Genomic DNA, 113,398 nt, shown 5'->3' with positions numbered 1-113,398 from the left:
CCTGTTTTTCTTCCTCCGGCGCACGAAATGCGCCGGAAGCGTCAAAAAGCCGTCCAGGTGTGCTGAACCCTGGACGGCTTTTGCTATCCTACGGTTTTCAAAAAGACTGAACCCAACCTTATGAATTACCCTCATCCGATCATCGCGCGCGAAGGCTGGCCGTTCATTGCCATCGCGGCCGTCGTTGCGTTGTTGATCCACTTCATCGCAGGGTTCGGCATTGCCTGGATTTTCTGGCTGTTGCTCATCTTCGTCGTGCAGTTCTTCCGCGACCCTGCGCGGCCCATTCCGACGCAGGCCAACGCGGTGCTGTGCCCGGCCGACGGCCGCATCGTCGCTGTCGAAACCACGCATGATCCGTACGCAAACCGTGAAGCGCTGAAGATCAGCGTGTTCATGAACGTGTTCAACGTGCACTCGCAGCGCTCGCCGGTCGATGGTGCGATCTCGAAGGTCGAATATTTTCCGGGTGCGTATCTGAACGCTGCGGTCGACAAGGCGTCGACGGAAAACGAACGCAACGCGGTCGTGATCGAAACGGCGAGCGGCGCGACGGTGACGTCGGTGCAGATCGCGGGCCTGATCGCACGGCGCATTCTCTGCTACGTCAGGGCGGGCGAGCCGCTCACGCGCGGCCAGCGCTACGGCTTCATCCGGTTCGGTTCACGCGTGGACGTATATCTGCCCGTGGGCAGCCGCCCGCGTGTGTCGATCGGCGAGAAGGTCTCGGCTTCGTCCACGGTTCTGGCTGAACTATAAAGCGGCACAGGGAGGGTTCGATGGCCGCATTCAAACCGCGTCGTCCTCGTAGCAGCGGTGCGCCGCAGCCGCGACCGTTCAGGCGCAACAAGCCGTCCGTGGTAACGGAATCCGTGATCGACAGCCGGCGCGCCGCGCGGCAGCAGTTTCTGCGCAAGCGCGGGATTTACCTGCTGCCCAATGCGTTCACGACGGCGGCGCTTTTCTGCGGGTTCTTCGCCGTCGTACAGGCGATGAACGTGCGCTTCGAAGTCGCCGCGATTGCGATTTTTGTCGCGATGGTGCTCGATGGCATGGACGGGCGCGTTGCGCGCATGACGCATACGCAGAGCGCATTTGGGGAGCAGTTCGACAGTCTGTCGGATATGGTGTCGTTCGGCGTTGCGCCGGCGCTTGTGATGTATGAGTGGATTCTGAAGGATCTCGGGCGCTGGGGCTGGCTCGCGGCGTTCGTTTATTGCTCGGGGGCGGCGCTTCGGCTGGCGCGGTTCAATACGAATATTGGTGTTGTCGATAAGCGGTTCTTCCAGGGTATGCCGAGCCCGGCTGCGGCTGCGTTGATCGCTGGTTTTGTCTGGCTTGCTACGGATAATCGCGTGCCTTTGAAACTGGTCTGGTTGCCTTGGGTTGCCTTTGCTTTGACCATCTACGCGGGCGTGACCATGGTGTCGAATGCGCCGTTCTACAGCGGCAAGGCGCTGGATGTGCGACATCGCGTGCCGTTTGCGGCGATTCTGCTCGTGGTGGTCGCGTTTGTGCTGGTTTCTTCTGATCCGCCTTTGATGCTGTTTGGGCTGTTTGTGCTTTATGGCCTGTCGGGGTATGTGTTTTGGGCGTATCGCGTCGTGAGAGGGATGGGGAATCCGGCTCGTTCCTCGCAGCGGCCTGGTTAGTGGTGGGTTTTGGTTTTTTTTCTGTCTGCGACGCTGGGGTGGTTTGCTTGCGCTTGCGCTTGCGTTTGCGTTGATGCTTTGCGCGCGGTGCTGGTCGGGGTGTTTTGCTTTTGCACTGGCATCCGCGCATTGTTAGCGTGCTTCACGCGTCGCCCCTGTGCGGGGCGGCACCTACTTTTCTTTGCCGCCGCAAAGAAAAGTAGGCAAAAGAAAGCGGCTCACACCGCCAATTCTTGACCTTTGCCCACGGGCCCCCAACGTCCCCACACTTCACACGCGAGTGCCCGGTTACTGCTCGTTGCCAACGCTTCGAATGAACGCCTCACCCACTTCAAACACCCGTACATGAGCCAGCGGCAGCGAATGGTATGCGCCGCCCAGGTGGCAAACTGTGTGTAGGTTGTCGCGTCGTATAGGGTGGCGCTCTTACAGGGTGGGGCGCGTGCGCAATCGGTCTGGCGTGAAGCGTGTGGAGCACCGAGGGCCGACACACAGTTTGCCACCTGGGCGGCCGTGGACTGGCTGGCGCGGCGTGCCGTGACGCGGGTGCGTGAAGCGGGTGAGGCGCATCGCAAGAGCGTTGGCAACGAGCGCGAACAGGAAAGTTGCCGTGTGAAGTGTAAGAACCTGTGGGGGCCCTCAGGCAAGAAGGGCCTATCCGTCATTTTGTGGGCGAGGCATATCATGAGAGGTAAAAGTCATGGATATGCCAATGAAGAAGAAACGCACGGTGGCGTCTCAGGCAGCGGCCCGAGGGCCGCTGCCTGAACTGCCCAAAGCACTGCTGGACGAGCTGGTCAAGGGGCCGATGACGCCGACCGAGGTGCAGGATCTGATGCTGGCGTTTAACAAGGCGATTATCGAACGCGCGATGGGTGCGGAGATGAATCTGCATCTGGGGTATCCACCGGGCGAATCCAAACCCGCTGGCCAGGCCAACGAGCGCAACGGCGCCAGCCGCAAGACGGTCATCACCGATCGTGGCGTCGTCCGGGTCGAGTTGCCGCGCGACCGCGACGGCAGCTTCGAGCCGATCCTGATCCCCAAACACGAACGCCGCTTCACCGGCTTTGACGAGCGCATCATCGCGATGTACGCGCGTGGCATGAGCGTGCGCGAGATCCAGGCCTTTCTGGCCGAGAGCTACGGCACCGAGGTGTCGCCCGATTTCATCAGCTCGGTCACCGACGAGGTGATGGCCGAAACGCTGGCCTGGCAGAACCGTCCGCTCGAGACGATGTATCCGGTGGTCTTCTTCGACGCGTTGCGGGTCAAGATCCGCGATGACGGTGTGGTCAGCAACAAGGCGGTGTATCTGGCTCTGGGCATTCAGGCGGACGGCCAGCGCGATGTGCTGGGCCTGTGGATTGAGCAGACCGAGGGCGCGAAGTTCTGGCTCAAGGTGTTCAACGAACTCAAGACCCGCGGCTGCCAGGACATCCTGATTGCGGTCGTTGACGGCCTGAAGGGGCTGACCGACGCGATCGGCGCAGCTTACCCGAAGACGGCGGTGCAGACCTGCATCGTGCATCTGATCCGCAACAGCCTGGAATACGCTGGCTGGAAGGACCGCAAGGCTGTCGCCCAGGCGCTGCGTCCGATCTACGCAGCTGCCAGCGAAGAGGCAGCGAAGCAGGCTCTGCAGGCCTTTGCTGATGGGCCATGGGGCGCGAAATACCCGACTATCGTGCAGTCCTGGCAGCGCGCCTGGGAGCACGTCACGCCGTTCTTCGTGTTTCCACCCGAGATCCGGCGGGTCGTGTACACCACGAACGCCATTGAGAGTCTGAACATGCAGTTGCGCAAGATCATCAAGACCCGCGGTCACTTCCCCAATGACGAGGCTGCAATCAAGCTACTCTGGCTGGCATTGCGCAACGTCCTGGCCAAAAACGTGCGCTCAGCCTTCGACTGGAAGTCAGCCATGAACCAGTTTGCTATTCTGTTTGGCGATCGATTTACGCAGGCGCGCGGCTAACGATTCCTTTAACCGCCTCGCCCACAAAAATGCGGACAGGCTCGGCAAGAAGAAATGTTGGCGGTGTGAGCCGCTTTCTTTTGCCTACTTTTCTTTGCGGCGGCAAAGAAAAGTAGGTGCCGCCCCGCACAGGGGCGACGCGTGAAGCGCGCTAACAATTCGCGGATGCCAGCGCAAAGCCCGAAACCGTCGATGCCAGCGCAAAACCCGAAACCGCGGATGCCAGCGCAAAGCCCAAAAACGCAAACGGCGCATCCCGCGCCATCCCGCTCACGCAGCAAAAACCCCAAAAACCAAACCCCCCAGACCCAAACCCCAAAAAGCCCGTCCCGCAGGGCCCCCAATTGCACGTTTCCGGCATTGCCGCTATAGTCTCTGGCATGGCACTTTCCAAGTTCCCCTTCCTGTCTCTTCAAGCCGGCAAGCTACTACGCTCGCTAGCTCTAGCGCGCCTGCCGCGCTGATCGTTTTCGCCCTCCGTCTGCCTCGTTCGTTGTTTAGCGTCGCCTGCGGTGGTGGCGCAAACACTCGAATTCCGTTTTCCAATTCAAACTGACCGAATCCCCCTGGAGACCCGAGATGGCAGACAAGCTCATCATTTTCGATACGACGTTGCGTGACGGCGAACAATCGCCCGGTGCGTCGATGACAAAGGAAGAAAAGATCCGTATCGCGAAGCAACTCGAACGGATGAAAGTCGACGTGATCGAAGCAGGCTTCGCCGCCAGCTCGAACGGCGACTTCGACGCGATCCACACGATCGCCGGCATGATCAAGGACAGCACCATCTGCTCGCTCGCTCGCGCGAACGACAAGGACATCCAGCGCGCCGCCGACGCCCTGAAGCCCGCCGACCACTTCCGCATCCACACGTTCATCGCGACGTCGCCGCTGCACATGGAAAAGAAGCTGCGCATGACGCCCGACCAGGTGTTCGAGCAGGCGAAGCTGGCCGTGCGTTTCGCGCGCAAGTTCACGAATGACGTCGAATTCTCGCCGGAAGACGGCAGCCGCTCGGACATGGACTTCCTGTGCCGTGTGCTCGAAGCCGTGATCGCGGAAGGCGCGACGACCATCAATATCGCCGACACCGTCGGCTACGGCGTGCCGGAACTGTACGGCAACCTCGTGAAGACGCTGCGCGAACGCATTCCGAACTCCGACAAGGCCGTGTTCTCGGTGCATTGCCATAACGACCTCGGCATGGCCGTCGCGAACTCGCTGGCAGGCGTGCAGATCGGTGGCGCGCGTCAGGTGGAGTGCACGGTCAACGGTCTCGGCGAACGCGCGGGCAACACGTCGCTCGAAGAAATCGTGATGGCGGTGCGCACGCGCAAGGACTACTTCGGCCTCGACCTCGGCATCGACACGACACAGATCGTGCCGGCATCGAAGCTCGTCTCGCAGATCACGGGTTTCGTCGTGCAGCCGAACAAGGCAGTAGTCGGCGCGAACGCGTTTGCGCACGCATCGGGCATCCACCAGGACGGCGTGCTGAAGGCGCGCGACACCTACGAAATCATGCGCGCGGAAGACGTGGGCTGGACCGCGAACAAGATCGTGCTCGGCAAGCTCTCGGGCCGCAACGCGTTCAAGCAGCGTCTGCAGGAACTGGGCATCTCCCTCGACAGCGAAAGCGAACTGAACCTCGCGTTCCAGCGCTTCAAGGAACTCGCCGACCGCAAGTCCGAGATCTTCGACGAAGACATCATCGCAATCGTCACGGAAGAATCGGCCGAAGCCCAGGAAAAGGAGCATTACAAGTTCGTGTCGCTGTCGCAGCACTCGGAAACGGGCGAGCGGCCGCATGCGCGCATCGTGTTCTCGGTCGCGGGCAAGGAAGTGGTCGGCGAAGCGAACGGCAACGGCCCCGTCGACGCGACGCTGAACGCGATCGAAACGGAAGTGGGCAGCGGTTCGGAACTGCTGCTGTACTCGGTCAACGCCATTACGACGGGCACGCAGGCGCAAGGCGAAGTGACCGTGCGTCTGTCGAAGGCGGGGCGCATCGTGAACGGCGTGGGCACTGACCCGGATATCGTCGCCGCATCGGCGAAAGCGTATATCTCGGCGCTGAACCGTCTGTATGCCGGACACGATAAGCTGAATCCGCAACGCTCGGAAATCTGATCGGCGTTTGTGCGGTTGATCGTAGTAAGAAAAACCCCGCTGCGGCGGGGTTTTTCTTTGCGACTGCGACAGGAAAAGTCATGAAAAAGCCGCCTCGCAAGGCGGCTTTCCGATTTGCGCCGAAGCAACTCAGAACAAGCTGCGGCGATCCGGATCGTGCAGCGGATCGGGCGTCTTTTGAGTCAGACGCAGGATGCCCTGATCGTCGAAATAGAAGCTGTACATCATGTACCAGACGTTGTCTTCCAGATAGCGGTACGTCCACACCTCGCGCTTCATCAGCGGGAAGTAATTCGTTTCGACCGGGCGTCCGAAGTTGACGAGCACGTCGTCGCGCGTCCATTTGCCGATTTCCGCGCGATAGAACTCGTTCGGCTGCAGCACCTGGCGCACGTTCACGATCTTGCCCGAGGCGTCGACGTCGGCGGCCGTGGTGGTTTCGCCCATCGGCTGCGTTGGCCACATCAGGCGCTTGCCGCCGTTGGGCAGGTCGTACACTTCGCGCGGCGGACCGAGGCGGGCGACGATCGTCGACTGATCCGCGCCCGCCTGATAGTTCTGCCAGGGCTGCGCGCAGCCAGCGAGCAACACGGCGCAGGCAAGAACGGCCAGCGCGCCGCGCGCCGGGCGCCCGAACGAAAGGCGGTTGAACATGACACCTCCGGTGGTGTTCGATGAGTGGTTGTTGTTCCAGGCTGATATTTTGACACGCGCCACGTCAAAAGATTTTCGGGCATTCGCCCTGCGGAACGGGCCTTCGCGCGCGATTCGCTTGCTTGAGCCCCGCGCGCCGTCCTATGATCCGCGCTTCGATCGACAGATGAGACGCTGATGAAAGCAAAGTGGGCAAAGGCGATAGCGACCGCGATGATGCTGGCGGCGACGGTTCCAGCCGCCAATCTGCATGCGCAAAGCGCGCCGGCTGGCGCGCCGATCCGTATCGCGATGATCGAAGGCATGTCCGGCCCGTTCGCGAACGCGGGCGCGGCTGTCGAGCGAAACCTGCGATTCGGCGTCGAAACGGTCAATGCGCGCGGCGGCGTGAAGCTCGCGGACGGCGCGCATCCGCTCGAACTCGTCGTGCTCGACAGCAAGGGCAGCGCGGAAGAGGCGCTCGTGCAACTGCGCGCAGCCGCCGACAAACACATCGGCTTCATCGCGCAAGGCAACAGCTCGGCCGTGGCGGCCGCCTTGCTGACGGCGATCGACAGGCAGAACACGCGCGAGCCGGACAACCGCGAGCTGTTTCTGAACTATTCCGCCGACGACCCGGCGCTCACCAACGCGAATTGCAGCTTCTGGCATTTCCGCTTCGACGCGCATGCCGGCATGCGGATGGACGCGCTCGCCGATGTCATCCAGCGCGACAAGTCGGTGAAGAAAGTCTATCTGCTGAATCAGGACTACAGCTTCGGACATGACGTGAGCACGCTGGCGCGGGCGGCGCTCGTCGCGAAGCGGCCGGACGTCGCAGTGGTCGGCGACGAGTTTCATCCGATCGGCCGCGTGAAGGATTTCGCGCCGTACATCGCGAAAATCCGCGCGAGCGGCGCCGATGCCGTGATTACGGGCAACTGGGGCAACGATCTGACGCTGCTCGTGAAGGCGGCGCGCGAGCAAGGCCTCGACACGAAGTTCTACACGTTCTACGGCAACAGTCTGGGCGCGCCGGCCGCACTCGGCGACGCGGGCGTCAAGCGCGTGATCGCCGTGGCCGACTGGCATCCGAACGCGGGCGGCGCGGCGTCGGACGCGTGGTACGCGTCGTTCCGGCAGCGTTTCCCGGCTGCGCCGGACGATTACCCGGTGCTGCGCATGCCGCTGATGATCGAGATGCTGGCGGCGGCGATGGGCCGTGCGGGCAGCGCGCAGCCGGAGAAGGTCGCGAAGGCGCTCGAAGGGATGAAATACGACAATGGTTTTCATGCGTCGTGGATGCGCGCCGACGACCACCAGCTGATCCAGCCCCTTTACGTGATGGAGATGGACAAGGCAGGGACGCCGGGCGTCCATTTCGACAACGAAGGCTCGGGTTACGGCTTCAGAACGGTGCTGGCGCTGCCGCCCGAGCGCACGGTGCCGCCTGCGACGTGCCGGATGAGGCGGCCCTGAGCCGGTGTGAAAGTCCGGCCGTGGCCGGGTTCAGGCCGGCCGGGCGCGCGGCCCGAAACGGCGGGGTTCGCCCGATGAACACGCTGTGCTACAATACGCGACTCGTTTTGTTGTAACCCACGGCACGGCCTTTCTTCCGTGACCGCCTGTCGATTCAAAGGAAATCAACATGTCCGTAGCTGAAACCACCAAGAAATCCGACGTCGTCGCGCAATTCGCACGCGCTGCTAACGACACCGGCTCGCCCGAAGTTCAGGTCGCTCTGCTGACCACGCGCATCAACGAACTGACGGTCCACTTCAAGGCCCACACGAAGGACCACCACAGCCGCCGCGGTCTGCTGCGCATGGTGAGCCGTCGTCGCAAGCTGCTCGACTACCTGAAGGGCAAGGACGCTGATCGTTACCGCGCTCTGATCGAGAAGCTGGGTCTGCGTAAGTAATCCGGCGCATCGGACTTTCTGTCAGCAAGATGCCTGTGTCAGTTCCGCTGATACAGGCATTTTGTTTTTCAACGGTGCGCTTCGTGTGAGGTTTGCCGTTGATACCGCCCGTGAGGCGTGCCGGTTGCGCCGCGGGTAAAACGAAATAAAGCCGGGCTTCAGGGTAGGGCGCTGTGTCATTCCAGCGGTTCGCGTGCAAACAGTTGCAGCCACGTGATTCTCTGGAATGGCATAACACTCCTCTACCCGAAAGGTTCGGTCCTGACGGTGCCGCGCGCGGTTTTGCGCGGCATGACCAAAAGATCAAGGAGGACAAATGTCTCTGTTTAACAAGGTCGTCAAAGAGTTCAAGTGGGGCCAGCATACGGTCCGCATGGAAACGGGTGAAATCGCCCGCCAGGCGAGCGGCGCGGTGCTGGTCGACGTCGAAGACACCGTCGTGCTGGCTACTGTGGTCGGCGCGAAGACGGCAAAGCCGGGCCAGGACTTTTTCCCGCTGACCGTCGATTACATCGAAAAAACCTATTCCGCAGGCAAGATTCCCGGCGGCTTCTTCCGCCGCGAAGGCCGCCCGTCGGAAGGCGAAACGCTGATTTCGCGTCTGATCGACCGTCCGCTGCGTCCGCTGTTCCCGGAAGGCTTCTACAACGAAGTGCAGGTCGTCATCCACGTGATGTCGATCAACCCGGAAGTCCCCGCCGACATCCCGGCGCTGATCGGCGCATCGGCGGCGCTCGCGGTCTCGGGCCTGCCGTTCAACGGGCCCGTCGGTGCTGCGCGCGTCGCGTACATCAACAACGAGTACGTGCTGAATCCGACCCGCTCGCAAGTCAAGGAATCGCGTCTGGACCTCGTCGTCGCCGGTACGGAGCGCGCGGTGCTGATGGTCGAATCCGAAGCGGATCAACTGCCGGAAGACGTGATGCTGGGCGCTGTCGTGTTCGGTCACGAGCAGATGCAAACGGCTATCGACGCGATCCACGAACTGGTCCGTGAAGGCGGCAAGCCCGAGTGGGACTGGCAAGCGGCGCCGAAGAACGAAGCGCTGATCGCGCGCGTCAACGAAATCGCGGGCAACGAACTGCTGTCGGCATATCAGACGCGCGACAAGCAGGCTCGCTCGGCCAAGCTGAAGGCAATCTACGCAGCCACGCAAGCCAAGCTCGAGGAAGAAGCAGCGGCGGCGGGCACGGTGGCAGCCGACAAGGCATCCGTCGGCAACGTGCTGTTCGACATCGAAGCCAAGATCGTCCGTTCGCAGATCCTGAACGGCGAGCCGCGTATCGACGGCCGCGACACGCGCACGGTTCGCCCGATCGAAATCCGCACGGGCGTCCTGCCGCGCACCCACGGTTCGGCGCTGTTCACGCGTGGCGAAACGCAGGCGCTGGTCGTCGCGACGCTCGGCACGAAGGGCGATGAGCAGATCATCGACGCGCTCGAAGGCGAGTACCGCGAGCGCTTCATGCTCCACTACAACATGCCCCCGTTCGCAACGGGCGAAACGGGCCGCGTCGGCTCGCCGAAGCGCCGTGAAATCGGCCACGGCCGTCTCGCGAAGCGCGCGCTGGTCGCGTGCCTGCCGAGCGCCGAAGAGTTCGGCTACTCGATCCGTGTCGTGTCGGAAATCACGGAATCGAACGGTTCGTCGTCGATGGCTTCGGTGTGCGGCGGCTGCCTCGCACTGATGGACGCCGGCGTGCCGATGAAGGCGCACGTCGCCGGCATCGCAATGGGCCTGATCCTCGAAGGCAACAAGTTCGCGGTGCTGACCGACATCCTCGGCGACGAAGACCACCTCGGCGACATGGACTTCAAGGTGGCGGGCACGGAAGCTGGCGTGACGGCACTGCAGATGGACATCAAGATCCAGGGCATCACGAAGGAAATCATGCAGGTCGCCCTCGCGCAGGCGAAGGAAGGCCGCTTGCATATCCTCGGCAAGATGACCTCGGCGGTGTCGGGCGTGAACACGGAACTGTCGGCGTACGCACCGCGCATGATCACCATCAAGATCAATCCGGAAAAGATCCGCGACGTGATCGGCAAGGGCGGTTCGGTGATCCGCGCGCTGACGGAAGAAACGGGCACGACGATCGACATCTCCGACGACGGCGTTGTCACGATCGCGAGCACGAGCAGCGAAGGCATGGCCGAAGCGAAGAAGCGCATCGAGAACATCACGGCGGAAGTCGAAGTCGGCCAGGTCTACGAAGGCACGATTCTCAAGCTGCTGGACTTCGGCGCGATCGTCAATTTGCTGCCGGGCAAGGATGGTCTGCTGCACATCTCCGAAATCGCTAACGAGCGTATCAAGGACATCAACGACTATCTGAAGGAAGGCCAGCAAGTGAAGGTCAAGGTCATCCAGACGGACGAGAAGGGTCGTGTGCGTCTGTCGGCGAAGGCGCTCCTGAACGAAGCAGCACAAACGGAGCCGACGCCGCAGCAATAATGCGGTGAAGGTGGAGCGGCCGGTAGCGCAACTGCGCGCCGGCCGTTTTTCATGTAGGGTGGATTGCAGTGCGAACGGGTTTGCACGGCCGGTTTGCAGCGCAATCCAGACCTGGGAGAGACGACGATGAACGCAATCGAAATCACCGAATTCGGTGCGCCGGAAGTCTTGAAGCTCGCCGAGCGGCCGATGCCTGAACCAAAAGCGGGTGAAGTGCTGATCAAGGTGTCGGCGTCGGGCGTGAACCGCCCGGACGTGTTCCAGCGCAAGGGCGGCTATGCACCGCCGCCGGGCGCATCGGACCTGCCGGGGCTGGAAGTGGCGGGCGAAATCGTCGGCGGAAACATCGACGAGAAGCGCAATCCGTTCGGTCTGAAGATCGGCGACCGTGTGTGCGCGCTGATGGCGGGCGGCGGCTATGCGGAATACGCCACGGTGCCGCTGCTGCAATGTCTGCCCGTGCCGAAGGGCTTTTCGGATATCGAAGCGGCGGCGTTGCCCGAGACATTTTTCACCGTCTGGAGCAATGTTTTTGACCGTGCGATGCTCGGCAGAGGCGAGGGCGGCGAGAACGAGACGTTTCTGGTGCAGGGCGGATCGAGCGGCATCGGCGTGACGGCGATCCAGATTGCTCATGCGCTCGGCTTTCGCGTGTTCGCGACGGCCGGCACCGACGAGAAGTGCCGCGCGTGCGAGGAAATCGGCGCTGAGCGGGCGATCAACTACAAGACGGAAGATTTCGTCGAGGTGATCAAGTCGCTCACGAACGACCGCGGGGTTGACGTGATCCTCGACATGGTCGCGGGCAGCTACGTGCCGCGGGAACTGAAGGCGCTCGCCGACGGCGGCCGTCTCGCCATCATCGCGCTGCTGGGCGGCGCGAAGGCGGAAGTGAATCTGAACGACATTCTGCGTCGCCGGCTTACCGTCACGGGGTCGACGCTGCGTCCGCGGCCCGTCGAATTCAAGGCGAAGATCGCGGCGCAACTGAAAGAGCGTGTATGGCCGCACCTGGAAGACGGCACGATCAAGCCAGTGATCTTCAAGGTGTTCCCCGCCAGCGAAGCCGCGCAGGCGCATGAGCTGATGGAGAGCAGCACGCACGTCGGCAAGATCGTGTTGAATTGGGGTGCGGGTGCTTGACAGCGGTCGTTTAATTGAGTTTGACCCAGTCTGTCAGCACACAGTAAAATCGCGTGTTTTGCGCGTTCTGCATGGTTTTTGCATGCGGAGCGGGTACCGAGCGCCGACGAAGCGGACGCGTTCATCACCCGTACCACGATAAAACGAGCGAGACGATGGCGAATCAACGAGCAAAACTGGTAGTCGGTAACTGGAAGATGCACGGCCGGCTGGCCGATAACCGTGTGCTGCTGCAGGCGGTATCGCGCGGCGCCGCAGATCTTCCGGACGATGTGCGAGTCGGCGTGTGCGTGCCGTGTCCCTATCTGGCGCAGGCGCAAACGCTGCTCGAAAGCGGTCGCGTCGCGTGGGGCGTGCAGGATATCTCCGCGCACACGCAAGGCGCATTTACCGGCGAGGTCGCGGCCGAAATGGCCGCAGAGTTTGGCGCGTCGTACGCGATCGTCGGGCATTCGGAGCGTCGTGCGTATCATCGCGAAAGCCCTGAGGTCGTCGGCGTGAAGACGCAGCGTGCGCTCGAGGCAGGCTTGACGCCGATCGTGTGCGTCGGCGAAACGCTTGAAGAGCGCGAGGGTGGCAGGACCGAGCAGATCGTCGGTGAGCAACTGGATGCGGTGCTCGTGAATCTGTCGGTGGAAGAGGCGGCTCGCCTCGTGGTCGCGTATGAGCCTGTGTGGGCAATCGGCACTGGCAAGAGCGCGACGGCGCAGCAGGCACAGGACGTTCACGCGTTCCTGCGCGCGCGTCTCGTTGCCAAGGGCGGCGAGGCCGCCGACGTGCCGCTGCTGTATGGCGGCAGCGTGAAGCCGGAGAACGCGGAAGATCTGTTCAGCCAGCCGGATATCGATGGCGGCCTGATTGGTGGTGCGTCGTTGAAGGACAAGGATTTCCTGGCAATCTGCACGGCAGCTGTCGCGGCAACGGCCGCGCGCTGAGCATCAAGGCAGAGTGCCTGGGCGAGGATGACCCATTGCGTGCAGCATGTCGTGCTGTGCGGTTAAATAAAGACTCAGGTGAGTGTGATGCTGTATTTGAAAACGTTGATCATTGTCGTGCAGTTGCTGTCGGCGCTTGGCGTCATCGGCCTCGTGCTCCTGCAACACGGCAAGGGTGCCGACATGGGCGCGGCTTTTGGTAGTGGCGCGTCGGGCAGTCTCTTCGGCGCGACAGGTTCTGCTAATTTTCTGTCACGTACCACTGCGATACTGGCAGCTGTATTCTTCGTCACCACGTTGACATTGACCTACCTCGGCGCTTATCACTCGAAGCCTTCCGCGGGCGTACTGGGCAGCATGCCGGCAGCGGCGCCTGTGGCTGCCTCGGTTGCGCCTGGTGCTTCGGCACCGGCTAATGCATCGGCTGCAATTGCTGCGTCTGCAGCTTCTGCGCCAGGCCAGGACGTGCCGAAATAAATTTTCGGGAAAAACACGTTTGTGCGTTGAACAAACTGTTAGGCCGGGTTACAATTCAAGTCTTGAAGCGATTCGCGGGTTTTACAAGTTTGTTTTCCCGGATTGCAGACAGTGCCGACGTGGTGAAATTGGTAGACACGCTATCTTGAGGGGGTAGTGGCGAAAGCTGTGCGAGTTCGAGTCTCGCCGTCGGCACCAATGTTATCTAATGCCAGCCGCTTGCTTCAGCTTCGGCTGGCATTTTCACTTCTGAGGTGGTGTTTGCTGTGGGCTTTCAACATCAAGCATCCCGAAGTGTTTCGCGTCAGGGGTTGTTCCGCGTAGTCAACGTCTCCTGACGTCACTCAGAACCAACCGATTGAGGATACTTTGAACCTCGCAGCCTATTTCCCCGTCTTGTTGTTTCTCCTCGTGGGCACCGGTTTAGGCGTAGCACTGGTCAGTATTGGCAAGATCCTCGGTCCGAATCGACCGGACACCGAAAAGAACGCACCGTACGAGTGCGGCTTCGAAGCATTCGAAGATGCGCGCATGAAGTTCGATGTGCGCTACTACCTGGTCGCCATTCTCTTCATCATCTTCGACCTTGAAACGGCATTCCTGTTTCCGTGGGGCGTGGCCCTGCGCGATATCGGCTGGCCGGGCTTCATCTCGATGATGATTTTTCTGCTCGAATTCCTGCTGGGCTTCGCCTATATCTGGAAGAAAGGCGGCCTCGACTGGGAATGACGGGTTAATCGCCGGTGTGTGTAGGTGGCGATGGCTCGCCGCCTGTCTGGAGTGGAAAACAAATGAGTATCGAAGGGGTCTTGAAGGAAGGGTTTGTCACCACCACGGCTGACAAGCTGATCAACTGGACGCGTACCGGCTCGCTCTGGCCGATGACGTTCGGTCTCGCGTGTTGTGCGGTCGAGATGATGCATGCGGGCGCTGCCCGTTATGACCTTGACCGTTTCGGCGTGGTGTTTCGTCCGAGTCCGCGTCAGTCGGACGTGATGATCGTCGCCGGCACGCTGTGCAACAAGATGGCGCCTGCGCTGCGCAAGGTCTATGACCAGATGGCCGAGCCGCGTTGGGTGATCTCGATGGGTTCGTGCGCGAACGGCGGCGGCTATTATCACTACTCGTATTCGGTGGTGCGTGGCTGTGACCGTATCGTGCCCGTCGATGTGTATGTGCCGGGCTGTCCGCCCACAGCTGAAGCGCTGGTGTACGGCGTGATCCAGTTGCAGGCGAAGATCCGCCGGACCAGCACCATCGCCCGTCAATAAAAGCCCAAGCCTCCCCACAATATGGCAAGCAAACTCGAGACCCTCAAAGCGAACCTCGAGGCGGCCTTTGGCGGCCGCCTGACGAGCATCACCGAATCGACCGGTGAGTTGACCATCGTCGTGAAGGCGGACGATTACCTCGAAGTGGCAAAGCGTCTGCGCGACGACGCGACGCTGCGTTTCGAGCAGTTGATCGACCTCTGCGGTATCGACTATCAAACCTACGGTGAAGGCGCTTACGAAGGTCCGCGTTTTGCCGCCGTCCTGCATCTGCTGTCCGTCTCGAACAACTGGCGCGTGCGCGTGCGCGTGTTCGCGCCGGACGACGAAGTGCCGCTCGTCGCGTCGGTCGTCGACATCTGGAGTTCGGCCAACTGGTACGAGCGCGAAGCGTTCGACCTGTACGGCATCGTCTTCGAAGGTCACCCGGACCTGCGCCGCATCCTGACCGATTACGGGTTCATCGGTCACCCGTTCCGCAAGGATTTCCCTGTTTCCGGTTATGTCGAGATGCGTTACGACCCGGAAGAGAAGCGCGTCGTCTATCAGCCGGTGACGATCGAGCCTCGGGAAATCACGCCGCGCGTGATCCGCGAGGATCGCTATGGCGGCCTGAAACACTAAGAGAACGCCATGGCAGAGATCAAGAACTACACGCTCAACTTCGGTCCGCAGCACCCGGCAGCGCACGGCGTGCTGCGCCTCGTGCTCGAACTCGACGGCGAAGTGATCCAGCGCGCCGATCCGCACATCGGCCTCCTGCATCGCGCGACGGAAAAGCTCGCGGAAAACAAGACTTTCATTCAGTCCGTGCCGTACATGGATCGTCTCGACTACGTGTCGATGATGGTCAACGAGCACGGCTACGTGTTGGCCATCGAAAAGCTGCTCGGCATCGATGTGCCCATCCGTGCGAAATACATCCGCGTGCTGTTCGACGAAGTCACGCGCGTGCTGAACCACCTGATGTGGATCGGCGCGCACGCGCTCGACGTCGGCGCGATGGCTGTGTTCCTGTACGCCTTCCGCGAGCGCGAAGACCTGATGGACGTGTATGAAGCGGTGTCCGGCGCACGGATGCACGCGGCTTACTATCGTCCGGGCGGCGTGTACCGCGATCTGCCGGACGCGATGCCGCAATACAAGGCATCGAAGATCCGCAATGCGAAGGCCTTGTCGAAGATGAACGAGACCCGTCAGGGCTCGCTGCTCGACTTCATCGAGGACTTCTTCAACCGCTTCCCGAAGTGTGTCGACGAGTACGAAACGCTGCTCACCGACAACCGTATCTGGAAGCAGCGTCTGGTCGGCATCGGCGTCGTGAGCCCGGAGCGCGCGCTGCAACTGGGCATGACGGGCGCGATGCTGCGCGGCTCGGGCATTGAGTGGGATCTGCGCAAGAAACAGCCGTACGAAGTGTACGACCAGATGGATTTCGACATTCCCGTCGGCGTGAATGGCGACTGCTATGACCGCTATCTGGTGCGCGTCGAAGAAATGCGTCAATCCACGCGCATTGCGAAACAGTGCATTGAATGGCTGCGCAAGAATCCCGGTCCTGTGATGACCGACAATCACAAGATCGCACCGCCGTCGCGCGTGGGCATGAAGTCGAACATGGAAGAGCTGATTCACCATTTCAAGCTCTTCACGGAAGGCTTCCACGTGCCGGAAGGCGAAGCATATGCGGCCGTCGAGCATCCGAAGGGTGAGTTCGGCATCTATCTCGTGTCGGACGGCGCGAACAAGCCGTACCGCCTCAAGATTCGTGCGCCGGGTTATGCCCATTTGTCCGCGCTCGACGAAATGGCGCGCGGCCACATGATCGCGGACGCCGTGACGATCATCGGCACACAGGACATCGTGTTCGGTGAAGTGGATCGCTAAGCGGATGTCGTAAGCGATTTTCATCAAGGCACGCGCTCACGTGGCCGATAAGCATGAGAAGCGGAGCGCGCGTCAAGCAAAGGAACGCCGGGTCTGTCGCAACACGCAGTGCGCGACAGGTTTTCGTTCGGTAGGAATTGAAAGAGTCGTGTCTGAAAATGATCTCAGCTGAAGGCCTGAAAGAAATCGATCGCGCGATCGCAAAGTATCCCGCCGATCAGAAACAGTCTGCCGTGATGTCGGCGTTGGCGGTCGGTCAGGAAGAGCTTGGCTGGCTGTCGCCCGAACTCATGCAGTTCGTCGCGGACTATCTCGGCATGCCGGCCGTCGCCGTGCAGGAGGTTGCGACCTTCTACACGATGTATGAGACGTCGCCCGTCGGCAAATACAAGATCACGCTCTGCACGAACCTGCCGTGCCAGCTCGGCCCCGACGGCGGTTCGGACAGCGCCGCCGAATATCTGAAGCAGAAGCTCGGCATCGACTTCGGCGAAACCACCGCGGACGGCAAATTCACCCTCAAAGAGGGCGAATGCATGGGTTCGTGCGGTGATGCGCCCGTGCTGCTCGTGAACAACCATCGTATGTGCAGCTTCATGAGCCGCGAGAAGATCGACCAGCTCCTCGAGGAACTTTCGAAATGACGTCTTTACACGATCGTCACATCAAGCCGCTGATTCTCGCCGGTCTGAACGGCGACAACTGGCATCTTCAGGACTACGTCGAGCGCGGCGGCTACAAGCAGCTGCGCCGTATCCTCGAAGAGAAGATTCCGCCCGAGCAGGTGATCGCCGACGTCAAGGCTTCGGGTCTGCGTGGCCGCGGCGGTGCGGGCTTCCCGACCGGCCTGAAGTGGAGCTTCATGCCGCGCCAGTTCCCGGGGCAAAAGTACCTCGTCTGCAATTCGGACGAAGGCGAGCCGGGCACGTTCAAGGATCGCGACATCCTGCGCTGGAACCCGCACTCGCTGATCGAAGGCATGATCATCGGCGCGTACGCGATGAACATCTCGGTCGGCTACAACTACATTCACGGTGAAATCTTCGAAGTCTATCGACGCTTCGAAGCAGCCCTCGAAGAAGCGCGCGCAGCGGGCTTCCTCGGCGACAACATCATGGGCTCGGGCTTCTCGTTCGAGCTGCACGCGCATCACGGTTACGGCGCGTACATCTGTGGCGAAGAAACCGCGCTGCTCGAATCGCTGGAAGGCAAGAAGGGCCAGCCGCGCTTCAAGCCGCCTTTCCCGGCGAGCTTCGGCGTGTACGGCAAGCCGACCACGATCAACAACACGGAAACCTTCGCGGCCGTGCCGTTCCTGCTGGCCGTCGGCCCGCAGAACTACCTCGAGATGGGCAAGCCGAACAACGGCGGCACGAAGATCTTCTCGGTGTCGGGCGACGTCGAGCGTCCGGGCAACTACGAAGTCCCGCTTGGCACGCCGTTCGCGACGCTGCTGGATCTCGCGGGCGGCATGCGCGGCGGCAAGAAGATCAAGGCCGTGATTCCCGGCGGTTCGTCGGCACCCGTGATTCCGGGCGAGCTGATGATGCAAACCGACATGGACTACGACTCGATCGCCAAGCAAGGGTCGATGCTGGGTTCGGGCGCCGTCATCGTGATGGACGAGACGCGCTGCATGGTGCGCTCGCTGCTGCGCCTGTCGTACTTCTATTACGAGGAGTCGTGCGGTCAGTGCACGCCGTGCCGCGAAGGCACGGGCTGGCTGTATCGCGTCGTGCATCGCATCGAGCACGGTCTGGGCCGCAAGGAAGATCTGGATCTGTTGAACTCGGTCGCCGAGAACATCATGGGTCGCACGATCTGCGCGCTCGGCGATGCGGCTGCGATGCCGGTGCGGGGCATGCTCAAGCACTACTGGGACGAATTCGAGTATCACGTCGCCAACAAGCGTTGCGTGGTCGGCGGTCATGCCGGCGCGGCGGCGGCCTCGGAAACGGTCGCCGCGTAAAGCGGGAATCAAACGCGGGAGCCGCCGCTAGCGCAAAACGCAGCGGCGAGCGGGCGAACGATTGAGCGGTAACAGGTTAAGGAAGATTGACCATCATGGTTGAACTTGAAATAGACGGCAAGAAAGTAGAGGTGGCCGAAGGCAGCATGATCATTCAGGCTGCGCATAAGGTCGACACCTACATTCCTCACTTCTGCTATCACAAGAAACTGTCGATTGCGGCCAACTGCCGGATGTGTCTCGTCGATGTCGAGAAGATGCCGAAGGCCGTGCCTGCATGCGCAACGCCGGTGTCGGCGGGCATGATCGTGCGCACGAAGTCGGAAAAGGCGGTGAAGGGTCAGCAATCCGTGATGGAATTCCTGCTGATCAATCACCCGCTCGATTGCCCGATCTGCGACCAGGGCGGCGAATGCCAGCTGCAGGATCTGGCCGTCGGTTACGGCAAGTCGTCGTCGCGTTATAGCGAAGAGAAGCGCGTCGTGTTCCACAAGAACGTCGGCCCGCTGATCTCGATGGAAGAAATGTCGCGCTGCATTCACTGCACGCGCTGCGTGCGCTTCGGTGAAGAAGTCGCCGGGGTGATGGAGCTCGGCATGCTGGGCCGCGGCGAGCACTCGGAAATCACGTCGTTCGTCGGCAAGACGGTCGACTCCGAACTGTCGGGCAACATGATCGATCTGTGCCCGGTCGGCGCGCTGACCAGCAAGCCTTTCCGCTACAGCGCCCGCACGTGGGAACTGTCGCGCCGCAAGTCGGTGAGCCCGCACGATTCCGTCGGCGCGAACCTCGTGGTGCAGGTCAAGAACAACCGCGTGATGCGCGTTCTGCCGTTCGAAAACGAAGCCATCAACGAATGCTGGATTTCGGACAAGGACCGTTTCTCGTACGAAGGCCTGAACAGCCCGGAACGTCTGACGCGCCCGATGCTCAAGCAAAACGGCCAGTGGATCGAGACGGACTGGCAGACGGCGCTTGAATACGTCGTCAAGGGTCTGAAGGGCATCTCGGCCGACCACGGCGCGAACGCGATTGCCGCACTCGGCAGCGCGCACAGCACGGTCGAAGAGCTGTTCCTGCTCAAACAGCTTGCGCAAGCCGTCGGTACGCCGAACGTCGATTTCCGTCTGCGTCAGACGGATTTCACGGCCGCTGCGAACGGCACGCCGTGGCTCGGCACGTCGATCGCCAACCTGTCGCTGCTCGACAGCGCGATCGTGATCGGCTCGTCGCTGCGCCGCGACCATCCGCTGTTTGCCGCGCGTCTGCGCCAGGCCGCGAAGGGCGGCGCAAAGATCACGCTGCTGCAGGCGACGCGCGACGACGCGCTGATCCCGCAGGCCGCGCGTATCGCTGCTGCGCCGTCGGCGTGGCTCAATGAACTCGCAGGCATCGCTGCTGCCGTGTCGGAAGCGAAGGGCGTTGCACTGCCGGAAGCATTCGCCGGCGTGACGGCATCGGATGCAGCAAAGCAGACGGCCAAGGAACTCGGCGCTGGCGAAACGCGCGTCGTGCTGCTCGGTAACGGTGCCGTCCAGCATCCAGAGTTCGCGCGCATCCATGCAGCGGCTCAATGGATCGCCGAATCGACGGGCGCGACGCTCGGCTTCCTGACGGAAGCGGCGAACACGGTCGGCGCGCATCTCGTCGGCGCATTGCCGGGCGAGGGCGGTCTGAATGCCCGCGAAGTCTTCGAACAGCCGCGCAAGGGTTACGTGCTGCTGAACCTCGAACCGGAATTCGACACGGCCAACCCGGCGCAGGCGCTTGCCGCGCTGAACCAGGCGGAAATGGTCGTGGTGATGTCGCCGTTCCAGACGGGCGCCGAATACGCAGACGTTCTGCTGCCTATCGCGCCGTACACGGAAACGGCCGGCACCTTCGTCAACGCAGAAGGCACGGTGCAGATGTTCAACGGCGTCGTGCGTCCGCTCGGCGACGCGCGTCCCGCATGGAAGGTGCTGCGCGTGCTGGGCAACCTGCTCGGCGCGTCGGGCTTCGACTACGATACGGCGGAGCAGGTGCGCGCCGCGGCACTGGGCGACGGCGACCTCACGCCGCGCCTGTCGAACAAGACGTCGGCAAGCGTTGCACGCAGCAACGGCGCGAAGGCGGCGGAAGGCACGTTCGAGCGCATCGCCGACGTACCGATCTACCACGCGGACCAGCTGGTGCGCCGTGCGGAGTCGCTGCATCTGACGGCCGCCGCGCGCGCCGCCAATTCGGTGGGGTTGCCCGCCGCGCTGTTCGACAAGCTGGGTTTGAAGGAAGGCGACGCCGTGCGCGTTCGTCAGGGCGATCGCTCGGTGCAGATTCCTGCCGTGCGTGATGCGAATCTTGCGGAGACGGTCGTCCGCGTGTCGGCGGCTACGCCTGCCGGTGCAGCGCTGGGCAGCCTGTTCGGTGAACTGGTGGTGGAGAAGGCGTAAATGACCTTGTTCGAATCGATCAACGCGGGCGGCACCGAGATTCTCGGCGTGGCATGGCCCACGGTGTGGGCGCTGGTGCGCATCGTGGTGGTGGCCGTCGCGATCCTGCTGTGCGTGGCTTACCTGATCCTGTGGGAACGTAAGCTGATCGGCTGGATGCACGTGCGTCTCGGACCGAACCGCGTGGGTCCCGCCGGTTTGCTGCAGCCTATCGCCGACGTGCTCAAGCTGCTGCTGAAAGAAGTCATTCAGCCTTCGCAGGCGAGCCGCTGGGTCTACCTGATCGCTCCCGTGATGGTGGTGGTCCCGGCATTCGCGGTGTGGGCGGTGATCCCGTTCCAGGCGGGCGCCGTGCTCGGCGACATCAACGCGGGCCTGCTGTACGCGATCTCGATCTCGTCGGTCGGTGTGTACGGCGTGATTCTGGCGGGCTGGGCGTCGAACTCGAAATACGCGTTCCTCGGCGCGATGCGCGCGGCGGCACAGATGGTGTCGTACGAAGTGTCGATGGGCTTCGCACTCGTCGTCGTGATGATGACGGCGGGCACGATGAACCTGTCCGATATCGTCGGCTCGCAGATGCGCGGCATCTTCGCCAGCCACGGCGTGACGTTCCTGTCGTGGAACTGGTTGCCGCTGCTGCCGGCCTTCGTCGTCTACTTCGTGTCGGGCATCGCTGAAACCAACCGTCACCCGTTCGACGTGGTGGAAGGCGAATCGGAAATCGTCGCGGGTCACATGATCGATTACTCGGGTATGGCGTTCGCGCTGTTCTTCCTCGCCGAGTACATCAACATGATCGTGATCTCGGCACTGGCGTCGATTCTGTTCCTGGGCGGATGGAGCGCACCGTTCGAGTTTCTGTCGTTCATCCCGGGCATTTTCTGGCTGGTCCTGAAAGTCTTCTTCCTGCTGTCGGTATTCATCTGGGTGCGCGCGACGTTCCCGCGCTACCGCTATGACCAGATCATGCGTCTGGGTTGGAAGGTGTTCCTGCCGGTGACCGTGATCTGGGTGATCGTGGTCGGCCTCTGGATCATGTCGCCGTTGAATATCTGGAATTAAAGGGCGGACGAACCATGACCGCAATCCAAAACTTCTTCAAGACCTTCTTTCTGACCGAGCTGCTCAAGGGCCTCGCGCTGACGGGACGCTACACGTTCCAGCGCAAGATCACCGTGCAGTTCCCGGAAGAGAAGACCCCGATTTCGCCGCGTTTCCGTGGCCTGCACGCGCTGCGCCGCTACGAAAACGGCGAAGAGCGCTGCATTGCCTGCAAGCTGTGCGAAGCAGTGTGTCCGGCGCTCGCGATCACGATCGAATCGGAAACGCGCGCGGACAACACGCGCCGCACGACGCGCTACGACATCGACCTGACCAAGTGCATCTTCTGCGGTTTCTGCGAAGAGAGCTGCCCGGTCGATTCGATCGTCGAAACGCACATCCTCGAGTATCACGGCGAAAAGCGCGGCGACCTGTACTTCACGAAGGACATGTTGCTGGCGGTCGGCGACCGCTACGAAGCGGAAATCGCTGCGAACAAGGCAGCCGACGCACCCTATCGTTGATAGGTTGAAACAGCAGTTCGACGGCGCGCGGTCCGGCAGGCACAAGACCGCGCGACGCTGCCAGACCGCTCTGGCGCCGCGTCACGCATCACAAGCAGAAGACGACGCGCGCCAAAGCACCAAGCCTGACGATGGCCTAACGATGAATCGGTAATCATGGACTTCACGACCGTACTGTTCTACATCTTCGCGCTACTCCTGACGGTGTCAGGGCTGAAGGTGATCACTTCGCGCAACCCGGTGGCGTCCGCGTTGTTCCTCGTGCTCGCGTTCTTCAACGCGGCCGCGATCTGGATGCTGCTGCAGGCGGAATTCCTCGCGATCCTGCTGGTGCTGGTGTATGTCGGCGCGGTGATGGTGCTGTTCCTGTTCGTCGTGATGATGCTGGACATCAATCTCGACGTGCTGCGGCGCGACTTCAAACGCTTCGTGCCGATGGCGACCGTGGTGGGCGCGATCATCGTGATCGAAACGGCGCTGATTCTCTGGCACGGCTACGGCGCGACGGTTCAACCCGTGCGCGATACGACGGCCGCCGTCGCAGGCGCTGCCGACTGGTCGAACACGCGCCTGATCGGCAAGATCATTTATACCGACTACATCTTCGCGTTCGAAGTGGCCGGACTCGTGCTGCTGGTCGCGATCATCGCGGCGATTGCGCTGACCACGCGTCACGGCAAGGACAGCAAGCGCCAGCGCGTGTCGGATCAGGTGAAGGTGCGGGCCCAGGACCGCGTGCGCGTGGTCAAGATGGCCGCCGAGAAGGAACATCCGGCTGAACCCGAAACCGTTGCCGGCGACGCTGGCGCCGGCAAGAACAGCTGAGCTCAGGAGGAGAAAAACATGTTGTCCCTTGCTCATTACCTCGTGCTCGGCGCGATCCTGTTCGCGATCAGCATCGTTGGCATTTTCCTGAACCGTCGCAACGTCATCATCATCCTGATGGCAATTGAACTGATGCTGCTGGCGGTCAACACGAACTTCGTCGCGTTCTCGCATTATCTCGGCGATGTGCATGGCCAGATCTTCGTTTTCTTCGTGCTGACGGTTGCGGCAGCAGAAGCGGCGATCGGTCTTGCAATTCTGGTGACCCTGTTCCGTAGCCTCGACACGATCAATGTCGAGGATCTCGATCAGCTCAAAGGTTAACTTCAGGCACAGGCTGTTATGTCAACGACACTCAATGAAAACCTGTTGCTGGCGGTAGCGCTTGCACCGCTGGCCGGCTCGCTGATTGCGGGGCTCTTCGGCAAGACGGTGGGGCGTGCCGGTGCGCACTCGGTCACGATTCTCGGCGTCGCCATTTCGTTCGTGCTCTCGTGCATCGTCTTTCTCGATGTGCTCCATGGCGCGAGCTTCAACGCGACCGTGTACGAATGGATGACGGTCGGCAAGGTGAAGTTCGAAGTCGGCTTCCTCGTCGATACGCTCACGGCGATGATGATGTGCGTGGTGACCTTCGTGTCGCTGATGGTGCACGTCTACACGATCGGCTACATGGCCGACGAGGAAACGGGCTACGAGCGCTTCTTCTCGTACATCTCGCTGTTCACGTTCTCGATGCTGATGCTCGTGATGAGCAACAACTTCCTGCAGCTGTTCTTCGGCTGGGAAGCGGTGGGTCTCGTGTCGTACCTGCTGATCGGCTTCTACTTCAAGCGTGAAAGTGCCATCTACGCGAACATGAAGGCGTTCATCGTCAACCGCGTGGGCGACTTCGGCTTCATTCTCGGCATCGGTCTGATCCTCGCATACGGCGGCTCGATGAACTACGGCGACGTGTTCGCGAAGAGCCATGAACTGGCCTCGCTGAGCTTCCCGGGCACCGACTGGGGCCTGCTGACGGTCGCGTGTATCTGCCTGTTCATCGGCGCGATGGGTAAGTCCGCGCAGTTCCCGCTGCACGTGTGGCTGCCCGACTCGATGGAAGGCCCGACGCCGATCTCCGCGCTGATTCACGCGGCAACCATGGTGACGGCCGGTATCTTCATGGTGACGCGCATGTCGCCGCTGTTCGAACTGTCGGATGCGGCGCTGTCGTTCATCACGGTGATCGGCGCGATCACGGCGCTGTTCATGGGCTTCCTCGGCATCGTGCAGAACGACATCAAGCGCGTCGTCGCGTACTCCACGCTGTCGCAGCTCGGCTACATGACGGTCGCGCTCGGCGTGTCGGCATACCCGGTCGCCGTGTTCCACCTGATGACGCACGCGTTCTTCAAGGCGCTGCTGTTCCTCGGCGCGGGTTCGGTGATCATCGGCATGCACCACGACCAGGACATGCGCAACATGGGCGGCCTGCGCAAGTACATGCCCATTACGTGGATCACGTCGCTGATCGGCTCGCTGGCGCTGATCGGCACGCCGTTCTTCTCGGGCTTCTACTCGAAAGATTCGATCATCGATGCGGTGAAGCTGTCGCATCTGCCGGGTTCGGGCTTCGCGTACTTCGCGGTTGTCGCGAGCGTGTTCGTCACGGCGCTGTACTCGTTCCGCATGTACTTCATGGTGTTCCACGGCGAAGAGCGCTTCCGCGGTCCGAAGCATCCTGATTCGCCGATGGGCGCGGAAGCAGCAGCACACGGCCATGGTCATCACGACGATCACGGCCACGGTCACGACGACCATCACGCTCACGAGCCGCACGAAACGCCGTGGGTCGTCTGGCTCCCGCTCGTGTTGCTCGCCATTCCGTCTATCGTGATCGGCGCAATCGCAATCGGCCCGATGCTGTATGGCGATTTCTTCCAGCACGGCGTCGCGTTCGAGAAGGTGATCTTCATCGGCGAAAACCATCCGGCGCTGCACGAGATGGCCGAAGAATTCCAGGGCTGGGCGTCGATGGGCCTGCACGCTGCGTCGGGCTTGCCGGTGTGGCTGGCGCTGGCTGGTGTGGTGGTCTCCTGGTTCCTGTACCTGAAGCGTCCGGATCTCCCCGCCGTGATCAAGCGTGGTTTCGGCCCGATCTACACGCTGCTGGATAACAAGTACTACATGGACAAGATCAACGAAGTCGTGTTCGCGCGCGGCGCCGTGGCCATCGGCCGCGGGCTGTGGAAAGAAGGCGACGTCGTGGTCATTGACGGCATTGTCAACGGTAGCGCACGCTTTATTGGCTGGTTTGCGAGCGTGATCCGTTTCCTGCAATCGGGTTACATCTACCACTACGCATTCGCCATGATCATCGGCATGCTGGGGCTCCTGACCCTGTTTGTAACGCTCGGCGGCAAATAAAAAACAGGCTGGAGACATTTCTCATGCACACGACGTTTCCGATTCTGAGTATCGCGATCTGGATGCCGATTATTTTCGGCCTGGTGGTTCTGGCCATCGGATCAGATCGCAATCCCGGTCCGGCGCGATGGATTGCGCTGATCGGGTCGGTGTTGAGTTTCATCGTGACGATTCCGTTGATGACGGACTTCGACACGAGTACGGCAGCATTGCAGTTCGAAGAAAAGGCCAACTGGATCGAGCGCTTCAACATCACGTACCACCTGGGCATCGACGGTATTGCGATGTGGTTCGTCGTGTTGACGGCGTTGATCACGGTGATCGTCGTGATCGCAGCATGGGAAGTGATCACGAAGAACGTCGCGCAGTATCTCGCGGCGTTCCTGATCCTGTCGGGCATCATGGTGGGCGTGTTTTCGTCGGCCGACGGCATGCTGTTCTATGTGTTCTTCGAAGCGACGCTGATTCCGATGTACATCATCATCGGCGTGTGGGGCGGGGCGAACCGCGTGTATGCGGCGTTCAAGTTCTTCCTGTACACGCTGATGGGCTCGCTGCTGATGCTGGTCGGCCTGCTGTATCTGTACACGCAGACGGGCACGTTCGATCTGGCAACATGGCACGCCGCGAAGCTGTCGATGACGCCGCAGGTGCTGCTGTTCATCGCGTTCTTCCTCGCGTTCGCCGTCAAGGTGCCGATGTGGCCCGTCCACACGTGGTTGCCTGACGCGCACGTGGAAGCGCCGACGGGCGGCTCGGTCGTGCTGGCCGCGATCATGCTGAAGCTCGGCGCATACGGTTTCCTGCGCTTCTCGCTGCCCATCGCGCCGGATGCGAGCCATTTGCTGGCGCCCGTGGTGATCACGCTGTCGCTGATCGCCGTCGTGTACATCGGTCTCGTTGCGATGGTGCAGGCCGACATGAAGAAGCTGGTCGCGTATTCATCGATCGCACACATGGGCTTCGTCACGCTCGGCTTCTTCATCTTCAACCAGCTCGGCACGGAAGGCGCGATCGTGCAGATGATCTCGCACGGCTTCGTGTCGGGTGCGATGTTCCTTTGCATCGGCGTGCTGTATGACCGCATGCACTCGCGTCAGATCGCCGATTACGGCGGCGTCGTCAACACGATGCCGAAGTTCGCGGCGCTCGTGATGCTGTTCTCGATGGCGAACTGCGGCCTGCCGGGCACCTCCGGCTTCGTCGGCGAGTTCATGGTGATTATGGCCGCTGTCCAGTACAACTTCTGGATTGCGTTCGGTGCGGCCGTCACGCTGATTCTCGGCGCGGCCTATACGTTGTGGATGTACAAGCGCGTGTACTTCGGCGCGGTTGTGAACGACCATGTAAAGAACCTCGTCGACATCAATCGTCGCGAGTTCTTCATGCTGGCCGTGCTCGCCGCGTTGACGCTGTACATGGGCATCTATCCGAAGCCCTTTACCGAAGTAATGCACGTGTCGGTGGAGAACCTTCTGTCCCACGTTGCGCAGTCGAAGCTGCCGCTGTCGCAGTGATGCGAAGCGGAGGAATTTAAAGATCATGCAAAACGCACCTATGACCGCCTTGTTACCCGACGCGCTAGTGATGACCGCTATCGTCGTCGCGTGGCTTATCGACACGTTCGTTGGCCCGAACAGCCGCCGCACGACGTATTTCATCGCGCTGATTTCCACGGTCGTGGCCGGCATCTGGTTCGCCGTCGACGCCTTCTCGGGCACCGGGCCGCAATACTACTTCTCGCGCATGTACGTGGTGGACCCGTTCGCCAACGTGATGAAGGCGGTGGTGTCGCTGGGCTACGCGGTGTCGATCGTCTACTCGCGCAAATATCTGGAAGATCGCGGCCTGTACGAGGGCAACTTCTTCCTGCTCGGCATGTTCTCGCTGCTCGGCCAGCTGGTGATGATCTCCGGCAACAACTTCCTGACCCTGTACCTCGGTCTGGAATTGATGTCGCTGTCGCTGTACGCCGTGATCGCGCTGCGCCGCGAACATGCACCGTCGAACGAAGCCGCAATGAAGTACTACGTGCTGGGCGCGCTGGCTTCGGGCTTCCTGCTGTACGGCATTTCGATGCTCTACGGCGCGACGGGTTCGCTCGAACTGAACGAAGTGCTGAAGGCCGTGGCGTCCGGTCGTATCAATGATGTCGTGCTGCTGTTCGGCGTGATCTTCATCGTCGCGGGCATCGCGTTCAAGATGGGCGCCGTGCCGTTCCACATGTGGGTGCCCGATGTCTATCAAGGCGCGCCGACTGCGATGACGATGCTGGTCGGCGGCGGTCCGAAGGTTGCCGCGTTTGCATGGGGTCTGCGCTTCCTGGTGATGGGCCTGCTGCCGCTCGCCGTCGACTGGCAGGAAATGCTCGTCATTCTGGCCGCGCTGTCGATGATCGTCGGCAACATCACGGGTATCGTCCAGCGCAACATCAAGCGGATGCTGGCGTACTCGGCGATCTCGAACATGGGCTTCGTGCTGCTCGGCATGCTGGCTGGCGTCGTGGACGGCAAGACGGGCGCAGCGGCGAGCGCGTACGGTTCGGCGATGTTCTACAGCATCGTCTATCTGCTGACGACGCTCGGCTCGTTCGGTGTGGTCATGCTGCTCGCGCGCCGCGATTTCGAAGCCGAAACGCTGGACGACTTCAAGGGTCTCAACCAGCGCAGCCCGGTGTTCGCATTCGTGATGATGGTGCTGATGTTCTCGCTCGCCGGCATCCCGCCGACGGTCGGCTTCTACGCGAAGCTCGCCGTGCTCGAAGCGACGATGAACGCTGGCCTCACGTGGCTCGCTGTGCTCGCGGTGATTACGTCGCTGTTCGGCGCGTTCTACTACCTGCGCATCGTCAAGCTGGTTTACTTCGACGATCCCGTCGACACGACGCCGATCGCGGGCGACACCTGCAAGCGCGCGCTGCTGGCGCTCAACGGCGTGGCCGTGCTGGTGCTCGGCATCGTTCCGGGCCCGTTGATGTCGCTCTGCCTGAACGCGATTACGCATACGCTGCCGCTGTAATGTCGGCGGCGGGGTGGTTCATCGTGCTGTTGGCGCTCGTCGGCGCCAACCTGCCGTTCCTGAATCAGCGGCTGTTCGGTGTCATGCCGCTGAAGGCCACGAAAAAAAGCGCGTGGGTCAGGATCGGCGAACTGATCGTGCTGTATTTCATCGTCGGCGCGCTCGGCTTCATGCTCGAAGCCCGCGCCGGCAACCGCTTCGAGCAGGGATGGCAGTTCTACGCCATCACCTTCAGCCTGTTCATCGTGCTCGCCTTCCCGGGCTTCACGTTTCAATATCTCGTCAAACGGCGCTGACGGTTCCAGCCGTCGCGCTTCTTGCCGCAAAGAGGTCGCATATGGCAGAACTCCCCGATCACGACACCGCGCTGAAAGAAACCTGCATCAAGAGCGAAGTCGCCTATCAAGGGCCGTTCATGACGGTCAAATGCGACACCGTGCGCTTGCCCGACGGCAAGCAGGCGACGCGCGAATACGTGCAGCATCCCGGTGCCGTGATGGTGATCCCGCTGTTCGACGACGGCCGCGTGCTGATGGAAAGCCAGTACCGGTATGCGATGGGCAAGGTGATGGTCGAGTATCCGGCGGGCAAGCTCGATCCGAACGAAGATCCGCTGGCCTGTGCAAAGCGCGAACTGCTCGAAGAAACGGGCTATACGGCGCGCGAATACGTCTATCTGACGCGCGTTCATCCCATCATTTCATACTCGACGGAGTTCATCGACATCTACGTCGCGCGCGGTCTGACGGCGGGCGAGCGCAAGCTCGACGACGGCGAGTTCCTGGAGACGTTCATCGCGAAGCTGTCGGATGTGTCGGAATGGGTGCGTACCGGGCAGGTGAGCGACGTGAAGACGATCATCGGCACATTCTGGCTGGAGAAACTGCTGTCGGGTGCGTGGCCGGAGAATCCGCCCGAGGCGGGCTGAGCTTCACTGGCCTCGCGTCGATGCAAAACGGCAGCCTTGCGCTGCCGTTTTGCATTTCCGGCGTTCGCCGCACGCAGCTATTCGAGCGCCGGCGTGTCTTGCGCCAACGCGCTAGAATGCCTGATTACCGTTCGCTGCCGGGTCGTCCGGACCGCTAAAAAGCAAAAGCATTAGCGAACGATCGTTCACAAATCTCAATTTTGCGCTAAACTCGTACGCAAGCCCTGATTCCACATGAAGGTCCTCGATCTACAGTGCCCGCACGATCATCGGTTCGAAGGCTGGTTCGCTTCCGCCGATGACTTCGAATCGCAGTTGTCCCGCAAGCTGGTCGCATGTCCCATCTGCGGTGCGACGGAAGTGAGCCGTCTGCCGTCGGCGCCGCGTCTGAATCTGTCGGGCGCGACGAGTGCGTCGAACGCATCGAAGGAGAAAGCGGCGGCGAACGTTGGCGAACTGCAGGCGCACGTGATGCGCGTGCTGCGCGAGGTGCTGGAAAAGACCGAGAACGTGGGCGACCGCTTTGCCGAGGAAGCACGGCGCATCCACTACAACGAAGCGCCTGCTCGCAGCATCCGGGGCGTCACGACGCCCGAGGACGCGCGAGCCCTCGTCGAAGAAGGCATCGATGTGATGCCGCTGCCTGTACCCGCCGCACTGAAAGAGCCGCTGCAATAATCGTGGCTTGCAGTGCTCCTGGCGGCGCAAGGCCGCGGCCAGGAGACACTGCGCATGGACTTGAACTATTCCCCCGCCGACGACGCATTCCGCGCCGACATCCGCGCCTGGCTCGAAGCGAATCTGCCTGACGAGCTGCGCGACAAAGTTCTCAATCATAAGCGCCTGAATCGCGACGACTTCTCGAACTGGCACAAGCTGCTCGGCCGGCGCGGCTGGTCGGCGCCTGCATGGCCCGCGGAATTTGGCGGCCCGGACTGGAACGCAACGCAGCGTCATATCTGGGACGAGGAGTGCGCCCGGCTCGGCGCGCCGACGGTGCTGCCGTTCGGCGTATCGATGGTCGCGCCCGTGCTGATGAAGTACGGCAGCGAAGCGCAGAAGCGCCACTACTTGCCGCGTATTCTCGACGGCACCGACTGGTGGTGCCAAGGCTATTCTGAGCCGGGCTCGGGCTCCGATCTGGCATCGCTGCGCACGCGCGCCGAGCGGGTCGGCGACCACTACGTCGTCAACGGCCAGAAGACCTGGACGACGCTAGGGCAGCACGCCGACATGATGTTCTGCCTCGTGCGCACGGACAGCGGCGCGAAAAAGCAGGAGGGCATTTCCTTCCTGCTGATCGACATGAAGACGCCGGGCATCACCGTGCGTCCCATCATCACGCTCGACGAAGATCACGAAGTCAACGAAGTGTTCTTCGAAGACGTGAAAGTCCCCGTCGACAACCTCGTCGGCGACGAGAACCGCGGCTGGACTTACGCGAAGTATCTGCTCGGCCACGAGCGTACGGGTATCGCGCGCGTCGGGCAGTCGAAGCGCGAACTCGCCTTTCTCAAGCGCATTGCGCTGAATCAGAAGAAGAACGGCAAGCCGTTGCTGCTCGATCCGCTGTTCGCGGCGAAGGTCGCGAGCCTCGAAATCGAACTGATGGCGCTCGAAGTGACGGTGCAGCGGGTGGTAGCGAATGAAGCGGGCGGCCGCGGGCCGGGGCCAGAAGCGTCGATGCTGAAGATCAAGGGCACGGAAGTGCAGCAGGCGCTGACGGAACTGATGTTCGAAGCCGTGGGACCGCTCGCCGCGCCGTTCGATGTGCCGTTCCTCGAAGGCGAGCGCGCGCACAGCATCGCGGGCGACGACGATGCCGCGCCGCTCGCCGCGTATTACTTCAACTACCGTAAGACGTCGATCTACGGCGGCTCGAACGAAATTCAAAAGAACATCATCGCGCAGATGATTCTCGGACTGTGAGGAGCGGCGCATGGACTTCAATTTCACCGACGAACAGCAGCAATTCGCGGACGCGCTGCGCCGTTATCTCGACAAGCAATACGGTTTCGAGGCGCGACAGGCGATCGTTCGAACGGAAGCGGGCGTATCGGACGAGCATTGGTCCGCGTTTGCCGAACTGGGCCTGACCGCGTTGCCCGTGCCGGAAGCGCAAGGCGGCTTCGACGGCGGCACGATCGACATGCTGGTTGTGATGCAGGAACTCGGACGAGCGATGGTCGTCGAGCCGTACTGGTCGACGGCTGTCGGCATCGAGGCGCTGAAGCTGGCCGGCACGGGTGACGGCGACGATGCCGCGTTGCTCGAACGCGCGGCGCAAGGCGAGATCCGGCTGGCCGTCGCGTTCCATGAACCGGGCGCACGTTACGATCTTTTCTCGATCGACACGACCGCGACGCGCCACGGCGACGGCTACGCGTTGAGCGGCACGAAGTCGGTCGTGCAGCATGGCGCGCAGGCCGATCACTGGATCGTGCCCGCGCGGCTCGACGGCGAGATTGCGCTGTTCGTCGTCGCGCGCGATGCCGCGAACGCGCAGATCACCGACTATCGGACGATCGACGGCCAGCGCGCCGCGACGCTCGCATTCAACGCAACGTCGGCGCGCAAGCTGGACGGCAGGCACGCGGGCGCCGCCGCGCTGGAGCACATCGCGGACTACGGCGTGGTGTTGCTGTGTGCGGAAGCGGTCGGCGCGCTCGATGCGCTGAATCACGCAACCGTCGAATACACGAAGACCCGCCAGCAGTTCGGTGTGCCGATTGCGCGCTTCCAGGCGCTGCAGCACCGGATGGTCGAGATGCTGATCCACACCGAGCAGGCGCGCTCGGCGACGTATCTGGCGGCCGTGCGTTACGGCAGCGACGATGTCGACGAGCGCCGCCGGGCGGTATCGGCGGCAAAAGTGCGGGTGGGGCAGGCGGCGCGCTTCGTCGGACAGCAGGCAGTGCAGTTGCATGGCGGCATGGGCGTGACCAACGAGGTCGCGGCCGCGCATCTGTTCAAGCGTCTCGCTATCATCGAAACCACGCTCGGCGATGTCGATCATCATCTGGCGCGCTTCGCCGCGCTGCCGGGCTTCGCAACGGCCGACGCATGAGCGCCGCCGCCAACACATGCAAACGAGGTGAACGATGGGTTTGAGTTACGAGGACATGGAAGTCGGCAAGTCGTATGAAGTCGGCTCGCATACCTTCACGCGCGACGAGATCGTCCGGTTCGCGGAGCAGTTCGATCCGCAGCCCTTTCACGTCAGCGATGCGGGCGCTGCCGCATCGCCGTACGGCACGCTGATCGCGAGCGGCTGGCATACCTGCTCGGTGATGATGGGCATGCTGGTGCGCAACGTGCTGGCGGGTTCGACATCGATGGGATCGCCGGGCATCGACGATTTGCGCTGGCTCAAGCCGGTACGCGTCGGCGACACGATCCGCATGATGAACAGCGTGCTCGACAAGCGCGTGTCGGCGAGCAAGCCGGATCGCGGCATCGTGTCGACGGAATGGCAGGGGTTCAATCAGAACGGCGAACTCGTGATTACCGTGCGCTCGAAGGCGATCTTCGGGCTGCGCAATCCGGGGTCGGCGGCATGACGCCGGACCTGACGCTCGCTTCGACCGCCGACGTACGTGGGCTCGTCGGCCAGCCGCCGCGCTTGAGCGCGTGGGTCGAGGTCGATCAGGCGAGCGTCGATCGCTTTGCTGTGGCAACGGGCGATCATCAATGGATTCATGTCGATCCCGAGCGCGCGAAGCGCGAGTCGCCGTTCGGCGGACCGATTGCGCATGGTTTTCTGACGCTGTCGTTGATACCTGCGTTGCTCGTCGATACGTTCCGTTTCGAGCAGCGCATGGGCGTCAACTACGGGCTCAACCGCGTGCGCTTTACGGCACCTGTACCTGTCGGGTCGCGGTTGCGGGCGAGCTTCGTGCTCGCGGGCGTGACGGATGTCGAAGAGGGCGGTGTGCAGATCACGTGGAATGTGACGCTCGAACGGCAGGGTAGCGAGCGCCCCGTGTGCATTGCGGAGTTCATTACGCGGCACTATTTCTAGGTGCGCCCGCTGGTGTTGCGCGATGTTCAGTGCTTTGCGCACTGCGTCGCGCCGAACGGTATTTGCTTCGCTCTTTCATCCGGAAACCCCAACCGGCACGCCCGCGCCTCGCAGGCATGTTCCAGATGTGCGGCATCGGCCCGACGCTCGGTCAGACACACCACTTCCGCGTCTCGTCTTTGCCGCTGGCGTTTGCGGTTTTTTGCGCTGGCATCCGCGGTTTTGGGTTTTGCGCGGGCATCCGCGAATTGTTAGCGTGCTTCAGGCGTCGCCGGTGTGCGTTTGCCTTTGCGCTGGCATCCGCGATGCGTGAAGCGAGACAACGCATCGCGGATGCCAGCGCATCACTCCGAATACTTCCCAAGCTCAATCTTGGCAATAGCATTCCGATGCACCTCATCTGGCCCATCAGCAAACCGCAACCACCGCGCGGTGGTATAGGCATAAGCCAGAGGAAAATCATCACACATCCCAGCCGCGCCATGCGCCTGAATGGCCCAGTCAATCACCTGACACGCCATGTTGGGCGCAACAACCTTGATCATCGCGATCTCACCGCGCGCGCCTTTATTCCCGACGGTATCCATCATGTAAGCCGTCTTCAGCGTCAGCAACCGGGCCTGCTCGATCAGACACCTCGCCTCGGCAATCCGCTCCTGCGTAACGGTCTGCGCCGCAATCGGCTTGCCAAACGCCACACGCTGCAGCGTGCGCCTGCACATCAACTCGAGCGCACGCTCAGCAAGCCCGATCAACCGCATGCAATTATGAATGCGCCCCGGCCCGAGCCGCCCCTGCGCAATCTCAAACCCGCGCCCCTCGCCAAGCAACATATTCACAGCAGGCACGCGCACGTTATCCAGCGTGATCTCCATATGCCCGTGCGGCGCATCGTCATAACCGAACACGCTCAACGGTCGATGCACCGTAATCCCCGTCGCCTCCGCAGGCACGAGAATCATCGATTGCTGCGCGTGACGCGGCGCCTCAGGGTCCGTTTTGCCCATCACGATGAAGAGCTTGCAGCGCGGATCGCCCGCGCCCGACGACCACCACTTGTGCCCATTGATCACATACGCGTCGCCGTCGCGCACGATGCTCGTCTGAATGTTGGTCGCATCCGATGACGCCACCTCCGGCTCGGTCATCAGAAACGCCGAACGGATCTGGCCTTGCAGCAGCGGCTCCAGCCACTCGCGCCGGTTCTCCTCGTTGCCGTAACGCTCGATCGTCTCCATGTTGCCGGTGTCGGGCGCATTGCAGTTGAACACCTCGGGCGACCACGGCACACGGCCCATGATCTCGCACAGCGGCGCATATTCGAGGTTCGTCAGGCCCGCGCCGCGCTCGGAATCGGGTAGAAACAGGTTCCATAGGCCGGCATCGCGCGCCTGCTGCTTCAGCGTTTCGATCAGTTCCGTCGGCACCCACGCGTTGCCCGCCTGGCGGTTGCGCGCCACTTCTGCAGCGTAGGCCTGTTCGTTCGGATAGATGTGCTCGTCGAAGAATGCGAGCAACTTGTCGCGCAATGCCTGAACCTTTGGGGTGTAGTCGAAATTCATCTTGCCCTCGTGGATGTCGTTGAATCCGGTCTACAGATCGAGCACGCGGTGTCGCAGGCCCATCACTCAGCGAACCTTCTGCGCATAGCGCCACGCAAGTTCGGCCATCGGCCTGGCGCGCCGTCCTGCGTCGGCGGCCTGTTCGCTCGCTGCCGTGCCGTCGACCACGCGCTTCATGATTCCCTGCAAGATCGCCGCGATGCGGAACATGTTGTACGCGAGATAGAAGTTCCAGTCGCCGCAAATCGTCTGGCCGGTGCGCTCGCAATAGCGTTGCACGTAGCGTGCCTCGTCGGGTATGCCGAGCGCGGCCCAGTCGAGTCCGGCGATGCCCCGAAACTGCTCTGGATCGACATGCCACGCCATGCAGTGATACGCAAAGTCGGCGAGGGGATCGCCGAGCGTCGACAGTTCCCAGTCGAGCACGGCTAGCACGCGCGATTCGTGCGGATCAAAGATCAGATTGTCGAGCCGGTAATCGCCGTGCACGACGGACACGCGCTGGCCCGCTTGTTCGTCCGTTTCGGCGGGCATATGTTGCGGCAGCCATTCGATCAGACGATGCATCGCGTCGATCGGCTCCGTTTCCGACGCCTGATACTGCTTGCTCCATCGGCCGATCTGGCGCGCAAGGTAGTTGCCGGGCTTGCCGTAGTCCGCGAGCCCGACCCTGGCGACATCGACGCTATGCAGCGCGGCGATCACGCGATTCATCTCGTCGTAGATCGCACCGCGCTGCGCAGGCGTCATGCCGGGCAGCGACGGGTCCCACAGCACGCGGCCCTGGACGAACTCCATCACGTAGAACGCCCGGCCGATCACGCTTTCGTCCTCGCATAGCGCGAGCATCTTCGCGACGGGTACGTCGGTGTCGCGCAGCGCATGCATCACGCGATACTCGCGCTCGATCGCATGCGCGGACGGCAGCAGTTTCGCGGACGGGGCAGGCTTCGCGCGCATCACATAAGCGCGCGTCGGCGTAATCAGCTTGAAGGTTGGATTCGACTGGCCGCCCGCGAATTGTTCGAGCGTCAGAGGTCCGGCAAAGCCGTCGACATGTTGCGCGAGCCAGGCGGAAAGGGCGCCCGTGTCGATGCGCTGCCGTTCGCTGACGGGCCGCGTGCCTTCAAAAGCGGAGTAGTCGGTAGGTGTCGCGTCTTGCGGCATGTCTCCTCCGTTGGATGATCGAATGATCGGCCTGCTAGCTGCGCCTGCTCTGAATGAATTGTGCGTAAAGCATTTCCATCGACGTATTGCGCACGTCACGATGCAGCGGCGAGGGCGGCGCATGATTGATCATCCTCACCACCCAGTCGCGCGGCGCGGCCCCGACGTCGAGCGCATTCACGCAGCCCGTCGCCTGCGCGAGATGGCCGAAGAAGGTGCGGCCGCCTGCCGTGATCGCATGCGACAGGATCGCGCGATTGACGCCGCCGTGCAGCACGAGCAATACGACATCCCACGATGAGTCGGCGCGCAGCGCGGCCAGCGCCGGCAGCACACGGTCGAACAGTGCGCCGATCGTCTCGCCGCCGAGAAACTGCACGTCCTCCGCAACGATGCCGTCGAACGCGCCGATAAACGCCGCTTCGAGATCGTGGGCGGGAACCGAACCCGGCTTGCCGCTGCGTATTTCTTCCCATGCGGGTTCGATGTCGATCCCGGTGTGCTGGCTCATTTGCGCGAGCACGCGCTGTGCCGTCTCGACCGTGCGCGGCAAGCCACTGGCGATCACGCGATCGAACCGCACGTTCTGGTCGGCAAACGCGCGGCCGGCGGCATCGGCCTGTGCGCGGCCGTTTTCGTTGAGCGGCACGCGCTCGGGGTCGATCGTACTGCCCGATGCATCGAAGTACGTGACGTCGCCGTGCCGCATCAGATAGATGCGGCGGCGCTTCGGCAACTGATAGCCGGACCCGGTCGACGTGCTCATTTGTAGTTGGGTGCGCGCTTTTCGAGGAACGCGGTGATGCCCTCCAGCCCGTCGCGATGATGCAGCGACGCGACGAAGCTGTCGCGCTCCGCAACGAGATGCTCGGGCAGCGATTGCGCGCCCGCCGCCGCGATCAATCCTTTGATGCGTGCCTTCGCATTCGGCGATACCTTGCCGAGGTCGTCGGCCCACGCGATCGCCGTATCGCGCGCGGCGCCCGGCTTCACGAGCCGGTTGACGACGCCCAGGTCGTACAGACGCTGTGCGCCGATCGGCTTGCCTTCAATCAGCACTTCCGTTGCGATCTGACGCGGCAACGCGCGCGCGAGGAACCACGAGCCGCCGCCATCCGGCGTAAGGCCGACGCGTGCATACGACATTACGAACTTCGCGTCGTCGCCGGCGACGATCAGGTCGCACGCGAGCGCAAGCGAAAAGCCCGCGCCTGCCGCCGCGCCCTCGACGGCCGCGATCACCGGCTTCGACGACGCCTGCAACGCGGCGATCCATTCGCCGAGCAGATCGATGCTTTGCGCCTGCACGGACGGATCTTTCGCGCGGTTTTCGAGCAGGCGGTTCAGGTTGCCGCCCGCGCAGAAGAAGTTGTCCGCGCCCGTGATGACGACGGCGCCGATCGACGGATCGCGTTCGGCGGTGTCGATTGCTTCGATGCCGGCGGCGTACATGTCCGGGTGCATCGCGTTGCGCGCGCCCGGGTTCGACAGCGTCAGCACGAGCGTCGATTCGCTTTCGGCTGGGCGGGAGGCGAGCAGTTCGGCGGCCATTACGCTTGCTCCTTCGTGTTGTCCTGATCGGCGGCGTCGGCTTGCGTGAGCGAGATGCCGAGTTGCGCGCGGCGCGCCAGCCACGGCGACGGACGGTAGCGTGGATCGCCGAGCACGCTGAACATGTTGCGCAGAATGGTCAGGATGGTTTGGGCGCCGAGCGCATCGCCGAGGGCGAGCGGCCCGCGCGGATAGCCGAGGCCGAGTGTCACGGCGAGGTCGATGTCCTGCGGCGACGCAATCTGGCGCTGTGCGATATCGCAGCCGATGTTGACGATCGTCGCGACCACGCGCTGCGCGACGAAGCCCGTCGAATCGCGGATGACAGTGACGGGCACGCCGTCGTGTGCGAAGAGAGCGTGCGCGGTATCGCGCGCGGCGCGCGTCGTTGCGGGCGTGGTCATCAGCGTGCGGCGTTGCGCGTCGACGAGCGGGAAGAGGGTATCGATGGCAACGACGCGGCTCGCGTCGAGGTTTTCATCGACAGCCGCGGTGGTCGCGTCGAAGCCGAGCGGCGTGACGACGATCAGCGAATCGGCGGCGGGGGTGGTGCCTTCGTCGACGGCGACGCGGGCCTTCGCGATCAACGCGAGCACGGCGTCGCGCGCAGCGGGCACGCGTGCGCTGACCCATACGCGCTTCGGCAGCTCGGTCGGTGCGGGCGCTTCGACAGGCGCCTGCTGCTTGCCGTCGACATATACATAAAAGCCCTCGCCAGCCTTGCGCCCGATCAGCCCGCCCGCGAGGCGCGTGCCCGTGATCGGCGACGGCGTGAAGCGCGGCTCTTCATAGAACTGGTGATAGATCGATTCCATCACCGGGTGCGACACGTCGAGCGCGGTCAGATCGAGCAGCTCGAATGGCCCGAGACGAAAGCCCGCCTGCTCGCGCATGATGCGGTCGATATCGACGAAGCTCGCGACGCCTTCGTCCGCGACGCGCAAGCCCTCCGTATTCATGCCGCGGCCCGCGTGATTGACGACGAAGCCGGGCATATCCTTCGCGCGCACGGGCGTGTGGCCCACGCGGCGCGCGAGATCCATCAGCGCGTCGCCGGCGGCGGGATCGCTGCGCAGGCCGTCGATCACTTCGACGACCTTCATCAGCGGCACCGGATTGAAGAAGTGATAGCCGACGACGCGCGATGGATCGGCGCACGCGGCCGCAATCGCCGTGATCGACAGTGAAGACGTATTCGACGCGAGAATGCAGCGCTCGCTGACGATGCCTTCGAGCTCCTTGAAAAGCGCGCGCTTCACATCGAGCTTTTCGACGATCGCTTCGACGACGAGGTCGCAGTCCTTGAGTTCGCCGATCGCCGTGGCGCCCGTTACGTTCGCGAGCGCGGCAAGCGAGCGCGAATTGTCGAGCTTGCCTTTGGCGACCAGCTTCGAGAACGTGTCGGACAGGTAATCGCGCGCCGCGCCGATGGCAGCGGCATTCGTGTCGTAGAGCCTGACCTTGAGGCCCGCGAGTGCGGCGATCTGCGCGATGCCGCGTCCCATCGCGCCCGTGCCGACGATGCCGACGGTCTCGATGCTGGTCTGGCGAGAGGTATTCGGTGCCATGATGTGACTCACTCCATGATTATTCTAAAATAGTACGTTCGTTTCAATTCGTCGTGTGCGCGTGCATGTGCGCGGTCCGCGACGAATGGCAAGCGACTTTCGACAACCATCCGCAGGGAGACACCGGATGATCAAGCTGCACGGTTTTGCGCTGTCCAACTATTACAACAAAGTGAAGTTTGCGCTGCTCGAATTCGGCATTCCGTTCGAGGAAGTGTGCGTTCCGTTCAGCCAGGACGAGGCGGTGCTCGAACACTCGCCGCTCGGCAAGGTGCCGTACATCGTGACTGAGCATGGCAGCCTGTGCGAGTCGCAGGCGATCATCGAATATCTGGCCGCGGCCTTTCCGGAGAAGGCAATCTTCTCGCGCGACCCGTGGGAAGCCGCGAAGGAGCGCGAATTGATCACGTTCGTGGACGTGCATCTCGAACTGACGGCGCGCAATCTGTACAAGCAGGCGTTCTTCGGCGGCACGATCACCGACGCCACGAAAGGGCGCACCGAGAAACTGCTGATCCATCATATCCGCGGCTTCAGGCGGCTTGCGAAGTTCACGCCGTATCTGCGCGGCGAGCAGTTCAGCATCGCGGACGTGGCGGGCTTCGTGAGCTTGCCGCTCGTCGGCATCGCGACGCGGGCCGTGTACGGGCGCGATTTTCTGCTCGATGTCGGCATCGACTGGAAGCCGTACGTGAAGGCGATTAATGCACGTCCGGCCGCGCAGCGCGTGACGGACGACCGCAAGGCCTACATGGAAGCGCAAAAGAAGCAGTGAGGGCGCGGCACGACCGCGCGCCGCATGCGGCGACCGACAGGCGCCGCGCCGCTTCGCGCGCGATGACGAAGAACCGGGGTTCGTTCGCAGCATCGCGCGCGCCATCTCAGAGACGCGCCAGCCGTTCGAGCGCGGTGGCGAGCGTGTCTTCTTTCTTCGCGAAGCAGAAGCGCACGACGCCCGATTCATGCGACTCGTGATAGAACGCCGACACGGGAATGGCGGCCACGCCGATCTCGCTCGTCAGCCATTGCGCGAATTCGGCTTCGGGCATGTCGCTGATGGCCGAATAGTCGACGCACTGGAAATACGTGCCCGTGCACGGCAACAGCTTGAAGCGCGATTGCGCGAGGCCGGCGCGGAAGAAATCGCGCTTCTTCTGATAGAAGGCGGGCAGGTTCAGATACGGCGCCGGGTCCTGCATATAGTGCGCGAGGCCGAGTTGCATCGGCGTGTTGACGGTGAACACGTTGAACTGGTGGACCTTGCGGAATTCCGCCGTCAGCGCGGCGGGCGCGGCCACGTAGCCGACCTTCCAGCCCGTCACGTGATAGGTCTTGCCGAAGCTCGACACCACAAAGCTGCGCTGCGCGAGTTCCGGATAGCGCGCCACGCTTTCGTGCGGTGCGCCGTCGTAGACCATGTGCTCGTACACTTCGTCGGAAAGAATCAGCACATTCGTGCCGCGTACGATCTCTTCGAGCTTCTTCATGTCCTCCGCGCGCCAGACGGTGCCCGTCGGGTTGTGCGGCGTGTTGATGAGGATCATGCGCGTTTTCGGCGTGATTGCGGCGGCCAGCCTGTCGAACGGGATGGCGTAGTCGGGCGCTTCGAGTGTGACGAACACGGGCTTGCCGCCCGCCAGTTCGATCGACGGCAGGTAGCTGTCGTACGTCGGCTCGACCACGATCACTTCATCGCCCGGATGGACAGCGCACAGGATCGCCGTCAGAAGCGCCTGCGTCGCGCCCGCCGTTACCGTGATTTCGGTCGTGGCGTCGTAGCGGCGTCCGTACAGGTTGGCGATCTTCTCGGAGATCGCCTGGCGCAGCGGCGCGACGCCTGCCATCGGCGGGTACTGGTTGTGGCCTTCGCGCATCGCGCCGGCCACGGCATCGACGATGCGCGGATCGCAATCGAAATCCGGAAAGCCCTGGCCGAGATTGACCGCGTTCTTTTCGGCGGCGAGCGCGCTCATCACGGTGAAGATCGTCGTGCCGACGGTCGGCAGACGGGATGGGAACGATGGAGGCAGGGTGGTCATAGGCGTGCTCGTCAGATCGTGCGGTGCGTTCATGTCGCGGTCCGGATGCGGTCGTGGTCGTTGATGCCGTTGTGGTCAGGCGTGAAGCTCGATTGTAGGGAAAATCCGCGCGGCGGTTGGCGGCGCCGCCCGGCAGCGCGTCGCGTTTCGTTTCGTTTCGTCTGCGGACTGCGCCGGCGCGCGTCAGGCCTCGACAGGCGCTTGCGCCGTCAGCGCACATTCGACGACGAACGGCGCGGGCTGCGCGATCCGGAAACCGAAATCGCGGGCAATCCGTTTCGCGAGCTTCAACACCGCGCGATCTTTCGAGACCAGCCAGTCCGCCTGCATCGCATAGGCGAGTTCGAGAAACTTCTGGTCGTCGCGATCCTTGCATTTGGGCAGCGCGGGCGCGTTCTCGTCGGGCGTGGGCTCGACTAGCGTCGATAGCCGCGCGAGCGTCGCGAGCGCGGCGGTTTTGTCGACAGCGCGCTTTTCGAACTGCGGATAGTCGAGCACGTAAGTGAGTTCGGCGAGGCAGCGAGCGTCGATCAGCGCGCGCAGCGCACCGCTTTCGAGCGCAGCGAGAATGGGGCGCGTGTGCGGGTCGTCGAACACGAGAATGTCGATCCACACGTTCGAATCGAGCACGACGGCGGGCGCCGCCGCATTTCTTGCGGCAGGCGTGTTCTGTTCGGGCAAGGCAGGGGTTTCGGGCATTCGTTACAATCTGGCTTTCGTCTTTGACCGCCAGGCACGGCGTGCCTGAAAGCCTCTATGATAATCGTTCTGTCGCCGGCCAAATCGCTCGACTACGACACCCCGCCGCACGTCAAGAAGCACACCATCCCCGATTTCGTCGATGACGCCGCCGAGCTGATCGGCGATCTGCGCCGCTTGTCGCCGCAAGACATCGCGTCGCTGATGGACATTTCCGATCAGCTCGCGCATCTGAATTTCCAGCGTTACGCCGACTGGTCGCCGAAATTCGACACGTCCAATGCGAAGCAAGCCGTGCTCGCATTCAACGGCGACGTGTATGAAGGCTTCGACGCGAAGTCGCTGTCCGCATCCGATCTCGACTATGCGCAGCAGCACGTGCGCGTGCTGTCGGGCCTCTACGGTCTGCTGCGTCCGCTCGATCTGCTGCAGCCGTATCGGCTAGAAATGGGCACGCGCTTCGCGAACCGGCGCGGCAAGGATCTGTACGCGTTCTGGGGCGAGCGCATCACGCAGGCGCTCAACCGGCAACTGGAAAAGAAGCAGGACGGCTCGCGCGTGCTGATCAACTGCGCGTCGACGGAATATTTCAAATCGGTCAAACCGAAGAAACTCGCCGCGCCCGTCATCACGCCCGTGTTCGAGGACTGGAAGGGCGGGCGCTACAAGATCATCAGCTTTCACGCGAAACGCGCGCGCGGCCTGATGGCGCGCTATCTGGTGGCGAATCGCTTCGAAACGCCGGAGCAACTCAAGGGCTTCGACGCCGAAGGCTACGCTTTCGACGCCGATGCTTCGAACGATTCCACCTACGTCTTTCGCCGGCGCATCGCGGACTGACGCCGCGCCGAACCAGCAGGAAACACCATCATGACGCTATCCATTACGAGCAATTTCGACGCAGGCGCGATCGAAGTCCTGTCCTGCGCGCAGGCCGACAACATCCGCTTGCGCGTGCGTGCCGACAGCCACGCCGACTTTGCGCAGTGGTTCTATTTCCGGTTGTCGGGCGCGCGCGGCGAGCGCTGCGTGATGACCTTCGAGAACGCCGCCGACTGTGCATTCGCCGACGGCTGGCGCAACTATCAGGCGTGCGCGAGCTATGACCGCGTGAACTGGTTTCGCGTGCCGACCTCGTACGACGGCCGCGTGCTGACCATCGATCACACGCCCGATTTCGACCGCATCTATTACGCGTACTTCGAGCCGTACAGCGAAGAGCGTCACTCGGAATTTCTCGGCGCAGTTCAACAGATGCCGCATGCGGCGCTGACGGAACTGGGCAAGACGGTCGAAGGCCGGCCGATGTCGCTGCTCACGCTCGGCACGCCGAGCTTGCTCGAAGACGGCACGCTGAAGCCGAAGAAGACCATCTGGATCATCGCGCGCCAGCATCCGGGCGAGACGATGGCCGAGTGGTTCGTCGAAGGTCTGGTGAAGCGGCTCGCGGGGTGGGGCGACTGGTCGGGAGACCCCGTCGCGCGCAAGCTCTTCGATTACGCCGACTTCTACATCGTGCCGAACATGAACCCGGACGGCAGCGTGCACGGCAACCTGCGCACGAATGCGGCCGGCGCGAACCTGAATCGCGAATGGATGGAGCCGGACGCTGCGCGCAGCCCCGAAGTGCTGCTCGTGCGCGACGCGATTCATGCGACGGGTTGCGATCTGTTCTTCGACATTCACGGCGACGAGGCGCTGCCGTATGTGTTCGTCGCGGGCTCGGAGATGCTGCCGAGCTTCACCGAACGCCAACGCCAGGAGCAGACGGCATTCATCGAAAACTTCAAGCGCGCGAGTCCCGATTTCCAGGACAAGTACGGTTATGAAGCGAGCAAGTATCGGCAGGATGCGCTGAAGCTGGCATCGAAGTACGTCGGCAACGAGTTCGGTTGCCTGTCGCTGACGCTGGAGATGCCGTTCAAGGACAATGCCAATCTGCCCGACGAACGCGTGGGCTGGAACGGTGAGCGCAGCGCGTCGCTCGGTGCGTCGATGCTGCAGGCGATTCTCTGGCATATGGAGACGTTTGCCTGACGCGCTGTATCGACGAATCGCAAAGGTATGTAAAAAAGCGAGGCCACGCGTGATGCGTGGCCTCGCTTTTTATTGCTCGCGTGGTTTGTCTGATCGGATGGTCAGATCAGGCTCTCGCGCGAGCTCAATGTGTCTTCTTCGCGGCCGACTTTTTTGCGCTCGTTTTAGCGCTCGTCTTCGCGGCGCTGCTCTTGGTCGTCACGGCCTTGCCTGACGATTTGCCCGACTTCTTGTTGCCTGACTTGTTCGTCGTGCCTTTCGTCGACTTGCCTGAGTTTTTCTTCGAACCCTTGCCGCTGACAGCGTGCTTGCCCTTCGCCGTGTTCGATCCCGACGACGCCGTGCTTCGCGAGCGCAGAGGCGGCACGGGATCGTTCCAGCTGAACGCGAGCATCTGCGCGCCGACATAGCCGCAGCGGAACTTGAGCTGCGCCGGGTCGCCGCCGCTTTGCGGAACGCCCAGACCTTCGACGGTCACGACGCTGTCGACCTTGACCTTCTGCTTGCCTTCGTCGAACGAATCGTTCCAGGGCGTGACGGCTGCGTGCGCGCTGTCGAATGAACTGGGGGGGAACTCGACATGATCGAAAGCCGTCGACGTGCTCGCGACAAAGTTGCCATGCGCGGCGCAATCCGCAACGAGCGGATCGGCGTGCATATCGTTGATGAATTTGCTGACGAGGTCGTTGTGCTGCCCGAGTTGATCGGCGAGGGCAGGCAGCGAGCATGCGAGCGACGCGCTCGCAATCCACACCGCTAGCCGGCCGACCAACCGCGGCAATCGGCGCGGTGCGTTGGTGCGATCCATCTATCTATGATCAATGCTATGAAGACGTCAGGCACATAAGATGCCCATCCGCAGGAAGGAGTTCAATCCTGGCACAAATATTTTGCCGTGTCGTAGTGCCCGATCTCAACGAGCGATAGATGGGCGGATGTTGCATGCATCAGCAATCGCGCCGGACGGGCGCATTCATCTCGATGCCATTGCACTGCGGTTGAAGGATCAGGTGCGCGGACCGCCGAGACGATAGCGCCGCACGTCATACGTCGTGACCCACGCGGGACGATAGACGGCGATCAACGCCGTCGACATACCCGTGAACCACGATTCACCCGACGCAAGCAGGAACACGCTAAACGCATAGCCGGCCGGGATGACCGACATCGAGCCGTCGGCGAGCGCGATATGCGTTGCCAGCGCAACGGCCGATGCCACCGACACCGCGATAGCGGGCGACACGAAACCCTGGCCGAAGATGAACATGAAGAGATTGCGCGGCAGCCACGCGACGCATGCACGTTGCAGGAGCGTCGATACGCCGACGGGAACGGCGCCGAATACGAGGAAGGTGAGTGCGATGCCTTGCCACGGCGCGTCGAAGACGACGGCGGCAAGCCCCGTCACGATGGCCATTGCGATGAGTGCGAGCCCCCAGTCGAATAGCGTGACGACGAGCGTCGCACCGAGCAGGTGAATCACCGTGCCATCTTCGAGCCAGGCGTTGGTCGCCCACAGCACCGACACGGCGACGATGATGGCGAGCCACACATGCTGGAGCACGGGTTCCTGCAAGCGCCTGAACGGATTCTTCCAGAGCGCGAGCGCGAGCAAAGCCACAGCGGCGATCCAGCCACCGACAGCGACCCACAACGGAAGCGGTGTGTAGAGGAAACCCATGTCTTCATATTACTCGTTGAATAGCGAAACGTGTGAGCGGATTCCATGCCAGCGATGATTTATGTCTATTCACGGTGGATTCCTTTCGACCTTTACATCCTTTGCACCTTTACATCGCGCCGTCGTCGCGTTCCGGGCGTTTGCGCCGTATGTCGTAGGGCGTCGTCGCTTCGGCGGCCATCGGCAGTGCGCCGGTGGTGTCGTTGGCAGGCAACGGATAGCGGAAAGTTCGCGGCTTGCGCTGCCGCAGTGGCGCAACGTTGGACGTCACGCGCGCGGGCCGCTGGATGCGATTGTGTCCGCTGCGCAGCACTTCGAGTTGCGCGGTGAGCCAGCCGTTGTATATCGCGACGGCGGCGGCGCGGTTCGGTGCGCCCAGTTGCTGGAAGATCGTCGCCAGATGGATTTTCACGGTGCCCTCGCTGATGCCTAACGCGCGAGCAATCATTTTATTCGTACTGCCCATGTGCACGCAGCGCATGATCTGTTCTTGCCGCGGCGAAAGGCCGCCGCCCAGGCGTGGCCGCTTGGGCGGCGCGACCAGTTCTAGCGAGCGAGCCTCGTTCAGTTGACGCGCGAGCTTGCCGGACGAGACGGGTGCGTCGAACGACAGGGCGCCCGCAGGAATGTAGTGAACGCCCAGCAAAACCATTTCTAGCGCGCGCACGATCACGCGCGGATCGGTGGAGCGCGGAATGACGCCGAGCACGCCTTTCTCGACGAACGCGCGCACATGGGCGGGCGATATGTCGTCGACCAGCACGGCGACGGGCAGGCCGGGATGGTTGGCGAGCAACGTGCGGGCGTCGAGGGGCGACATCCAGTCCTCCCAGTCGATCAGCAACAGGTCCGGTTGCAGGCGGCGCAGCGTGCGCTCGACCTGCGGCCAGTCCTGCGCTTCGCCGAACCGTGCCTGCCGGTCGATTTGCCGTAAGAGAGTCTTGAGTCCTTCCCTGCGTTCGGCGTCCGAGTTGAAAACTGAAAATCGCATGCATTGCCTCCTGATCGATCGGTCGTGACGGCGCGATGCACGCAACGATTTCGTCGTCGCGCAGCGATGCACCATCGTGTCGATGATGACAAATTCCCAGTCGCGTGGCGGCCTGTCCAGGTGGCATAGGACGAGTGCCATGAAAAAAGCCCCGCACGCGGCGGGGCTTGATTCGATGCAGAGAAAACTCTGAAGTGATCAGTGGAAATGTGGCTGAGCGGGCTCGGCATCTTCCGGCATTTCGGCGTGAACGATCTCGCCGAGCGGGTCCGCATAAAGTGGGACGCCGCAGTCGTCACAATATTCCGGCTCGAAGCGGCCAGCATGACGGCGGATATCGGTGATGCCCGTTTCTTTCAGCAACGCGACGATATCTTCGAGCGGACCTTCAGCCGACATCGCCTCTTGCGGTTCCTCGTCGATGCCCGGGTCGCCGTTCTCGCGGCCGTACAGCGGCCACACGACGCCGTAGATCACGTCGTTGCTGCCGCGGCGCGTGAAGCCGATCCGGTATTCGTCGATGCGCCGCTCGCCGAAGCCGGCGACGACCGCGCGCAGTTCGTCGGGCGTCGCGCCGATCGTGTCGAACAGATAGCGCACCGCGGTGCGAACGGTGTGCGGGCGCACGCGCTCGTCGGCGTCGCGGCAGGCCGAGTAGTAGGCGTCCGGCAACAGGCATTCGAACTCGCAACCGGGCAGCACGACGGCCAGATTGGCGCCGCCTTGCGTCGCCCATTGTTCGAGACATTGGCCGCGCTCGATGCGCGAGCCACCTTCTTCCTCCTGCCAGCGGAACACGGGCGCGCCGACGGGCGCCGCGACAACGGCCAGCACGAAGCGTGGATCGGCGAGAATGGGCGACGTTTCCGGCAGTTCGCCAAAATTGATCTTCGCGTTTCCGCCAGCCACGGCTGCCTGCGCCAGCTGCTGCGCGAGGCGCCAGGTTTCGACGTGATGACGCGGTAACTGGTCGATGCTATACATAAAGGGCGCCATCGCGACACGCGTGCCGGCTGCAAGCACATGCGCCTGCAGATGGGCGCGCAGCGCGTCGGCCGCGTCGCCTTTGAGGGTGCCCGACGGAATCGCGTAGCGCGTCCAGGCCAGTACGGGCGCGGCGATCAGCAACGCTTCGTACTGGACGCCGTCGTGCTCGACGAGCAGCGACTCGCTATGCGTTTCGGCCATGTCGGCCAAGGCGCCGTAAGCATCCGGATGATTCTGCTGGAGATGGTCGAGTGCGGCGTCGAGCGTGGTCTGGTTGCCGTTGCGGACTATTTTCGCGAGCAGTGCGTCGAGCTTGGATTCCCAGAAGCGGTCTTCGGTGCGGCTGCCCGACGCGAAGAGCGCGAGCGATAGACCGACCAGCTTGTCGGCATCGGGAGGGAGACGTTTGGCGATTCGCGAGCGCATAAATCCGGAGGTTGTGTGCAGAGAACCATATATTCTAGTCGTTTCTTCGTCGACATATTATCGACACGCACTGCTGGCAGCGAATCGCCCGCGGTGTGGGCTTGTCCGTCCGTGAAGGGCGCGCTCGCGGAGGCTGTTGGTCCGTGTCGGGCCTTGCGTTCGTGGCTTTCGCCGGAGCTTTCCTATACTCGTTCTGCAGATGTTTCGACGTCTGCGCGGCGGTCGTTCAGGTCACTTTGGGGTCGTGTCGGGGGTAATGCATGGTGAAGTCGGATCAACTGATCGAGCGGCTGGCGGCTGTGTTCGCGTTGCTGCTGCTGGTCGGCGGCTCGCTGCTGGTGCTGGCGCCGTTCACGACCGCGCTGCTGTGGGGCGCGATTCTCAGCTACAGCTCGTGGGGCTTGTACTGCAAGCTGTCGCAGACCTTGGGCGGGCGGCGCAAGTGGGCGGCGACGCTGATCGTGCTCATCATTCTGGTCGTCGTGCTGGGCCCCTTCGTGTATGCGGGGTTTGCGCTGGGCGCGCATACCAAGGACATCACCGCGTTCGTGCAAAAGCTGACGGATTCGGGCTTGCCCGATTTGCCCGGTTGGGTTGCGCGGATTCCGCTTGTGGGCTCGAGCATCGAATCGTTCTGGGAGCGCGTGACCAGCAGTAATTCCGAGATGGTTGCGCAACTGCGTGTGCTGGCCGCGCCGGCGGGCAAGTGGGTTCTCGCGGCGGCACTTGCTGTCACGCATGGGCTGGGATTGCTCGCGCTCAGCATCATTCTCACTTTCTTCTTTTATACGGGCGGCGAAGGCGCTGCGGCGTGGCTCAACGCGGGCATGCGGCGCATTGCCGGCGAGCGCGCCGACTATCTGCTGGCGCTGGCGGGCAGCACGGTGAAGGGCGTGGTGTATGGCATCCTCGGGACGGCGCTGGTGCAGGGCGTGCTGGCTGGTTTCGGCTGCTGGATTGCCGGCGTGCCGACGCCGGCGTTGCTCGGACTCGCGACGTTCTTTCTTTCGGTGATACCGGGTGGCCCCGTGGTGGTGTGGCTGCCCGCCGCGATCTGGCTGTATCACGGCGGCGCAACGGGATGGGCGATCTTTCTCGTGGTGTGGGGCGTGGTGGTGGTGGGGATGTCCGATAACGTCGTCAAGCCTATCCTGATTGGAAAGAGCAGCGACATGCCGCTGATTCTCGTGATGCTCGGCATCCTGGGCGGCGCGTTCGCGTTTGGCTTCCTCGGCGTGTTCATTGGTCCGACGCTGCTCGCCGTGGCGTACACGGTGTTGCATGACTGGACGATCGGTTCGCCCGATGCTCGCGAACTGGCTGCGAAGGCGGGTGGAAAGCCGGTGGACGCGGTGGCGCAAGTCGAGAAGGCGCGGGAGGAATGATTGCTTTGGCCGCTTTAGAAAAAACTTTGCATCTCACCCTTGTCACGTGGCGTGGGATGGCCTAAGATTCGCGTCCTCGTTGAGCGGCAGTCAGTTGGATGCGACACAACGGGGCCGCGGCAGAGACGGCGCGGTCGTGAAGTCAGCAAGGTTTTTCAGGCGATGCTAAAAAAACCGGTTGACGAAACGAAAAAGGTTCTTCATAATCTCGTTTCTCTGCTGCTGACGCAGCAACGTGGTGAAAGCAAGGCGCTTCCCGCGAATGTTCTTTAACAATCAACAGCCGATAAGTGTGGGCGCTCGATGACGAGGCGCGCGGTGATCTTCGGGTCACTGATAGCGAAAGTAATCGAGTCTCACACGGAAGAAATTGAGGAAGGTTTGACTGGGTTGAAAGACCCAGCGCAGATCTTTCGTCAGTGATTTTGAGTGAGCGACCGGTTCTTAGATGAACCGAAAAACAGTAACAGGTTTGAACTGAAGAGTTTGATCCTGGCTCAGATTGAACGCTGGCGGCATGCCTTACACATGCAAGTCGGACGGCAGCGCGGGGGCAACCCTGGCGGCGAGTGGCGAACGGGTGAGTAATACATCGGAACGTGTCCTGGAGTGGGGGATAGCCCGGCGAAAGCCGGATTAATACCGCATACGCTCTGTGGAGGAAAGCGGGGGATCTTCGGACCTCGCGCTCAAGGGGCGGCCGATGGCAGATTAGCTAGTTGGTGGGGTAAAGGCCTACCAAGGCGACGATCTGTAGCTGGTCTGAGAGGACGACCAGCCACACTGGGACTGAGACACGGCCCAGACTCCTACGGGAGGCAGCAGTGGGGAATTTTGGACAATGGGGGCAACCCTGATCCAGCAATGCCGCGTGTGTGAAGAAGGCCTTCGGGTTGTAAAGCACTTTTGTCCGGAAAGAAAACCGCTTCTCTAATACAGGGGCGGGATGACGGTACCGGAAGAATAAGCACCGGCTAACTACGTGCCAGCAGCCGCGGTAATACGTAGGGTGCAAGCGTTAATCGGAATTACTGGGCGTAAAGCGTGCGCAGGCGGTTCGCTAAGACCGATGTGAAATCCCCGGGCTTAACCTGGGAACTGCATTGGTGACTGGCGGGCTAGAGTATGGCAGAGGGGGGTAGAATTCCACGTGTAGCAGTGAAATGCGTAGAGATGTGGAGGAATACCGATGGCGAAGGCAGCCCCCTGGGCCAATACTGACGCTCATGCACGAAAGCGTGGGGAGCAAACAGGATTAGATACCCTGGTAGTCCACGCCCTAAACGATGTCAACTAGTTGTCGGGTCTTCATTGACTTGGTAACGAAGCTAACGCGTGAAGTTGACCGCCTGGGGAGTACGGTCGCAAGATTAAAACTCAAAGGAATTGACGGGGACCCGCACAAGCGGTGGATGATGTGGATTAATTCGATGCAACGCGAAAAACCTTACCTACCCTTGACATGTACGGAACCTTGCTGAGAGGTGAGGGTGCCCGAAAGGGAGCCGTAACACAGGTGCTGCATGGCTGTCGTCAGCTCGTGTCGTGAGATGTTGGGTTAAGTCCCGCAACGAGCGCAACCCTTGTCCCTAGTTGCTACGCAAGAGCACTCTAGGGAGACTGCCGGTGACAAACCGGAGGAAGGTGGGGATGACGTCAAGTCCTCATGGCCCTTATGGGTAGGGCTTCACACGTCATACAATGGTCGGAACAGAGGGTTGCCAAGCCGCGAGGTGGAGCCAATCCCAGAAAACCGATCGTAGTCCGGATCGCAGTCTGCAACTCGACTGCGTGAAGCTGGAATCGCTAGTAATCGCGGATCAGCATGCCGCGGTGAATACGTTCCCGGGTCTTGTACACACCGCCCGTCACACCATGGGAGTGGGTTTTACCAGAAGTGGCTAGTCTAACCGCAAGGAGGACGGTCACCACGGTAGGATTCATGACTGGGGTGAAGTCGTAACAAGGTAGCCGTATCGGAAGGTGCGGCTGGATCACCTCCTTTCCAGAGCTTTCGCGTTTCACAAGTTGAGCGCTCACACTTGTCGGCTGTTAATTGAAGACAGGCTCAGGGGTCTGTAGCTCAGTCGGTTAGAGCACCGTCTTGATAAGGCGGGGGTCGATGGTTCGAATCCATCCAGACCCACCATTGCCTTGTCTGGTGTGGTTGCTGACGTAGCTGGCTGGATATGCCCTGTGCGCTGTATGACTGGGGGATTAGCTCAGCTGGGAGAGCACCTGCTTTGCAAGCAGGGGGTCGTCGGTTCGATCCCGTCATCCTCCACCAATCCTCAATGCCTAGTGTTCAGTGCGAACTGAGCCTTATGCATTGGCGATTGAGCCAGTCAGCGAGTGATGTAAGGCATAGCGCCTTGTATCGGCTGTCGTTCTTTAACAATCAGGAAGAAGTAGTAAAGAGATTCACGAAAGCGTGCTTAGAGATGGGCGCGCGAGTAGGTGAATCAGGGTTGTGATTGTATCAATGTATTTTTTGAGTTCATCGAAAGACGAACCTGGAATACGGCACAACGCGAATACTCAACCTGTAGCGAGTGAGTCTGGCGTGGCAACACGACGAGACACACCCGTTATAGGGTCAAGCGAACAAGTGCATGTGGTGGATGCCTTGGCGATCACAGGCGATGAAGGACGCGGTAGCCTGCGAAAAGCGGTGGGGAGCTGGCAAACGAGCTTTGATCCACCGATATCCGAATGGGGAAACCCACTCCTTATGGAGTATCCATGGCTGAATACATAGGCCATGTGAAGCGAACGCGGTGAACTGAAACATCTAAGTAACCGCAGGAACAGAAATCAACCGAGATTCCCAAAGTAGTGGCGAGCGAAATGGGACCAGCCTGTACTCTTTATCTTCGTTGTTAGCCAAACGCTCTGGAAAGTGCGGCCATAGTGGGTGATAGCCCCGTAGGCGAAAACAGTGAGGAAGAACTAGGTGTACGACAAGTAGGGCGGGACACGTGAAATCCTGTCTGAAGATGGGGGGACCATCCTCCAAGGCTAAATACTCGTGATCGACCGATAGTGAACCAGTACCGTGAGGGAAAGGCGAAAAGAACCCCGGGAGGGGAGTGAAACAGATCCTGAAACCGCATGCATACAAACAGTCGGAGCCTCGCAAGGGGTGACGGCGTACCTTTTGTATAATGGGTCAGCGACTTACATTCAGTGGCGAGCTTAACCGATTAGGGCAGGCGTAGCGAAAGCGAGTCCGAACAGGGCGATTCAGTCGCTGGGTGTAGACCCGAAACCAGGTGATCTATCCATGGCCAGGATGAAGGTGCGGTAACACGTACTGGAGGTCCGAACCCACTAACGTTGAAAAGTTAGGGGATGAGCTGTGGATAGGGGTGAAAGGCTAAACAAACCTGGAAATAGCTGGTTCTCTCCGAAAACTATTTAGGTAGTGCCTCGTGTATCACCTTCGGGGGTAGAGCACTGTCATGGTTGAAGGGTCCATTGCGGATTACTTCGCCATAGCAAACTCCGAATACCGAAGAGTGCAATCACGGGAGACAGACATCGGGTGCTAACGTCCGGTGTCAAGAGGGAAACAACCCAGACCGCCAGCTAAGGTCCCCAAATATGACTAAGTGGGAAACGAAGTGGGAAGGCTAAAACAGTCAGGAGGTTGGCTTAGAAGCAGCCACCCTTTAAAGAAAGCGTAATAGCTCACTGATCGAGTCGTCCTGCGCGGAAGATGTAACGGGGCTAAGTCATATACCGAAGCTGCGGATGCGTGCATTGCACGCATGGTAGGAGAGCGTTCCGTAAGCCTGCGAAGGTGCGTTGAAAAGCGTGCTGGAGGTATCGGAAGTGCGAATGCTGACATGAGTAGCGATAAAGGGGGTGAAAGGCCCCCTCGCCGTAAGCCCAAGGTTTCCTACGCAACGTTCATCGGCGTAGGGTGAGTCGGCCCCTAAGGCGAGGCAGAAATGCGTAGCTGATGGGAAGCAGGTCAATATTCCTGCACCAGTGTGAAATGCGATGGGGGGACGGATCGCGGAAGGTTGTCCGGGTGTTGGAAGTCCCGGTCGCTGCGTTGGAGAAGGTGCTCTGGCAAATCCGGGCACGGAATTCAAGGGCGTGGCGCGAGCTTCTTCGGAAGCGAAGCAATCGGAAGGGGTTCCAGGAAAAGCCTCTAAGCTTCAGTTTCACATTGACCGTACCGCAAACCGACACAGGTGGGCGAGATGAGTATTCTAAGGCGCTTGAGAGAACTCGGGAGAAGGAACTCGGCAAATTGGTACCGTAACTTCGGGATAAGGTACGCCCCTGTAGCTTGACGCCCCTGCGGGCGAAGGGTGAAGGGGTTGCAATAAACTGGTGGCTGCGACTGTTTAATAAAAACACAGCACTCTGCAAACACGAAAGTGGACGTATAGGGTGTGACGCCTGCCCGGTGCCGGAAGATTAAATGATGGGGTGCAAGCTCTTGATTGAAGTCCCGGTAAACGGCGGCCGTAACTATAACGGTCCTAAGGTAGCGAAATTCCTTGTCGGGTAAGTTCCGACCTGCACGAATGGCGTAACGATGGCCACACTGTCTCCTCCCGAGACTCAGCGAAGTTGAAGTGTTTGTGATGATGCAATCTCCCCGCGGCTAGACGGAAAGACCCCATGAACCTTTACTGTAGCTTTGCATTGGACTTTGAACCGATCTGTGTAGGATAGGTGGGAGGCTATGAAGCTGGAACGCTAGTTTCAGTGGAGCCGTCCTTGAAATACCACCCTGGTTTGTTTGAGGTTCTAACCTTGGCCCGTGATCCGGGTCGGGGACAGTGCATGGTGGGCAGTTTGACTGGGGCGGTCTCCTCCCAAAGTGTAACGGAGGAGTACGAAGGTACGCTAGGTACGGTCGGAAATCGTGCTGATAGTGCAATGGCATAAGCGTGCTTAACTGCGAGACCGACAAGTCGAGCAGGTGCGAAAGCAGGTCATAGTGATCCGGTGGTTCTGTATGGAAGGGCCATCGCTCAACGGATAAAAGGTACTCTGGGGATAACAGGCTGATACCGCCCAAGAGTTCATATCGACGGCGGTGTTTGGCACCTCGATGTCGGCTCATCTCATCCTGGGGCTGTAGCCGGTCCCAAGGGTATGGCTGTTCGCCATTTAAAGAGGTACGTGAGCTGGGTTTAAAACGTCGTGAGACAGTTTGGTCCCTATCTGCCGTGGGCGCTGGATATTTGAAGGGGGCTGCTCCTAGTACGAGAGGACCGGAGTGGACGAACCTCTGGTGTACCGGTTGTCACGCCAGTGGCATCGCCGGGTAGCTATGTTCGGAAGAGATAACCGCTGAAAGCATCTAAGCGGGAAACTCGCCTTGAGATGAGATATCCCCGGGGCTTCGAGCCCCTTGAAGGGTCGTTCAAGACCAGGACGTTGATAGGTCAGGTGTGGAAGCGCAGTAATGCGTTAAGCTAACTGATACTAATTGCCCGTAAGGCTTGATCCTATAACCGGTGTGTTTTACGCATCAGGTTGAGATCGGTGTTGTGCCAGAAACAACACAACCCCATACCCTCTTTACGCTTCTTCCCGATTGGCTGTGGCGCGACCAGGTTACCCAACCTCCCGCGCGACGCAGCAACCCGTCATGCCTGATGACCATAGCGAGTCGGTACCACCCCTTCCCATCCCGAACAGGACCGTGAAACGACTCCACGCCGATGATAGTGCGGATTGCCCGTGTGAAAGTAGGTAATCGTCAGGCTCCTTACCCAAGACAAGACCCCGCCCTCAAAAGCGGGGTCTTGGCGTTTGGGGCGCGCAATTTGCGCCTTCGAGTGGCGTCCGCCGCTTGCCTCTGTGCTGGCATCCGCGATAGGCCTTCGCGAAATGAGCGGTTTCGTGATATCCCCTCATTCCCTCTTGCCAAACGTACGCTGACGCCGGGCGTCATTTGCGTAGCTTCGCAGCACCCACTGCTCCATCTGACCGCATCGGCTGTTTTGCTGATGGGTCTACGCCAGCACATCGATCCCTTCCATTTCCGTCCCTTGGACATGTTGATCGGCAGCACGATCAGCGATCGTCGTTTTGTCAATCTGCGCTAAAACCAAACCAACAAAACATCCGACGAAATGTCTTACTTACCACCAAACCAGCCTCTTAAGTCCTAAGAAAACTCAAACCCTCTTCCCAAAAAGGGCGCCATTCCCTTGTCAATTTCCGTGTAGGATACTGTATAAATATACAGGTATTTTCCTACGCCGATGTCATCCACAGCCACGCGTGCCGAAGAGATTCACCCATCGCTATGGCGAGCCTCGCAGCTCGCACGCGGCGGGCGGCGCACGCTCGACACCGGCTATCCCGCGCTATCTACCGAGTTGCCCGGCGGTGGCTGGCCCATCGGTGCGCTGGTCGACTTGCTGGTTCAGGTGCCGGGAGTGGGTGAGATGCGCCTGCTGCGGCCTGCATTGAGCTCACTGGGTGATCGTCCCATCGCGCTGGTCCAGCCGCCGCATATTCCAGATGGACTGGGCCTCGATTACATCGGGCTCTCGCTCGACAGGCTGTTGCAGGTCAAAGCGCCCAAAAGCTCTGATGCCTTCTGGTCCGCCGAGCAGATTCTGCGCGCCGGCACTTGCGGCGCAGTCATCTTGTGGGCGCAACATGCGCAGGCGTCATCGCTGCGTCGTCTGCATCTGGCGGCGCAGTCTTCCGAGACGCTTTTCATCATGGTCCGGCCGCTCGCCTCGGCTCAGGACTCATCGCCGGCTTTACTGCGGCTGGCGTTGCGACCTTCGGCCGATGGTCTGATGGTCGACATCGTGAAACGACGAGGCCCAACACGCGCGGAGCCTCTATCGATTCCTCTTCAACCCACCCCCGTTCTGTTTTCCCGTCATGCGCGTCTTTCTCGCCGTCCACTTGCCGAAGTTGTCGCTCGAAGTTTTTCGACCGAGGTGGTCGCCTGAGCCCGGGCACGGCAGCGCGGTATTGGAGAGAGACAAGGTCGCGATCGCCGACGGCGCGGCCCGTGCAGCGGGCGTGCGGCTCGGGATGAAGCGCGGTGGCGTGTTGACGGTGTCGCCGGAAACGCTGCTGTACGAACGCGACATCGCACGTGAGAACGCCACGCAACGCGAGGTCGGCATCGCGCTGATGAAGTTTTCGCCCGACGTCGCGCTGCTCGACGAAGCGACGGTGCTCGTCGAAGTCGGCGGGAGCCTACGGCTTTTCGGCGGCCTGTTGCCGTTGTGCCGTCAGGCGAAGGCGATTCTCGACGCGCTCGGTCTGACGGCGCGCATCAGCGCCGCGCCGACCGGGCAGGGCGCATGGCTGCTGGCGAAACACGGTAACCGGCGCGTGCTGAAACTCGCATCGCTCGAGCGCGTGCTCGAGCCGCTGCCGATGCTCGCCGTACCGGAAATCCGTTCGTTTGCCGACTGGTTCAGCGGTCTTGGCTGCGAATCGATTGCAGACGTCCGCCGTTTGCCGCGCGCGGGCCTGCAGCGGCGCTGTGGCGAGCATCTGCTGGATTCGCTCGATCGCGCGTTCGGCACCGCGCCGGAACTGTTCGACTGGCTCGAGCTGCCGCCCACGTTCAGCGCGCGCCTCGAATTGCCCGATCGTCTGGAGCATGCGGACGGCGCTGTGTTTGCCGCGCATCGGCTGATCGTGCAGTTGTGCGGCTGGCTGTGCGCGAAACAGCTGGCCGTGACGGCGATCACGCTGTCATTCGAGCATGAGCGCGGCCGCGAAGCCATGGCGCCGACGTCGATCGATATCGCCTTGGGCGAGGCCGCGTGGCGCGAAGATCATCTGCTGCGTCTTGTGAAGGAGCGGTTGCATCGTCTCACGCTGGAGGCGCCTGCCATCGTGGTGCGGCTCGATGCATCGAAGGTCGACGCAGCCATGCCCGCCACCGATCAACTGTTCCCTCAGCCGGGTGGATCACCGGCGGATCACGCGCGGCTGATCGAACTGCTGATCGCGCGCAATGGCGAAGAGAACGTGCTGCGTCCCGCGCCGACGGCCGATTACCGGCCTGAAATCGCGAACCGCTGGGTGTCGATCAATCACGTGGAAAAGAAAATGGAGTTGCCCAAAGGCTTGCCGCGCCCGACATGGATGCTGGCCACGCCCGTGCGTCTGCTCATGCGCCAGCATCGGCCGTTTTATGGCTCGCCGTTGAAGATGGTATCGCCGGGTGAGCGCATCGAAGCGGGCTGGTTCGATGGCGCGCTCGTCACGCGTGATTATTTCGTCATGCAAGGCGAAGACCGTAGCTGCTATTGGGTTTATTACGAGCGCGTCAGCAGCCGCGATGCCGAAGAGGAACCGCGCTGGTTCCTGCACGGTCTGTTCGGATGACGCGCGATGGATACGACGTTCAACGCCTTGCCGGCCTACGCCGAGCTGTTCTGTTTCTCGAACTTCACGTTTCTGCATGGGGCGTCGCATGCGGAAGAACTCGCTGAGCGCGCGTTTCAGCTCGGCTATTCAGGACTCGCCGTTACCGACGAATGTTCGCTCGCAGGCGTCGTGCGTGCGCATGTCGCGGCAAAGGAAGCGGGCTTGCCGCTCGTGATCGGTTCGTACTTCCAGTTGCGCAACGCCGACGGTACCCCCGCGTTCGGGCTGATCCTGCTCGCGCAGAATCGCGAGGGCTACGGCAATCTTTCGGAGCTGATCACGCTCGCACGCACCCGCGCGCCGAAGGGTGAATATCGCCTCACGCCGCATGATCTGTCGCGGCCCGATCGCGAGCATGCGCATTTGCGCGGCATGCCCGATTGCCTTGCGATCCTCGTGCCTGATTTTCCCGCGAATGAAGCGGTGCTCGAAGCGCAGATCGAATGGCTCGACGAGACGTTTCCCGGCCGTGCATGGGCCGGGCTCGTGCTGCATCAGCGCGCGATGGACGACATTCATCGCGGCGCGCTCGAATATGTCGCGGAGAAGCAGAACGTGCCCGTCGTCGCATTGGGTCACGTCGTGATGCATGTGCGCTCGCGCAAGCCATTGCAGGACACGATGACGGCGATCCGCGTCGGCAGGACGGTGCATGAATGCGGCTACGAGCTTGCGCCGAATGCCGAGCAGCATTTGCGCTCGCGCTTGCGCATCGCGAATCTGTATCCCGAACATACGATACGCGAGACCATCAGCGTGTTGTCGCGGTGCGCGTTTTCGCTCGACGAACTTCGCTATGAATATCCCGACGAGCTCGTGCCGGAAGGCTACACGGCGACTGCCTATCTGCGCCAGGAAACCTATATCGGCGCGCAGTACCGCTTTCCCTCGGGCATTCCGTTCAACGTGCAGGAACAGATCGAGCACGAACTCGCGCTGATCGCGGATCTCGGCTATGAGCCATACTTTCTCACTGTCTACGACATCGTGCGTTATGCGCGCAGCCAGCACATTCTGTGTCAGGGACGCGGGTCGGCGGCCAACTCGGCCGTGTGCTATTGCCTCGGCGTCACCGAGGTCGACCCGGCGCGCGGCAACATGTTGTTCGAGCGCTTCATCTCGAAGGAGCGCGGCGAGCCGCCCGACATCGACGTCGACTTCGAGCATCAACGGCGCGAAGAGGTCATCCAGTACATCTATCGCAAGTATGGACGCGACCGCGCGGCGATCGCGGCGGCCGTGTCGACGTACCGGCCGCGCGGCGCATTGCGCGAAACGGGCAAGGCGCTCGGCATCGATCCGCAGATCGTCGATACCGTCGCGAAGTCGCATCAATGGTTCGATACGAGTCACGATCTGCTCAAGCGCTTCGAAGAGTCGGGACTCGATCCGGAAAAGCCGCTGATCCAGGCGTGGGCGCGGCTTGCGTCGCAACTGCTCAACTTTCCGCGCCATCTGTCGCAGCATTCGGGCGGTTTCGTGATCAGCCGCGGCAAGCTCACGCGGCTCGTGCCCGTCGAGAATGCGGCGATGGCCGATCGCTCGGTGATCGAGTGGGACAAGGACGATCTCGAATCGCTCGGCCTGCTGAAGGTCGATGTGCTCGCGCTCGGCATGCTGTCGGCGATCCGGCGCACGCTGGATCTCGTATCGGACCGCATTGGCGAGCGCTTCGAGATGCAGCACATTCCGCCCGAAGACAAAGCGACCTACGACATGATCTCGAACGCCGATACCGTCGGCGTGTTCCAGATCGAGTCGCGTGCGCAGATGAGCATGCTGCCGCGTCTGCGTCCAAAGACGTTCTACGACCTGGTGATCGAAGTCGCGATCGTGCGGCCAGGGCCGATTCAGGGCGGCGCAGTGCATCCGTATTTGCGGCGTCGGCAGAAGCTCGAACCCGTCAGCTATCCGAGCGAGCAACTGAAAGTCGCGCTCGAGCGCACGCTTGGTGTGCCGATCTTCCAGGAGCAGGTGATGCAGGTCGCGATTCTCGCGGCGGGCTTCACGCCGGGCGAGGCCGATCAGTTGCGTCGCGCGATGGCTGCGTGGAAGCGCAAAGGCGGGCTCGAAAAATACTACGACCGCATCGTCAACGGCATGCGCGAGCGTGGCTACGAGCAGAGTTTTGCCGAGGCGATTTTCGAGCAGATCAAAGGCTTCGGCGAATACGGCTTTCCAGAGAGCCACGCGGCGAGTTTCGCGCTATTGGTCTATGCGAGCAGCTGGCTGAAATGCCATGAGCCCGAGGCGTTTCTCGCCGCGATGCTCAACAGCCAGCCGATGGGTTTCTATTCGCCATCGCAACTCGTGCAGGACGCGCGACGCCATGGCGTCATCGCGTTGCCCGTCGATGTGACGATCAGCGGCTGGGACTCGTCGCTCGAAGTGGTGGAGGGCCGCGCGCGTCCCGCCGTTCGCCTCGGCCTGTCGCTGCTGCGCGGCATGAAAGACGGCGCAGCGGAGCGTATCGAGAATGCCCGCGCTGTGCGGCCATTCACAAGCGTTCACGATCTCGCGCGCCGCGCGCAACTCAACCGGCACGACCTGCACGTGCTCGCCGATGCAAACGCGCTGACTTCACTGGCAGGCAACCGGCGCGAAGCGTTGTGGCATTCGGTGGCTGCCGTGCCCGACAAGGACATGCTGTCGGTTGCCGGCGTTCAGGACGAGACGCCCGAACTCGGCGCGCCGTCGGAGGCGCAGGACATCGTCGCCGATTACCGCTCGGTGGGACTGACGCTCGGCCGTCATCCGCTGGAGCTGCTGCGGCCCGCGTTGCTGGAACAGCGTCTGATGCCCGCGTCGACGTTGCGAAACTATCGCAATGGCAGGCTTGCGCGCGGCTGTGGCATCGTCACCGTGCGACAGCGGCCGGGAACGGCGAAGGGCGTGCTGTTCGTGACGATCGAGGACGAGACGGGCAACGTCAACGTGATCATCTGGCCGAGTTTGCTGGAAAGACAAAGGAAAGAAGCGCTCGGCGCATCGCTGCTCGCCGTCTACGGCACGTGGCAATGCGAAGGCGAGGTGCGGCACCTGGTGGCGCAACGGCTCGTCGATATGTCGCATCTGCTGGGCGGTTTGCAATCGATGAGCCGCGACTTCCACTGACTTCCTCGCGCTCGATGCGCCGCTAACCGCGCCACGGAAATTGCGCGAGCACGTCGCGAATCGCCGTATCGAATGGCGTGCGCCGGCCGATGCCGAGTGTTTCGAGCCGCGTCGAATCGAGATGACAGTTGTGCGGGCGCGGCGTCGCGTCCGTCGGCGTGTGCTGCGGTGTCAGTTGCGCGTCGATCCGCAGCGCGCTGGCGAGACGCTGCGCGATGTCGTACTTCGTCATCGGCTCGTCGCCGGACCACTGCACCGTGCCGCACACCGCTTCGTCGCGCGCGTGCCACTCCAGCAATTGACGCACGACGACGGCCACGTCGGGCGTATATGTCGGATAGCGGATCGCCCACGCATCCATCACGGCGGCTTTCCCTTCGGACGAAGCCGTGCGAGCCGACGCGGCAATCGCGGGCACGAGGCTCGTCACAGCCGACTCCTGCCAGTCGACGATCGGTCCGAACAGCAGCGGCAAACGTAGCACGCAGCCGAAATCGGTCGATTCGGCGAGCGCCTGCTCACCCTCCAGTTTGCTGCGTCCGTAGGCGTTGATCGGCGACGGCGTCGCGTCGTAACGATAGGGCGGCTGTGTGCCGTCGAACACGTAGTCGGTGGAAATGGACAGCACCCACGCGCCGTGCCGCCGCGCCGCCGATGCGATCGCGCGCACGGCATCCACGTTCAGCGCACGCGCGAGCGCCGGATCGTGCTCGCACACGTCCGGACGCCGCTCGGCTGCCGCGATGACGAGCGCGTCAGGCCGCTCGCGATCGACGAACTGCGCGACGGCGCCGGCATCGCGAATGTCGAGCGTGACGCTTTGCCCGAAGGGCCGGCTGAAGGTCGTCTGCACGACTCGCCAGTCCGGCTGCCGGGTCAGTTCGCCGACGATCGCGCGTCCCAGCAAACCCGATGCGCCGATGACGGCCACCTTGAACATGCGCGTGTTCCCCACTCAGTTGCCGCCGACGCCGACCACCGTGTAGCCGGCTTCGTCGATGGCGGCCTTCAGCGTGTCGACGGATGCGCCCGACTGGACGGCGACCTTGCCGGCCGACAGGTCGACCTGGACCTGCGCGGCTGCGTCCTGCTCCTGGATGGCGCGCGTGACGGCGGCGACGCAATGCTGGCAGCTCATGCCTTCTACCTTGAATTCGATGCTCATGCTTGTCCTTTAGCTGATAAGTCCTGCAACGGTTGAATTATGCCTGTCGACCGGCAACTACATGATTGACCTTCCCACTGTGGGAAGGTCAAGAATCATGCAACATATCTTGAAGGCAGATTGGGGAACGAGCGATGAACATTGGTGAAGCGGCCCGCGCGTCGGGCGTGACGGCGAAAATGATCCGCTATTACGAGAGCGTCGGGCTGATCGCGGCGAGAGAGCGTACGCAGGCGGGATACCGGGTTTACGGATCGCAGGAGATCCATTCTCTGCGCTTTATCCGGCAGGCGCGGCGTCTGGGATTTCTGGTCGAGGACATCCGCAAGCTGCTTGCACTGTGGAACGATCGGTCGCGTGCGAGCGCGGAGGTGAAGTCGATTGCGCTCGAGCACGTTGAAGAACTGGACCGCCGTATCGCCGAATTGACCGGGATGCGCGACACGCTCGCGCATCTTGCCGATCATTGCCACGGCGATGACCGTCCGGATTGTCCGATTATCGAAAGCCTTGCCGCCGCGGATTCGACGCCGACTGCGCCGCCGACTGCGCCGCATTGTCACGGGCATTGAAAAACAGTGACGCAACGTTGTGAGCAATCTCGATTTTTGCACTAATGTGGTGCTAAAACAGTGCATTGATCTGGCGATTTTTCGACGGATCTCGAAAAATATACTGGAAATCAACGGTTTGACTGTGAAATTAACATGCACCATTCCAAAACGGAATGCACGTCATTCGTGCAATTCACTGGCAAGGTTGCACCAGAAGACTATAATCCGGGTTAACCCTTCTACGGGAAATCCCTGATGCCCAATTCACCGGGGATTCTTAACTGATCCTTGGAGTTCATCATGTTTGCATTTGTCATCGAAAAGCTGAGCAACTGGTTTGAAACGGCTGAACGTAGCCGTCGTGAGGCTTACCTGGCAGCATCGTCGGATATCGTCCAGCTCGAACAGCGTATCCGCGCGCTCGAAACCAGCGGCTACTCGCTGTAAGTCCTTCGCCCCGGCTCGCGCGGCATCCGTGCGCGGCGAGCCCCGGTTTGCAAGATCAAGCCCCGTCATGCGGGGCTTTGTCACATCTGGAGCCGATGGATTGCGCTACGCTGATCGCCGGCGACTAGCTCAAATACCTGTGCCGCGGTAAGGTATGATGTTTTCGCGATAACCGGCATTCCTACAAACATTCCGGGGCGCTCATGTTTTCAGACCACATGATTCATCTTCTGCGATCCGCTGCGGCGGTCGCGCTGCTCGGGGCGGCATCGACGGCATTCGCCGCCTCGCCGACGAGCCGGCCACCGCTGGTTCTCGACACGCAAGGTGGCATCAGCGACGGCCAGAGCGGCACTATCCTGACGACAGGGCCGCTGTCGCACAGCCGCATCGTCGAGGCACAACCGATTGCCGCGCCCGAGGAACTCGCGCCCAACGGTGCGCCGCCTTACATCGTGGCGCCGTATATCCAGTTGCCGGGCGCCACGCAGCCACCGTATCCGAATCCGTCGACGCCGCAGCCGCGGCCGCGATACGTGCCGCATTCGCAATAGTTCAGCCTGGCGCGGCGATTCGCGTCATTCGGGTTTCGGCGCATGGCGCACACTACGTCCTCAGACGACAATCGCTGCGCGATCATTGCCCGGGGCGTGCTTTGCACGCGTCCCACGCAGCGAGACGAACAACTCGAACAAAACAGGAGACAACGAATGCGCGACCTCTGGTTTCGTCGTGCCGCAAGTGCGTGCGCGGCGCTGCTGGCACTTGCAGTGCACCCTGCCACCGCGAAGGAAACGCCCGAAAAGCCGGCGCTCACCATGGCGGTCGGCGGCCTGCCGGGTCTCTACTATCTCCCGGTACTGACGGCCTCTCGACTGGGCTTCTTCAAGGACGAAGGGCTGGACGTGACGCTCGAGGATTTCGCGGGCGGATCAAAGGCGCTCGAAGCAGTAGTGGGCGGCAGCGCGGACGTCGGCGCGGGCGCATACGAGCACACAATCTTCATGGCGGCAAAAGGCCAGCACTACCGCGCATTCGCGTTGATGGGGCGCGCGCCGCAGATCGCCGTCGCGGTGACGAAAAGCAAAGCTGACACGCTGAAGTCGCTGGCTGATTTCAAAGGCGCGAAGGTGGGTGTGAGCGCACCCGGTTCATCGACCGATCTCGTGCTGACCGTCGCGTTGCGCAAGGTCGGCGTGCAACGCAGCGATATCTCGGTGATCGGCGTAGGCAGCGGCGCGACGGTGATTTCCGCAGTGAGCAACGGGCAGGTCGACGCGCTGTCCAATGTCGACCCGATGATGACGAAGCTGCAACGCTCGGGCGATATCAAGGTGCTGGTCGACACACGCACCGTGAAGGGCACGCAGGAAGTGTTCGGCGGGACGATGCCCGCGGCGACGCTCTACGCGCCGGACAGCTTCATACAGAAGAATCCGAAGACGATACAGGCGTTGGCGAATGCAATCGTGCGCGCGGACCGCTGGCTTCAGACGGCGAGCGATGACGACATCGTGAAGATGGTGCCGCCCGCCTATCTGCTCAACGACAAGGCGCTATACATCGACGCGTTCCACAATGTCCGTGAAGCCTATTCGCCCGACGGCCTGATGCCGGCTGACGGACCGCCTACGGCGCTGCGCGCGCTCGCTTCATTCGATACGCGGCTCGACGCGTCGAAGGTCGACCTGAAGGCGACCTATACGAACGACTTTGCTCGCAAGGCGGCCGAACAGGTCAAGTAGCCGCACGCCCAACGGGCCAGCCTGTTGAGCAGTTCAATCGCCGCGATGCTCGATCTTGAACTGCGCGGCCTTGTCCTGGCCCAGCACCTCGACGAGCCACGGCAGCGTTTCCTTCAGCATCTTCGCCAGCGTGTAAGGCGGATTGAGAATGAACATGCCGCTGCCGAAGAGTCCGAAGCCATCGCTTGGCGGGCTGCTGACGGTCAGCGAAACATGTAGCCAGTTCTTGTCCTGCAACCGTTTCAACTGCTCGGGAAAGCGCTGTGATTCCGGTCGCGCGACTTGCGGATACCAGACCGCATACGTGCCCGTCGCAAACCGCTTCAGACTTTCTTCGACGCAATTCAGCGTGCGTCCGTAGTCGCGCTTGTCTTCATACGACGGGTCGACGAGCACGAGCGCGCGACGCGGCGCAGGCGGCAGGAGCGGCTTGATGCCATCGAACCCGTCGCCCGCGAAGAGCATCGCGCGACGGCCTGCGTCGCGGAAATTGTGACGTAGCACGTCGATCTCGGTGCTGTGCAATTCGAACAGACGCATGCGGTCCTGCTCGCGCATCAGGCGCCACGCGAGATAAGGCGAGCCCGGGTAGTAGCGCAATTCGCCGTCGGCATTCAGCGCGGACACTTCCTCGACATAGTCCGCCAGCATGGGCGGCAAATCCTTGCGATTCCACAGTTTCGCAATGCCCGTTTCGAACTCCCCGGTCTTGGTCGCGTAGCCTTCCTTCAGCGAATAGACACCTGCGCCCGCGTGCGTGTCGATGTACCAGTACGCCTTGTCCTTTTGTCCGAGGTAGCGCAGCAGCTGCACGACGACAGCGTGTTTCAGGACGTCGGCGTGGTTGCCTGCGTGGAAAGCGTGGCGGTAACTGAGCATGGCGATGAAGGCGCTAGTGAAGAAGCGAATTAGGCGGTCGCCGCACGGGACGAATGCCGATGAAAACATTGCGCAAAGCGCCGTGCCTCGGCTTCCGGTCGCGCGGCCGCGGGGTCGAACGTCGGGGCTGCGTATTGTACGCGAGGTACGCCAGCGGACCGACCCGCCCGCCGCCAACTCGCCCTCCAACTCGGCGCCCATTCGCCGCGGCAGGCCGCATGCATGGTTCGTGCGGCCCGCGCAGCGGGTCCAACGGTCACTGATAGCCGTCGCCGACGATGGCTTCGATCTTCTCCTTGAGCTCCGGCGTGATCTGCGCGACGACGTCCTGCGCCTTCATGTTTTCCGCGATCTGCTCGACACGCGATGCGCCGGTAATGATCGTGCTGACGTTCGGATTCGTCAGGATCCACGCGAGCGCCAGTTGCCCGATGGTGCAGCCGAGTTCGTCAGCGACTTCGCCAAGCTGGCCGACCACGCTGTTCTTGCCGGAGTCGGTCAGTTCCTTGCGCAGCCAGTCGTAGCCTTGCAGTTCTGCGCGGCTGCCGGCAGGCACGCCGTTGCGATACTTGCCTGTAAGCAGACCGGAAGCGAGCGGGCTCCACGTCGTGAGGCCGAGGCCGATGTCTTCATACAGCCGGCGATACTCCTGCTCGACGCGCTTGCGATGGAACAGGTTGTATTGTGGCTGCTCCATTACGGGCTTGTGCAGATGATGCCGCTCGGCAATCTCGTATGCCGCGCGAATTTCATCGGCGCTCCATTCAGATGTGCCCCAGTAGAGCGCCTTGCCGCGCGTGATCATGTCGCTCATCGCCCACACGGTTTCTTCGACGGGCGTGTTCGGGTCGGGACGATGACAGAACACGAGATCGACATAATCGAGCTGTAAGCGCTTGAGCGAGTGATCGATCGCGTTCAGCAGATACTTGCGGTTGAGCGTGTGGTACTGGTTGGGCGCTTCGTTGAGCCCCCAGAAGAACTTGGTCGAGACGATGTAGCTCACGCGCGGCCAGTTCAGTTCTTTTAGCGCTTCGCCCATGATCTGCTCGGACTTGCCGCCCGCGTAGACCTCGGCGTTATCGAAGAAATTCACGCCCGCGTCGCGCGCGGCCGCGAGCGATTCCCGCGCGGCGCGCCGGTCCACCTGATTGCCGTAAGTCACCCATGAGCCGATGGACAGCTCGCTGACTTGCAGGCCGGAACGGCCGAGACGTCGGTAGTTCATGCAGATCTCCTTTTGTGAATGTCATAGCCGGAACCCCACACATTAATCCGATTCGGGAACACGTGCCTTTGGGTGTGTAGTTCGCGTTGCTTCATGCACAATAGCGGAGTCGGCCGCAGTGCAACAATAGACCGGACGGCATATGCCATTCGGCCAGCTTTACGGTGGCTGCGCGCCATGTTGTCATTGCTCAATCAACTGCATGGAGGTTCTGGATGTCGTCATCTAACGATAGTCTGAAAGGCAAGGTTGCCGTCGTCACGGGCGCGGCGAGCGGCATCGGCAAGCAGATCGCATTGACGCTGTCGGCGGCGGGCGCGGCCGTCGCGATTGCGGACCTGAACCAGGACGGCGCGAACGCCGTCGCCGAAGAGATCAACAAGGCGGGCGGCAAGGCGCTCGGCGTCGCGATGGACGTCACAAATGAAGACGCCGTGAACCAGGGCATCGACAAGGTGGCGGCCGAGCTCGGCTCAGTAGATATCCTGATTTCAAACGCCGGCATTCAGATCGTTAATCCGATCGAGAACTACTCGTTCTCGGACTGGAAGAAGATGCAGGCCATCCACGTCGACGGCGCATTCCTCACCACGAAAGCCGCGCTCAAGCACATGTACAAGGACGATCGCGGCGGCATCGTGATCTACATGGGCTCCGTGCACTCGCACGAAGCTTCGCCGCTGAAGTCGGCTTACGTGACGGCCAAGCATGCGCTGCTAGGCCTTGCGCGCGTGCTTGCCAAGGAAGGCGCGAAACATAACGTGCGCTCGCATGTCGTATGTCCGGGCTTCGTGCGCACGCCGCTCGTCGACAAGCAGATTCCGGAACAGTCCAAGGAACTGGGCATCAGCGAGGAAGAAGTGGTCAAGCGTGTGATGCTCGGCGGCACGGTGGACGGCATTTTCACTACGGTCGAAGACGTCGCGCAGACGGTGCTGTTCCTGTCGTCGTTCCCGACGGCCGCGCTCACGGGCCAATCGTTCATCGTAAGTCACGGCTGGTATATGCAATAAACCCGCAATAAACCCGCAACAAGCGCGCAATAAGCGAGGAGGGTGATGATGGCGCAACGCGATTCACAACGCAGTGTGAAGCGGGCACGCGCAGGCGGCGCCGGCGCGGGCGAAAGCGGGCAGGCGGGCACGGCGCCCGGCGTTCGCGCCAGTCATCACGCGGCGCTGCCCCAGTACGAGACCATCGCGCTGATGCTGCAAGGCGGCGGCGCGCTCGGCGCCTATCAGGCGGGCGTCTATCAGGGGCTCGACGAGGCTGGCATCCTGCCCAACTGGCTGGCGGGCATTTCAATTGGCGCGCTGAACACGGCGATCATTGCAGGCAATGCGCCCGAGCATCGCGTCGAGAAATTGCGCGAGTTCTGGGAGACCATCTGTCAGCCGGCCTTTGGTCCGCCCATGCCGCCCGCCGTCGAGCAGGCTCTCTTCAATTCGACCGACACGGTGCGCAAGGCGTTCACCGCGATGCAGGCAGTCGGCGCACTCGTCGACGGGCAGAAGGGTTTTTTCACACCGCGTTTTCCGCCGCCATTGCCGGCGGTTTCCGTTCCGCCCCAACTCGCGAGCTACTACGACACCACGCCGCTCAAAGCGACGCTCGAGCAGCTATGCGATTTCGACCGGATCAACTCGAAGGAAGTGCATGTCTCGGTTGGCGCCGTGAATGTGCATACGGGCAACTTCGCCTATTTCAGCAATGCGCATCAGACGCTGAAGCCCGAGCATTTCATGGCATCGGGCGCGTTGCCACCGGGTTTCGGAGCCGTCGAGATCGACGGCGAGTATTACTGGGACGGCGGACTGATGTCGAACACGCCGTTATACGAGGTCGCGCAAGCCAGTCCGCGCCGCGACACGCTCGCGTTTCAGGTGGACTTGTGGAGCGCGCTGGGTCCCGTGCCGGACAACATCACCGATGTCCAGGGCCGGATGAAGGACATTCAGTATTCGAGCCGAACGCGTCTCGTCACGGACACGATGCAGCGCACGCAGCGCTTTCGGCATGTGCTGCGCGAAGTGCTCGATCGCGTGTCGCCCGAACATCGCAATGATCCATGGTGCAAGCTCGCCGAAGAGCTATCGTGCTCGAAGCGCTACAACATCATTCACCTGATCTACGGCAACAAGGAATACGAAGGCCACTACAAGGACTTTCAGTTCGGTTTGTCGACGATGCGCCAGCACTGGGAAAGCGGCCTCGAAGACATCCGCAATTCGCTTGCGCAGCCGGGCTGGCTCGATATGCCCAACAACGATGCAGCCTTCGTCACGCACGACATTCATCGCGACTTGCGTTGAGCGCATTCTCCACGTCGACGACATGAAAAAAGGCGCTCGAAACGAGCGCCTTTTCAATTGCAAGCAGTAGGAGACGACGTCAAGCCGTCTCGCTGACAAGGCTTACTTCAGGACAGCAGCAACCGCGTTAGCCACCACGTCCAGGTTGCGCGTGTTCAGCGCAGCCACGCAGATGCGGCCCGTGCTGACGGCGTAGATGCCGAACTCTTCGCGCAGACGGTCCACTTGCGCAGCCGTCAGGCCCGAGTACGAGAACATGCCGCGTTGCGCGTTGACGAAGCTGAAGTCGCGGTCGATGCCGGCTGCCTTCAAACGCTCGACCAGACCGTTGCGCATCGCGCGAATACGGTCGCGCATTTCGCCCAGTTCCGTTTCCCACGTCGCGCGCAGTTCCGGCGAGCCGAGCACGGCAGCGACAACCGCGCCGCCGTGCGTCGGCGGGTTCGAGTAGTTCGTGCGGATCACGCGCTTGAGTTGCGACAGCACGCGCGCCGCTTCTTCCTTGCTGCCCGTGATGATCGACAGCGCGCCGACGCGTTCGCCGTACAGCGAGAACGACTTCGAGAACGACGACGACACGAACACGTTCAGTTCCGATTGCGCGAACAGGCGCACCGCGGCGGCGTCGGCATCGATACCGTCGCCGAAGCCCTGGTAGGCGATGTCGAGGAACGGCACGAGTGCACGCGCCTTCACGACTTCGACCACCTGCTTCCACTGGTCGACCGTCAGATCGACGCCCGTCGGGTTGTGGCAGCACGCGTGCAGCACGACGACCGTGCCCGCCTCGTAGCTGTTGAGCGCGGACAGCATGCCCTCGAAATTCACGCCGTGCGTCTTCGCGTCGTAGTACGGATACGAGACGACCTCGAAGCCCGCGCTTTCGAACAGCGCGCGGTGGTTTTCCCAGCTCGGATCGCTGATCGCGACTTTCGATGCGGGGTTGACGCGCTTCAGGAAGTCCGCGCCGATCTTCAGCGCGCCCGTGCCGCCCAACGCCTGTGCCGTGACGACGCGGCCAGCAGCGATCAGCGGTGAATCGTTGCCGAGCAGCAGCTTCTGCACGGCTGCGTCATAGACGCCAATACCTTCGATGGGCAGATAGCCGCGCGGCAATGCCGCTTCGATGCGTGCCTTTTCTGCTTCGCGCACGGCGCGCAGCAGAGGAATCTTGCCTTCTTCATTGGTATACACGCCAACGCCAAGATTGACCTTGGTCGTGCGCGTATCTGCGTTGAAAGCTTCGTTCAGGCCCAGAATCGGGTCGCGGGGAGCGAGTTCGACAGCGGAGAACAGAGACATGATGATTCGGCAGTAGTGAAAAGAGGGAACACTTGGGATGCAGCCAGGAACCGATGCGCCGTGCGGCGACCGGGTTCGGCAATTGCGGCGGAAAGTCCTGAACTAAGGTTCCGGCGACGCATTCGACCGACGGCCGCGCTGGCGCGCAACGTGCCATTGTAACGAATCTCACCGGGTTTTTTGACATCGGCGCGGCCCGCGAGGGGATTAATTTGCAATGAAAACAGCGATCTGGCGATGTTTTCATGCCGCGTCCGCATCAATCCGGGCGCAGCAGCGGACATGCGGCGGCCGCGTCCCGGGCGTCCGGCGAGGCGTCAGCCCGCCTGTACGCAAACCGCTAGAATAGTCGTTTGCTCCCGGCCGAGGTGCCGCTTCCATGTCCGAACATCATCTGAGTGAAGTCCACGACGCTCTCGACGAATCCAAATTCGTGACGTTCGAGGGCTCCCCGTTCCAGCTCTATCAACCGTATCCGCCCGCCGGCGATCAGCCGACGGCCATCGACACGCTGGTCGAAGGCGTCGAGGACGGTCTGTCGTTCCAGACGCTGCTCGGCGTGACGGGCTCCGGCAAGACTTACACGATGGCGAACACGATTGCGCGGCTGGGCCGGCCGGCCATCGTCTTCGCGCCGAACAAGACGCTCGCCGCGCAGCTGTACTCCGAGTTTCGCGAGTTTTTCCCGCGTAACGCCGTCGAGTACTTCGTCTCGTACTACGACTATTACCAGCCGGAAGCGTACGTCCCGCAGCGCGATCTGTTCATCGAAAAGGACTCGTCGATCAACGAGCACATCGAGCAGATGCGTCTGTCGGCCACCAAGAGCCTGATGGAACGGCGCGACGTCGTGATCGTCGCGACGGTATCGGCGATCTACGGTATTGGTAATCCGTCGGAATATCACCAGATGATTCTGACGCTGCGCACCGGCGACAAGATGGGGCAGCGCGACATCATCGCGCGCCTGATCGCCATGCAGTACAACCGCAACGAAGCCGACTTCGCGCGTGGTTCGTTCCGCGTGCGCGGCGACACGATCGACATTTTCCCTGCCGAGCATGCGGAAATGGCCGTGCGCGTCGAACTGTTCGACGACGAAATCGATACGCTGCAGTTGTTCGATCCGCTCACGGGCCGCGTGCGGCAGAAGATTCCGCGTTTCACCGTCTATCCGTCGTCGCACTATGTGACGCCGCGTGAGACGGTGATGCGCGCCGTCGAGACCATCAAGTCCGAGTTGCGCGACCGCCTCGAATTCTTCTACGGCGATGGCAAGCTCGTCGAAGCGCAGCGGCTCGAGCAGCGCACGCGTTTCGATCTGGAAATGCTGCAGGAACTGGGTTTCTGCAAGGGCATCGAAAACTACTCGCGGCATTTCTCGGGCGCCGCGCCCGGCGAGCCGCCGCCGACGCTGGTCGACTATCTGCCCACCGACGCCATGATGTTCCTCGACGAATCGCACGTGCTGATCGGCCAGTTGAACGGCATGTACAACGGCGACCGCGCACGCAAGGAGAATCTCGTCGACTACGGTTTCCGGCTGCCGTCCGCGCTCGATAATCGCCCGCTCAAGTTCAACGAGTTCGAGCGCAAGATGCGGCAGGTCGTGTTCGTGTCGGCGACACCCGCCGATTATGAAAAGAAGACGTCGGGGCAGGTGGCCGAGCAGGTCGTGCGCCCAACGGGCCTCGTCGATCCGGAAATCGAAGTGCGGCCGGCGCGCACGCAGGTCGACGACGTGCTGGCCGAGATCAACGAGCGCGTGAAGGCGGGCGACCGCGTGCTCGTCACGGTGTTGACCAAGCGCATGGCCGAGCAGTTGACGGAGTTTCTCGCCGATCACGGCGTGAAGGTGCGCTATCTGCACAGCGACATCGACACCGTCGAGCGTGTCGAAATCATTCGCGATCTGCGCCTGGGCACCTTCGACGTGCTGGTCGGGATTAACCTGCTGCGCGAAGGTCTGGACATTCCCGAGGTGTCGCTCGTCGCGATTCTCGATGCCGACAAGGAAGGTTTCCTGCGCGCCGAGCGTTCGCTGATCCAGACCATCGGCCGGGCTGCACGTAATGTGAACGGCAAGGCGATCCTCTACGCCGACAAGACTACCGACTCAATGAAACGCGCGATCGACGAAACCGAGCGGCGGCGCGCGAAACAGATCGCGTTCAATGAGAAGATGGGCATCGTGCCGCGCGGCGTGGTGAAGCGGATCAAGGACATTATCGACGGCGTCTACAACGTCGATGAAGCGCGCGCTGAGCTAAAAGAGCAGCAGGTTCGTGCGAAGTTCGAAGACATGTCCGAAAAGCAGCTCGCCAAGGAGCTCAAGCGGCTTGAGAAGCAGATGATGGAGCACGCGAAAAATCTCGAATTCGAAAAAGCGGCTCAGGTGCGCGACCAGCTCGCGTTGCTGCGCGAGCGAGTGTTCGGCGCGAATGTCGGTGATCATCTGACGGGCACGGACTAGCTCTCGTCCGCGTTCCAGCCGTTGCGGGAAGGCGACGGGGCGCGGCGCTTTGCCGCCGCGCATGTCGTGCCATGTCTCCTCGCTCCAGTTCAGCCGCAATGCCATTGCGGCGCCCCGCCGGGAACACCGCGAAAACGGCTCTTAAGCTTCCCGTAAGACCCTGTTGCAGCAAGGCTTTCGACGCTTTCGCATTTGTCTCTCCCATCGAACAGTGATAAACTGATTCAAGTATTGAGAATGGTTCGCATTACCGTTCGTTAGTGCTTTCGCAATCGCGTTGACGGTATCGGACAATTCGTGAAAGACGTGAAGACCACGCGCTTGCGAGACCTCTTCAACGCGCCTTTCCGAGTTCGGCTTTTCGTTGCTTCAGTCTAAAAAAACCAAAGGAGTTTCAATGCGCGTTTCGTCAATCTTGAGCGGCGGAGTAGTTGCCCTCGCTGCCGTTGCCGCGATGTCGGCGTCGGCCGCTGAATATCCGATCGGCAAGCAGCAGATCCGAGGCGGGATGGAAGTCGGCGCGGTCTATCTGCAGCCGATCACGATGGATCCGGAAGGCATGATGCGCAAGGCGTCGGATTCCGATGTGCACCTCGAAGCGGACATCCATGCAGTGAAGAAGAATCCGACCGGGTTCGCAGAAGGTGACTGGATGCCTTATCTGCAAGTGCACTACGAACTGACGAAGCCGGGTTCGAACTACGACCAGAAGGGCGACCTGATGGCGATGGTTGCCGACGACGGTCCGCACTATGGCGACAACGTCAAGCTTGCCGGCCCGGGCAAGTATCACCTGAAGCTGATCGTCGAACCGCCGATGCAGGAAGGCCACATGGCGTTCGGCCGTCACGTCGACAAGGAAACGGGCGTGGGCCCGTGGTTCAAGCCGTTCACGCTCGAATACGATTTCACGTTCGCGGGCATCGGCAAGAAGGGCGGTTACTGATCGGTGTCGATCGCATCGCGATCCCTGATGCCGTGACGAGCGGCAATGAGCGGCGCGTGAGAGCGCGCCGCATTTTTAGGAAGGATGCATGAGAGTCAATCAGAAGCTTGCCGTTCTCGCGATGGCGGCATCGTTCTTCGGCGCGGCGCACGCCGCCGAGGAAGCCGTGACGTTCAAGCTCGAAATGACGGACGGCAAGCTGACGCCGGCGCGTATCGAAGTGCCTGCGGGCAAGCGCATCCGGATCGAAGTGAAGAACACGGGCAAGGGCGCGGCGGAGTTCGAAAGCGTCGAGTTGCGCAAGGAAAAGGTTCTGGCGCCGGGCGCCGAATCGGTGGTGGTGATCGCTCCGCTCGATCCCGGCACCTACAAGTTCTTTGATGATTTCCATCAGCAGGCGCAGGGCGTGATCGTCGCCAAGTGACGTCGCGGCAGCACGGGCCGTAATACGGACGCGTGGCGTCCACTGAAGTGGTTGGAGGTTTCGATGGGTCAGGTAGTGTTCATCGTTTGGCGGGAAAGCGTCGAGGCGCTGCTCGTCGTCGGCATTCTGTACGCGTGGCTGAAGAACGGCGACGAACAGGCGCGTCACGGTCTGCCGTATCTGTGGGCGGGCGTCGCGGCGGGCATTCTGGCCGCGATCGGCCTGGGCGCGGCGCTGGTCGGCTTCACCGAGGTGCTATCCGGCGATGCGCAGGATTATTTCCAGACTGCGATGGTGCTGATCGCCTGCGTGCTGATCGTGCAGATGGTGATCTGGATGAAGTCGCACGGGCGCACGCTCAAGCGCGACATGGAACAGTCGCTGAAGAAGAGCACGCAGAACGCGAACTGGTGGGGTGTCGCGGTGCTCGTCGCGCTGGCGATCGCGCGTGAGGGCAGCGAGACGGTCATTTTCCTGTACGGCCTGGGCTTCGGCCAGTCGGGCCACGTCGGCATGGACCAGATCATTGCCGTGCTGCTCGGCCTCGGTCTCGCATTCGTGACGTTTTACCTGCTGCAGCTGGGCGGCAAGATTTTCTCGTGGCGCCTGTTCTTCCGCGTCACCGAAATCATGCTGCTGTTCCTCGGCGCGGGGCTGTTCCAGACGGGCGTCGACAAGCTGATCGACAAGGAAATCCTGCCGACCATCGTCGATCGCATATGGAACACGTCGATGATTCTCGACGACTCCAGCACGTTCGGCTCGCTGGTCGCGACGCTGACGGGTTATCGCGCGCATCCGGCGCTGATGAACCTGATCACGTATGCGCTCTACTGGGCCTTCGTGTGGTATCTGATCCGCCGTTCGAAGCGCGTTCCCGCGCAACAGGCGGCAGGGCGCGCGGCATGACGACGGTAGTCGCAAATCGCCGCAGCCGGCTTGCGGAAGCCGGCAACTGGATGCAGCGCCACGGCGCTGCCATCCGCGGCATCCAGTGGGTCGTCGTTGCCGTCTACGCTTTCCTGATTCTCGTGCCCGCATTCACCGAACTGCCGGGCGACACCGCGCATCTGTGGAACAACCTGACGCTCGCGGCGCAGTTCGTTTTCTGGGGCATCTGGTGGCCGTTCGTGCTGCTGTCGATGGTGATGCTCGGGCGCGTCTGGTGCGGCGTGCTGTGCCCCGAAGGCGCGCTCGCGGAGTTCGCCAGCAAATACGGACGAGGCTGGGCGATCCCGCGCTGGATGCGCTGGGGCGGCTGGCCGTTCGTCGCCTTCGGTCTGACGACGATCTACGGTCAGATGGTCAGCGTCTATCAGTATCCGAAAGCGGTCTTGCTGGTGTTAGGCGGATCGACCTTTGCCGCGATGATCATCGGGTTGTTGTACGGTCGAGAGAAGCGTGTCTGGTGTAAGTACCTGTGCCCCGTCAACGGGGTTTTTTCGCTTCTGGCGCGCCTCGCGCCGTTCCACTACAAGGTCGACGAAGACGCGTGGCGCCGGTCGTACAAGGAAGGCGAACACGGGCATCGCGTGATCCCCATCAACTGCGCGCCGCTCGTGCCGTTGCGCAAGATGGAGGGCGCCTCCGCCTGCCATATGTGCGGCCGCTGCAGCGGGCACCGCGACGCGATTGCGTTGACGTGGCGCAAGCCGTCGTCGGAAGTCGTGAATCTCGGCGACAAGCAGGCGAGCGCCTGGGACACGGCGCTGATTCTCTATGGCCTGCTGGGCATCGCGATCGGCGCGTTCCACTGGACGGGCTCGCCGTGGTTCATCGACGTCAAGCAATCGCTTGCGACATGGCTTATCGATCACGACATCATGTGGCCGCTCGACACGAACGCGCCGTGGTTCCTGTTCACGCATTATCCGGAACAGAACGACGTGTTCTCGTGGCTCGACGGCACGATGATCATCGCCTACATCCTCGCGACGGGCGTGGTCTACGGCACGGCGCTGCTCGCGTTGCTGGCGGGCGCGACCCGCATGCTGGGGCGCTTCGACAGGACGCGCCTGCATCATCTTGCGCAAGCGCTGATTCCGATTGCGGGCACCGGTGTGTTCCTCGGTCTGTCGGCGACGACGCTGTCGCTGCTGAAGGCCGAACATGTGCCGCTCGATTGGGCGTCGGACGTGCGCATCGCGATTCTCGTGATTTCGAATGCGTGGAGCGCGTGGCTCGCGTGGCTCGTGACGCGCCGCTACACGGCGCGGGTTTTCCAGCGCGCGTTGTCGGTGGTATGGTTCATGGCAGCACTGGCCGTCGTCGATAGCGCGTGGTGGCTGATGTTCTGGTACTGGCCGGCACATTGATCGGCGGCGCGCCGCGTATCCGAGCGAGGCGCCCGTGAGAACCAAACCCGTATTGACCGACGAAGACATCGGCAAGATAGCCGCCGCTGCGCAAGCGCATGCGGCGGCGAATCACTGGACCGTGACGATCGCGATTCTCGACGACGGCGGTCATCTCCTGCATCTGCACCGTATGGATGGCGCGGCGCCCGGCACGGTCGACATGGCGACCGCGAAAGGGCGCACGGCCGCGCTCGGGCGCCGCGAAACCAAGGTCTACGAAGACGTCATCAAGCAGGGGCGCATCGCGTTTCTGAGTGCGCCGCTCGCCGCCTTCGTGGAAGGCGGTGTGCCCATCGTCGTGGAAGGCGAGACGGTGGGCGCGATCGGCGTGTCGGGCGTGAAGTCGGAGCAGGACACGGCGATTGCACGCGCGGGCATTGCCGCGCTCGAATTGCGCTGACGGTTCCGTACGCCCCCAAAACACAGAAGCCGCGCAGACGATGTCATCTGCACGGCTTCGCTTTCATCATTCATGAACGTTGCGCGATTCATAAGCGCATACGTCGCGGTGAGAACCAAAAAAAACGGCCTGGCTTGCTTCGACGGCTGGCTTGGTGTCTGCACGAAGGGGTCTAGATCTCGCGTGCAAGCCGTCGTGGCTGGCTAGTGCCCAACACCTCTCTGGGAGGTGGTCCCCACAATACCCGGTACTCAATCAATCTTTACTGCGGCATTCGTTACTTCGTCAGAATCAGTTTACCCAGTCGCGTTGCGCGCAACTGATACGTCTCGCCGTTGTGCATGATGCTCACATGACTGCGGCCCTGAAGCAGCGCATCGCTGCGCAACACGCGCTCCGACGTTTCTGCTGTGGCCGGCGCTGCGTCGTTGCCGTTGGCTGCATGGCGTTCCGCAGGCGACGCCGTCATCGATTTGGCGGGACGACCGGTCGTCAGTGCCGCTGCCGCGGGGCGGCGCAGGCTAAGCGTGGAAGAGCGTGTCATGTTCGTCATGCTTGCCGTTGGTGTTCGTCGATTCGTTAGATTGATTCTAAATGATAACCATTCCCATTTACAAGGTTTCAAAACTAATCGGTTTGGTGTTTCGATAGGCGAGGGGATTTGCGCCGCCCAGGAGGCTTGGGCGGCGCGCGAGATTCAGTGCAACTGGTCAGGCGTATTGCGCGCGCTGACGTACTGGCGGATGAGGCGGACCGTATCGATGTCCGACTCGCGATACGCCGATTTCACGATCTCTTCCGTTTGATGCGCGTCCGGGTCGACGTTCTGGTCCGCGGATGGCAGGCTCGTCTTGTACTCGAAGCGCAGGAAGAGCTGCAGTTCGTCGGGCTGCTCGATGGTCATCGTCAGCGAGCCGCCGACGTAATCGGCCGTCGCGCTGATGTCGTAGCGCACGCTTTTTTGCGGCGTGAGCGTGACGTGGTCGCGCACGGTTGCCTGGCCGTAGTGCAACTCGCGCTCCATCGTGCTGTCCGTGCGCGACAGGATCGAGCAGCTGTCGAGGCCCATCACGAACAGTTGCGGCTGCTCCGCGCGCAGCACGAGCCCTTCCCACAACTGTTCGCGCGTCAGCGATTCGACGAGCGGATTGAGCGGATCGTTGATCTGAATGAGATGTTCGAAGTTCAAGACGACAGCTTCCTCTTAAAGCTCAAGGTTCACGCACTATCAGGCAACGGCCAGGCCCGTGCGGATCGAGATCGGATTGCTCAGGATCTTGTGCACGGGGCATGCATTGGCTATTTGCAGGAGTCGTTCCTGCTGTTCGTCCGACAGATTGCCCGTCAGGACAATTTGCCGGTCGATCGCCGTGCCGTCGCCATCTTTCTGCATCGACAGCGTCACGCGCACTTCTTCGAGCGGCCAGCCTTTACGCTGTGCGTACATTTTCAGCGTAATCGACGTGCACGCGCCGAGGCTCGACAGCAGCAGGGAGTTCGGCGTCGGGCCACGATCGCCGCCGCCCAGCGACTCCGGTTCGTCGGCGAGCCATGTGTGTGTGCCGTCGTCGAACAGCACCTGGAAATCCGTCGAGCCGATGTGTGCGGTGACCTTCGTGTCTGCCATGCGCGCTCCTGTGCGGGACGTTGAGTCAGAACGTTCAGTGGGAACGCTCGGTTGGAACGATAGCGCCGCGCGGCGCATGACGCGGCGCGCGGCTCGAACCGCTATTGTGAACGAATTTGCTGCGATTCGCGGCTGAGCGCCTGCCGCGAAAAGCCGTATGGACGGCTAGTGCGTGATCTGCCCCATGCGGCCGGCCTGATAGTCGATGACAGCCTGCCGGATTTCGTCTTCGGTATTCATCACGAACGGGCCGTAGCGCACGACAGGCTCGTTCAGCGGCACGCCGCCGAACAACAGCACGTCGAGCGGTTCGGCGCCCGCGGCGATCGTCACCGTGTCGCCGTCGTTGTCGAAGACGATCATCTGCTGCGCGTCGATTTCCAGCCGCTCGTCGCTATAGAGGCCTTTTCCCGACAGCCCATAAGCGAACACCCGATAGTCGCGCGGCACGGGGTGCACGATCTGCGCGCCAGGCTGCAGCGTGAAATGCTGATAGAGGATCGGCGTGCGCGTTTCGATCGCGGCCTTCACGCCGAGCGCCTCGCCCGCAATCACTTTCACGCGGACCTTGCCGTCTGCGGATGTTGCAACGGGAATCCCCGCCGACGGCATTTCCTGATAGCGCGGCGCGATCATCTTGTCGCGCCTGGGCAAGTTCACCCACAGTTGCAGGCCATGCACGCGGCCGCCCGTCGCGACGAACGACGGATCGGGCATTTCGCTATGCACGACACCTGCGCCCGCCGTCATCCATTGCACGTCGCCCGCGCGCAGCGTGCCCGAGTGGCCCGCCGAATCCTTGTGACCAAACTGGCCTTCGAGCACGTACGTCACCGTTTCGAAGCCGCGATGCGGGTGATCAGGCGCGCCTTTCGCCTCGCCGGGCGCGTAGTCGACGGGGCCCATTTCGTCGAGCAGAAGAAATGGGTCGAAATCCATCAGCATGCGGGTCGGAAACGGGCGGTGGACGACGAAACCGCCGCCTTCAACCGTGCGTACGGAAGGATACGTGCGTTCGATCGTGCGGGTCGCGCTCATCAAAATCACCTCGAAAATTGGGGAATAGCGTTATTTCTGAAACATAGGGCTATTATATGGACCGTTTTGGGCCGTAACAGGCTGTCTATCGCAATGGATTGTTCTGCTAGTGAAACGATGACATGAAGATCGATTCGCATAACCTGAATGACCTGATGTACTTTTCGCAGGTCGTCGAACATGGCGGATTCTCCGCCGCCGAACGCGTGCTCGGCATTTCGAAGTCGCGCCTGTCGCGCCGGCTGACGGAGCTGGAGGCGTCGCTGGGCGTGCGTCTTTTGCAGCGCTCGACGCGCAAGCTCGCGCTGACGGAAGCCGGGCAACTGTTCTACCAGCACTGTCAGGCGATGCTGTCGGAGGCGCAGGCGGCCGTCAACGTCGTCCAGCAGTTGCGCTCGTCGCCGCGCGGCACGGTGCGCGTGAGCGTGCCCGTGACGATCTCGCAGACCATCATGTCGCAGATCATGCCGGAGTTCATGCACCGTTTCCCCGAAGTGCGCGTCGTGATGCGCGTGACGAACCGCGTGGTCGACCTGTTCGAGGATTCGATCGATGTGGCGCTGCGCGTGCGTTCGGAGCCGCCCGAAAACGCGAATATCGTCGTGCGGCCGCTGTGGCGTACGCAGCAGATGCTGGTCGGCGCGCCGAGTCTTCTGAGCCAGAACGCGCCGCCGCTCGAGCCCGCTGACCTGAAACGCTTCGAAACGCTCGATACGCCGACGGGCGACGGCCGCCACGTCTACAACCTGATCGCGCCCGACGGCACGCGCCACGCGCACGACCATGAGCCGCGCCTCGTGACGGCCGACCTGATGATGATCCTGGAAGCGGCGCTCGCGGGCGTCGGCATCGCGGCGTTGCCGGAAATGATGTACGGCGCCGCGCTGCGCAGCGGACGGCTGTCGCCCGTGATGCCGGGCTGGACGCTGCCGTCGCCGCAGCTATACGCCGTGTTTCTGTCGCGGCAGGGCATGGTGCCCGCCGTGCGGACCTTCGTCGATTATCTCGTCGAGATGCTCGACCCCGACACCGGCAAGCATATTCAACAGGAATGCCCGGAGCGCGAAGCGAAGAATCTGCGGCTGAAAGCAGCTGTGGCGTGATGCCTCTGGCGCGTACTTTCACGCGCCCGCAGGAAGTGAAATACCTTTTCGCCATGCAAGCGCGGCCGGCGATGGATACTTTCAATGGCCGCAGGCTTGAATGGAAAAGCGCACGGGCTTATATTGAAATCCCTTCGCTAAGGAGTGTCCTATGCGAAAAATCACGGCCGCTTTGATAGCGAGCCTGATAGGGCTGACAGCGGTGTCCGTGTCGACCACGGCGTTCGCATGCGGTGATCAGGTCCAGAGCAGAAGCGATGGTAAATGATCCCGCCGCCCGAAGGCGCCGAGTGCGCATGAAAAAAGGCCTTCATCCGACGATGAAGGCCTTTTACTTTGAGCCCTGAAAAACAGGGCTTTTGTTCGAACCGAGGTAGGCGGCGCGCCTATTTCGACTTCGGTTCCGTGACGAAACCGATCTTCGTCAGGCCGCCTGCCTGCGCCGCCGACATCACCTGCGCCACCTTTTCGTACGCGACCTTGCGGTCCGCGCTCAGATGCAGCTCCGGCTGCGGCTCCTGCTGTGCAGCAGCGGCGATCTTTGCCTGCAGCATGTCGTCGGAGATCTTCTGGTCGTCCCACGACACGTTGCCGTCGGCGTCGATCGAAACCGTCACCTGCGCAGGCTTCGTGTCTTCCTTCTGGCTGCTCGCATGCGGCAGATCGATCTTCACCGCATGGCGGATCACGGGGATCGTCACCATGAATACGATCAGGAGCACCAGCATGACGTCGACGAGCGGCGTCATGTTGATTTCATTCATGAGGCCGTCGTCATCGTCGCCGGCGAAAGGGCTCATTGCCATCGCTATGTCTCGCTATTTAGTTGGCGCGGGTCGCGAGCCGAAGACCGTCTCCGCGTTTCGACGACGACAGGCGGGCGCCCGTGACGAAGAACGCATGGAGGCCGTGCGCAAAGCGGCTCAGCTTGCTGACGATGCCCTTGTTGGCGCGCGTCAGCGCGTTGTAGCCGAGCACGGCGGGAATGGCGACAAACAGACCGAAGGCCGTCATGATGAGCGCTTCGCCGACGGGGCCCGCGACCTGATCGATCGACGACTGGCCCGACGCGCCGATGCCCAGCAGTGCGTGATAGATCCCCCACACCGTGCCGAACAGGCCGACGAACGGCGCCGTGCTGCCGATCGACGCGAGCACCGCGAGGCCGCTCTGCATGCGCGCGACGCTTTCGTCCATGGTGTCCTTCAGGCAGCGCGTGATCCAGTCCGACACGTCCATGCGGTCGTGCAGATGCGGTTGCGTCTGATGATGGTGATCGGCGGCTTCCTGGCCCGACAGCGCGAGCGCGAGGAACGGGTTCTCGGCCGGCGACGACGTGCCGCTGCCAAGCTTCTTCATGCCGTCGGCGACATCGTCCGAATGCCAGAAGGCTTTTTCGGCGTTCCTCGTCAGGCGGTTCAGGCGCATCACGTTCCAGCTCTTGACGACGATCACGGTCCACGACAGCACCGACATGATCAGCAACGTCACCGCGATGCCGCGTGTGACGAAATCCCCTTGTGCCCAGACGTGGGCAATACCGTAGTTCTGCATGGCAATTCCTTTTTTCTTTGAAATGCTGGTCAGCTGATCAATGTCAATTGTTCAGGCTGAAGTCGAACGGCTGGACGGCGGGCACGCGAGTCGGCTCGCCGTCCACCAGATAGGGCTTGCACGAACTGGAGCGAATCGCGTCGAGCGCGGCCTGATCGAGACGATCGGAGCCGCTGCTCTTCTTCAGTTCGATGTTCTCGATCCGGCCCGACGCCGACAGAACGAACTGCACGACCGCGCGGCCGGTTTCGCCGCGGCGGCGCGACATCGCCGGATAAGTCGGCTCGACGATGCTGCAACTCAGATGCGACGCGTCCTTGGGTGCCGTGATCGACATCACCGGCTTCGCAGCGGGCGCGGCGGGCGCAGCAGGCGCGGCCGGGGCCGGCGGCGCGGGCGGAGCCGGTTCGGGCGCGCTGATCTCGTGCTGCGACGGCGCTTGTGCGACGGGCATTGGAGCCGGCGTGGGCTTCGGCGTCGGGCGCGGCTGCACCTTCGGCTTGACCTTCTGGATGGGCACGGGCTTCGGCGGCGGCGGGGCCGATTCGATCGCGACGGGCGCGGCGGCAGGTGCCGGCGGCGGCAGCAGTTCGGCCGTAATCGTTCGTGGAGTTTCGACCGGCAAAGGCGCCACCGTGCGTACCGTGAACGCAATAGCGAGCGCGATGACGTGAAGTCCGATGACGATGCCCGTCACCGTGGCGATACGCGGGTTGATTCGAGCGGAAGCTTCCGGCGCGAAGCCGGTTGGGAGAGAAGGCGTGGCCTGCATGGTCAGCGTGGCGGCGCGCCGGCAATGCAGCACGTCATGCAAAACAGCGTCATGTTCGGAATATCAGCAGCGAAATACAAACGGTGGTCAGAAAACCGATCAGCAATTCCATCTCGAACTCCTCGAAGAATGGCGTCGCTGGCTGGTATCCGACTGGCTTGCTGACGGCGGAAACGAAAACAATGCAGCGCCCGATAATGGCACGCTTTTCGAAGCACTACGTTGAAACGCATCAAAGGCCGGAAATGAAACCGGCCTGGAACCGGCTTCAGGCGGCCTTACGTTCGTAGAACGTCAGAGGCGCCGTTTGCGTGTGGTGCTCGACGCCACAGCGGCTCGCACACACGCCGCTTTGCGCCATCACGTCGCGCACGGACTCCTCGCACTTGCCGCAGCACATCGCGACGCCCAGCTCGAACTGAAGCTCGTCGAATGAATCGACGCCTTCCGCGATCGTTGCACGGATTTTCCGGTCGGACACTGACTTGCACACGCAGACAATCATGACAGCTCGCGATAGCTAACGTTAATGCGAATTATTATCATTTTGTTTGGTCGGTTTGGCAAGCCTCCCGGGCAAAATTTTGTAACAAAACCAGCCTGTTAGAAGGGTTTCGTCCGGCGCCGCACGATCGCTCAAGTCGCGGCGGGGCGCCATGCGGGCGGTTTCCGTCGGGCGACGGGTGTGCATTTGATGCTGTGGAGACGGCTGGCGCCGCCGCCCCGTGCGCGAGCCTCAGGCGGCGTGCGAATCCGGCGCGATCGTACGGCGCGACGGGATGTGCACGCGCTCGACGGGCGCGTCGATATCGAGCAGCGTCGCCGCAAGCTGTTTGAGATGCGCGCCGTCGCTGGTCGAACAGAAGCGCGGCTGCGGCACGGTGTCGCGCGCGGGCGAACGCAGCCCTTGCTGGTCGAGCACGCGCTCCAGTTGCCGTGCAATCGCGACGCTGGTGTCGATCAGCGTCAGCCGGTCACCCGCGATATCGCGGATCGCCGCATCGAGAAACGGGTAGTGCGTGCAGCCGAGCACCAGCGTATCGGCGCCGGCGTCGAGCATCGGCTGAAGGTAGCTTTCGATCAGCGCGCGCAGTTCCGGCGAGCCGATGTCGCAGCGTTCGACGGCCTCCACCAGGCCGAGACCCGGCTGGCACAGAAACCGGCAGTCACTGGCGTAGCGTTCGAGCAAGCCCTGGAAGCGGGCGCTGCGCAGCGTCACGCGGGTCGCGAGCACGCCCGCCACGCGCGATTTCGACTGCAGCGCCGCGGGCTTTACGCCCGGTTCGACGCCGATCAACTGAATCGGCAATTTCTCGCGCACCAGTGCGATCGACTGCGCGGTCGCCGTGTTGCACGCCACGACCAGCGCCTTCGCGCCCTGCGCGACGAGCCATTCGCCGATTGCGAGCGTGCGGTCGGCGATGAAATCGTCGTCGCGTTCGCCGTAGGGCGCATACAGCGAATCCGCGACGTAGATGAGCGCTTCGTCCGGCAGCTGCGAGCGGACCGCGCGCAGCACCGACAATCCACCCAGACCCGAGTCGAAAATGCCGACGGGCGCGCGCGGGTCGAGCGAGGTGAGTGGCGGGACGGAAGCGGAGGTAGCGGAGGCGGGGGACGAAGCGGTCATGGTTTCGACGGAAGCCATATAAGGAAATCCGCGCAGCGCGTGTGAACGAACGTTGCGCGGATCGGACCGCAGAAGTGTATCAGGAGTGAGGGGGCTTCCTGCCCGGGCGTCGTCTTATTCCTGCGAGCCCATCGCCGACTGCTGATAGTTCTGGATACCGACCTTGTCGATCAGGTCGATCTGCGTTTCGAGCCAGTCGATATGTTCTTCGGTGTCGTCGAGAATCGTCGTGAAGATTTCGCGCGAGATGAAATCACGTACCGACTCGCAATAAGCGATAGCTTCCTTGCACGTGCCTTGCGAGATGTATTCGAGTTTCAAATCGCATTCGAGAATTTCTTTCGTTTCTTCGCCGATCAACAGCTTGTGCAGATCCTGCAGATTCGGCAGGCCGTCGAGCATGAAAATGCGTTCGATCAGCATGTCGGCGTGCTTCATTTCGCCGATGGATTCGTCGTACTCGTGCTTGCCCAGCTTCTCGAGACCCCAGTGCTTGTACATCCGCGCGTGCAGGAAATACTGGTTGATCGCGGTCAGTTCGTTCTTCAACTGGGCGTTCAGATATTCAATGACTTTTTTATCGCCTTGCATGACGTTTCCTCTTCAAGAGCTGGGTTTTCCAACAACAATAAACGTCTGAAAACCAAAAGCCAAGGACGAATATGGTTGTTGAGAATCATTCACGCAATTTAATTTGCATTTCGCGTGAATAATAAAAAAGCCGGGACTATAACGTCCCGGCTTCCGTAAAACAATGAGAAATCTTTAAGCGGTAGCGACGGGAATCTTACCGATCTTCGCCTGCCATTCCTTCGGTCCCGTCTGGTGGACCGAGGTGCCGTTCGAATCGACGGCGACCGTCACGGGCATGTCCTGCACGTCGAATTCATAGATGGCTTCCATGCCGAGGTCTTCGAACGCGAGCACCTTCGCGCTGCGGATCGCCTTCGACACCAGATACGCCGCGCCACCCACAGCCATCAGGTACGCCGCTTTATGCTTCTTGATTGCCTCGATCGCGACGGGGCCGCGCTCGGCCTTGCCGATCATCGAGATCAGGCCGGTTTGCGCGAGCATCGTTTCCGTGAACTTGTCCATGCGCGTGGCCGTGGTCGGGCCTGCCGGGCCGACAGCTTCGTCGCGCACCGGGTCGACGGGGCCGACGTAGTAGATCACGCGGTTGGTGAAATCGACGGGCAGCTTTTCGCCCTTGGCCAGCATGTCGGCGATGCGCTTGTGCGCGGCGTCGCGGCCCGTCAACATCTTGCCCGACAGCAGCAGCGTCTGGCCCGGCTTCCACGACGCGACTTCTTCCGGCGTCAGCGTGTTCAGGTCGACGCGCTTGCTCTTCTCGGTGTCGGGCTCCCACTGCACCTTGGGCCATGCGTCGAGCGACGGCGCTTCGAGCTTCGCGACGCCCGTGCCGTCCAGCGTGAAGTGCGCGTGGCGCGTGGCCGCGCAGTTCGGGATGATCGCGATGGGCTTTGACGCCGCGTGCGTCGGCGCTGCCATGATCTTCACGTCGAGCACCGTTGCGAGGCCGCCCAGGCCCTGCGCGCCGATACCGAGCGCGTTGACCTTCTCATGCAGTTCGACGCGCAGTTCCTCGATCCAGTCTTGCGGGCCGCGCGCGATGACATCCTGAATGTCGATCGGGTCCATCAGCGATTCCTTCGCCATCAGCATCGCCTTTTCAGCCGTGCCGCCGATACCGATGCCGAGCATGCCGGGCGGGCACCAGCCCGCGCCCATCGTCGGCACGGTTTTCAGAATCCAGTCGACGATCGAATCCGACGGGTTCAGCATGGCGAACTTGGACTTGTTTTCCGAGCCGCCGCCCTTGGCCGCGACCTGCACGTCGACCTTGTCGCCCGGCACGATCTCGTAGTGGATCACGGCGGGCGTGTTGTCCTTCGTGTTCTTGCGCGCGCCTTCGGGCGGGCTCACGATCGACGCGCGCAGCACGTTGTCCGGGTTCAGATAACCGCGGCGCACGCCTTCGTTGATCATGTCGGTGACGGACATCGTCGCCCCGTCCCAGCGCACGTCCATGCCGACCTTCACGAACACAGTGACGATGCCCGTGTCCTGGCAGATCGGGCGCTTGCCTTCGGCGCACATGCGGCTGTTCGTGAGAATCTGCGCGATCGCGTCCTTCGCGGCCGGGCTTTCCTCGAGCTCGTACGCGCGGCCGAGCGCCTCGATGTAGTCGAGCGGATGGTAGTAGCTGATGTACTGCAGCGAGTCCGCAATACTCTGGATCAGGTCTTCCTGTTTGATGACGGTCATGGCTAGGCTCAGTGGGGCAGTGTGGCGTTTTGTATCGCGGCCGCGTGACAATGCGGCCGGTCAGGCGCCTTCAGGGGAGTTGGAAATCGTTGTGTTCTTGCCGTGCGCCGCAGCGCCGCGTGCGGCGGGCTCGTGAAAATGCTCCGGGTGCGTATGCGTGGTCAGGCGGTCGACGAATGCCATCACCAGCGCGGACACGAGGAACGTGACGTGGATGATGACTTGCCACATCACGGCCTGCTGCGTGTGCTTGTCCGGGTCGATGAAGGTCTTCAGCAGATGAATCGACGAGATGCCGATCAGCGCCATCGACAGCTTCACCTTCAGCACGCCCGCGTTCACATGGTCGAGCCATTCGGGCTCGTCAGGATGACCTTCCAGGCCGAGGCGCGAGACAAAGGTTTCATACCCGCCGACGATCACCATGATCAGCAGGTTCGAGATCATCACCACGTCGATCAGGCCGAGCACGACGAGCATGATGTTGGTTTCGTCGAGCGTCATGGCGTGCGTGACGAGGTGCCAGACTTCCTTCGCGAACAGCACGACATAGACGCCCTGCGCGATGATCAGGCCCAGATACAGCGGCACCTGCAGCCAGCGGCTCATGAAGATCACGGAGGGCAGAAGGCGCATGCGGCGCGGCTGGCCGGGCAGAGTGGGACGCGGAGCGGTCATGTAGGGTCGGCGTAGTGTTGGCGCTTCTTGGTGACGGATCGTGGCGACGGATACGGCGGGCACGGACGCGCTCGCATCGACGGCGGCGGATCGCGTAAAGAGCGAACAGCCGGCAGTCAGCGGCCCCGGCGGTGAAACCGGCCGGCGAAGCGCGTTGGGCGCGATATTGTACAGCGTGATCCATGACAGCCATGTCGAGGCGCGCAACCGGGCAGATGGCGCCCGGGACAGCGTGGCGCAGCGGGCGTGCGCCATGCCTTGCTTCGTGCCGGGTTTTCGTGCCGGTTTCGCGCTAGGAAGCGACGGGCGGCACGCGCCGCGCCTTCAGGCTCGCCAGGGCGATGCCCGCGACCACGCAGGCGAGCGCGACGCCATGCGCGAGCGTCGGCCGCTCCTCGAGGAACACGATCCCGTAGATCGCGGCGGCGACGGGCAGCACCGCGCTGAACACGCCCGCGAGACTGCCCGGCACGTGGCGGATGCCTTTCATCCACAGCCAGAACGAGAAGATGCTCGCCGACAGGCCGTACCACAGCACCAAGGTCCAGATGCCGGCGGGCACGCTCGTGTAATGGAAGGTGAGCAGCGATGACGCGCCGAGCGGCAGCATCAGCAACAGGCCGAACAGGTGCGTGTACGCGCAGATGTCGATGGGCGCGAGGGTCTGCGTGAGCCGGCGCGACAGGATCACATAGAGCGATTCGCAGCAGACCGCGCCGAGCACCATCAGGTTGCCGGCGAAGGAGCTTTCACTGGATGCGCCCGTGGCGGCGCCCGCGTGCGCGAGATTGATGACGACCACGCCGGCGATCGCCAGCGCAATCGACGCCAGTGCGCGGCGATCGGGCTTTTCCTTGAGGAAGATCCACGAGAATAGCGCGACCACGGCGGGAATCGTGCTCGTGATGACGCCCGCCGCAACCGCGCTGGTCCGATGCACGCCGTTGAGCATCAGCAGCGTAAAGCCGAAGGTGCCGAACAGCGCTTGCAGGAAGAGATTGAACCATTCGCCCGCCTTCACGCGGCGCAGCTTGCTCACGCGCAACAGCGGCCACAGCACGGCCATGGCGATCACGAAGCGCAGCAGGGCAAAGAGGGGAACGGGAACGAATGCGACAATCGACTTGCCGATGCCGACATTGCTGCCGACCAGCAGCATCGCGGCGATCAGGAACAGTGAGTAGCGGTTCAAGCTGGAATCCGGACGGCGAGATCAGTTAGCATTGTAAAAGGGCGCTAACAAGGGTGCAAAACGGGGCTGTGCCGTCCAACCCGCCTTGCGGACTGCTTTCTGCGCCGCACCTGGTGTTTATCCTGACACGCGCTGGTCGTTCACGTAAGAACGCGGTAAGTAGCAACGCTTATCGTGGGAAGTGATCGAAGCTGATGAAGGCATGCGGCGCGCCCGATGTGCGACGCCGCAGTGGTCATTCGCCGAATCGCTGTGTGCGCATCGCTGCCGATGCGCACGAGGGTGGGAGACACGCCGTGCGACAACATCATGTGCGGCGCCACGATGACGGGTATGACGATATGGAGCGACGCGCTGCGCCGGCCACGGCTGGCACGCATCGCGCGCGCACCCGCAAGGATTGACGTTTCATCTTCACCAAGGGGTAGTCGATGTCTGCGATTGAATCGGTTCTTCAAGAACGCCGCGTGTTTCCGCCTTCCGCCGAAGTGACGGCGCAGGCCACTGTGTCCGGCATGGACGCGTACAAGGCGCTCGTCGCCGAGGCCGAGCGCGATTACGAAGGCTTCTGGGGCAGGCTGGCGCGCGAGACGCTCAGCTGGAAAAAGCCCTTCACGAAGGTGCTCGACGAATCGAACGCGCCTTTCTACAAGTGGTACGAAGACGGCGAACTGAACGCGTCGTACAACAGCATCGACCGGCATGTCGAAGCGGGCAACGGCGAGCGCGTCGCGATCATCTTCGAAGCCGACGACGGCACCGTCACCAACGTCACGTACAACGACATGCTGCAACGCGTGTCGCGCTTCGCGAACGCGTTGAAGAAGCGCGGCATCAAAAAGGGCGATCGCGTCGTCATCTATATGCCGATGTCGGTCGAAGGCATTGTCGCGATGCAGGCCTGCGCGCGGATCGGCGCGACGCACTCGGTGGTGTTCGGCGGTTTTTCGTCGAAGTCGCTGAACGAGCGTCTCGTCGATGTCGGCGCGGTCGCGCTGATCACCTCCGACGAGCAGATGCGCGGCGGCAAGGCGCTGCCGCTGAAGAACATCGCCGACGAGGCACTCGCGATGGGCGGCTGCGAGGCCGTCAAGAGCGTGATCGTCTACCGGCGCACGGGCGGCAAGATCGGCTGGGACGACAAGCGCGATCTGTGGATGCACGAGATCACCGCGAACGAATCGGATCAATGCCCGCCTGAGTGGGTCAGCGCCGAGCATCCGCTCTTTATTCTTTACACGTCGGGTTCGACGGGCAAGCCGAAGGGCGTGCAGCACAGCACGGGCGGCTATCTGCTGTGGGCCGCGCAGACCATGAAGTGGACCTTCGACTGGAAGCCCACCGACGTCTTCTGGTGCACGGCCGACATCGGCTGGGTCACGGGGCACAGCTACATCACATATGGCCCGCTCGCGCTCGGCGGCACGCAGGTCGTGTTCGAAGGCGTGCCGACGTATCCGAACGCGGGCCGCTTCTGGGACATGATCCAGAAGCACAAGGTCAGCGTGTTCTACACGGCGCCGACGGCGATCCGTTCGCTGATCAAGGCAGCCGAAGCCGACGCGAAGGTGCATCCGAAGAGCTACGACCTGTCGACGCTGCGCATCATCGGCACGGTTGGCGAGCCGATCAATCCGGAAGCATGGGTGTGGTACTACGAGAACGTCGGCGGCTCGCGTTGCCCGATCGTCGATACATGGTGGCAGACGGAAACGGGCGGCCACATGATCACGCCGCTGCCGGGCGCGACGCCGCTCGTGCCGGGTTCGTGCACGCTGCCGCTGCCGGGCATCATGGCCGCGATCGTCGACGAAACGGGCCAGGACGTGCCGAACGGGCAGGGCGGCATTCTCGTCGTCAAGCGTCCGTGGCCGGCCATGATCCGCACCATCTGGGGCGACCCGGAGCGTTTCAGGAAGAGCTATTTCCCCGAAGAGCTCGGCGGCAAGCTGTATCTCGCGGGCGATGGCTCGGTGCGCGACAAGGACACCGGCTACTTCACGATCATGGGCCGTATTGACGACGTGCTGAACGTGTCGGGCCACCGTCTCGGCACGATGGAGATCGAGTCGGCGCTGGTGGCGAATCCGCTGGTCGCGGAAGCGGCCGTGGTCGGGCGCCCCGACGAGACGACGGGCGAAGCGGTGTGCGCGTTCGTCGTGTTGAAGCGCTCGCGTCCCGAAGGCGAAGAGGCCGCGAAGATCGCGGCGGAACTGCGCAACTGGGTCGGCAAGGAAATCGGTCCGATTGCAAAGCCGAAGGACATCCGCTTCGGCGACAACCTGCCGAAGACGCGTTCGGGCAAGATCATGCGCCGCCTGTTGCGCTCGCTCGCGAAGGGCGAAGAGATCACGCAGGATGTGTCGACGCTGGAGAACCCGGCCATTCTGGATCAGCTGGGCGAGTCGCGCTGATGTTGCGGGCTGTGAGGGCGTAACGCCCTGGCAGCATCAAACGGCGCGTCCGATGCGGATGCGCCGTTTTTTCATGCGCTCATGCTGTTCCGGCGCGCGGCGCGACATCGTTGCGCGGACAACCCCGATTGCCGACGCAACCCCTTTTTGATAAATAGCCGCATGGCCGCGCCACACGACACCTCGCGATTCACGATCAATCCCGTGCCCGAGCCGCCGCCCGTGACGGCGGCGATGGCGCGTGCGCACGCGCGCTACTGGCGCTTCAATGTCGTGTTGATCGTGGCGTTGATGCTGATCGGCTGCTTCGTGTCCTTCGTCGTGCCGCTCATCGCGCGAACCCTGGAGCACGTGCGCTTCGCGGGCTTCAGCCTGCCGTTCTACATGGGCGCGCAAGGGGCGATTCTCGTGTATGTGGCGCTGATCGTCGTGTATATCGTGCTGATGCAGCGCGCCGACGCGGCGCTCCAGCGCGCGCTCGCGGCCAGCCCGAGCGACGACTTCGCCGAGCCCGCAGCCGACCGATGAAGCTCGCGCATCGGCTGATCCGCTCGTATTCGCTCTACACGCTCGGCTTTCTGGTCTTCATCTATCTGCTGTGGCGCATCGAGGCGGCCAACGGGCCGGGCACATGGATCGGCTACGTGTTCCTGTTCGTGCCGATTGCCGTGTATGCCGTGATCGGCCTGCTGTCGCGAACTTCCGATCTCGTCGAATACTACGTGGCAGGGCGGCGCGTGCCGTCCGCGTTCAACGGCATGGCGACGGCGGCGGACTGGCTGTCGGCGGCCTCGTTCATCGGCCTCGCGGGCACCCTGTACGCGACGGGCTACGACGGTCTCGCGTACATGATGGGCTGGACGGGCGGCTATTGCCTCGTCGCGTTTCTGCTTGCGCCATACGTGCGCAAGCTCGCGCGCTACACGATTCCCGATTTTCTCGGCACGCGCTTTTCGAGCAACGCGGTGCGCGGGCTGGCGGCGTTGTCGGCGATCCTGTGCTCGTTCGTTTATCTCGTTGCGCAGATCCAGGGCGTCGGGCTGATCGCGACGCGCTTTATCGGCGTCGACTTTGCGATCGGCATTTTCTGCGGGCTCGCGGGCATTCTGGTGTGCTCGTTTCTCGGCGGCATGCGCGCGGTGACGTGGACGCAGGTTGCGCAGTACATCATCCTGATCCTGGCGTTCCTGATACCTGTGTCGATGATTGCGCACAAGGATGGGCTCGGCTGGGTGCCGCAACTCAGCTATGGGCGTCTGATGGAGCGCGTCGAATCGCTCGAGCGCCAGGTGCGCGATGCGCCGTCGGAGCAGTCGGTGCGCGACGACTACCGGATGCGCGCTGCGTTGATCCAGACGCAGATCGACAGTCTGCCTCAGTCGTATATCGACGAGAAGGATCGCCTCACCGCGCAGCTCGACGATTTGCGGCGGCATAACGGGCCGTTGCGCGAGATCGCCGGTCTGGAGCGGCGCATCGCGCGCTTTCCGCGTGATCCGGCGACGGCGCAGATTGTCTGGGCGCAGCAACGCGACGAGATGATGCAGCGCGCGGCGTCGCCCGTGCCGATGCACGAGCCGTTTCCCGCCGCGAACGAGGAAGACCGGGGGCTGCATTTGCGCAACTTCCTGTCGCTGCTGCTGTGCCTTTCGCTGGGAACGGCGAGCTTGCCGCATATCCTCACGCGCTACAACACGACGACCTCGGTGGCGTCGGCGCGGCGCTCGGTCGGCTGGACGCTGTTCTTCGTCGCGCTGTTCTATCTGACGGTGCCCGTGCTCGCGGTGCTGATCAAGTACGAGATCCTGTCGAATCTGGTCGGGCATCGGTTTTCCGACCTGCCGCAGTGGGTGATGCAGTGGCGGCGTGTCGAGCCGTACCTGCTGAGCATCGCCGATGTGAACGGCGACGGCATCGTGCGCTGGAGCGAGATCCAGATGCAGCCGGACATGGTCGTGCTCGCCGCGCCGGAGATTGCGGGGCTGCCGTATGTGATGTCGGGGCTGATCGCGGCAGGCGCGCTGGCGGCGGCCCTTTCAACCGCCGATGGCCTGCTGCTGACGATCGCCAATGCGCTTTCGCACGACGTGTACTACCACATGGTCGATCCCGAGGCGTCGAGCCAGAAGCGGGTGACGATCTCGAAGATCCTGCTGCTCGGGGTGGCGCTGTTTGCTTCTTATGTGGCGTCGCTGAATACGGGAAATATTCTGTTTCTGGTGGGCGCGGCGTTTTCGCTGGCGGCGTCGAGTCTGTTTCCCGTGCTGGTGCTCGGGGTGTTCTGGAAGCGGACGACGCGTCTGGGCGCGGTGGCGGGCATGGTGGCGGGGCTGGTGGTGTGCATCTGGTACATCGTGTCGACGTATCCGTTCTTCACGCAGCTGACGGGCTTTGTCGGGCCGCGCTGGTTCGGGATCGAGCCGATCAGCTCGGGCGTGTTCGGTGTGCCGGCGGGGTTTCTGGTGACGGTGCTAGTGAGCCTCGTGGACCGGAAGCCGGATGCCTACACGCGAGCGCTGGTGGACTATATCCGCCATCCTTGATGGCTGTCCTTCCGGACGAGGTGGCAATGGCGATGGAATCTGCTATAATGCGCCTCCCCGCCGGAGAGATGGATGAGTGGTTTAAGTCGCACGCCTGGAAAGCGTGTATAGGTTAATAACCTATCCGGGGTTCGAATCCCCGTCTCTCCGCCAAAAGATTGCCAGCAAATAACCCCGTCAAATCATCGATTTGACGGGGTTATTTTTTGTTTTCTGGCCCCTGTCGGTGGGCCGTTATGCTCCTGTCGAGACGGCTACAGGCTGCAAACAGCACGTTCGCGACGGCAAGCGCTTCAACTCGCCGAACGGCGCCGCGTTTTCTTCCCGCCGCCACCCGCATCCCCACCACCATCCCCCAACACCCCATCCGCGCACTGCAAAAATCCCCTGATCAACCGCCCACGCGGCGACGTCTTCTGCCACAGCACACCGAACCGCCTCGGCTCCGTCGGCGTCGGCAACGCAAGCCGCGCGACGTTTAGCGTTTCCGTCAGTGGCGACACGATATCGGGCACCAGCGACACGCCCAGTCCCCGATCGACCATCATCGCAATCGCCATCAGCGAATTCAGTTCAAAAAGCTCACGCGGAACGATACGCGCCGAGCGCAGATATTGATCCGCCTGCTTGCCGCCGCCGAGCGAGCGGTCATAGCGAATGAACGGCTCGCGCCGCAGCAGTTCATGCGGGTCCTCATTCTTTAGCCGCGACGGCGCGAGCACGACAATCGGTTCTTCCCTCAACAAATGCCAGTCATACGCCTTGGGCAAGGCAAACGCGGGATGCAGACAGACGGCAACATCGAGATCGCCGCGTTGCAAGGTCTCGTACAGTTCCATCGACGTCCCCGCGCGTATCAGCACATTGGCCTGCGGGAAGTCACGCGCAAACGCCGCCAGCACGTCCGGCAGCAGCGACAGCAGCGCCGTCGTGATCGTGCCGATGCGCAATTCGCCCGCAGCTTCCTCTTCGAGCGCGAACGCCTTCAGATCCGCAAACTCGCGCACCAGATTCCTCGCACGCGCGATCACGCGATGACCCGCCTCCGTCGGAATCACCGTGCGTCCCGCGCGCACGAGCAGGCGCACGCCGAGTTCCCGTTCGAGTGCCTGCACCTGCTGCGCGATCGCCGCAGGCGTCAGGCCGACCCGCCGCGCCGCCTCGGCCATCGAGCCCGTATCGACGACCAGCAGCAGATTGCCGAGAAAGTGGATGTCCATGACGATAGATATTCTATGGTTTGAAGATAGATGCGGATAGTTTATCTAAAACCTGTCTCTCCGTAGACTGATTGCCAGCTACCAAGTAACTGGAACGCAGACATGAGAAGCAAGCTGTTCGTGCCGGCATCGCGCCCGGAGTTGTTCGCCAAGGCGCTCGCGAGCGCCGCCGATGCCCTCTCATTCGATCTCGAAGATGCCGTCGCACCAGAGCGCAAGCCGCAAGCGCGTCTCGCGCTGCGCGAGCTGTTGCGCGAGAGCGCGGTGCGCGAGCATCGCAAGGTGTTGATCGTGCGCGTCAACGCGCTCGACACGCCGTTCTTCGCCGCCGATCTCGATGCCGTCGTGCAGCCCGGCCTCGACTACCTGAATCTCCCGAAACCCGAAAGCGCGGCCGACGTGCGCGCCGCTGCCGCCGCGCTCGACCAGGCCGAACGGGCCAATGGCGTGAGCGTCCCCGTGCGCCTGCTGCTCAACATCGAATCGCCGAAAGCGTTGCGCCGCGCTGCGGAACTGGCCGCCGCGCATCCACGTGTTGCCGGCTTGCAGCTCGGGCTGGGCGATCTGTTCGAGCCGCTTGGCATCGCGCGTCGCGAGCAGGCGGCGATCCAGCAGGCGATGTTCACGCTGCGCATCGCAGCAGGGGAGGCGAACGTCTTCGCGTACGACTCGGCGTTCGCCAACATCAAGGACGAAGCGGGCTTCCGTGCCGAAGCGCAACTTGCGCACGCGATGGGCTTTCTCGGCAAAAGCTGCATCCACCCGAGCCAGATCGCGCTGGCCAACGACGTGTTCCGTCCGTCCGACGCCGAGATCGCGCATGCGGTGCGCGTCGTCGAAGCCGCACGCGATGCGCAGAGCAAAGGCATGGGCGCGTACGTCGTCGACGGCAGGATGATCGATCCGCCGTTCTTCGAGCGGGCGCGCGCGCTCGTGCAGCACGCCGCGCGTCTCGAACTGCTGACGGGCGAGCAGCGCGCCGTCGTCGGTAGCACAGCTTTGTAAAGCAACGCACGCTCGTTGCACACACATCGAATCGAGTCGGAGAAACACATGCAACAACCATCGCAATCCGTCGACGCACGACAGCCGGGACCGCTTGCCGGCTTGCGCGTGCTCGACCTGAGCGCCTATATCGCGGGGCCGTACGGTTGCACGCTGCTCGCCGATCAGGGCGCCGAGGTCATCAAGATCGAGCCGCCCGCGGGCGACAACCTGCGCAAGTATCCGTCGACGCTCGAAGCCGAAAGCCGCGCCTTTCTCGGCGTGAATCGCGGCAAGCGCGGTCTGGTGCTGGACCTGAAACAGCCCGAAGCGCTCGACGTGATGATGCGCCTCGTGAAGACGGCCGATGTCCTCGTGCACAACTTCCGGCCCGGCGTGCCGGAGCGTCTCGGGATCGGTTACGAGCAGTTGCGCGAGGTCAATGCCCGGCTGATCTATTGCGCGGTGACAGGGTATGGCGAAACGGGCCCGAACCGCGACAAGGCGGGCTACGACCAGGTCCTGCAAACGATGACAGGCATCTGCGCGCTGCAAGGCCGCCACGGCGGGCCGCCCGAAATCGTCTATGGCTCGGTGGTCGACTACTATGCGGCGGCGCTGGTCGCGGCGGGCGTGTCGTCCGCGCTGTTCGATCGCGAGCGCAGCGGCGCGGGCCAGTACGTAGGCGTGTCGTTGCTGCGCAGCGCACTGGCGATGCAATCGGCCCGCATGATCTGGGCCGACGACGAACCGAAAGAAGTAGGCCGCGATATGCGCTCGGGCGGCATCACGGGCATCCATCCGACGCGCCAGGGTTATCTGTATCTGTCGGCAAACACGCCGCACTTCTGGCAGGCGTTGTGCGAGAAAACGGGCCTCAAGGATCTTGCGCAGAATGAACGCTACGACACGGTGCGCAAGCGTGCATTGCATTGCGGCGAAATCGTCCCGAAGCTTCGCGCGGCTTTGCAGATTCGCACGGCGCTCGAATGGGAAGTGCATTTCGGCGACGCCGTGCCGTGCGCCGCGGCTCGCGGCATCGAAGACATGTTCGACCATCCCCAGGTGCTCGCCGAAGACATGGTGAGCGACTTCGAGTACCCGGGTGTGGGCCGGTATCGCGGCTTCAAGCATCCGATCCGCTTCGGCGCGACGCCGTTGCCCGAGCCGTTCGCGGCTCCCGCGTTCGGCGAGCATTCGGACGCAGTGCTGCGCGACGCGGGATGCTCCGAAGCGCAGATCGAAAGTCTGCGCGAGAAGCGCGCAGTGCTGTAGCGCGCAGCAACAAAACGGAGGAGACACGCATGGACGCACTTCGGCATATGCCAGCGGGCGCTTGCGATTCGCACATTCACATCTACAGCCGCGCGTTCCTCGCGCAGCGCGACGCGGCAGGTTTTGTCGACGCGGCGGATGTCGCCGCGTATCGGCAAGTGCAGGCGCGGATCGGCACGCAGCGCGTGGTAGTCGTGACGCCGCGCATCTACGGCACCGACAACGCGGTGACGCTCGATGCGATTCGCCAGCTCGGCGTTGCGAATGCGCGCGGCGTCGCCGTCGTGCGCCCCGACGTGACGGACGCCGAGCTTGAAGCGCTGCACGCGGGCGGGATTCGCGGCATCCGTTTCACGCTCTACACGCCGGCAAACGCCGTGGTCGGCTTCGACATGGTCGAGCCGCTGGCAGCGCGCGTGGCGGAGCTCGGCTGGCATGTGCAGTTGCATTGGACGGCCGCGCAAATCGTCGGGCACGAAGCGCTGCTCGCGCGCCTTCCGTCGGCGATCGTGTTCGATCATTGCGCGCGGCTTCCGCTGCCCGATGGCGCGGCGCACGCGGCGTTTCCTGTCGTGCGCCGTCTCGCCGACGCCGGGCGCGCGTGGATCAAGCTGTCGGGTCCGTACCTCGATTCGATCGAAGGACTCGACCGCCGCTACGCCGATGCAGCGCCGACAGCGCGCGCATGGATCTCGGCCGTGCCGCACAGGCTGGTGTGGGGCAGCGACTGGCCGCACGTAACAGAGGCGCACAAGCCCGACGATCCCTTGTTGCTCGATCTGCTCGGCGAATGGGCGAACGACCCGGCCACGCGCAATCGCATCCTCGTCGACAACGCTGCAACGCTGTACGGATTCGGCAAACGGGCGCCGTGCATTGAATAGCCCTGAAAAACAGCCCTGAAAAGACGACCCGCCGGCTACACCCGATCCAACGACGCGCGGGCACATTCCAAACCGGAGACACGTGATGAAATCCACCGTTGCGCCAACATCAGTGCGCAAGACCCGCTTCACCGAGGCGACGATCGGCCTGTTCGAGCGCACCATTCCGGATCCTTTCGTGCTCGCGATCCTGATCACGGCGATCGTCGCGGTGCTGTCGGCGATGTTCGCGCCGCATGCGTCGCTGGGCAAGCTGGTTGGCGGCTGGTACAAAGGCTTCTTCGACATTCTCACGTTCGCGTTTCAGATCACGCTGGTGCTCGTGACGGGGCACGCATTCGCTCACGCGCCCATCGTGCAACGCGTGTTCAAGTCACTCGTTTCCGTTGCCCGCACGCCCGTGCAGGCGGCGACGCTCACCTTCGTGCTCGTGGCCGTTGCGTCGTTCTGCAACTGGGGTTTGGGGCTGGTCGTCAGCGCGTTGCTGGCACGTGAAGTGGCAAAGCGCATGCGCGTCGACTTCGCGTGGATCGTCGCGGCGGGTTTCTCGGGATGGGTCGTGTGGGCAAGCGGCATTTCCAGTTCAATCGCGCTTGCGCAGTCGACGCCGGGCAGCGCGATGAACGTCGTGCAGAAGATCACAGGCGAGGTGCTGCCGTTCAGCGCGACGGTGTTCACGGGTTTCAATCTGGTGCCGACCATCGCGATGCTGCTGGCCATGCCGTTCGTTCTCGCATGGCTCAAGCCGCGCGACGAAGACGCCGTGCTGCTCGATACGCAGAAGCATCCCGATGCGGCGCCGCGCGAAAAGCCCACGGGCAAGCTGAGCTTTGCGCGCTGGATCGAATACTCGTGGCTCGGCTCGGCATTCATCGGCGCGACGGGCATTGCGCTGCTGGTGCTCGCGCAGTCGGAGCACATCGCCTTTTCCGGCGTCAACGCGGTGATTTTCGTGATGTTCATAGCGGGCGTGATCCTGCACGGCTATCCGCTGGCGTACGCCGATGCCGTCAAGAACGCTGCCCGGCAGACAGGTTCGATGATGCTGCAATACCCGCTGTACGGCGGGATCATGGGCATGATGGATGCGACCGGATTGCCGAACGTCATCTCGCATTTCTTCATCGCGATCTCCAACGCGCATACGCTGCCGTTCTGGAGCTACGTCTGCTCGCTGATCGTCACGTTCTTCATTCCGAGCGGCGGCGGTCACTGGGCAGTGCAAGGGCCGTTCGTCGTGCCCGCTGCCGTCGCGCTGCATGCGTCCGTCCCCGCGACGACGATGGCCGTCGCGATGGGTGAGCAGGTGTCGAACATGATGCAGCCGTTCTGGGCCGCGCCCGTCGTCGCGATGGCGGGTATCGGCGTGCAGCGCGTGCTCGGCTTTACCGTGATGACGTTTATCGTCGGCGCGCTCGTGTACGGCGCGGCATTGCTGCTGCTCGTATGAGCGGGGCGCACACCGAAACAATGAACGGAGACCATCCAGTGAAATCATCGACGCAAGCCGCGTTGAGCGCTACTTCGAGCGGCAGGACGCAAGCGCCGCATGCCGTCGTCGAATGGTGGTGGCGGGTGTTCGACCTGCGCATCGGTTCGTTGCCGTTGCCCGTCTACGTGCTGATGCTGGGCGTGCTCGGCGCGATGGCGGCGAAAGGCAAGCTCGCAGCGGATCTGCCGACGGGCATCGCGCTCGTCGCGGTGGGCGGCTTCACGTGCGCCGAACTGGCGAAGCGCATTCCGTGGATTCGCCACATCGGCGCGACGTCGATTTTTGCGGCCTTCATTCCGTCGATGCTGGTGTACTACAAGCTGATGCCCGAGCCCGTCGTCAAGGCAGTGACGACCTTCACGAAGACTTCGAATTTTCTGTATCTGTTCATCGCGGCGATCATCGTCGGCAGTGTGCTCAGCATGGACCGTCAGATGCTGATCAAAGGCTTCGTGCGCATCTTCGTTCCCGTTGCGGCGGGCTCCGTTGCCGCGGCGCTGGTCGGCACCGCTGTGGGGACCGCGCTCGGGCTCGATGCGCGCCACGCGTTGTTCATGGTCGTCGTGCCGATCATGGCGGGCGGCGTCGGCGAGGGCGCGCTGCCGTTGTCGGCGGGCTACGCGCAGATTATGGGCGTCGAGCAGGGGCCGCTGTTCGCGCAGGTGCTGTCGGCGGTGATGCTCGGCAATATCGCGGCGATCTGTTGCGCCGGCCTGCTCAGCTACCTCGGCACGCGCCGGCCCGAATGGACGGGCAACGGACGGTTGACGAGGGCGGGTGACAGCGATGACGACATCGCGCAACGCCCCGCATCGTTCGAATTCGACGTCGGCTCCGTCGCGGCGGCGGGTTCGACGGCCATTGCGTTCTATCTGCTTGGCGTGCTCAGTCATCAACTGTTCGGCTGGCCCGCGCCCGTCGTGATGCTGGTGCTGGTCGTCGCGGCGCAGCTGTTTCAGCTCGTGTCGCCGCGCGTGCGAGGCGGCGCGCGCTTCATGTACGGCTTTTTCTCGACGGCCGTGACGTATCCGCTGATGTTCGCGATCAGCGTCGCGATGACGCCGTGGGGCGAGATCGTGACAGCGTTTCATTGGGTCAATATCGTTACCGCGGTTTCGACGGTGCTCACGCTGACTGTGACGGGTTTCTTCGTCGGCAGACTGGTCGGCATGTATCCCGTCGAAGCCGCTATCGTCAATGCAACGCATAGCGGTCTCGGCGGAACGGGGGACGTGGCGATTCTCACGGCAGCCAACCGGATGGAACTGATGCCGTTTGCGCAGATTGCGACGCGCATTGGCGGCGCGTTGACGGTGATGGCGGCGTTGGGGGTGTTCGCGTACTGGAAATGATCCCGTGTTTCGCGTTTAGCAAGCCGTCGGATTCAACACGATTCGACGGCTTTTTAGTTTTCTATTGTGGTCGTATTGAAGAGCAAGACGATGCCGAATGCTTAATGCATATAGCGTCCTGCCGTATGCTTTAAATCCATTCGATGGTGAATTCATTGGCTTTTTTGTAGAATCCGCACATTCATTTCAAATCGGGCGCGCCGTTCGCGTTATCTGCTTTCACGCTCGAGACACGCAGCTTCTAACAGACGCTCAATCATGAAACGCTATCTGATCCTGAACGGCGACAAGACGACGGTGAGCGGCACTGTGCAAGCCGTGTCGTCGACGATCCAACTCGAAGGCCGCGACGTCGCGCATGAAGGCGACAACGTGATCTGCCCCGCGTGCAACACCACGGGCAAAATCAGATGCGACGGCCCGCGCGAAGTGATGACGGCGCCCGATGGCCGTCATGCCGCGTTGAGCGACGACCTTTGCATCTGCAAATGCGAGCCGCCGCCCAAGCTGGTCGCCTCGCAGCAGACGTTTTCGGTAGGCGAGTGAAGCGTCGGCGGATCACTCCACCAGCTTCGCGACGATCGGCGCGACGACTGCGCGCTGCCGTTCGGCCTTGAGCCGATAGAGCGCATCCGTTGGATGCACACCGTCGATCAGCAGCGAACGCCAGTCGTGCATCGCGCCGATATACGCATACTGACGGATCAACGCGAGCCGGTAATGCTTCGCCATTTCATCGACGACAGCGACATAGCGCGGCACGATCCTTTTGTTCACGGAATAGTCGACCGGGTTCGGCTCTTCGAGCACGACGATCCGGCCCGCGCCTTGCGACTCTTCGATGAAGCGCATCAGATGCGCTCGAAACGCGGAAGGCGGCTCCTTGACGTGATTGTCGGCGTCGTTGAGCGCGAAGTTGACGATCACGATATGTGCCGGCGACGTCGCGGCCCATTGCGCGTACGGCTGGCTATAGCCGTTGATGCCTTTCTCGCGATCGACGAGCGTCGCGCCCGGCACGCCGTTGTTCTGCACGATCACACGCGGGCCGAAGCGGGCCTGCAACGCGGCCTGAAGCAGGGCGGGCGGGTTGTCCGGCGTTTGCCACGACTTGTTGAAACCGTCCGACGTCTGATAGCCGAACATCGTCGAATCGCCTTGCGCGTCGATGATGACCGGCCGGTCCGCCGTGGCCGCCGCGCGCGTCCGGCCAGCGGCCGCATCGGCCTGCAGCGCGGCAATGCCGAGCAGCACGGCTGCCAGCGCGTGCGAGCGCCTGGGCGATGGTTTTGCGCACGGACTTGCCTGTCGATAGTCGAACGTCATGGTGCCTCGCAATTGAGTTGGACGTCAGGCGCCGCGAGCCGGTCTTGCGGCGTCACAAAGCGCAACACGAACTTGATGCACAATCGATGCTGCGATCAGCACATACGATCTCCACGAGGAGCAGAGATGAGAGTTTCAGAGCTGGAAGGCGCGTTACTCGATTACTGGGTCGCCCGGGCGGACAATCTGCCGAAGCCGCGCGTCGACGACGGCTTCTGCTGGATCGAGGAGCCCGCCTGCGACGGCGATCCCGCGGGCGCGCTCGAAGCCGCGTTCGCGCCTTCCACGGACTGGGCGCAATGCGGCCCGATCATCGAACGGGCGAGAATCCATCTCGTGCCGGCCGCGGCGGGCGATCGCGCGTCATGGACAGGGTCGGTTCCCGCGGGTGCGAGCACCATCGAGCAGGTCGGCGAATCGCCGTTGATCGCCGCGATGCGCGCGTTCGTCGCGAGCCGTTTCGGCGACACGGTCGCGGACGAAGCCGGCACGCACTGAGCGTTGCCGTGCATCGCACCATCAGGCGAGCCCTGCATCATTTCATCAGATGCACTCGAACACCACTTCGACACTCTGAGTGCCTGCGCTGCGCACGCCGTTCGTGTGGATCTCGACGGTGTGCAGTTCCTTGTTCTGTTCGCGGCAATACGCCTTTGCATGCTTGATCCCCGCGTTGCGGACGCTATTCCACGAAATCAGGCTGATGCGCCCGCGACTCGTGACCGAGAGATAGCCGTTCTGCTTTCTGTCCACGCCCGATACCGCGGTACACGCGGCAAGCACGCCAATTCCGGCGAGCAGAATGCACTTCTTCATAGTCCTCCCACGGTTGGCGCATTGTCGCGGGCGAGGACCGCAACAGGCAACTGAAAAAAACTGTAGTGGGGTTCAGTGTGCCCGTCCCGCTATCCGGCGGCACTCGATGACATTACATTATGCTTTCCCGCAAGGGCATAGCACGAGCGTTGTCGTGCCGAGAGGAGGGGGGCATGGGCGGATGGTGGCATGAAGTCTGGTTGACGATGGCCCGGGAGTTCTCGGATCTGAACGACGTCAAGGCGATCACGCAGGTCGTGATGCGGCTTGGACTCGCGCTGCTGCTGGGTGGCGCGCTGGGCTTCGAGCGCGAAATGGCGGGGCGCGACGCGGGCCTGCGCACGCACATGCTGGTCGCCACGGGTTCGGCGCTGTTCGTGCTCGTGCCGTTGCAGGCGGGGTTTTCGCAGGACAACATGAGCCGCGTGTTGCAGGGCCTGGTATCGGGCATCGGCTTTCTCGGCGCGGGCGCCATCATCAAGCTCAGTGCGCAGCGGGAAGTGCGCGGACTGACGACAGCCGCGAGTCTCTGGCTCGCGGCGGGCGTCGGCGTCGCAGCGGGGCTCGGGCGCGAAGCGACCGCCATTCTCAGCACGGTGATCGCGCTCGCCATCCTCGGCGGCGTGCGGATGATCAAGCCGCTCGTGCCGCCTTACACGCACGACGTGCCTGCACAAGACGAGTCGTCGAAGCGCGTCGAGTGAGGCGCGTACGCGCCGCAGGCCTGGCTTGCGGAGTAGCATGGGCGGGCGCGTACCGGCGCATGCCCACTACTCAGGAGACACCGGATGCTTCCCGCCGCTGACACCTACGACGGCCTCGTCGCCGCGTTCGAATGGCGCATTCCGCCGCAGTACAACATCGGCATCGATGCATGCGACAAATGGGCCGACGGCAGCGGCCGTCTTGCGTTGATCTGCGAGACGCGCGACGGGCAAGCAACGCGCTACAGCTTCGACCAGCTCAAGTCGCTGTCCGACCGCTTCGCCAATGCTCTGCGCCGCAGCGGCGTGAAGAAGGGCGACCGTGTCGGCATCTTTCTCGCGCAATCGGTGGAGACGGCGCTTGCGCATCTCGCCGTCTACAAGTGCGGTGCGATCGCGGTGCCGCTCTTCGCGCTGTTCGGTCCCGACGCGCTGCAATACCGTCTGTCCGATAGCGGCGCCGTCGCGCTCGTGACGGACCTGGGCGGTGCGCAGAAAATCGCCTCGGTGCGTGCGAGCCTGCCCGAATTGCGTTCGATCTTCTGCGTCGACGCCGAGCATGCGGATACCGCGTTGCAGGTCGAATCGTTCTGGTCGGCGCTCGACGAATCGCCCGCTGCCTTCGACGCGGAACCGACGGCCGCCGACGACCCCGCCGTCATCATCTACACGTCCGGCACGACGGGCAAGCCGAAGGGCGCGTTGCACGCGCATCGCGTGCTGCTCGGCCATCTGCCCGGCGTGGAGATGCCGCAAGCGTTTTTCCCGAACGACGCGCGCCTGATGTGGACGCCCGCCGACTGGGCGTGGATCGGCGGGCTGTTCGATGTACTGCTGCCGTCGTGGCATCACGGCGTGGCCGTGCTGGCGCGGCGCTTCGAGAAGTTCGACGGCGAGGCCGCGTTCGATCTGATGCAGCGTCATGCCGTCACGCATACGTTCCTGCCGCCGACGGCGCTCAAGATGATGCGCGCCGTCGAACATCCCGAGCGTTGGAAACTCTCGCTGCGCGCGGTGGCGAGCGGCGGCGAATCGCTCGGCGCGGAGCTGATCGAATGGGGACGGCGCGCGCTCGGCGTGACGATCAACGAGTTCTACGGGCAGACCGAATGCAATGTGGTCGTGTCGTCATGTGCGACGCTGTTCGACCCGTGTTTCGGGTCGATCGGCAAGGTGGTGCCGGGCCATCGTGTAGCCATCGTCGACGACGCCGGGCACACCGTGCCGCGCGGCGAGCCCGGCAACATCGCGATTCATGCGCCGGACCCGGTGATGTTCCTCGGCTACTGGCGCAACGAGTCCGCCACGCGCGACAAGTTTCGCGGCGACTGGCTGCTGACGGGCGACATGGGACTGATGGATGCGGACGGCTTCATCCGCTTCGTTGGCCGCGATGACGACGTGATCACGAGCGCCGGTTACCGGATCGGACCCGCGCCGATCGAAGACTGTCTGCTGCGTCATCCGGCCGTGCGCATGGCGGCCGTGGTCGGCGCGCCCGACGCGCAGCGCACGGAGATCGTCACCGCGTTCGTGGTGCTGAACCCCGGCTATCAGGCGAGCGACGCACTCGTGCAGACGCTGCAGCTGCACGTGAAAACGCATCTCGCCGCGCACGAGTATCCGCGCGCGATCCATTTCGTCGACGCGTTGCCGATGACGGCGACAGGCAAGGTCATCCGGCGCGAACTGCGCGAGCGCGTGACGCCGCCACGCTAGTCAATGCGGCGCGCGGGTGGTCGAGATCACGCCCACTCGCGCGGCGTGTCATCTTCCGTGGGCAGCGTCAGGCCTGCGACAGGCAGCGGCAACGCCGTTTTGTAGCGTACCTGCTTGAGCGCGAAGCTCGAACGGATGTTCGACACGCCGGGAATCTTGGTCAGCCACTGCACGATGAACCGTTCCAGGCTCTGCATGTCGGGCACGACGACGCGCAGCAGATAGTCGGCGTCGCCCGTCATCAGATAGCACTCCATCACCTCGGGGCGTTCGCCGACTTCCTGTTCGAAGCGGCGCAGGGCATCTTCGACCTGCTTTTCGAGGCTCACCTGAATGAACACGTTGATGCGCAGCCCGAGCGCCCCGGCGTCGAGCAGCGTCACCTGCTGACGGAACAGCCCGAGCTTTTCGAGCGCGCGCACGCGGTTGAAGCAGGGCGTCGGCGACAGATTGACGGCGCGCGCCAGCTCCGCGTTGGTAATGCGCGCGTTCTGCTGCAACTGCTGCAGGATCGCGATGTCGATGCGGTCCAGCCGCCGCGCGGCCGGTCTTGCTTCTGAGCTCATGGTGTAAACATTCCACGTAAGGCCGATTTACCGGAATAAATACACTATCTGAAAGCGCTGGCGCAAGCAAAAGAGACGCACATTTTGCGGATACATGGGTAAGCTGATTACACGTTTCCGAGTCGTTTTCACGCCACGTTTTCAGCCGGAGTTGTGCCATGACGGACTTATCGAGCGGTGCCCGCCCCGTTCTTGCCCTCACTCAAGCTCGCATCGACAGCGATCCGCAGGAGACGGCCGAATGGCTGGCTGCGCTCGATGGCGTCGTCCAGCACGTCGGCCTCGAACGCGCGCAATATCTGTTCGACCGGCTGGCCGCGCATGCGCTGGGCAATGGCGTCGCGACGGCGCGCGCGAACGTCACGCCGTACGCGAACACGATTTCCGTCGATCAGCAGCCGCCATATCCGGGCGACCTCGACACCGAGGAAAAGCTCGCCGCTGCGTTGCGCTGGAACGCGCTCGCGATGGTGGTGCGGGCCAATCGCGCGTATGGCGAACTGGGCGGGCATATCGCGAGCTACGCGTCGGCGGCCGATCTGTTCGAAGTGGGCTTCAATCATTTCTTCCGCGCCGCGAGTCAAAGCCCGGGCGGGCATGGCGGCGATCTCGTCTATTTCCAGCCGCATTCGTCGCCGGGTGTGTATGCGCGTGCCTTTCTCGAAGGCTTTCTCGACGAGACGCATCTCGAACACTACCGCCGCGAGATCGCGGGGCCGGGGCTGTGTTCGTATCCGCATCCGTGGCTGATGCCGGACTTCTGGCAGTTCCCGACGGGCTCGATGGGCATCGGTCCCATCAACTCGATTTACCAGGCGCGCTTCATGCGCTACCTGCAAAACCGCGGCCTGCAGAAGACGGAAGGCCGCAAGGTGTGGGGCTTCTTCGGCGACGGCGAGATGGACGAGCCGGAATCGATCGGCGCCTTGTCACTGGCGGCGCGCGAAGGGCTCGACAACCTCGTGTTCGTGATCAACTGCAATCTGCAGCGGCTCGACGGTCCGGTGCGCAGCAACGGCCGCATCATCGACGAACTCGAAGCGCAGTTCACGGGTGCGGGCTGGAACGTCATCAAGGTGGTATGGGGCTCGGACTGGGATGGCCTGTTTGCGCGCGACCGCACGGGCGCCTTGTTGCGCGCGTTCGCGCACACGGTGGACGGCCAGTTCCAGACCTTCTCGGCCAACGACGGCGCCTACAACCGCGAGCGCTTCTTCGGGCAGAACCCGGAGCTGGCCGCGCTCGCCGCGCATCTGAGCAACGACGATATCGACCGCTTGCGGCGCGGCGGCCACGACGTGCGCAAGCTGCATGCTGCGTATGACCGCGCGCTGAAGCACATCGGCCAGCCCACCGTGATACTCGCGAAGACGATGAAGGGCTTCGGCATGGGCGCGATCGGCCAGGGGCGCATGACGACGCACCAGCAGAAGAAGCTCGACGTCGAACAGTTGAAGGCGTTCCGCGACCGCTTTCGTCTGCCGTTGTCCGATAGCGACGTCGAGCAGCTCAAGTTCTACAAGCCAGCGGAAAACAGCCCGGAAATGCAGTACCTGCATGCACGCCGGGCTGCCTTGGGAGGCTATCTGCCCAGAAGGCGGAAAGCGGCATCGCAGACACCGACCGTGCCTGCGCTGTCTTCCTGGGGGCAATTCGCGCTGGACGCGAACGGCAAGGAGATGTCGACGACGATGGCGATCGTGCGGATGCTCGGCAGTCTGTTGAAGGATGCGTCGCTCGGGCCCCGCGTCGTGCCCGTGGTCGCCGACGAGGCGCGCACCTTCGGCATGGCGAACCTGTTCCGCCAGGTCGGCATCTATTCGCCGCTCGGCCAGTTGTACGAGCCGGAAGACATGGGCTCGATGCTCTACTACCGCGAGGACACGGGCGGGCAGATTCTCGAAGAGGGGATTTCGGAGGCGGGCGCGGTGTCGTCGTGGATCGCGGCGGCGACATCGTACAGCGTGCACGATCTGCCGATGCTGCCGTTCTATATCTACTACTCGATGTTCGGCTTTCAGCGCATCGGCGATCTGATCTGGGCGGCCGCCGATCAGCGCGCGCGGGGTTTCCTGATCGGCGCGACGGCGGGCAAGACGACGCTTGGCGGCGAAGGCTTGCAGCATCAGGACGGCACGAGCCATCTTGCGGCATCGACGGTGCCGAACTGCCGGGCGTACGACCCAGCGTTTGCGTATGAAGTGGCGATGATCGTCGACGAAGGCATGCAGGAGATGATCGGGCGGCAGCGCGACGTGTTCTATTACCTGACGGTCACGAACGAGAACTACGCGCAGCCTTCATTGCCTGCGGATTCTGTTGATCGCGTGCGCGAAGGTGTGCTGAAAGGCATGTATGCGCTTGATGTCGCTTCGCTGGAGACCGCGCAGGTCCAGTTGCTGGGCTCGGGCGCGATACTCGGCGAAGTGCAGGCGGCTGCGCGCATGTTGAAGGACGACTGGAATATCGACGCTGCCGTGTGGAGCGTGACGAGTTTCACCGAGTTGCATCGCGATGGCGTCGCGTCGGAGCGGGCCGAGCGTTTGTTCGGCGATCACGGAACGGGGACGCCGTATGTGACGTCTGCGCTGGCCGCATCGCGCGGTCCGGTGATTGCCGCAACCGATTACGTGCGGGCCGTGCCCGAGCTGATTCGCGCTTTTGTGTCGCGTCGTTATGTGACGCTTGGGACGGATGGGTTTGGGCGCAGCGATACGCGTGCGGCACTGCGGGCTTTCTTCGAGGTGGATCGTGCGTCGATTGTGATTGCGGCGTTGAAGGCACTTGCCGAGGAGGGCGCGGTTGCGCGCGGTGTGGTTGAGGAGGCGCTGGCGCGGTATGGCTGTCATCGTGATGGCAGGGCGGCGCCTTGGGAAAGGTGATGGTTTTGGTTTTTTCGCTGGCATCCGCGATGCGTTAGCTCGCTTCACGCGTCGCTGTTCGGGGTTTTGGTTTTTTCTTCGCTGGCATCCGCGATTCGTTAGCGTGCTTCAGGCGTCGCCCCTGTGCGGGGCGGCACCTACTTTTCTTTGCCGCCGCAAAGAAAAGTAGGCAAAAGAAAGCGGCTCACACCGCCAGCGCTTGGCCTTTGTCCACGGGCCCCCAACGTCCCCATCCTTCACACGGCAGCGCACCGGTTAGGGTGCGTTGCCAACGCTCTCTCTGTACGCCTCACCCGCTTCATATACCCGCGTCAACGCACGCCATGCCAGACAGTCCACTGCCGCCCAGGTGGCAAACTGTGTGTCGGCTTTCGCGCCATACGCGCACCACTCCGGACTGGGTAGCAAGATCGGTGTTTCTGGTAAGAGCACTAAGCTGTGCGCTGCGACAACCTACACACAGTTTGCCACCTGGGCGGCACGTACCATTCGCTGCCGCTTGCGCAAGTACGGGTGTCCGAAGCAGGTGAGGCGCCTGTTCAGGGCGCTGGCAACCGACATCAGTCACGTGATTGCCGTGTGAAGCGTAAGAACCTGTGGGGGCCCTCAGGCAAGAATTAGCGCTGGCGGTGTGAGCCGCTTTCTTTTGCCTACTTTTCTTTGCGGCGGCAAAGAAAAGTAGGTGCCGCCCCGCACAGGGGCGACGCTTGAAGCTAGATAACGCATCGCGGATGCCAGCGCAAACCCAAGCAAACCAAAACCAAAAACGCTTACCCCTTCACAAGCAAATTCGCATCCCTCGCCACCAACCAGCGCCCATCAGTTTCCTTACGCAAAATCGTAAGCGTATTACCGGCATGGCGCACGGGCGGCGCCGAGCCATCTTTCAGCGTAATCGTGACCTCAAGCTGCGAACGCAAAAATGCCCAATCCCCCAGCACCTGAAGCTCCAGAATCTCGCTCTTACCATCGATATCGACATTCTTCTGGCCCTCAGCGGCCACCCCAAACGCGGCTTTGCCGAACGGCTTCTGCCCAGGCACCATAAACACCGCGTCGTCGGTCATCAGACTCATCACGGTCGCCGTCTCGCCAGCCTTGCTTGCGGCGAGCCACGTATCGATCAGTTCGCGAATGGCGCGTTCGTCGTCGGTCATGATGGGTTCCTTGCAGATCGGCATGCGATCCGTCGATTGTAGACGGCCCAGTTCCAGCATCATTCAGACCCAACAACCCCCATCACTTCGATGTAACGATCACACCCACACTCGCGCTCACGACGAACAGCGTGCCCGCCAGCTGCAGCGCCGTCATCGGCTGATGCAGCACGATAAAGCCCGCCGCCGCGCCGATGGCCGGCTCGACGCTCATCAGAATCCCGAACGACGCAGCCGGCATGTGGCGCAGCGCAATCATTTCGAGCGCATATGGCAGCAGCGGAACCAGCACCGCGAGGCCCGCCGTGGCCGCCAGTTGCATCGGCGCGATGTGCAGGCCGTGCTCGACCAGGCCGAACGGCGTCGCGACAAGCGCAGCCGCGATCAGCGATACGGAAAGCCCTTCGAGCCCATCGAACAGCGCCCCCGTCTTTTTCATCAACACGATATAGCTGCCCCAGCCGCACGCCGCGCCCGCCGCGAGCAGCATGCCGACCGGCTCGCCGATCCAACCCGAACGGTCATGCGCGAGCAGCAGCACGCCAGCGACAGCGAGCAGCGGCCACAGCAGCGCGCGCAGACGCCGCACGCCGAGCGTCGCGACGGCCAGCGGCCCGAGAAAGTCGATCGCCACGGCAAGCCCGAGCGGAATCCGCTCGATTGCCGAGAAGAAACAAAGCGTCATGCCCGCCATCGCTACGCCCAGCACACCCGCCGCGAGCCAATGCGCCCGCGAGTAGCTGCGCAGCTTCGGACGCACCACCAGCGCGAGGATCAGCGCCGCCCACGCGAGCCGCAGCCACGTCGTGCTGAACGCGCCGAATGCGGCCATCGTCGGCGCGGAGAGGGCGGCGCCGAACTGCACGCACGACATCGACAGCACGCCGAGCAGCGCAGCCATGCCAACATGGAGCTTAGGGGCGCTAGACACAGGCGCGGTGTCAAAGGCAATCGGTTCGGCGAGCGTGGAATTTTTCATGGATTTGAACGGGCGCACTACAGACAGGCCCATCATATCGACGAAACGGGCGTTAAGATAAGCTGATATTTCTTATGCCGATATCACGGACGCTAATAATGCGCGACTTCGACAGCAGCCTCCTCCGAGCCTTCGTGACGGTCGCAGAAACGGGCGCGGTCAGCGCGGCGGCCGTGCGCCTTGCGCGCACGCAGGCGGCCGTCAGCATGCAACTGCGCCGGCTGGAAGACGACATCGGCCAGCGGCTGCTGGAGCGCTCGCCGCGCGGCGTGCGGCTGACGGACGCCGGACACAGGCTGCTGCCCTACGCGCACGCGATTCTCGGCGCGGGCGAAGACGCCCGCCGCGCGCTCGAAGTCGGCGACGTGGCGGGCACGGTGCGGCTCGGCATGCTCGAAGACGTGGCCGTGGGCCGCCTGCCGCGCGCGTTGCGGCGCTTTTCGGCGGCGCATCCGCAGGTTGCGCTGGAGATCGTCGTCGATGCGAGCGCGGCGCTGTCGCAACGTCTCAACGAGGGCGCGCTCGACGTGCTCGTCGGCGATCCCGCGATGGTCGACGCGACACCGCTCGTCACGTGGACGCAGCCGCTCTTCTGGGTCGGCGCGCGCGGTTATCTTGCCGACCCGCAGTCGCCGTTGCCGCTCGTCGCGTTCGGCGGAGCGTGTCTGTGGCAGCAGCAGGTGATGACGGCGCTGCGGCGCGCGGGCATTGCGTGGCGCGTGGTCTGTACGAGCACAAGCCTGCCAGCCGTGCAGTCGGCCGTCGAGGCGGGGCTGGGCGTATCGGTGCTGCTCGACGGCAATATCCGTTACGACACGATGCGCGTGCTCGGCGCCGCCGACGGCCTGCCGGAGCCGCCCGCCGCCGATCTCGGCCTGTTCGTGCGGCAGGCGGCGGGCGCGCAGGAAGCCGCCGTCGATGCATTGCGGACCTTCCTGTGCGAAGCGCTCGATCTCGACTTCATCGAGCGCACGTCTAGAGCGCCGCGCCGGTGATCGGCGGCGAGGCGCGTGATAACCTCGCTGCGGCGGATCGTGCACCGTTTTGCGCCATGGCCCGTTTCATCATCGGCAGGGTTGATGCAAACTGCTTGCATAGCGGCTCGGCCGAACATCACGTTGCACATCCAACGTTTCAACCTTCATTGATTCACGGAGTTTCTTTGCCCACGACTCACCCGTCGCGTCGGCAGCCCAAGCAGGCGCGCGCCGAATTCGCGCTCGACAGCATTCTCGAAGCCGCCGCCCGCACGCTCGAATCCCATGGCAAGGCAGGGCTGACGACGCAGCGCGTCGCCGATACAGCAGGCTTCAGCATTGGCGCGATCTACCAGTACTTTCCGAACAAGGAGGGCTTGGTCGAAGCGCTCGCGAGCCGCGAACTGGAGCGCCTCACGGCGATGATGAAAGAAGCGCTCACGCAGCCCGCGCCGTTCGGCACGGGCCTCAACGCCCGCCGCATGATGCGCGCGACGGCGGCGTTCATCGGCGACCGTCCGCGCCTCTACAGCATCCTGCGCGCCGAATGGGCGGACGCTGCGCCCGACACGGCAATCGGCGAGGGCATGCGGCGCTACTTCGAATTGATCGCCGGCACGCTGAACCGCGAGAATCCGGATCTGGGCAAACGTATCGCGTGCGACGAAGCGCGCTTCGTGCTGTTTCGCGCGATCTCCGGCGTCCTGCTCGCGACGGCGCTGGAGCGGCCGCATTACTTCGGCACCGATGCG

General features: G+C 62.4%; 102 protein-coding genes, 4 tRNA genes and 3 rRNA genes (1 of these 109 cut by a window edge). 73 read left to right on the top strand and 36 right to left on the bottom strand.

Annotated features, from left to right (window positions below):
- The first annotated feature begins 120 nt into the window (after positions 1-120).
- From C2L66_RS10695 to C2L66_RS10680, 4 genes are all read left to right on the top strand, one after another.
- Entirely contained in the window at positions 121-759 is a 639-nt protein-coding gene (locus tag C2L66_RS10695) for a phosphatidylserine decarboxylase (protein WP_054930062.1), read from the top strand.
- 20 nt (positions 760-779) lie between these two features.
- Positions 780-1,652 carry a CDP-diacylglycerol--serine O-phosphatidyltransferase gene (gene pssA, locus C2L66_RS10690; RefSeq protein WP_036003794.1) on the top strand — a complete coding sequence of 291 codons (873 nt, stop codon included), beginning with the start codon at positions 780-782 and terminating at the stop codon, positions 1,650-1,652.
- Positions 1,653-2,358: 706 nt separating this feature from the next.
- Positions 2,359-3,630, top strand: coding sequence for an IS256 family transposase (locus C2L66_RS10685; protein WP_409372583.1), 1,272 nt, complete (start codon positions 2,359-2,361; stop codon positions 3,628-3,630).
- 579 nt (positions 3,631-4,209) lie between these two features.
- Complete coding sequence (locus C2L66_RS10680) at positions 4,210-5,760, top strand: 2-isopropylmalate synthase (RefSeq protein ID WP_036003799.1); 1,551 nt, start codon at positions 4,210-4,212, stop codon at positions 5,758-5,760.
- Positions 5,761-5,889: 129 nt separating this feature from the next.
- On the opposite strand, the gene C2L66_RS10675 is transcribed toward C2L66_RS10680, so the two are convergent.
- Entirely contained in the window at positions 5,890-6,414 is a 525-nt protein-coding gene (locus tag C2L66_RS10675) for a hypothetical protein (protein ID WP_054930065.1), read from the bottom strand.
- A gap of 177 nt (positions 6,415-6,591) precedes the next feature.
- Between C2L66_RS10675 and C2L66_RS10670 the strand changes: the two genes are divergently transcribed.
- The 28 genes from C2L66_RS10670 (at position 6,592) to C2L66_RS10535 (ending at position 33,649) form a co-directional block, all read left to right on the top strand.
- Positions 6,592-7,872: a branched-chain amino acid ABC transporter substrate-binding protein gene (locus C2L66_RS10670; protein WP_060600188.1), complete on the top strand. Its 1,281-nt coding sequence runs from the start codon at positions 6,592-6,594 to the stop codon at positions 7,870-7,872.
- 169 nt (positions 7,873-8,041) lie between these two features.
- A complete protein-coding gene (gene rpsO, locus C2L66_RS10665) occupies positions 8,042-8,314 on the top strand; it encodes a 30S ribosomal protein S15 (protein ID WP_036003805.1) in 273 nt (90 codons plus the stop codon).
- A gap of 316 nt (positions 8,315-8,630) precedes the next feature.
- Complete coding sequence (gene pnp / locus C2L66_RS10660) at positions 8,631-10,769, top strand: polyribonucleotide nucleotidyltransferase (protein WP_054930067.1); 2,139 nt, start codon at positions 8,631-8,633, stop codon at positions 10,767-10,769.
- A 126-nt stretch (positions 10,770-10,895) separates the two neighbouring features.
- A complete protein-coding gene (locus C2L66_RS10655; RefSeq protein ID WP_036003809.1) occupies positions 10,896-11,912 on the top strand; it encodes an NAD(P)H-quinone oxidoreductase in 1,017 nt (338 codons plus the stop codon).
- Between the two features lie 155 nt (positions 11,913-12,067).
- Positions 12,068-12,847 carry a triose-phosphate isomerase gene (gene tpiA, locus C2L66_RS10650; RefSeq protein WP_060600190.1) on the top strand — a complete coding sequence of 260 codons (780 nt, stop codon included), beginning with the start codon at positions 12,068-12,070 and terminating at the stop codon, positions 12,845-12,847.
- 87 nt (positions 12,848-12,934) lie between these two features.
- Complete coding sequence (gene secG, locus C2L66_RS10645; RefSeq protein ID WP_036003813.1) at positions 12,935-13,324, top strand: preprotein translocase subunit SecG; 390 nt, start codon at positions 12,935-12,937, stop codon at positions 13,322-13,324.
- A 113-nt stretch (positions 13,325-13,437) separates the two neighbouring features.
- Positions 13,438-13,522 (top strand) — tRNA-Leu (locus C2L66_RS10640).
- Between the two features lie 171 nt (positions 13,523-13,693).
- Positions 13,694-14,053: an NADH-quinone oxidoreductase subunit A gene (locus C2L66_RS10635; protein WP_007588164.1), complete on the top strand. Its 360-nt coding sequence runs from the start codon at positions 13,694-13,696 to the stop codon at positions 14,051-14,053.
- Between the two features lie 62 nt (positions 14,054-14,115).
- Positions 14,116-14,595, top strand: a complete 480-nt coding sequence (locus C2L66_RS10630; RefSeq protein ID WP_027819582.1) for a NuoB/complex I 20 kDa subunit family protein — start codon at positions 14,116-14,118, stop codon at positions 14,593-14,595.
- 21 nt (positions 14,596-14,616) lie between these two features.
- The gene (locus C2L66_RS10625) at positions 14,617-15,219 is read left to right on the top strand and encodes an NADH-quinone oxidoreductase subunit C (RefSeq protein WP_036003817.1); all 603 of its coding nucleotides are present in this window, start codon (positions 14,617-14,619) and stop codon (positions 15,217-15,219) included.
- Between the two features lie 9 nt (positions 15,220-15,228).
- On the top strand, positions 15,229-16,482 hold the full coding sequence (locus C2L66_RS10620; RefSeq protein WP_054930070.1) for an NADH-quinone oxidoreductase subunit D: 1,254 nt from the start codon (positions 15,229-15,231) through the stop codon (positions 16,480-16,482).
- Positions 16,483-16,640: 158 nt separating this feature from the next.
- Positions 16,641-17,126, top strand: a complete 486-nt coding sequence (gene nuoE, locus C2L66_RS10615) for an NADH-quinone oxidoreductase subunit NuoE (RefSeq protein ID WP_036003823.1) — start codon at positions 16,641-16,643, stop codon at positions 17,124-17,126.
- Positions 17,123-18,451 (top strand): NADH-quinone oxidoreductase subunit NuoF, encoded by a 1,329-nt coding sequence (gene nuoF, locus C2L66_RS10610; protein ID WP_054930071.1) that lies wholly within the window; start codon positions 17,123-17,125, stop codon positions 18,449-18,451. Before nuoE ends, nuoF begins: the two co-directional genes overlap by 4 nt.
- Before the next feature lie 95 nt (positions 18,452-18,546).
- Positions 18,547-20,880, top strand: coding sequence for an NADH-quinone oxidoreductase subunit NuoG (nuoG, locus tag C2L66_RS10605; RefSeq protein ID WP_060600192.1), 2,334 nt, complete (start codon positions 18,547-18,549; stop codon positions 20,878-20,880).
- Positions 20,881-21,945 carry an NADH-quinone oxidoreductase subunit NuoH gene (gene nuoH / locus C2L66_RS10600; RefSeq protein WP_054930073.1) on the top strand — a complete coding sequence of 355 codons (1,065 nt, stop codon included), beginning with the start codon at positions 20,881-20,883 and terminating at the stop codon, positions 21,943-21,945. It abuts the gene before it with no gap.
- Between the two features lie 14 nt (positions 21,946-21,959).
- Complete coding sequence (gene nuoI / locus C2L66_RS10595) at positions 21,960-22,448, top strand: NADH-quinone oxidoreductase subunit NuoI (protein WP_012401389.1); 489 nt, start codon at positions 21,960-21,962, stop codon at positions 22,446-22,448.
- Positions 22,449-22,604: 156 nt separating this feature from the next.
- Positions 22,605-23,273: an NADH-quinone oxidoreductase subunit J gene (locus tag C2L66_RS10590; RefSeq protein WP_054930074.1), complete on the top strand. Its 669-nt coding sequence runs from the start codon at positions 22,605-22,607 to the stop codon at positions 23,271-23,273.
- An 18-nt stretch (positions 23,274-23,291) separates the two neighbouring features.
- The gene (nuoK, locus tag C2L66_RS10585; RefSeq protein WP_007588140.1) at positions 23,292-23,597 is read left to right on the top strand and encodes an NADH-quinone oxidoreductase subunit NuoK; all 306 of its coding nucleotides are present in this window, start codon (positions 23,292-23,294) and stop codon (positions 23,595-23,597) included.
- An 18-nt stretch (positions 23,598-23,615) separates the two neighbouring features.
- Positions 23,616-25,682, top strand: coding sequence for an NADH-quinone oxidoreductase subunit L (nuoL, locus tag C2L66_RS10580; protein WP_060600193.1), 2,067 nt, complete (start codon positions 23,616-23,618; stop codon positions 25,680-25,682).
- A gap of 23 nt (positions 25,683-25,705) precedes the next feature.
- Entirely contained in the window at positions 25,706-27,199 is a 1,494-nt protein-coding gene (locus C2L66_RS10575) for an NADH-quinone oxidoreductase subunit M (protein ID WP_060600195.1), read from the top strand.
- Between the two features lie 25 nt (positions 27,200-27,224).
- Positions 27,225-28,700, top strand: coding sequence for an NADH-quinone oxidoreductase subunit NuoN (gene nuoN, locus C2L66_RS10570; protein ID WP_054930076.1), 1,476 nt, complete (start codon positions 27,225-27,227; stop codon positions 28,698-28,700).
- Positions 28,700-28,996, top strand: a complete 297-nt coding sequence (locus tag C2L66_RS10565) for a DUF2818 family protein (RefSeq protein ID WP_060600196.1) — start codon at positions 28,700-28,702, stop codon at positions 28,994-28,996. Before nuoN ends, C2L66_RS10565 begins: the two co-directional genes overlap by 1 nt.
- 41 nt (positions 28,997-29,037) lie before the next feature.
- Positions 29,038-29,628, top strand: coding sequence for an NUDIX domain-containing protein (locus tag C2L66_RS10560; protein WP_054930078.1), 591 nt, complete (start codon positions 29,038-29,040; stop codon positions 29,626-29,628).
- Positions 29,629-29,862: 234 nt separating this feature from the next.
- The gene (locus C2L66_RS10555; protein ID WP_054930079.1) at positions 29,863-30,306 is read left to right on the top strand and encodes a DUF1178 family protein; all 444 of its coding nucleotides are present in this window, start codon (positions 29,863-29,865) and stop codon (positions 30,304-30,306) included.
- 54 nt (positions 30,307-30,360) lie between these two features.
- Entirely contained in the window at positions 30,361-31,557 is a 1,197-nt protein-coding gene (locus C2L66_RS10550) for an acyl-CoA dehydrogenase family protein (protein ID WP_060602565.1), read from the top strand.
- A 10-nt stretch (positions 31,558-31,567) separates the two neighbouring features.
- Entirely contained in the window at positions 31,568-32,695 is a 1,128-nt protein-coding gene (locus tag C2L66_RS10545) for an acyl-CoA dehydrogenase family protein (RefSeq protein ID WP_060600198.1), read from the top strand.
- 34 nt (positions 32,696-32,729) lie between these two features.
- Entirely contained in the window at positions 32,730-33,188 is a 459-nt protein-coding gene (locus tag C2L66_RS10540; protein ID WP_054930081.1) for a MaoC family dehydratase, read from the top strand.
- Positions 33,185-33,649, top strand: coding sequence for a MaoC family dehydratase (locus tag C2L66_RS10535; protein WP_060600199.1), 465 nt, complete (start codon positions 33,185-33,187; stop codon positions 33,647-33,649). Before C2L66_RS10540 ends, C2L66_RS10535 begins: the two co-directional genes overlap by 4 nt.
- Before the next feature lie 344 nt (positions 33,650-33,993).
- On the opposite strand, the gene C2L66_RS10530 is transcribed toward C2L66_RS10535, so the two are convergent.
- The 5 genes from C2L66_RS10530 to C2L66_RS10510 form a co-directional block, all read right to left on the bottom strand.
- Positions 33,994-35,211, bottom strand: a complete 1,218-nt coding sequence (locus tag C2L66_RS10530) for an acyl-CoA dehydrogenase family protein (protein WP_060600201.1) — start codon at positions 35,209-35,211, stop codon at positions 33,994-33,996.
- A 66-nt stretch (positions 35,212-35,277) separates the two neighbouring features.
- Positions 35,278-36,378, bottom strand: a complete 1,101-nt coding sequence (locus C2L66_RS10525) for a phosphotransferase (RefSeq protein ID WP_060600203.1) — start codon at positions 36,376-36,378, stop codon at positions 35,278-35,280.
- A 34-nt stretch (positions 36,379-36,412) separates the two neighbouring features.
- Positions 36,413-37,144, bottom strand: coding sequence for a histidine phosphatase family protein (locus C2L66_RS10520; RefSeq protein ID WP_060600204.1), 732 nt, complete (start codon positions 37,142-37,144; stop codon positions 36,413-36,415).
- Entirely contained in the window at positions 37,141-37,929 is a 789-nt protein-coding gene (locus C2L66_RS10515; RefSeq protein ID WP_060600206.1) for an oxepin-CoA hydrolase, alternative type, read from the bottom strand. Before C2L66_RS10515 ends, C2L66_RS10520 begins: the two co-directional genes overlap by 4 nt.
- Positions 37,929-39,497, bottom strand: a complete 1,569-nt coding sequence (locus C2L66_RS10510; RefSeq protein ID WP_060600208.1) for a 3-hydroxyacyl-CoA dehydrogenase — start codon at positions 39,495-39,497, stop codon at positions 37,929-37,931. Before C2L66_RS10510 ends, C2L66_RS10515 begins: the two co-directional genes overlap by 1 nt.
- A gap of 127 nt (positions 39,498-39,624) precedes the next feature.
- Between C2L66_RS10510 and C2L66_RS10505 the strand changes: the two genes are divergently transcribed.
- Entirely contained in the window at positions 39,625-40,272 is a 648-nt protein-coding gene (locus tag C2L66_RS10505; RefSeq protein ID WP_060600209.1) for a glutathione S-transferase family protein, read from the top strand.
- A 106-nt stretch (positions 40,273-40,378) separates the two neighbouring features.
- Here the strand turns inward: C2L66_RS10505 and C2L66_RS10500 are convergent, their stop codons facing one another.
- Both C2L66_RS10500 and C2L66_RS10495 read right to left on the bottom strand, forming a co-directional pair.
- The gene (locus C2L66_RS10500; protein ID WP_060600211.1) at positions 40,379-41,569 is read right to left on the bottom strand and encodes a pyridoxal phosphate-dependent aminotransferase; all 1,191 of its coding nucleotides are present in this window, start codon (positions 41,567-41,569) and stop codon (positions 40,379-40,381) included.
- Positions 41,570-41,719: 150 nt separating this feature from the next.
- On the bottom strand, positions 41,720-42,235 hold the full coding sequence (locus C2L66_RS10495) for a putative toxin-antitoxin system toxin component, PIN family (protein ID WP_060600212.1): 516 nt from the start codon (positions 42,233-42,235) through the stop codon (positions 41,720-41,722).
- 57 nt (positions 42,236-42,292) lie between these two features.
- Between C2L66_RS10495 and yaaA the strand changes: the two genes are divergently transcribed.
- Both yaaA and C2L66_RS10485 read left to right on the top strand, forming a co-directional pair.
- Positions 42,293-43,075 carry a peroxide stress protein YaaA gene (gene yaaA, locus C2L66_RS10490; protein WP_060600214.1) on the top strand — a complete coding sequence of 261 codons (783 nt, stop codon included), beginning with the start codon at positions 42,293-42,295 and terminating at the stop codon, positions 43,073-43,075.
- Between the two features lie 30 nt (positions 43,076-43,105).
- Entirely contained in the window at positions 43,106-44,272 is a 1,167-nt protein-coding gene (locus C2L66_RS10485; protein WP_054930093.1) for a M14 family metallopeptidase, read from the top strand.
- Positions 44,273-44,396: 124 nt separating this feature from the next.
- Here the strand turns inward: C2L66_RS10485 and C2L66_RS10480 are convergent, their stop codons facing one another.
- From C2L66_RS10480 to C2L66_RS10465, 4 genes are all read right to left on the bottom strand, one after another.
- Complete coding sequence (locus C2L66_RS10480) at positions 44,397-45,080, bottom strand: BspC domain-containing protein (RefSeq protein ID WP_060600216.1); 684 nt, start codon at positions 45,078-45,080, stop codon at positions 44,397-44,399.
- Positions 45,081-45,278: 198 nt separating this feature from the next.
- Positions 45,279-45,953: an energy-coupling factor ABC transporter permease gene (locus C2L66_RS10475; protein ID WP_054930095.1), complete on the bottom strand. Its 675-nt coding sequence runs from the start codon at positions 45,951-45,953 to the stop codon at positions 45,279-45,281.
- 109 nt (positions 45,954-46,062) lie between these two features.
- Entirely contained in the window at positions 46,063-46,944 is an 882-nt protein-coding gene (locus C2L66_RS10470; protein ID WP_054930097.1) for a LuxR family transcriptional regulator, read from the bottom strand.
- A gap of 198 nt (positions 46,945-47,142) precedes the next feature.
- Positions 47,143-48,357 carry a DUF2863 family protein gene (locus C2L66_RS10465; RefSeq protein WP_036003896.1) on the bottom strand — a complete coding sequence of 405 codons (1,215 nt, stop codon included), beginning with the start codon at positions 48,355-48,357 and terminating at the stop codon, positions 47,143-47,145.
- A gap of 260 nt (positions 48,358-48,617) precedes the next feature.
- Between C2L66_RS10465 and C2L66_RS10460 the strand changes: the two genes are divergently transcribed.
- The 9 genes from C2L66_RS10460 (at position 48,618) to C2L66_RS10420 (ending at position 61,241) form a co-directional block, all read left to right on the top strand.
- Positions 48,618-49,742, top strand: coding sequence for an AI-2E family transporter (locus C2L66_RS10460; RefSeq protein ID WP_054930096.1), 1,125 nt, complete (start codon positions 48,618-48,620; stop codon positions 49,740-49,742).
- A 474-nt stretch (positions 49,743-50,216) separates the two neighbouring features.
- Positions 50,217-51,747, top strand: a 16S ribosomal RNA gene (locus C2L66_RS10455).
- 67 nt (positions 51,748-51,814) lie between these two features.
- Positions 51,815-51,891 (top strand) — tRNA-Ile (locus C2L66_RS10450).
- A 62-nt stretch (positions 51,892-51,953) separates the two neighbouring features.
- Positions 51,954-52,029, top strand: a tRNA-Ala gene (locus C2L66_RS10445).
- 307 nt (positions 52,030-52,336) lie between these two features.
- Positions 52,337-55,218 (top strand): 23S ribosomal RNA (locus C2L66_RS10440).
- Between the two features lie 144 nt (positions 55,219-55,362).
- Positions 55,363-55,476, top strand: a 5S ribosomal RNA gene (rrf, locus tag C2L66_RS10435).
- Together the 16S, 23S and 5S rRNA genes with 2 tRNA genes alongside form the textbook arrangement of a ribosomal RNA operon.
- A 502-nt stretch (positions 55,477-55,978) precedes the next feature.
- Positions 55,979-56,686, top strand: a complete 708-nt coding sequence (gene imuA, locus C2L66_RS10430; RefSeq protein WP_082433775.1) for a translesion DNA synthesis-associated protein ImuA — start codon at positions 55,979-55,981, stop codon at positions 56,684-56,686.
- Positions 56,616-58,085: a Y-family DNA polymerase gene (locus tag C2L66_RS10425; protein ID WP_176056947.1), complete on the top strand. Its 1,470-nt coding sequence runs from the start codon at positions 56,616-56,618 to the stop codon at positions 58,083-58,085. The genes imuA and C2L66_RS10425 overlap by 71 nt, the downstream gene beginning before the upstream one ends.
- Positions 58,086-58,091: 6 nt before the next feature.
- On the top strand, positions 58,092-61,241 hold the full coding sequence (locus tag C2L66_RS10420) for an error-prone DNA polymerase (RefSeq protein ID WP_060600220.1): 3,150 nt from the start codon (positions 58,092-58,094) through the stop codon (positions 61,239-61,241).
- Between the two features lie 22 nt (positions 61,242-61,263).
- Here C2L66_RS10420 and C2L66_RS10415 read toward each other — a convergent pair whose 3' ends face one another.
- Together C2L66_RS10415 and C2L66_RS10410 are read right to left on the bottom strand one after the other, a co-directional pair.
- Complete coding sequence (locus tag C2L66_RS10415) at positions 61,264-62,181, bottom strand: dTDP-4-dehydrorhamnose reductase family protein (RefSeq protein ID WP_060602567.1); 918 nt, start codon at positions 62,179-62,181, stop codon at positions 61,264-61,266.
- A 15-nt stretch (positions 62,182-62,196) separates the two neighbouring features.
- Entirely contained in the window at positions 62,197-62,406 is a 210-nt protein-coding gene (locus C2L66_RS10410) for a heavy-metal-associated domain-containing protein (RefSeq protein WP_060600222.1), read from the bottom strand.
- A gap of 134 nt (positions 62,407-62,540) precedes the next feature.
- Between C2L66_RS10410 and cueR the strand changes: the two genes are divergently transcribed.
- The 4 genes from cueR to C2L66_RS10390 all read left to right on the top strand — a co-directional run bounded on the left by cueR (position 62,541) and on the right by C2L66_RS10390 (position 65,152).
- Positions 62,541-62,978, top strand: coding sequence for a Cu(I)-responsive transcriptional regulator (cueR, locus tag C2L66_RS10405; RefSeq protein WP_054930101.1), 438 nt, complete (start codon positions 62,541-62,543; stop codon positions 62,976-62,978).
- A 282-nt stretch (positions 62,979-63,260) separates the two neighbouring features.
- Positions 63,261-63,407: a DUF3563 family protein gene (locus C2L66_RS10400; protein ID WP_082624892.1), complete on the top strand. Its 147-nt coding sequence runs from the start codon at positions 63,261-63,263 to the stop codon at positions 63,405-63,407.
- A gap of 203 nt (positions 63,408-63,610) precedes the next feature.
- Complete coding sequence (locus tag C2L66_RS10395) at positions 63,611-63,961, top strand: superantigen-like protein SSL4 (protein ID WP_060600223.1); 351 nt, start codon at positions 63,611-63,613, stop codon at positions 63,959-63,961.
- Between the two features lie 156 nt (positions 63,962-64,117).
- The gene (locus tag C2L66_RS10390) at positions 64,118-65,152 is read left to right on the top strand and encodes an ABC transporter substrate-binding protein (protein WP_060600225.1); all 1,035 of its coding nucleotides are present in this window, start codon (positions 64,118-64,120) and stop codon (positions 65,150-65,152) included.
- Between the two features lie 33 nt (positions 65,153-65,185).
- Here the strand turns inward: C2L66_RS10390 and C2L66_RS10385 are convergent, their stop codons facing one another.
- Together C2L66_RS10385 and C2L66_RS10380 are read right to left on the bottom strand one after the other, a co-directional pair.
- Positions 65,186-66,031 carry a 23S rRNA (adenine(2030)-N(6))-methyltransferase RlmJ gene (locus C2L66_RS10385; protein WP_060600226.1) on the bottom strand — a complete coding sequence of 282 codons (846 nt, stop codon included), beginning with the start codon at positions 66,029-66,031 and terminating at the stop codon, positions 65,186-65,188.
- A 256-nt stretch (positions 66,032-66,287) separates the two neighbouring features.
- Positions 66,288-67,259: a potassium channel beta subunit family protein gene (locus C2L66_RS10380; RefSeq protein WP_060600228.1), complete on the bottom strand. Its 972-nt coding sequence runs from the start codon at positions 67,257-67,259 to the stop codon at positions 66,288-66,290.
- Between the two features lie 215 nt (positions 67,260-67,474).
- Here C2L66_RS10380 and C2L66_RS10375 point away from each other — a divergent pair, with 215 nt between their 5' ends.
- Together C2L66_RS10375 and C2L66_RS10370 are read left to right on the top strand one after the other, a co-directional pair.
- Entirely contained in the window at positions 67,475-68,272 is a 798-nt protein-coding gene (locus C2L66_RS10375) for a 3-hydroxybutyrate dehydrogenase (protein ID WP_054930106.1), read from the top strand.
- A gap of 48 nt (positions 68,273-68,320) precedes the next feature.
- A complete protein-coding gene (locus tag C2L66_RS10370; RefSeq protein WP_054930139.1) occupies positions 68,321-69,571 on the top strand; it encodes a DUF3734 domain-containing protein in 1,251 nt (416 codons plus the stop codon).
- A 102-nt stretch (positions 69,572-69,673) separates the two neighbouring features.
- Here the strand turns inward: C2L66_RS10370 and C2L66_RS10365 are convergent, their stop codons facing one another.
- Entirely contained in the window at positions 69,674-70,873 is a 1,200-nt protein-coding gene (locus C2L66_RS10365) for an amino acid aminotransferase (RefSeq protein WP_036004205.1), read from the bottom strand.
- 379 nt (positions 70,874-71,252) lie between these two features.
- Here C2L66_RS10365 and uvrB point away from each other — a divergent pair, with 379 nt between their 5' ends.
- From uvrB to C2L66_RS10335, 6 genes are all read left to right on the top strand, one after another.
- Positions 71,253-73,346 (top strand): excinuclease ABC subunit UvrB, encoded by a 2,094-nt coding sequence (gene uvrB, locus C2L66_RS10360; protein WP_054930107.1) that lies wholly within the window; start codon positions 71,253-71,255, stop codon positions 73,344-73,346.
- Between the two features lie 397 nt (positions 73,347-73,743).
- Complete coding sequence (locus C2L66_RS10355) at positions 73,744-74,292, top strand: iron transporter (protein ID WP_054930108.1); 549 nt, start codon at positions 73,744-73,746, stop codon at positions 74,290-74,292.
- Positions 74,293-74,380: 88 nt separating this feature from the next.
- Positions 74,381-74,716: a cupredoxin domain-containing protein gene (locus C2L66_RS10350; protein ID WP_054930109.1), complete on the top strand. Its 336-nt coding sequence runs from the start codon at positions 74,381-74,383 to the stop codon at positions 74,714-74,716.
- A gap of 63 nt (positions 74,717-74,779) precedes the next feature.
- Positions 74,780-75,625 (top strand): FTR1 family iron permease, encoded by an 846-nt coding sequence (locus tag C2L66_RS10345; RefSeq protein ID WP_060600230.1) that lies wholly within the window; start codon positions 74,780-74,782, stop codon positions 75,623-75,625.
- Positions 75,622-77,031, top strand: a complete 1,410-nt coding sequence (locus C2L66_RS10340) for a 4Fe-4S binding protein (RefSeq protein WP_054930111.1) — start codon at positions 75,622-75,624, stop codon at positions 77,029-77,031. Before C2L66_RS10345 ends, C2L66_RS10340 begins: the two co-directional genes overlap by 4 nt.
- Before the next feature lie 34 nt (positions 77,032-77,065).
- Positions 77,066-77,473 (top strand): GlcG/HbpS family heme-binding protein, encoded by a 408-nt coding sequence (locus tag C2L66_RS10335; RefSeq protein WP_054930112.1) that lies wholly within the window; start codon positions 77,066-77,068, stop codon positions 77,471-77,473.
- 277 nt (positions 77,474-77,750) lie between these two features.
- Here the strand turns inward: C2L66_RS10335 and hemP are convergent, their stop codons facing one another.
- The 4 genes from hemP to C2L66_RS10315 all read right to left on the bottom strand — a co-directional run bounded on the left by hemP (position 77,751) and on the right by C2L66_RS10315 (position 80,138).
- Positions 77,751-78,026, bottom strand: coding sequence for a hemin uptake protein HemP (gene hemP, locus C2L66_RS10330; RefSeq protein WP_060600231.1), 276 nt, complete (start codon positions 78,024-78,026; stop codon positions 77,751-77,753).
- Between the two features lie 144 nt (positions 78,027-78,170).
- Entirely contained in the window at positions 78,171-78,662 is a 492-nt protein-coding gene (locus C2L66_RS10325; protein ID WP_036004224.1) for an SRPBCC family protein, read from the bottom strand.
- A 39-nt stretch (positions 78,663-78,701) separates the two neighbouring features.
- Positions 78,702-79,100 (bottom strand): OsmC family protein, encoded by a 399-nt coding sequence (locus C2L66_RS10320; protein ID WP_054930114.1) that lies wholly within the window; start codon positions 79,098-79,100, stop codon positions 78,702-78,704.
- A gap of 165 nt (positions 79,101-79,265) precedes the next feature.
- Positions 79,266-80,138: a pirin family protein gene (locus C2L66_RS10315; protein ID WP_060600233.1), complete on the bottom strand. Its 873-nt coding sequence runs from the start codon at positions 80,136-80,138 to the stop codon at positions 79,266-79,268.
- Between the two features lie 122 nt (positions 80,139-80,260).
- Between C2L66_RS10315 and C2L66_RS10310 the strand changes: the two genes are divergently transcribed.
- The gene (locus C2L66_RS10310; protein WP_054930116.1) at positions 80,261-81,241 is read left to right on the top strand and encodes a LysR family transcriptional regulator; all 981 of its coding nucleotides are present in this window, start codon (positions 80,261-80,263) and stop codon (positions 81,239-81,241) included.
- A 386-nt stretch (positions 81,242-81,627) separates the two neighbouring features.
- On the opposite strand, the gene C2L66_RS10305 is transcribed toward C2L66_RS10310, so the two are convergent.
- The 9 genes from C2L66_RS10305 to C2L66_RS10260 form a co-directional block, all read right to left on the bottom strand.
- Entirely contained in the window at positions 81,628-82,047 is a 420-nt protein-coding gene (locus tag C2L66_RS10305; protein WP_054930117.1) for an ExbD/TolR family protein, read from the bottom strand.
- A gap of 16 nt (positions 82,048-82,063) precedes the next feature.
- On the bottom strand, positions 82,064-82,795 hold the full coding sequence (locus tag C2L66_RS10300) for a MotA/TolQ/ExbB proton channel family protein (protein WP_060600235.1): 732 nt from the start codon (positions 82,793-82,795) through the stop codon (positions 82,064-82,066).
- A 43-nt stretch (positions 82,796-82,838) separates the two neighbouring features.
- On the bottom strand, positions 82,839-83,567 hold the full coding sequence (locus C2L66_RS10295) for an energy transducer TonB (protein ID WP_060600237.1): 729 nt from the start codon (positions 83,565-83,567) through the stop codon (positions 82,839-82,841).
- Between the two features lie 268 nt (positions 83,568-83,835).
- Positions 83,836-84,072: a (2Fe-2S)-binding protein gene (locus C2L66_RS10285; protein WP_036004238.1), complete on the bottom strand. Its 237-nt coding sequence runs from the start codon at positions 84,070-84,072 to the stop codon at positions 83,836-83,838.
- 231 nt (positions 84,073-84,303) lie between these two features.
- The gene (gene murI / locus C2L66_RS10280; protein ID WP_060600241.1) at positions 84,304-85,215 is read right to left on the bottom strand and encodes a glutamate racemase; all 912 of its coding nucleotides are present in this window, start codon (positions 85,213-85,215) and stop codon (positions 84,304-84,306) included.
- A gap of 96 nt (positions 85,216-85,311) precedes the next feature.
- On the bottom strand, positions 85,312-85,788 hold the full coding sequence (gene bfr, locus C2L66_RS10275) for a bacterioferritin (RefSeq protein WP_060600243.1): 477 nt from the start codon (positions 85,786-85,788) through the stop codon (positions 85,312-85,314).
- A 174-nt stretch (positions 85,789-85,962) separates the two neighbouring features.
- Positions 85,963-87,486, bottom strand: coding sequence for a fumarate hydratase (locus C2L66_RS10270; RefSeq protein ID WP_054930121.1), 1,524 nt, complete (start codon positions 87,484-87,486; stop codon positions 85,963-85,965).
- A 60-nt stretch (positions 87,487-87,546) separates the two neighbouring features.
- The gene (locus C2L66_RS10265; RefSeq protein ID WP_060602570.1) at positions 87,547-88,164 is read right to left on the bottom strand and encodes a TIGR00645 family protein; all 618 of its coding nucleotides are present in this window, start codon (positions 88,162-88,164) and stop codon (positions 87,547-87,549) included.
- Positions 88,165-88,456: 292 nt separating this feature from the next.
- A complete protein-coding gene (locus C2L66_RS10260) occupies positions 88,457-89,356 on the bottom strand; it encodes a DMT family transporter (RefSeq protein ID WP_060600245.1) in 900 nt (299 codons plus the stop codon).
- Between the two features lie 431 nt (positions 89,357-89,787).
- Here C2L66_RS10260 and acs point away from each other — a divergent pair, with 431 nt between their 5' ends.
- From acs to C2L66_RS10235, 4 genes are all read left to right on the top strand, one after another.
- Positions 89,788-91,770, top strand: coding sequence for an acetate--CoA ligase (acs, locus tag C2L66_RS10250; protein WP_054930123.1), 1,983 nt, complete (start codon positions 89,788-89,790; stop codon positions 91,768-91,770).
- Between the two features lie 162 nt (positions 91,771-91,932).
- Positions 91,933-92,298 (top strand): DUF4212 domain-containing protein, encoded by a 366-nt coding sequence (locus tag C2L66_RS10245; protein WP_060600247.1) that lies wholly within the window; start codon positions 91,933-91,935, stop codon positions 92,296-92,298.
- Positions 92,295-94,313 carry a sodium:solute symporter family protein gene (locus tag C2L66_RS10240; RefSeq protein WP_054930125.1) on the top strand — a complete coding sequence of 673 codons (2,019 nt, stop codon included), beginning with the start codon at positions 92,295-92,297 and terminating at the stop codon, positions 94,311-94,313. The genes C2L66_RS10245 and C2L66_RS10240 overlap by 4 nt, the downstream gene beginning before the upstream one ends.
- A gap of 62 nt (positions 94,314-94,375) precedes the next feature.
- Positions 94,376-94,466 (top strand) — tRNA-Ser (locus C2L66_RS10235).
- Between the two features lie 140 nt (positions 94,467-94,606).
- Here the strand turns inward: C2L66_RS10235 and C2L66_RS10230 are convergent.
- The gene (locus C2L66_RS10230; RefSeq protein ID WP_060600249.1) at positions 94,607-95,533 is read right to left on the bottom strand and encodes a LysR family transcriptional regulator; all 927 of its coding nucleotides are present in this window, start codon (positions 95,531-95,533) and stop codon (positions 94,607-94,609) included.
- A 102-nt stretch (positions 95,534-95,635) separates the two neighbouring features.
- On the opposite strand from C2L66_RS10230, the gene C2L66_RS10225 reads away from it, so the two are divergent.
- From C2L66_RS10225 to C2L66_RS10200, 6 genes are all read left to right on the top strand, one after another.
- Positions 95,636-96,538 (top strand): HpcH/HpaI aldolase/citrate lyase family protein, encoded by a 903-nt coding sequence (locus C2L66_RS10225; RefSeq protein WP_060600250.1) that lies wholly within the window; start codon positions 95,636-95,638, stop codon positions 96,536-96,538.
- Positions 96,539-96,586: 48 nt separating this feature from the next.
- Entirely contained in the window at positions 96,587-97,792 is a 1,206-nt protein-coding gene (locus C2L66_RS10220) for a CaiB/BaiF CoA transferase family protein (RefSeq protein ID WP_054930128.1), read from the top strand.
- A 29-nt stretch (positions 97,793-97,821) separates the two neighbouring features.
- A complete protein-coding gene (locus C2L66_RS10215) occupies positions 97,822-98,676 on the top strand; it encodes an amidohydrolase family protein (protein WP_060600252.1) in 855 nt (284 codons plus the stop codon).
- A gap of 85 nt (positions 98,677-98,761) precedes the next feature.
- The gene (locus C2L66_RS10210; protein ID WP_054930130.1) at positions 98,762-100,126 is read left to right on the top strand and encodes a short-chain fatty acid transporter; all 1,365 of its coding nucleotides are present in this window, start codon (positions 98,762-98,764) and stop codon (positions 100,124-100,126) included.
- A gap of 38 nt (positions 100,127-100,164) precedes the next feature.
- Positions 100,165-101,520 (top strand): 2-hydroxycarboxylate transporter family protein, encoded by a 1,356-nt coding sequence (locus C2L66_RS10205; RefSeq protein WP_060602575.1) that lies wholly within the window; start codon positions 100,165-100,167, stop codon positions 101,518-101,520.
- A 258-nt stretch (positions 101,521-101,778) separates the two neighbouring features.
- The gene (locus C2L66_RS10200; protein ID WP_054930131.1) at positions 101,779-102,066 is read left to right on the top strand and encodes a PAAR domain-containing protein; all 288 of its coding nucleotides are present in this window, start codon (positions 101,779-101,781) and stop codon (positions 102,064-102,066) included.
- A 12-nt stretch (positions 102,067-102,078) separates the two neighbouring features.
- Here the strand turns inward: C2L66_RS10200 and C2L66_RS10195 are convergent, their stop codons facing one another.
- On the bottom strand, positions 102,079-102,846 hold the full coding sequence (locus tag C2L66_RS10195; RefSeq protein ID WP_060600254.1) for an SGNH/GDSL hydrolase family protein: 768 nt from the start codon (positions 102,844-102,846) through the stop codon (positions 102,079-102,081).
- Between the two features lie 126 nt (positions 102,847-102,972).
- Here C2L66_RS10195 and C2L66_RS10190 point away from each other — a divergent pair, with 126 nt between their 5' ends.
- The gene (locus tag C2L66_RS10190; protein ID WP_054930133.1) at positions 102,973-103,344 is read left to right on the top strand and encodes a DUF2591 domain-containing protein; all 372 of its coding nucleotides are present in this window, start codon (positions 102,973-102,975) and stop codon (positions 103,342-103,344) included.
- Between the two features lie 45 nt (positions 103,345-103,389).
- Here the strand turns inward: C2L66_RS10190 and C2L66_RS10185 are convergent, their stop codons facing one another.
- Positions 103,390-103,662, bottom strand: coding sequence for a hypothetical protein (locus C2L66_RS10185; protein WP_054930134.1), 273 nt, complete (start codon positions 103,660-103,662; stop codon positions 103,390-103,392).
- 173 nt (positions 103,663-103,835) lie between these two features.
- On the opposite strand from C2L66_RS10185, the gene C2L66_RS10180 reads away from it, so the two are divergent.
- Together C2L66_RS10180 and C2L66_RS10175 are read left to right on the top strand one after the other, a co-directional pair.
- Positions 103,836-104,366: an MgtC/SapB family protein gene (locus tag C2L66_RS10180; RefSeq protein ID WP_060600256.1), complete on the top strand. Its 531-nt coding sequence runs from the start codon at positions 103,836-103,838 to the stop codon at positions 104,364-104,366.
- An 84-nt stretch (positions 104,367-104,450) separates the two neighbouring features.
- Complete coding sequence (locus C2L66_RS10175; RefSeq protein ID WP_060600258.1) at positions 104,451-106,085, top strand: acyl-CoA synthetase; 1,635 nt, start codon at positions 104,451-104,453, stop codon at positions 106,083-106,085.
- Between the two features lie 26 nt (positions 106,086-106,111).
- Here the strand turns inward: C2L66_RS10175 and C2L66_RS10170 are convergent, their stop codons facing one another.
- Complete coding sequence (locus C2L66_RS10170) at positions 106,112-106,651, bottom strand: Lrp/AsnC family transcriptional regulator (RefSeq protein WP_036004308.1); 540 nt, start codon at positions 106,649-106,651, stop codon at positions 106,112-106,114.
- A gap of 158 nt (positions 106,652-106,809) precedes the next feature.
- Between C2L66_RS10170 and mdeB the strand changes: the two genes are divergently transcribed.
- Positions 106,810-109,533 (top strand): alpha-ketoglutarate dehydrogenase, encoded by a 2,724-nt coding sequence (gene mdeB / locus C2L66_RS10165; RefSeq protein ID WP_060600260.1) that lies wholly within the window; start codon positions 106,810-106,812, stop codon positions 109,531-109,533.
- A 770-nt stretch (positions 109,534-110,303) separates the two neighbouring features.
- On the opposite strand, the gene C2L66_RS10160 is transcribed toward mdeB, so the two are convergent.
- Complete coding sequence (locus C2L66_RS10160) at positions 110,304-110,690, bottom strand: YybH family protein (protein ID WP_060602578.1); 387 nt, start codon at positions 110,688-110,690, stop codon at positions 110,304-110,306.
- Positions 110,691-110,772: 82 nt separating this feature from the next.
- The gene (locus C2L66_RS10155) at positions 110,773-111,591 is read right to left on the bottom strand and encodes an EamA family transporter (protein WP_233444907.1); all 819 of its coding nucleotides are present in this window, start codon (positions 111,589-111,591) and stop codon (positions 110,773-110,775) included.
- Between the two features lie 176 nt (positions 111,592-111,767).
- On the opposite strand from C2L66_RS10155, the gene C2L66_RS10150 reads away from it, so the two are divergent.
- Positions 111,768-112,664, top strand: coding sequence for a LysR substrate-binding domain-containing protein (locus C2L66_RS10150; RefSeq protein ID WP_036004315.1), 897 nt, complete (start codon positions 111,768-111,770; stop codon positions 112,662-112,664).
- A gap of 167 nt (positions 112,665-112,831) precedes the next feature.
- Positions 112,832-113,398, top strand: partial view of a TetR/AcrR family transcriptional regulator gene (locus C2L66_RS10145; protein WP_060602584.1) — the 5' portion only. The gene runs 105 nt beyond the window's last position; 567 of the gene's 672 nt are visible here — the first part of the coding sequence; the start codon lies at positions 112,832-112,834; its stop codon lies off the right edge, out of view.

Source organism: Paraburkholderia caribensis, from assembly GCF_002902945.1.
GTDB lineage: Bacteria > Pseudomonadota > Gammaproteobacteria > Burkholderiales > Burkholderiaceae > Paraburkholderia > Paraburkholderia caribensis.
The sequence above is the reverse complement of the archived record's forward strand: the minus strand, read 5'-3'. Positions and strand labels throughout refer to the sequence as shown.

Excerpts from the sequence above, each read along its gene's own strand:
- C2L66_RS10300 (WP_060600235.1), bottom strand. The coding sequence starts at position 82,795 with ATGCAGAACTACGGTATTGCCCACGTCTGGGCACAAGGGGATTTCGTC.
- C2L66_RS10225 (WP_060600250.1), top strand. The coding sequence starts at position 95,636 with ATGAGAAGCAAGCTGTTCGTGCCGGCATCGCGCCCGGAGTTGTTCGCC.
- C2L66_RS10680 (WP_036003799.1), top strand. The coding sequence starts at position 4,210 with ATGGCAGACAAGCTCATCATTTTCGATACGACGTTGCGTGACGGCGAA.
- nuoF (WP_054930071.1), top strand. The coding sequence starts at position 17,123 with ATGACGTCTTTACACGATCGTCACATCAAGCCGCTGATTCTCGCCGGT.
- C2L66_RS10620 (WP_054930070.1), top strand. The coding sequence starts at position 15,229 with ATGGCAGAGATCAAGAACTACACGCTCAACTTCGGTCCGCAGCACCCG.
- C2L66_RS10485 (WP_054930093.1), top strand. The coding sequence starts at position 43,106 with ATGACGCTATCCATTACGAGCAATTTCGACGCAGGCGCGATCGAAGTC.
- C2L66_RS10630 (WP_027819582.1), top strand. The coding sequence starts at position 14,116 with ATGAGTATCGAAGGGGTCTTGAAGGAAGGGTTTGTCACCACCACGGCT.
- C2L66_RS10550 (WP_060602565.1), top strand. The coding sequence starts at position 30,361 with ATGGACTTGAACTATTCCCCCGCCGACGACGCATTCCGCGCCGACATC.
- C2L66_RS10195 (WP_060600254.1), bottom strand. The coding sequence starts at position 102,846 with ATGACGTTCGACTATCGACAGGCAAGTCCGTGCGCAAAACCATCGCCC.
- C2L66_RS10175 (WP_060600258.1), top strand. The coding sequence starts at position 104,451 with ATGCTTCCCGCCGCTGACACCTACGACGGCCTCGTCGCCGCGTTCGAA.
- C2L66_RS10220 (WP_054930128.1), top strand. The coding sequence starts at position 96,587 with ATGCAACAACCATCGCAATCCGTCGACGCACGACAGCCGGGACCGCTT.
- C2L66_RS10465 (WP_036003896.1), bottom strand. The coding sequence starts at position 48,357 with ATGCGCTCGCGAATCGCCAAACGTCTCCCTCCCGATGCCGACAAGCTG.
- C2L66_RS10315 (WP_060600233.1), bottom strand. The coding sequence starts at position 80,138 with ATGAGCGCGACCCGCACGATCGAACGCACGTATCCTTCCGTACGCACG.
- tpiA (WP_060600190.1), top strand. The coding sequence starts at position 12,068 with ATGGCGAATCAACGAGCAAAACTGGTAGTCGGTAACTGGAAGATGCAC.
- nuoI (WP_012401389.1), top strand. The coding sequence starts at position 21,960 with ATGACCGCAATCCAAAACTTCTTCAAGACCTTCTTTCTGACCGAGCTG.
- C2L66_RS10355 (WP_054930108.1), top strand. The coding sequence starts at position 73,744 with ATGCGCGTTTCGTCAATCTTGAGCGGCGGAGTAGTTGCCCTCGCTGCC.
- C2L66_RS10190 (WP_054930133.1), top strand. The coding sequence starts at position 102,973 with ATGAGAGTTTCAGAGCTGGAAGGCGCGTTACTCGATTACTGGGTCGCC.
- C2L66_RS10295 (WP_060600237.1), bottom strand. The coding sequence starts at position 83,567 with ATGCAGGCCACGCCTTCTCTCCCAACCGGCTTCGCGCCGGAAGCTTCC.
- C2L66_RS10575 (WP_060600195.1), top strand. The coding sequence starts at position 25,706 with ATGCACACGACGTTTCCGATTCTGAGTATCGCGATCTGGATGCCGATT.
- nuoH (WP_054930073.1), top strand. The coding sequence starts at position 20,881 with ATGACCTTGTTCGAATCGATCAACGCGGGCGGCACCGAGATTCTCGGC.
- C2L66_RS10385 (WP_060600226.1), bottom strand. The coding sequence starts at position 66,031 with ATGCTCAGTTACCGCCACGCTTTCCACGCAGGCAACCACGCCGACGTC.
- C2L66_RS10310 (WP_054930116.1), top strand. The coding sequence starts at position 80,261 with ATGAAGATCGATTCGCATAACCTGAATGACCTGATGTACTTTTCGCAG.
- C2L66_RS10520 (WP_060600204.1), bottom strand. The coding sequence starts at position 37,144 with ATGAGCACGTCGACCGGGTCCGGCTATCAGTTGCCGAAGCGCCGCCGC.
- nuoE (WP_036003823.1), top strand. The coding sequence starts at position 16,641 with ATGATCTCAGCTGAAGGCCTGAAAGAAATCGATCGCGCGATCGCAAAG.
- C2L66_RS10340 (WP_054930111.1), top strand. The coding sequence starts at position 75,622 with ATGACGACGGTAGTCGCAAATCGCCGCAGCCGGCTTGCGGAAGCCGGC.
- C2L66_RS10155 (WP_233444907.1), bottom strand. The coding sequence starts at position 111,591 with ATGGCTGCGCTGCTCGGCGTGCTGTCGATGTCGTGCGTGCAGTTCGGC.
- C2L66_RS10320 (WP_054930114.1), bottom strand. The coding sequence starts at position 79,100 with ATGGCAGACACGAAGGTCACCGCACACATCGGCTCGACGGATTTCCAG.
- C2L66_RS10530 (WP_060600201.1), bottom strand. The coding sequence starts at position 35,211 with ATGAATTTCGACTACACCCCAAAGGTTCAGGCATTGCGCGACAAGTTG.
- C2L66_RS10400 (WP_082624892.1), top strand. The coding sequence starts at position 63,261 with ATGTTTGCATTTGTCATCGAAAAGCTGAGCAACTGGTTTGAAACGGCT.
- C2L66_RS10230 (WP_060600249.1), bottom strand. The coding sequence starts at position 95,533 with ATGGACATCCACTTTCTCGGCAATCTGCTGCTGGTCGTCGATACGGGC.
- C2L66_RS10185 (WP_054930134.1), bottom strand. The coding sequence starts at position 103,662 with ATGAAGAAGTGCATTCTGCTCGCCGGAATTGGCGTGCTTGCCGCGTGT.
- C2L66_RS10670 (WP_060600188.1), top strand. The coding sequence starts at position 6,592 with ATGAAAGCAAAGTGGGCAAAGGCGATAGCGACCGCGATGATGCTGGCG.
- cueR (WP_054930101.1), top strand. The coding sequence starts at position 62,541 with ATGAACATTGGTGAAGCGGCCCGCGCGTCGGGCGTGACGGCGAAAATG.
- pnp (WP_054930067.1), top strand. The coding sequence starts at position 8,631 with ATGTCTCTGTTTAACAAGGTCGTCAAAGAGTTCAAGTGGGGCCAGCAT.
- C2L66_RS10375 (WP_054930106.1), top strand. The coding sequence starts at position 67,475 with ATGTCGTCATCTAACGATAGTCTGAAAGGCAAGGTTGCCGTCGTCACG.
- nuoN (WP_054930076.1), top strand. The coding sequence starts at position 27,225 with ATGCAAAACGCACCTATGACCGCCTTGTTACCCGACGCGCTAGTGATG.
- C2L66_RS10380 (WP_060600228.1), bottom strand. The coding sequence starts at position 67,259 with ATGAACTACCGACGTCTCGGCCGTTCCGGCCTGCAAGTCAGCGAGCTG.
- C2L66_RS10395 (WP_060600223.1), top strand. The coding sequence starts at position 63,611 with ATGTTTTCAGACCACATGATTCATCTTCTGCGATCCGCTGCGGCGGTC.
- hemP (WP_060600231.1), bottom strand. The coding sequence starts at position 78,026 with ATGACGAACATGACACGCTCTTCCACGCTTAGCCTGCGCCGCCCCGCG.
- C2L66_RS10695 (WP_054930062.1), top strand. The coding sequence starts at position 121 with ATGAATTACCCTCATCCGATCATCGCGCGCGAAGGCTGGCCGTTCATT.
- C2L66_RS10475 (WP_054930095.1), bottom strand. The coding sequence starts at position 45,953 with ATGGGTTTCCTCTACACACCGCTTCCGTTGTGGGTCGCTGTCGGTGGC.
- C2L66_RS10160 (WP_060602578.1), bottom strand. The coding sequence starts at position 110,690 with ATGACCGACGACGAACGCGCCATTCGCGAACTGATCGATACGTGGCTC.
- C2L66_RS10265 (WP_060602570.1), bottom strand. The coding sequence starts at position 88,164 with ATGACCGCTCCGCGTCCCACTCTGCCCGGCCAGCCGCGCCGCATGCGC.
- uvrB (WP_054930107.1), top strand. The coding sequence starts at position 71,253 with ATGTCCGAACATCATCTGAGTGAAGTCCACGACGCTCTCGACGAATCC.
- C2L66_RS10345 (WP_060600230.1), top strand. The coding sequence starts at position 74,780 with ATGGGTCAGGTAGTGTTCATCGTTTGGCGGGAAAGCGTCGAGGCGCTG.
- C2L66_RS10655 (WP_036003809.1), top strand. The coding sequence starts at position 10,896 with ATGAACGCAATCGAAATCACCGAATTCGGTGCGCCGGAAGTCTTGAAG.
- C2L66_RS10420 (WP_060600220.1), top strand. The coding sequence starts at position 58,092 with ATGGATACGACGTTCAACGCCTTGCCGGCCTACGCCGAGCTGTTCTGT.
- C2L66_RS10555 (WP_054930079.1), top strand. The coding sequence starts at position 29,863 with ATGAAGGTCCTCGATCTACAGTGCCCGCACGATCATCGGTTCGAAGGC.
- C2L66_RS10270 (WP_054930121.1), bottom strand. The coding sequence starts at position 87,486 with ATGACCGTCATCAAACAGGAAGACCTGATCCAGAGTATTGCGGACTCG.
- C2L66_RS10515 (WP_060600206.1), bottom strand. The coding sequence starts at position 37,929 with ATGGCCGCCGAACTGCTCGCCTCCCGCCCAGCCGAAAGCGAATCGACG.
- C2L66_RS10415 (WP_060602567.1), bottom strand. The coding sequence starts at position 62,181 with ATGTTCAAGGTGGCCGTCATCGGCGCATCGGGTTTGCTGGGACGCGCG.
- nuoL (WP_060600193.1), top strand. The coding sequence starts at position 23,616 with ATGTCAACGACACTCAATGAAAACCTGTTGCTGGCGGTAGCGCTTGCA.
- C2L66_RS10425 (WP_176056947.1), top strand. The coding sequence starts at position 56,616 with ATGCGCGTCTTTCTCGCCGTCCACTTGCCGAAGTTGTCGCTCGAAGTT.
- rpsO (WP_036003805.1), top strand. The coding sequence starts at position 8,042 with ATGTCCGTAGCTGAAACCACCAAGAAATCCGACGTCGTCGCGCAATTC.
- C2L66_RS10210 (WP_054930130.1), top strand. The coding sequence starts at position 98,762 with ATGAAATCCACCGTTGCGCCAACATCAGTGCGCAAGACCCGCTTCACC.
- C2L66_RS10545 (WP_060600198.1), top strand. The coding sequence starts at position 31,568 with ATGGACTTCAATTTCACCGACGAACAGCAGCAATTCGCGGACGCGCTG.
- C2L66_RS10285 (WP_036004238.1), bottom strand. The coding sequence starts at position 84,072 with ATGATTGTCTGCGTGTGCAAGTCAGTGTCCGACCGGAAAATCCGTGCA.
- C2L66_RS10370 (WP_054930139.1), top strand. The coding sequence starts at position 68,321 with ATGGCGCAACGCGATTCACAACGCAGTGTGAAGCGGGCACGCGCAGGC.
- C2L66_RS10525 (WP_060600203.1), bottom strand. The coding sequence starts at position 36,378 with ATGCCGCAAGACGCGACACCTACCGACTACTCCGCTTTTGAAGGCACG.
- C2L66_RS10495 (WP_060600212.1), bottom strand. The coding sequence starts at position 42,235 with ATGCCCGAAACCCCTGCCTTGCCCGAACAGAACACGCCTGCCGCAAGA.
- C2L66_RS10535 (WP_060600199.1), top strand. The coding sequence starts at position 33,185 with ATGACGCCGGACCTGACGCTCGCTTCGACCGCCGACGTACGTGGGCTC.
- murI (WP_060600241.1), bottom strand. The coding sequence starts at position 85,215 with ATGGCTTCCGTCGAAACCATGACCGCTTCGTCCCCCGCCTCCGCTACC.
- C2L66_RS10245 (WP_060600247.1), top strand. The coding sequence starts at position 91,933 with ATGGCCGCGCCACACGACACCTCGCGATTCACGATCAATCCCGTGCCC.
- C2L66_RS10215 (WP_060600252.1), top strand. The coding sequence starts at position 97,822 with ATGGACGCACTTCGGCATATGCCAGCGGGCGCTTGCGATTCGCACATT.
- bfr (WP_060600243.1), bottom strand. The coding sequence starts at position 85,788 with ATGCAAGGCGATAAAAAAGTCATTGAATATCTGAACGCCCAGTTGAAG.
- C2L66_RS10625 (WP_036003817.1), top strand. The coding sequence starts at position 14,617 with ATGGCAAGCAAACTCGAGACCCTCAAAGCGAACCTCGAGGCGGCCTTT.
- secG (WP_036003813.1), top strand. The coding sequence starts at position 12,935 with ATGCTGTATTTGAAAACGTTGATCATTGTCGTGCAGTTGCTGTCGGCG.
- C2L66_RS10170 (WP_036004308.1), bottom strand. The coding sequence starts at position 106,651 with ATGAGCTCAGAAGCAAGACCGGCCGCGCGGCGGCTGGACCGCATCGAC.
- C2L66_RS10365 (WP_036004205.1), bottom strand. The coding sequence starts at position 70,873 with ATGTCTCTGTTCTCCGCTGTCGAACTCGCTCCCCGCGACCCGATTCTG.
- C2L66_RS10500 (WP_060600211.1), bottom strand. The coding sequence starts at position 41,569 with ATGAACGCACCGCACGATCTGACGAGCACGCCTATGACCACCCTGCCT.
- C2L66_RS10240 (WP_054930125.1), top strand. The coding sequence starts at position 92,295 with ATGAAGCTCGCGCATCGGCTGATCCGCTCGTATTCGCTCTACACGCTC.
- nuoK (WP_007588140.1), top strand. The coding sequence starts at position 23,292 with ATGTTGTCCCTTGCTCATTACCTCGTGCTCGGCGCGATCCTGTTCGCG.
- mdeB (WP_060600260.1), top strand. The coding sequence starts at position 106,810 with ATGACGGACTTATCGAGCGGTGCCCGCCCCGTTCTTGCCCTCACTCAA.
- C2L66_RS10510 (WP_060600208.1), bottom strand. The coding sequence starts at position 39,497 with ATGGCACCGAATACCTCTCGCCAGACCAGCATCGAGACCGTCGGCATC.
- imuA (WP_082433775.1), top strand. The coding sequence starts at position 55,979 with ATGTCATCCACAGCCACGCGTGCCGAAGAGATTCACCCATCGCTATGG.
- C2L66_RS10675 (WP_054930065.1), bottom strand. The coding sequence starts at position 6,414 with ATGTTCAACCGCCTTTCGTTCGGGCGCCCGGCGCGCGGCGCGCTGGCC.
- C2L66_RS10590 (WP_054930074.1), top strand. The coding sequence starts at position 22,605 with ATGGACTTCACGACCGTACTGTTCTACATCTTCGCGCTACTCCTGACG.
- C2L66_RS10200 (WP_054930131.1), top strand. The coding sequence starts at position 101,779 with ATGAAACGCTATCTGATCCTGAACGGCGACAAGACGACGGTGAGCGGC.
- C2L66_RS10560 (WP_054930078.1), top strand. The coding sequence starts at position 29,038 with ATGGCAGAACTCCCCGATCACGACACCGCGCTGAAAGAAACCTGCATC.
- C2L66_RS10470 (WP_054930097.1), bottom strand. The coding sequence starts at position 46,944 with ATGCGATTTTCAGTTTTCAACTCGGACGCCGAACGCAGGGAAGGACTC.
- C2L66_RS10565 (WP_060600196.1), top strand. The coding sequence starts at position 28,700 with ATGTCGGCGGCGGGGTGGTTCATCGTGCTGTTGGCGCTCGTCGGCGCC.
- C2L66_RS10150 (WP_036004315.1), top strand. The coding sequence starts at position 111,768 with ATGCGCGACTTCGACAGCAGCCTCCTCCGAGCCTTCGTGACGGTCGCA.
- C2L66_RS10305 (WP_054930117.1), bottom strand. The coding sequence starts at position 82,047 with ATGGCAATGAGCCCTTTCGCCGGCGACGATGACGACGGCCTCATGAAT.
- nuoG (WP_060600192.1), top strand. The coding sequence starts at position 18,547 with ATGGTTGAACTTGAAATAGACGGCAAGAAAGTAGAGGTGGCCGAAGGC.
- C2L66_RS10505 (WP_060600209.1), top strand. The coding sequence starts at position 39,625 with ATGATCAAGCTGCACGGTTTTGCGCTGTCCAACTATTACAACAAAGTG.
- pssA (WP_036003794.1), top strand. The coding sequence starts at position 780 with ATGGCCGCATTCAAACCGCGTCGTCCTCGTAGCAGCGGTGCGCCGCAG.
- C2L66_RS10480 (WP_060600216.1), bottom strand. The coding sequence starts at position 45,080 with ATGGATCGCACCAACGCACCGCGCCGATTGCCGCGGTTGGTCGGCCGG.
- acs (WP_054930123.1), top strand. The coding sequence starts at position 89,788 with ATGTCTGCGATTGAATCGGTTCTTCAAGAACGCCGCGTGTTTCCGCCT.
- yaaA (WP_060600214.1), top strand. The coding sequence starts at position 42,293 with ATGATAATCGTTCTGTCGCCGGCCAAATCGCTCGACTACGACACCCCG.
- C2L66_RS10540 (WP_054930081.1), top strand. The coding sequence starts at position 32,730 with ATGGGTTTGAGTTACGAGGACATGGAAGTCGGCAAGTCGTATGAAGTC.
- C2L66_RS10460 (WP_054930096.1), top strand. The coding sequence starts at position 48,618 with ATGGTGAAGTCGGATCAACTGATCGAGCGGCTGGCGGCTGTGTTCGCG.
- C2L66_RS10180 (WP_060600256.1), top strand. The coding sequence starts at position 103,836 with ATGGGCGGATGGTGGCATGAAGTCTGGTTGACGATGGCCCGGGAGTTC.
- C2L66_RS10350 (WP_054930109.1), top strand. The coding sequence starts at position 74,381 with ATGAGAGTCAATCAGAAGCTTGCCGTTCTCGCGATGGCGGCATCGTTC.
- C2L66_RS10390 (WP_060600225.1), top strand. The coding sequence starts at position 64,118 with ATGCGCGACCTCTGGTTTCGTCGTGCCGCAAGTGCGTGCGCGGCGCTG.
- C2L66_RS10685 (WP_409372583.1), top strand. The coding sequence starts at position 2,359 with ATGCCAATGAAGAAGAAACGCACGGTGGCGTCTCAGGCAGCGGCCCGA.
- C2L66_RS10410 (WP_060600222.1), bottom strand. The coding sequence starts at position 62,406 with ATGAGCATCGAATTCAAGGTAGAAGGCATGAGCTGCCAGCATTGCGTC.